Raw genomic sequence first — 115,343 nt, 5'->3', positions numbered from 1 at the left:
CTTGGAACAGCCCCACGATCATCCCGTGGGCCAGCTGGTCCGCGAGAAACTCCGCGGCGTCCGTGCCGAGGGGCTTCTGCGTCAGTCCGGGCCACGAGGTGAGGTCCAGCTCCGGCTCCGGGAAGGACGGGCCGAGGTAGCAGGTACGGGCGATCCCGGACAGGGGCCGTTGGCTGCCGCTGTCGGTGTGCACGGCGACCGCGGCGCCGATCGCCGTGCCTGCGTCGCCGGGGGCTGGCGGGACGAAGACCTCGTCGAAGATGCCGGCGTCGATGATCCGTCCGATGCTGACGCAGTTGGTGGCCACGCCACCGCCCACGCACAGCCTGCGCGAGCCACTCACCAAGCGGGCTCGGCGCGCGAGGTGGATCATGATCTGCTCGGTGCGCTCCTGGAGGGCGGCGCCCAAGTCCTGGTGGATCTCCTGGACCGGCTCGTCCGGGTGGCGGGCCAGGCAGGTCTCGGCGAGGAATCGAGGGGAGATGCGTGGGTAGCCGGAGGTGAGCACGCGGGGTGGGAAGTACGCCGGGTCCACCGCGAAGCCGGTGGCTGTGGTGCGGACCGCACGGGTGAAGATGTGCCGGAATCGGGCGGGGTCGCCGAGGGCTGCGAGGGCCATGACGGTGCCTTCTTCGTCGCCGCGGCGCCAGCCGAGGTGCTCGGTGACCGCCCCGTACACATAGCCCAGCGAAGCCGGGTCCGTGAGCCCCTCCAGCATGCGCACCCGGGGACGGGCGCTCTGGTGAGCGTGGGCGATGGTGGTGGTCTGCCGCTCGCCGAGGCTGTCGACGACGAGAACAGCCGCCTCCTCCCAGCCCGACGCGGTGAACGCGGCCAGTTGATGCGCGCGGTGGTGCAGTACGGGGGTAACACGGGCGTCGGGGAAGTCCTGAGCGAGGAGCCGCAGGCGACGCCGGGTACGCACGGCGACCTTGGCGAACCCTGCCGCACGCGGTATGGCCCGTGAGCGGGTCGTGCCCGACAGAGCCATCCGCAGGGCAGCAGGACTCTCGGCGAGGTAGCGGATGGGTTGGAAGTTGTACGCGACTGCATCGACGTCACCCGGCGTGATGCCGGCCTCCCCCAGCAGCCACCCGATGGCCTGACGCGGGTACTCGCGGGTGTGTTTCTGCTGGGACAAGCGCTCCTCTTCGACAAAGCCCACCAGCTCGCCGTCGATGAGGAGAGCTGCGGCGGAGTCGTGGGTGAAGGAGCACACACCCAGGACGACGGACGGAACGTGGTCCACGGCGGTCGTCACCTCGTCCCCACCGGTGCGGAAGCCGGCGTGCCGCCAACGCGACGATTCAGCTCGCCGTACCAGCCGGTCAGGGCCTCGCCGAGCGGCCCCTCGATGGCGTCAGCGATACGACACGCCTGCTCGCGCTCTCCGCCCTTCCACAGCCGGTAGCTGCGCATCGTCTCAGCCATGGCATCCCAGCCCGGGTGCCCCGTCTCGCCACCGGCTTCAACCCGGTCGAGGAGCTTCTCGAACCCCTCCCACGGCGTGGAGAGTTCAGGCATCACCGGGCTCGCTGCCACATCGGTCAACGCGTCGGCCTTCTCGATGTCGCGTTCGTAGATGTGGAGGGAGTCGACGTGGTGGTGGTACTCCCCCAGGTCGACGTCCAGCCAGCCGGCGACGAGCTCGTGGAGCGTGGTGAAGAAGAACAGGTCGTACGGCATGCCGATCCACACGTCCTGGCCGCGCATCGTGGTCGACATGTGCAGTCGTCCGCCACGCAGGTGGAAGCGGAAGCCGAGTGTGCAGGGGACGTCTTTGTGGCCGGCGGTGTCGCGAGCCGGGTCGTAGAGCTGAATGGTCGCCCGCCGGGAGTCGGGATCGTCCTTGAGGATCTCGACGACGCGGTGGAGCTGGTCGACCCTCCCGGCCCAGTTCCGCATCCTGGGCCCATACGCACCGCGGAGGATGCCGTCGTCGGCGTACTGCCGCAGCCGCGCGTTGTAGTCGAAGATCCACGGGGCGTCGGAGCCGGAAAGGTGCCAGACGGTCTCGGCCACCGCGAAGGCGGGGTTCACAATGCGGGCGGGCGGCGCGTACAAGAGTCGTGCCCGGGGCTGGGTCAGGCGCATGGTGAGGTCGAGGACCTCACGAGTGGCCATCCCGCGCGGGCTGATCTTCTCCCCGCTCTTGGCCAACGTAACGGCCCCGGTGAAGAGTTCGGCGACGGTGTCGGCGGTCAGGTTCGTCATCGGATGGTGGCTCCCTCGCCCCGGGGCAGGCCGGACTCGGCGCCCGCGGGGTGGTGTTCGATTGGGTCGGTGTGCGAGATGCCGGCTTCGGCCTGGCGAATGATGAGCTGGGCGATGTCGGCAGCGCTGTGGCCTCGCCAGCGGCACACCGCATCGCGCACTTCTCGCGGTACTCGGGCGCTCCCCCGGCTCACGAGGTCGAGCGCGTCCGTGACATCGGCAGCCGTTCGGCACCGGTGCGCGACGGCGTGCCCTGCGAGACCAAGCGTGCGGTCACCGGGGCGGTCCAGTTCGAGGACGGGCACGTCGAGGAGTACGGCTTCGATGCCGCATGTGGAGGACACGCTCACCACGGCGTCCGCACCCGCCAGGCAGCCGCGCGCTCCGACGCGCGGGTCGGCCACGGCCACAGGTGGTTTTCCGTCCCCTCGCAGCAGGCGGTCGAAGACGTGGCCCCCTTGGGCTGGGTGCGGGGCAATGACGAGCCCCCAGTGCCCCTGGGCCGCCTTCAGACCGTCGAGGATGATGTCCGCCTGAGCTTGGAGGCGCTCAGGGCCGAACGGCTGGCAGGCCCACACCGCGATCCGCACCGGACCGCGCTCGCTGTCGGCGCCGAGCAGCTTCTGGAGATAGCGACGCTGTGCTTCGCGCCCGAGGCCGGCGAGCGCATCGAAGCGCGGCTGCCCCAGGACATGGATCTCCGCCTTGGGGTGCCGAACCCATGACCTCGCCGGGGCAACGTCGCGGTCACCCATCACCACGATGTGACGGCTGTGGAGGGCGGGCCAGGCGACCGACTCCGGTATCCACGCCCCGTGCTGGACGTTCACGGTGGTGGCACCATGCCGCTCCGCGGCATGGGCGGCGAGCGCTCCGAGCGGGCTGGTGTCGTTGCTCAGCAGCACAGTGTGCGGGCGTACCGCGTCGAGCAGCTCCTGGAGCCACTCCTCCACTCGCACTACGGCTCGCCAGGACGGCTGGGTACACCCGCCGCTCCCTTCCAGAAGTGCAGCGGCGAGGCGCTCCAGCCGGTCCAACCGAACGGTGTGTACGCCGACTTGGGCCGTGCCATCGGCGCCGTCGGGTTCTTCGGTATCCAGACGCAGCCCGGGGACTGTTCCAGAGGCGGTGACAGCCTCGGAGGGAGCTGGGCACAGAGTGATGGACCCGCCCGCGGGGGCTGGGCAGCGCTCCACCGGGTCCGTGGCGAGGTCGACCAGCACGCTGGATCGGCCTGCGCCGGCGAGCTCCTCCAGCACTGGCAGCAGGGTCTGCGCGTGCCGGGATGACCAAGACAGTGCCACCACCTCGGCCGCCGATACGACCGAAGGCGTAGGGATACCTGCAAGTCGGCTATCAGGGTGGAGAGTTGTTAGCTTTCGCAGCCGGGCGGAGCGCGCCGGATTATGCGGCGCCAGCGCACCAAGGACGTACGCGACACCCGACCAGGTAACGGTGTAGGCGCGGTACTCGCGTGAGCTGCTGTCCCGCAGGCCAAGCAGTCCTTCGTACGGGGCAAGGGTCACGGGCCCGGGGGCCGCGGCGAACTCGGGCCACGCGGTCAGCGCCAGGAGCTTCCGCACCAGCTGCGTGATCAGACGCCGTACGGGAACGTGCTGCACGTACAACCACGAGGCGCCACCCGGCGTCTCGGCGCGCCGCGAGCTGTACGTCTCCAAGGCGGACATGACGTCGGCGACGTGCCGATCCACCTCTGTTCGATCGACCGGCAAAGCCTCAAGATCCAGTGTGGTGATGCAGGCAGCCGTCATGTGCCGAAGGGACGCTTCCCCGACGAGCGCCCAGACGGTCTGCTCCCCCACTGAAGTCCGGACGAGGCCGAGAGCGCTCCTCTTCGCAATGCTCACAGCAGGCTCCCTGTGACAAAGGGGCCCGACTCGCAGCTCGTGTCGAGTACCCGGAGGAGGTCCTGCGGGTCACGCGCGATCTCAGGTGTCGGGCTGCCGGGCTCGCCGTAGCCCCAGGCGGCATGCACGTACGGCACACCGGCCCGCCGGGCGCACTCGCGGTCAACGGCCATATCGCCCACGAACATCGCGGACGCGGGATCAGTGACGAGATCAACGAGCGCGAGCATCAGGGGGTCCGGTGCCGGCTTACCCCGCCCGGGGCCGCTGGGGGTGCGGACCGCGGCAAAGGGGCACCCGAGCCGAGCCAGCAGTGGAGCGGCGCGGTCCAACGGTTTGGACGTGACGACCCCGAGCAGCCAGTCGGCGGCAGCGAATGCGTGGAGCACTTCCTCCACACCGTCGAACGGCCGGGCCAACTCGCAGCCTCGCTGAGATGCCTCCGCATACGTCTCGTGGAGACGATCAGCCTCGGTGAGGCCCAGGATTTCCATGATGTCGTCGAAGGGGCGGCCGAGGTGCTGCTCGTACACCTCGAACGGCACGTCGATGCCGTGGCGTTCGCGTACCTCTCGCCACGCTTGCCGCATAACCGGCCGCGTATCGAGCAGAACGCCGTCGAGGTCGAGGACGAGCGCACGCCTGAGTCTGGACGCCGTCATCAGGATCGCGCTCCTTCGTCGGCGTTGAGGATGTGCCAGCTCCAGGCGAGGCTGACTCCGTGCACGGCGTCGGAGGCACCCATCTTGTCCAGCAACCGCCGGATGCACTTCTTGGCGGTGTGGTGCGACATGAGCTGCGCTTTCGCGACTTCTCTTGCACCCGCCCCCTGGGCGAGCAGCCTGAGCGTGGTCGTCTCAGCATCGGAGATCTCCGGCCGCACGGCCGCCGCACCCTTGGGCCTGGCTGCATGGCCTGCTCGGCACGCCATGTCGGCGAGCACCGGGCGGCGGCTCGTGCCCAGCTTGGTCCGGATACTGCGCAGGTAGCCCTTGACGGTGTCCTCGGCCAAGCCGATGCGCGCCGCGATCTCGCGGTTCCCCAGGCCATCGGCGACAAGGCCCAGGATCTCGGTTTCCCTCGGTGTAAGGAGGTGCAGCAGGACAGGCGGGGAGTGTGCGGGCATGACGAACAGCTCCAAGATCTGATTGGACGCGTGGAGTGGTGAGGGTGAGGGCTGGCTGCGGTCAGACGGCCGGCGGCGTCGACGGCCAGCGCAGGAAGGCAAGGACCCGCTTGCCGGTGCCGTCCGGATTGAGGCGCGAGGTCCAGGCGTCCGCCTCGGCGGCTACGAGGCACAGGCCCCGGCCATCGAGCGCACTGATAGGCCCCTTACGCGGAACGGGGAGCTGGCGGGAGTTGTCCTCCAGCTCGATCCCCACGACGGCATTCTGGTAGGAGAGCGTCAGGGTGATCTCCTCCACCAAGCCCTCGGGCTTGGTTCTGCCGTGGCGGCATGCGTTCGTGACGAGTTCGCTGACGATGAGCAGTACGCGATCGGCGAGAGCGTCCAGGCCCCACTCGGTGAGCTGCGTCCGGGTGAATGCCCGGGCCCGACGGGGAGCCAAGTCGTCCGAGGCCAATGTGACGCTCGAATGCAGCTCGGCGTGCTCGATAACAGCTTCCATGGCCATGGCGCTGTTCATGCCGCCCCCCGCGGGCCATCCACCGGAGTTCATCGAGAGGGCGGCGGCCGCCATGCCGGCCGGGCATCTCCGGCCGATCATTGGGTCGTCTCCTTCAACACCGGCAACAGAGCGGCAGCCCGATCTGCGAAGTGGCGGGCCTGGGCGAAGGGGTGCTGCTGACGCATGGTCGCGTTCAGCGAATCCACGCCTACGCAATGCCGGGCATCAACAACCGACGGTTCCCGGCGGACAATGTGGAACACGATCTGGTGGTTCGCCGTCATGGACATACCTCCCAAGGTCCCTGCCACGCCGAGGACAATTCGTCTCGGCAACGGCTTACGGATCACGCTGCCACTGGGCATGGGAGATCGCATATCGCCAGAGTGATAAGAGAGTTGGGCTGCAATATGGCAACCGCAATGCCAGCATGAGCATCAGTCGGCCGAGGTCGGGAGGGGCAGTGAGCGGGGAGCGTCGTTGCCTGAAGTGCGGGTGCCGCCTCAGCCGCTACAACCCGGACGACCGGGAACTGTGCGGGGCCTGCGCGCGAGGCGCCCCGACCTCAACAGAGCCCGAACCGCCCTCCATCCCTGATCGTGTCTGGTCGGATCCCGGGATCCAAGAAGCCCTCCGGGTAATGGACTTCGGGAAGATGAGCCGTCTGCTGCGGCAGCACGCCGGGTTACGGCAAGACGACCTGGCTCGCCTCGCCGGCCTCAGCCAGGGCTACCTCTCCCAGCTCGAATCCGGAGCCCGGCGTCTCACGCGTCTCGACAAGACCCAGGCGTTCCTGGACGCTTTGGATGTGCCGGCCGAACTCCGCCCGCTCGCTCCCAGTAGCGCGCCTGCACGCGAGGCACCGGAGCCCGAGCGTGAGGAAGCCGATCACTTGCGCTCGCTCGCCACAGAAGCGGCGCAGTCCTCCAGCGCGTTCGCCGCATTCATGTCGTCCAGCAACGTCAGCACAGACGAGCTTGAGCAGTTCGGATTCACTCTCGCCCGCATCGCCACCGATTACGTCCACGCACCGCTGCTCCCGTTGTTCACCGAGCTCGTCGCGGTACGGGATGAGCTCTTCGACCGCCTGCAGGGCCGCCAGCGCCCCCAGCAGAGCCGCGATCTGTTCATGCTCGCCGGGACGGCGTGCCTGCTGCTCGCGCACGCCTCACAGAACCTCGGCGAGCAAGCGTCCGCGATGGCACAGATCCGTGCCGCGCGCCTGTGCGCCGAGCAGGCGGATCACACCGGGCTGCGGGCATGGGCTGCGGGCACGGCCGCGCTCATCACCGAATGGTCACCACAGAACCGGATGGCACTGAAGCTGACGGAACACGCGGCCCAGCTCGCCCCGGCCGGCGAGGCCCGTATCCGCATCGCCGCGATCGAGGCTCGCGTGGCGGCCCGAATCGGCGATCACGAGCTGTCCCTGGCCGCGCTCGACCGGATGCGGCAGGCCAGGGAGGAAACTCCGCTCCACGACGAGGTCGAGCAGTTCGGTGGCCTGCTGACCTTCCCCCTCGCGAAGCAGGATTACTACCTCGGCGGCACCTACACGCTGCTCGGGAAACACGAGGAGGCCCACCGGCATGCCACCGCCGCCATCACCGCGTACCGCAGCGGTCCAAGGGAAGAGCGCTCGTACGGGGATGAGGCCCTGGCCCATATCGACCTGATCACCGCCGCCATCCTCCAGGGAGACCCGGCCGGCGCGACAACCGCCCTCCAACATGTCCTGGACCTGCCCCCGCAGATGCGCATCCGCCAGCTCGGCAGCGCCATGGATCGCCTCGGCAGCCTCATGCGCCGAACCGACCTCAAGGGCAACCAGACCATCGGGCAACTGATGGACCTCATTCAGGGCTACCGAGTCATCGACGGCACGGCCGCGCTACGGTCGGAGCGATGACCACGACATCTCTTACGCCCAAGGGCGCCGCTCAACGGGCCTGCGCGGTCTGGGGGCTTCCGGCACGCGGCATCTCGCCCCTGCGCTCCCATGCCACCTCCGTCTATCTCCTGCCCCAGGCCGACGCCGTTGTCCGAGTCAGCCGGGACGAACAGCGCGCCTCGATTCAACGAGCCATCGCCCTCACACGCTGGCTAGCTGGCCAGGGACTTGAGGTCACCGAGCCCCTCGACGTATCACAGCCCTTGGACGTTCCCGGATACGTGATCACCCTGTGGCGGCACTACCCGCAGCCTGATGGTCCGCCCCCCGGCCCGGAGCACCTCGGCCATCTGCTCAGCCTGCTGCACAGGCTCCCCGAGCCCCCCATCGAGCTGCCCGCCTATCGCCCCCACCTGGCTCTGCGCCCCGTCGTCGAGTCCAGCACCACCCTCACGCCCAGCGACCGCGAGTGGATACTCGGCCGCTCCGACGAACTCCTGGACTCCTACGCGCACCTCGACTTCCCCCTCGGCCCGGGCTTGATCCACGGTGACGCCTACCCGGGCAACACCCTCTGGGACAGCTCCGCCGCCAGGCTCGGCGACTGGGACGAAGCAGCAATCGGCCCCCGTGAGAACGACCTCGCCAACACCTTCCAGGGCGTCCGCTTCGGTCGCACCACCGCTCAGCTGCGCGCCTTCTCCGACGCATACGGCCACGACCTCATCGACTGGCCAGGGCTCCCGGTGCTCACGGAGCTACGGGACCTCCACACGCTCGGCTCCTTCATCCGCCGGGCCGACCTGGGTGACCTGGAGGCGGCTGCCCAGCTCGCCTTCCGGCTGGACACTCTGAAACGCGGCGACCGTACGAAGAGCTGGGTCATCCACTGACCTCTGCTCCGACAAAGACCAGCACAGCGACGCGACCTACTTCGTAACCACGCGGTACGCGTTACCACGCTTCAGGACTGTGGCGGGACATTCCTTCTGCTTCGCCAGGCAGCCAGAACGGTCCCTGGCCAAGCTCGCCAGACACAGCATCGACGAGCTGACCGCGCTCGTGAAGACCCGACTCAAACGGATGCAGTACCGACCCGGCCTCATCTACGGCTTCATCACCAAGACCCGGCTGGACTTCAACTGCGGGTCTGATGCACGATCAGGTGACATCTGAACTGGCTTGCCTTGTAGGGCGGGTGGAAAGGATGTCGCTGTGCCCAAGCCTTATCCGGAAGAGTTCCGCCAGGACGTCGTGCGGGTCGCGAGGAACCGCGGCCCGGGTGTGACGGTGGAGCAGGTGGCCACCGACTTCGGAGTCCACCCGATGACGTTGTGGAAGTGGATGCGCCGGGCGGATATCGACGACGGGACCAAGCCCGGGGTGACCAGCCAGGAGAGCGCGGAACTGCGGGAAGCACGTCGGCGGATCAAGCTGCTGGAGCAGGAGAATGAGGTCCTGCGCCGGGCCGCGGCCTACCTGTCACAGGCGCATCTGCCGGGAAAAGGATCTACCCGCTCGTGAAAGAGCTGGCCGTGGACGGGGTGCCCGTCACGGTGACGTGCCGGGTGCTCAAGCTCGCCAGACAGCCCTACTACCGCTGGCTGGGCAAGCCGATTGCCGACGCCGCGCTGGAGGAGGCATATCGCGCGAACGCCCTGTTCGACGCCCACCGCGACGACCCGGAGTTCGGCTACCGGTTCCTGGCCGATGAAGCCCGTGGTGCCGGAGCCGGCATGGCCGAGCGCACCGCGTGGCGGATCTGCCGGGACAATCGCTGGTGGAGTGTCTTCGGGAAGAAGCGCGGCCGGGGCAAGAAGGCCGGCCCTCCGGTGCACGACGATCTCGTGAGCCGCAACTTCACCGCGACCGGCCCGAACCGGCTGTGGCTCGCCGACATCACCGAACACGCCACCGGCCAAGGCAAGCTGTACCTCTGCGCGATCAAAGACGTCTTCAGCAACAGGATCGTGGGCTACTCCATCGATGCGCGGATGAAGTCCCGCCTCGCCGTAGCCGCCCTGGAAAACGCCGTGGCCCGACGCGACCACGTCGCCGGGTGCATCCTGCACAGCGATCGCGGATCACAGTTCCGGTCCCGGAAGTTCGTCCGAGCCCTCGACCACCACCGGATGGCCGGATCGATAGGGAGAGTCGGGGCGGCCGGCGACAACGCGGCCATGGAGTCCTTCTTCAGCCTGCTGCAGAAGAACGTCCTCGACCGCCGGACGTGGGCCACCCGTGAAGAACTGCGGATCGCGATCGTGTCCTGGATCGAGAGGACCTACCACCGGCGCCGCAGACAAGCCGCACTCGGCCGGCTGACACCCGTCGAATTCGAGACCGTCATGACCACACCGGCCCTCCAGGCCGCGTGAACGAACCTGTCACCCGAACCTGCATCAGACCCTGCCGTAACCCCAGCTATCGAAGACCTCTAGCGCCGGCGCGAATCCTCCGGGCCCCGGATTCACCGCGAAACCGGGCTTCTGGTACTGGGTGGCGGTAGCCACAACTTGACTCGAATCTAGCGCCTGATGCGCGCCAAAGGCCCAGCCAGCGAGGGTGCTGCCCGTCGCTTCAGTGGGCTGCTTCGGAGTGAGGTGTGCATCAATCGCGGGCCATGAGCTGGGCAAGTAGGGCCACCACCGCGGTGGCTCCCACTACGGCGGCGCCGACTTTGGGTGCATGCAAGGTCAGGGCGACGACGAGGACGCCGACCAACAGGAGGACTACGAGGCGCACGCTGATCTGTTCCATAGGGATCTGCTTTCCGTGTGGTGCCAACTGACTTGTGTAGCCAGCATGGACGCCTCACGGACGGCCCTGACGGTCCCAGACGATCACTGACGGCATCAACCAAGAACAGCTGCTGTCTGACAATGCGTGACGGATTTTGACGATCGTGTATACAGGCGCCAGCGCGTCGGGTTAATAGGACCTGACACAGGATCACTGAGGGGGAAGAGATGGCGGTCGCACAGCCGTGGAAGAGGCCTGAGCTGCCTGACGAGCCGGCCCTGAAGAAGATGAACGATGAACTGCATGATCTGAGACTGCAGGCAGCGCTCCCGTCAGCGCGAATTATTCGCGATCGCATCGGGAAGGACGCGCAGGGCTACTGGATCGTGAACCACCAGGCAGTGCTAGACACCTTCCAGAAACCGGACCGCCCTCATCGGGGCCGCCTCGAACTCATCGTGGCTGTCCTGGCCGAAGATGCTGGACGCAACGACGTAGACGAAGAAGTCGACCGCTTCAAGGGCCTGTGGAATCAGGCCGTCAGGGAAACGGTTACGCATGCATCAGTACAGCCTCCGGAAGAGACCACAGCTGCCACCATCGATGATGACGTGAATGGCGCAGCTGGCCCTTTCGAGGACCTGCGGAAGTGGGCCCAGGACGCAAACGAACACGCAGCAGAAGAGCCACCAGCTAGCACCGAGAAGCCTGACACCGCCGACCAATCCACTGCGCAGTTCAACTACGCGGAAGAGGCTTTGAAGGCACTGATCATCAATACAGCCCAGGCCCTGTGGGACGACAAAGACGCTTTGAAGGTGTTCCTTGGTGTGGTGCGCCGCAGTGAAGGCTTCGCCAAGATGGCTGATGCGCTGGAGGGAAGTCGGCCAGCGAACGCGACGTTCTACGACGTAAAGAGTAGAGAGTTCGAGGTGGATCGCTCTGCGGCGAGACTGGAGCTGGTCACTCTCCATCGCTTTCTTGACCAACACAGGCTGAAGCGAAAGTGGTCCTTCACCGACTTGGAGGAGCAAACGGGTATTTCGTCGGATGCATGGATCCGCTGGTACACCCATGACGAACTGCCTGAGCGTGAGGCACTTGTCGCGTTCTCTCACATGGCGAGGTTGGGGCTAGAGGACCACGTCCTGTTACTCGGCCTTTGGGACGCGGCCCATGATGCATTGGAAGTGCAGAAACGCATTGAAGCGTTGCCGTCCCGCATCGGCTTCGATGAGGCGTGGACGATGCGCGCCCCGGGAACGCCAAGGTTGTGGGCACTCGCGGGTGTCGGAGGCGATGACCTGGCCGCGTATGGTCCTGATCTGGCTTCCGGTACAGCTCCGGCGTTCGTTGTAGCCGGGCCCGCCAAGTCGGGACGATCCACGGCATTAGCGAACATCGCACGCTCTCTGCTCGCGGCTGGCACTCGGCTCGTGTTGGCCGCGCCCAAGCCGTCTCCCCTACGGGAATTGGCTGATCGTGACGGTGTGGTGGCTTGCTTCTTCCAGGACGGCATCGGGCACGACGAGCTCGAGGAGGCTTTGCCAGTGACGTCTACTGAAGAACCGGTCGTTATCGTGATGGATGACGCGGAGCTCCTGGGCGAGTGTGATGCCGGACGTCGACTGCAGAGTCGATTGGAGCACGGCTTCGACGAGGGTACGGCGCTGGTTCTGGGCGGCGATGAAGACAAGCTTCGGCTGAGTTTCGGCTGGCTGGGAAGAGTGAAGAAGGCCCACCGCGGCCTCCTGCTATCCCCCCAGAAGCGGAACGCCGGCGATTTGATCGGCATCAAGACCGGAGACTCTATTAGCGGCAGCCCTATCACTCCTGGCCGAGGATGGCTCCACCTTGGGGACGGCAGACTATTGGCAGTGACCGTGCCGCAGTAAGGGTTGAACCCTAATTTAAAGCGGCCAAGATGGTCGCTGATGTCCACCCTGCATAGAACTACGAACTAGAAGTTCGCCGTGCACCTCCGCGAAAGCTCAGGTGCTCGCTCGCAGAAACAGCGGCTGCTTCCGGAGGGCCGGGAGGAATGGTGGGGAGCGCCAGATTGAGTTTGGGGCTCCCCTGCCGTTCGATTTGCCGCTACTAGAGATCTTTAATGGCTAAGGGCTGTCCCGTAACTGATCTTGGAGTCAATGCAGGAGAAGTCAGCGGATAGGAGCCCCTGTTCCCCTATCCGACGAGGACGAGGTTGTGCAGGCGCGGGACACCGCGCATGGCGCGGTATATGCCGCGCCGTTTGTTCTGGCCGATCCTGTCCACTTCGCGAGCGAGGAGGACGACGTGGGCTTGAACCTGTTCCCGGGAGACGGAGACATCAGCAGTCCGGACGTCGCCTGGTCCTACACCGGATTCAGTGCCTTCCGGGAACGGCTCGCACGGGCCGAGGCAGAACGGACGGGAAGCAACACCTTGATTTCCAGCAAGCCCTTAGCGGTCTTGCATCTGCACGGCGCCGGGGGCGACGGGTGTGAAGAAGTTGATCAGATTCCCGTCGGAGTCCCGGCAGAGGAGGGAGTGGTTGCCCCACGGCAAAGCCGTCGGCATCTGGACGAACTCGCCGCACCGAAAGCACCTGTGACACCAGCAACACCCGCGGCTAATGCCGCAGCATCCCCCTATCCATGACGCCGGATCTTGCCGCGTTGCGGGCGCAGCTGCCATAGCACAATTCCCGGATCCGCCTGTGACCTGACAGCAGCGCCACCTGAGGCAGGACAACTGAACGGCAATGGCAAGCCCGGACATCAGGTTCGGTAGTCGAAGAAGTAGAGCCCTCGTACGCCAGCGGCTGTGAGGCTGCTGCCGTCTGGAGTCCATGCACAATCGAGGAGCTGACCCTCGACGCGCATCAGCGTGGTGCAGAGCCCGGAAGTGATGTCCCAGACCTGCAGTGTCCCGTCGGCGTGGGCTGTCGCCAGTCGCGTGCCGTCGGGGGCTATGGCTACGGCGTTCGCCCCGCTTGCCCGGTCGGCCAGGGTGGCGGTGCACGATCGAGTGGAGGTATCCCAGATTCGGATCTCCCCATCGTCGCTTGCCGAAGTGAGCCAGCTGCCGTCCGGGGCGATTGCCACCGCGCGGATGTTGGCGGAGTGTTCGCTCAGGATGCCAGTGCATGTCCCTGAAGCGACGCCCCAGATGCGGACAGTTCCATCCGCGCTGCCGGTGGCGAGCCAGGTGCTGTCCGGCGCGATCGCCACGGAGTGAACGGAATTGGTATGGCCGGTCAAGGCGGACGTGCAGGTGCGAGTGGAAGCACTCCAGATCCGCACAGCTCCGTCACTGCCGGCAAAAGCCATCCATCTGCCGTTCGGCGCGATCGCCACAGACAGGACATGGTTGGCGAGTCCGGCCATGGTGGTAGTGCAGGACTGGGTTGAAGTATCCCAGATCCGCACGCTCCCATCGGCGCCACCAGACGCGATCCAAGTGCCATCGGGGGAGACTGCTACAGCCACGATCCAATCGGAATATCTAGTTCCAGTTAAGGTGGCTGTGCAAGCCGCTGAGGCGATGTCCCAGAGCTGCACAGCCCCGTTGCCGCTGCCGGCAGCCAGCCACCTGCCGTCGGGAGCAATTGCTAAACAAGGCGTATACGTGCTGGCTCGTCGCGGCGCGCCTGCCATGTGGCCTCGGACTGCGCTGTCCCGGATGTGGACCGACATGTCCTCGCCGCTGGTGGCGAGCCACCCACCCCCAGTGGCGATAGCCACGGACAGCACGCCGCCAGCGTGCCCGGTCAGTGTTCCGGCGTGGGAGGACGTGCCTATCTCCCAAACCCCGGGTGGTCGGTCCTCATCGGTGGCAAACCGCTGCCCCTCCGGAATGTTCCATACCTGAACCACCCCGTATCTGTCAGCTATGGCAAGCCACCGTCCGTGTGGGGCGATCGCGATCGAGGTGGTGTTGCGTCCAGTCAGAAATGCTTTGCAGGTTCGCCTGGCGGCGCCGCCCCAGATCGCTACCCCGCTATCGCCACCAGTTACGAACCACGTGGAGTCCGGGGCGATTGCTACCGCACGGACGTGAAGTATGTGGTCGGGCAGGGTTCCAGTGCATGTCCCTGTCGAGGTGTTCCAGATGCGCACCCCTTCGTCCGGGCTCGCGCTGACGATCCAGGTGCCGTCCGGCGAGATGGCCACAGAGTGGACCGCGGCTGTGTGCCCGGAAAGAGTGGCGGTGCACTGTCCCGAGGTGATGTCTATGAGCCGAACCACCCCGTCATCTCCGGCGGAGGCGACCCAGGTGCCGTCCGGTGCGATGCCAACGGCGCGCATTGGACAGGGGTGCACCAGCATGGCAGTGCAGTTTCCCGAGGCGACGTCCCAGGTGCGTATCGTCTTGTCCGGGCTGGCGGTGGCGATCCAGGTGCCGTCCGGGGCGATGGCCACCGCGTGAACGCTGTCGGTGTGCCCGGAAAGAGTGGCAGTGCAGTTTCCCGAGGCAACGTCCCAGATCCGTACTGTCCCATCGTCGCTGGCGGTAGCGATCCAAGTGTCGTCCGGCGCGATCGCCACCGCGCGAACGGCGTTTGTGTGGCCGGTGAGGGTACGTCGATGGTGCTGGTCGGGGAGGTCAGGCATTGGCCAGCGATTAACCAGAGCCGGCATCCGACGGTCTTCGTGCTGAAGGACAGTAATCTGGTGCCGCCAGGCTGGGAGATGTTGAAGTCTGCTTCGCAGAACGTTCACCAGCGCATGGGAAGGGATAGTGGGGCCGAGGAGATGCGCTGCCTGTGCGATTTCGCGTGCTCGTTCGGCTGCCTCGGATGTGGGGATGCGACTGAGGTCGCTCCACGGAGCAGTAGGACCACGCTGGCTCAGGCGAGCCTCGACCCATCGCAGGTCGCTGGCGACTGCCTCCGCCTGAGCGGTACGACCGGCGGCCAACAGGTGTTCGATTAGGTGGTCGAGCAGGTAGCCGTCGGACACCTGCCACCACGCAGCCCCGGGCTCGGGCGCGGAGTGAGCTATCGGCACTGCTGTGGGCAGGTCGGCGGCCACAGCGTCAACCAGGACGGCACTGAGGGTTGTCAGTGCCGCGGGTCCGAGTTCGGCGCGAAGGTAGTCGCGGATCACGTCGTGCAAGGTGATCTGGCCGCCAGCATCAGCCGTCAGCGACAGAAGCGACAGGCGGCCAAGGACTGCGCAGAGGTCGCGTGACTCCGCTTCCGTGAGGCCACCGGTTGCCTGCCATAGGCGAGCCGTCACGGTCACGGATATGGCCTCGTCCTCAAGGAAGACACCAAGCTCAGCAAACCGCTCGGTTCCGCCGGGCGGCAGCAGTGCGGTGGCGGCCTCCACCGTTGCACGTACTGCCAACCGACGCCGCCGCGGGTCGTTCAGGTCCAAGAACACTGCTGGATCGTCCACAGCAGCGGGGCCGTTTGTCCGTAGAGCAGCCAGAGCGCCCGTGGCGGCGACGTCGGGCGCCACACCTGTGGCGACCTGCTCGGTGATGAGCCGGTTGGTCAGGCGCAAGAGCAGAGCCCACCGCCCCGTAGCGCGCAGCAGGTCTTGGGTGAGTCGCTCGGGCAGCGGAGGGTGCAGTTGCCAGGTCAGCACAGCACGCGCCTGGTCGGGGGTCATCTCGTCGACGCTGATACGGGTGGTACCGGGCGGGAGGACAGCGGGGGTGCGGGTGGTGACCAAGCGCACACACTGAGAGCCGCCATAGAGGAAGGGGGCGAGTTGCTCGGCTTCCCACACATCGTCCAGGACGAGCAGGGTGCGCGGGCGTTGGTCGAGGAGACGACCCAAGTGCGCGCCGGCTAGATCGGGGTCGTCGAACGTGGCGGTGTCACCTGTGATGAACCGGGTTGCCTCAGCGACCTTCGCCGCCACTGCTGTCTGCCCGCGTACGTCACGGCCCATTGTGATGGTGAATACGCGACCACGGAATCGCCTGCGCACCCTCGGATGGGCACACACGACCGTGGCCAAAGTGGTCTTGCCGAAGCCCCCTGCACCCTCCAGTGAGGTGGTGATGCCTACCGCAGTGGAGGTACGCCGGGCGCAGACCACCGATACCGCTTCGTCGCTCTCTCCGCGCCCCACGACCCATCCAGGAATCGGAATTCGCGGCGGCGCCGGTGGATCTGCCGCAGTGGCGAGCGGATGTTCTTGCCACCAGGCCGAAGCCACTGCGGCGAGGAGTGCAAGGGCGGACAGGACGCCGGTCGCGACCCACGGGTGCTGGCGCAGCACATCCAGAGCTCCAGGCCAACGCTTATCCTCGGTCGCGGCATTCACCGCCAGTGACGACAGTACGCCAGCTGCAACGACCACAGCAGCGACTGTTGCGGCGCCTACGAACCGTACTCGCAACACTCCCAGCCCCCCACTCACATGTGCTCTACGTGAGGCTATCGGGGCTAGTTGAGCTTGTAATGCAGATGTGGCCCAGCGCCAGGCCATTCAGGACTCATCGCCCGCCAGGACGTTACAGCTGAGTATGTGATGTCCACTGCCTCTGTCGTTCTCACCGTCCCCGCCATTGCCATGGCGGGGTTTCGCGCAGTAGTAGCGGCTCGCCACCCATATCCCGCAGTCGACCCTCAGACGCCGGAAGGTATTGCGGCATCCGGGCTCCCGAACGTACTTGGCCTCCACGACATAGCCGTCCGTGGACCGCAGTCCGTCGACGCTCAGTCCTCGTTTGGACGATCCAGGCGCTCCGGCGGGGAGCGGTGCTTCCCGTTTGGGTAACCGCCACCCTCCTCTGGCGTCAGTGTGTGGGGCCGGGTCAAACCGTCCGGGCTTCCGGTTTTCCGGCACCCTTTGGGTGCGTCGGGAAGGGATTTTCGTGTTCTGCCACGCTTTGCGGAGGGGCAGTGCGTGGAGACCGCGGCCCTCCGGGCGGATCATTGGCAATCCGTAACTCGCGGGAGCCTGACGGCCATACCCTGGTCTATACGCGCGATGAGATCTTCGCTTTCGGTAGCGCTCGGCCTCGCTTCGGGCAGTCTTACCACGATCCGATTCGCAGGAACGCCCGAGAGCCTTTCGCTCACCCGACGCTTCCTCCGGGGCACCCTCACTCGATGGCGCCTGATCAGCTACCCAGACGATGCCGCACTCATCGCCTCAGAGCTGGTCTCCAATGCCGTCCAGCATGCTTGATTCGCCTGCGGCCAACCGTTCAGAACGCGATACGGAAGCGCGTCCGCTGTGTGCCCAGCGTCAACGAGCTCATCTGGGCCGGAAGCGACCGCGTCACCCGGCAGTACGGGGTCGAGCACATGCACGGCTTCCAGCGCATCGTGTGGAGCCGGATCGGCACCCTCGCCATCCTTGCCGGCCTGTGGCCGCGGCACGTCGCAGGTAGGGCCAGCTTCCCAGCTTGGGAAACCGGCCCTCGGGGCTACGCCAGGCTTCCTCCGAGTGCGCGTCTGCGGCTAGTCACGGTCTCCATCGAGGTGCGACATGCCGAAGGCTTTCTCGTCGGGGTGGCGTGCCAGTCGTGCGAGTGCCCAGGCGGTTCGGGAATCCATGCCAGGTCCGTATTCGATTCCTAATCGCCGAGCGTGCCAGGTGGTCAGCGGGGCGAGCAGCCAGCGCCGGGCTGGGAAGCGGAGACGATTCCTGGCGGTTCGGTTCACAGTCCGGCTTCTGTGTCCGGCGACGGTGCGCTGGCGTCCTGGTTGAGTGGGCAGGCGGGCCGGCTGCATTCTGTGTGGTGGCAGCTCCGGAGGTTCGCCAGGGCGAATCGGGCGTTGATCAACGCAGGGTCCTCCTCTTCGGGGCTGCCGTAGAGGAAGCGGGACATTGCGTCGACGGGCTGATGGCCGTTGCGTACATCGGTGAGGATCCCGAAGGTGAAGTCGCGCTCAAGACGGTTCTCGTAAGTCGCGCGGGCCCAGCTCAGCAGGACGTCGTGTGCTTGGTCGCGCACAGCAGGTTGTTGCAGGGTGTTCCCCCAGCCGGTGATGAAGAAGTCGCGGATCCTGGGGGCAGCCTGCGCCAGGGGCATCAGGTCTTCCAGCACATTGGGCTGCGCTGAGGGATCGGCCAAGGCGAGGAAGGCTCGGGGGCCGGCTGCACTGTTGGAGTATTCGAACCAGGATTCAATGGTGTCGACTACGCGGATGAGACTGTCCCCGTTGCGGCTGGCGTACGTAACAAGCGCCTTTGCTGCGGTTTCGGCGGCAGCATCGTCATGTTCAAGGACGTGACGCAGCCTGACGAGTGCCCGGTGGGGCCAACGCTGCCCGTAGCCGCCGCTGCAGACCTGAGCGGCCACATCCCGCTGGTGGGGGTTGCTCTTCCGCTTGGCCCACTCCAGAAGCTTTTTGTGGATGTCCGGCAGGAGTTCGTCGGTCTTAGCGGCTTGGGTAAGGAGGTGAGCCACCAGCTTCACGCGGTCCGGGTCCGTGGTGTAAGTGGGCTCAGTCCACTTCTCCATGACGTCGAAGAAGGGGCGGTTCACCGCCGTGCGGGATAGTTCGAGGAGGCGTTCACCGATCTGCTTCGCCCACTTGGCAGCGATGCCATCGGGAGCAGTGATGCGCTCCAGCCATCTCCTGGTCTCCTGGCGCTCGTTGGTCCAGTGGTGCCAGTCCATTCGGATGGCTGCGAGGGCAAGCCCGGGTCGGCTATCGAAGGCTGCAGTGTCGTCTGCGGTGACGTCGACGCCGACGGCACGCATCCGGTTGCGGGGGCTGCGCCCCTCACGGTAGCGCCCTGCGCTTGGTTCGTCGGCGGAGCCGAATGCGCCGGCGGCTTTGATGCACAGCTCCAAGGGCGCGCCTTCGAGGTACGCGGCGGCCAGGAGCATCACGCGGTCTTGGCCGCGGGTCCCGGTTTCGGCAAGGGTGTCTTCCAGGAACCTGGTCCAAAGCAGGACCTCGTCCCGGATAGCCTGGATTTCCCTACGGCCGATCTCTGCCGCTTCGGTCGACTGCTTATCGTTGCGCTTGGTGACAGCCGAGGTCAGGCGGACGGGGTCGACCTTCCGTAGCCGCTCAGCGATGGCGACCGCGTTTGAAGGGCTGACGTTGCGTGGGATGAGGTCTGCGAATTCGTTCGCCGCGGGATCGATGGTGCCGGGGCCGCGCAGGATGCCTCGGGGAACACTGCGCGTCGGGTCCAACTGCAGCCAGTCGGCTTGCCTTGGGCTGCTTTTAGCGAGCCACTTTCGGGCGACCTGCAGGGCGTCGGGACCCACCGCGGTGAGCTCGTAACGACTGTCGGCCGGCCAACTGTTTAAGTTGGCGGTGATGACCAGGTAGCTCCTGGCGGCGTGCAGCTTCTCCGCCCATGTGATCAGTGCCAGAGCAGCGTTCGTGTCCATAGGGCGGGACGTAGCATCCAGGATGTACCCACGCCCCTCAGAGGGTTCTGGAAGGACTTCGGCATCCGGCGTCTCATCGTCATCCCAGTCTCCTCCCATTAGGAAGAGCTGGTAGGTATCAGAGGCGGGTTTCAGAGCGGACTCAAGCGCCCTCACAGCCGAGGTGAGCCGACCACTGCCGGGCTCTCCTGCGATGACCGCGAGACCATATCGAGCCAGAACCTCGGCAGCACTCTGCGGCGTTGGGGTGTGGGCCCACAGCGGCTCCGAAGCTGCTGCCCGGTCCGCGGTAGGTACCGGTGTGGTGGGTACCTTGGGGCGTCGCGCGATGTGGATGTTGCCCGTAAGGTCTCGGGCTACCTGAATGACCGTGCCGTGGTTTCCCGGGGCCGACTGTGACGGAGAAGGGCTCTGCTGTTCGTCGGGGGACATGTCAGCGCCTCCTGGTGTTGAGGCTGCCGAAGTTGTCCCTCCCGACTTGAATCACGGTGCCGGAATTGCCTGTTGTCGTCTGGTTCACAGTGCCGTTCTGCTCTTCAGCATGGCGGCTTGCCAGCGAGCTGAGGTCGTCAACTGCGTCGGGGTAGTCCTCGACCAAGGTGAGTAAGCGGCGCTGCCAGCGGTCGCGGATCTCGTGCGGGTCCAAGGTGTGTGCCTGCACCTGGTCGGCATCGAGACGGTTCAGCTGACGCTCTTCCTCTGCCTCTCCCGCATGGTGAAAGACCCGAGCTGCAAGCGTCCGCATCGACGACCAGCTCTCTTTGACCATCTCCGACACCAGCGCGGCGGCGGCCGCTGCGGTGACCGCGACCAATTCCGTTTGCTCGCTCACTTTTACAGTCCTCCCGTTTGTTGTACGCCTCGCCTCCCCCGTGGAAGGGACGCAGGCGACGCAGAATCGCAGGTCGCGAGAGGCGAAGGGCCGGAACGGTAGAAACTGGCTGGAACCCGGCGAGCTGGCGGCTCGATCCTGTAGAGATGGGTGCGGGGGGCCGCAAGAATCCACCATGACTACGCACACAGCACTGCGGCTATACCGACGAAGGCGAGGAAGTGCTCGGCCTTGCGTTCGTAGCGGCGGTGCAGGTGCCAGCATCCAGCCAGCCAGGAGTCCGTCCTCTCGACGACCCAACGGTGGCGGCCCAGTCGTGTGGAGGGCTCGATGCCCTTACGGGCAATGCGGTGGCGGATGCCCCTCTTACGGAGCCATCTGCGTAGGCGGAAATAATCGTAGCCCTTGTCCGCATGGAGCTAGGCCGGGCGCCGAGGACGCGGGCCGCGTCGGGAGCGGACGGGCAGGATCCCCCGCACCAGTGGCTTCAGGCCGAGGCTGTCGTGCATGTTGGCACCGGAGATGCCCAGCGACAGGGGCAATCTGTTTCGGTCCGTGATCAGGTGGATTTTCGATCCGCTCTTGCCGCGGTCGGTCGGACTCGGTCCGCTCAGTGGCCCCCTTTTGCCGCCCGGACACTGACGGATTCGATCGTGCCCCGCGACCAGTCCAGCTCTTCTCTGGCGCCGAGTTCGTACCAGGGTCTCGCGGTCACCAGTCCGTCGCCGACCCCCGCCCTGCGGACGCTTCACTTCCGTCGGCGACACCATCCGCCGCAACAACACCCACAACTCATCCGGCACCAATCGCGCAACCAGATCCGCCATGAACGGCTCAACGAACGATCACGCCATAAGAAACGGAGTCTAAGTAGGCAGGGCCACGAAATACCGGAAAGGGGTCTCCGACGCAGTCAGAGGCCCTTTCCGAGGAAAAGTCCCAGGCAGCAGCCGGACGGGTCGGCCTATACCCCGGGGCCTGACTCACGGCAGTTCGCCTACGGCAGACGTCCACGGCTGGAGACCTGCGCGGACACCATGCCAACGTACGAGTGTCGGCAAAACCGCAGGTCAACAAGAGGATGATCCAGCGTCATGGACTGCTACGCCCGAGATCAACAGTCGCACCTCAGCGCCCCCCTGAAGGGGCCTGTACACGCGCTACCAGAATTTTCCGGTCTCACCAAGCCCGGACTTCTCCGGATCCTGATGTGCATCGACTCTTCTCAGCCTGGAGACCAGAGATGCACGACCAGATCACGCCCACCCATGATTCCGCGTTCTTGAAGCTGACCAAGGCAGCGGAATACCTCGGCATTTCACCGAACACTCTGTACGTCTGGCGTCACCGACGGCAGGGGCCGCCGAGCTTCCGCATGGGAGGCCGCGTCATGTACCGGATCTCGGCGCTCGATGAGTGGATCATAGCGCAGGAGCAAGCGGATTCACGTTCCAATGCTGCGCTCAATCCCCTCAGCCAGAAGCCGATGAAGCGCGCAGTACGCACTCTTTGAAGGTGTCCGCAAGCCCGAATGCGGTGCCGCGATCTTTTGGAGTCCCAGCGCGGCTCCCCACCATGCAATTCAAACATTCGCAGTTGAGTTCCTAGGAGCACTTTCCCTTGGCGGGGTACATAGAAGACCGCTGGCTCAAGAAGAAGCCGAGCAAGGACACCGGTAAGCGGGAGCGAGCAGCCCTGTGGGGCAAGGGCAAGCGCTACCGGGTGAAGGGTATCCCGGGCGTCCGGGACCGTTCGTTCGACACGAGCGAGGATGCGAAGCAGTGGCTCGCGAACGCACAGACCGACACCACACGTGGCGAGTTCGTCGACCCCCGCGATGGGACGATCCCTCTCGCCCAGTACATCGAGAAGCACTGGTGGCCGAGCCGGTCAGACGAACCGTCGACCGCCGCCCCCATGCGCAGCAAGATCTGGAACCACATCATGCCGTTCCTGGGTGCAACGGCGCTCCGGGACATCGACGCTGCCGCGCTGCGCGCCTGGACGGCCCAGTTGCTGACGCGGGTCGAGGCGTCCACGGCCCAGGTGATCTGGATCCACCTTTCCACGATCCTCGAATCCGCCGTCGACGACGGCCGTCTGGTCAAGAACCCTTGCAAGGCCCACCGGACGGTCAAGGCACCAAAACCCGTGAAGAAAAGGGCCAAGGCATGGTCCAGGTCAACCGTGGATGCCGTCCGCGCGGGCCTCCAGGATCGGTACCACTTCGCGGTGGACCTTGGCGTCGGCCTCGGCCTGCGCCAAGGCGAGGCGTTCGGCCTCGGCGAGGAGGACTTCGACTTCGATGCCGGCGTCGTACACATCCGCCGACAGCTGCGGTGGGACTCCAAGGGAAGGCCGTACTTCTGCCTTCCCAAGGGCGGCAAAACGCGAGACGCTCCCCTCTCGCCCAACCTCACCAAGCGTGCCCAGGACCACCTGCGCCGCTTCCCCCCGGCCGCCTGCACACTCCCCTGGCGCAACCCCGAGCCACCCACGACCGAACTGGAAGCGCGACAGCGCAAACCGATCACCGTCCGGCTGGTCCTGAGCACCTCGCAGGGCAATCGAATCAACCCCTCGCTGTGGAACAAGAGGAGCTGGCGGCCCGCGCTCGCGGAGGCCGGGGTACTGAAGACAATCGGCGAGAAGGTCGCGACGCATGGAGGCCGCATCCGGCGGTACCCCGTCTACGAACTTTCGCGCGCGGACATGTACCACGTGCTCCGGCACACATACGCGAGTACCCAGCTTGAGGCGGGCGAGTCGATCGTGAGCGTGTCGGAGTGGCTCGGGCACTCGTCGCCGCAGACCACGCTGAAGCACTACGCTCACTTCATGCCCGAGGCAGGCAAGCGGGGCCTCGCCGCCATGGACGAGTGGTTCGATCAAGATCCACAACCGAATGTCCCTGAGAAGTCCCTGGGCGCCCGGAAGACCCCGGACGGGCCATGAAACCGCAGGTCAGAGCGGTAGCCGCGCGGATTGACGGCATGTACCACGAGTACAAGGAGCCCCTGTACGCCGCTCCCCCGCTGCTCGCGCGGATGGTCGACGCGGGACGGCTGGGGCGGAAGTCGGGGTCGGGGTTCTACCCGTACTAGGAAGTTGCTGACGCCGCCAACTGAACCTGTTCAAGGCCGAGTTCACCGGGCGCAGCGCTGACAGCAGCGCCGCGCCCGGGCGGCTTTCGCAGCCCTTGCCGGGCTCCCCGGGATCTGCTGCAGGCCGTGCTCTACCCGCCCATCAACCTCTTCCACCGCTTCGTCACCAAAGATGAGCAGGGCTTCAACCAGGCCTTGCTGGAGGCGTTGGAGCTGCACAAGGCGTACTGGACTGCAGACGAGGACCGCACTGCGGACCCCGATGGCCGTATCGCTCTGGGCCCGCTCGCCATTGCCTGCCTTGCCTACGACGGGGGGATCCCGGTCGAGGTCGAGTCGGAGTACCTGCCCAAGCACCTCCTGCAGCGCGGTTGGCTCGGCGAGTTCCCCACGTGAGGCACCTGGCATGGTGGTCGAGTCCGACTACCTGGCCAGCGAGCTACTCAACAGCGCCTGGGGGGCGTTTTCCCGACCTGAGGTACTTCTCCTCGGGAAATGTTGCGGGTGCCGGAAACCGTCATGGAACGTGATCCCGTTGTGTTTGGGGGCTGGCTAGAAGGGTTCGGCCGCTTGGAGCAACCGCTGCGGCAGGTAGGGGGACTCGACCTGGATCGTCCAGCCCCTGCGGCGGGCGTGGCAGGTCAGTGCCAGGATGTCGATGTTGATCGCTGCGTCGCAGTCGTCCGCGCGGTCGGCGACCTGGTAGTGATCACGGTGGGCTTCGAGGGCGTCGGCCAGGGCCAGGTTGAAGCTCACCTCATCGCCCTCGACGAGCTGGGAGAAGAGAACGACGGGCGGCGGGAAGAAGCCCCCAGTCCTTGGCCCGTTCGACCTCGTGCAGGGCACGCTCCGTCGCCGGTAGGGGATCCTCACCCCTGAGGTAGTCGTGGAGGGCCTCGCGGTACGAGGCGAACGCCGAGCCATCCTTGCGGGCATAGACCGGACCGGTGAGCACCAGTGGGGCGAGGTCCTCGGGTACGCCGGTGACTAGCGCGAGGTTCGTAGCAATCTGCCAGTGGCCGGGGCTCATGTGCTCGCTTCGGGAAGCCGGGTAGACGACCGTGCGACCGTGCGACCGTCAATGGTCACCTCGGCCTCGGTACTGGGCTCGGCGAGGGCTATGCGGAACAGAGCCGCCCCCACCCAGCTGGGAGGCCAGGCCCAGGTTCGCCAGCTGAACGTCCGTGACATCGGCGGAGTGCGAGGCGCGCACCTTGAAGAGGATCTCCTGGTTTTGCAGGGCGCTGGCGAGCTGCCATACGGCGGGGCGCTTACCGTCCACCTCAGTGAAGGCCTCCCGGGTGTACTTCTCGAACAGGGCCTCGCTCTCCGGATTCAGGGGCAGGGATGAAGTCGGCCGCTCGATGACCACGGGGCCTTCGGCCAGGGCAGCGACCGCGTCCGCACAACGGTTGCGGCCCAGGCTGCCGACGCGCGGTCCGGAGGTCTCGAACCCGGTGACCAGGGCGCGCGGGAGGTAGTCGGTGTCGACTGCCGGAGCCCAGCCCGGGCCCCGGTACGCGAGCGCGGCCAGGGCAATCGGCAGGAGCGGGAGGAGGCTGCGCGGCCCGGCACCCGGGCCGCGCTGTTCGCTGAGGGAGACAAGCAGGTCGGTGAGGCCGGTGTCGAACGCCTCCCGATCGCCTGCGGCCAGAGCACGCAGGGTCTGCAGCGCCACGGTGTGCGACTGGCCGAGCAGGCTCTCGCCGGTCTCCTCCGCTCGGACCCGGATCCGGGCCAGCGCGGCGTCGATCGCGCCGAGCTTGGCCTCCGCGCTCGCCGGGTACTCCATAGGGGGTCACCGAGGGCAGCGGCCTGGTGCCCGGCGGAAGATGGGCAAGGCGCCACTCGTTCAGGGACGACACCGTCGCAAGCAGCTTGCCGGAAGCCAGATGGCCGGATCCGGGGCCGGGTTCGGTCTCGGCCTGGGCGGCCTTGCGGGCCTCCAGCGCGACAGCGTCAGCGGTCAGGGCCGCGGCGAGGCCGGCGACGACATGCTCATGAGGCAGGTGCCGGCCCAGTAGCAGCACCTCGATCAGAGCCCGGGTGCCGTCCCGCTCACCGTGCATCTTCTTGGCCTGGTCCCACCAGGCATCATGGACCGGGGTGAACTTGCCGGCCGACCGGGCCTGTTCGAGCGCGGTGGAGCCGGGAAAGGCGCCGGGCTTGCGGACCAGAACCTCCAGATAGTGGTCCAGATCCAGGCGGACGGCGCCCTTGGCGATCAACCGCTCGTGCCGGGCCACTTCCACGTTCTTGTCGTAAACCACCAGGTGAGAAGCGTGCAGCACGACCCGAACCCGTCTCCCGATCAGCCTGATCGGGACGGAGTAGCGGTTGGTGCGGACCGGGATCTGGCCGTAGCGGTCGACCCGCGGCGTGAACAGCCGGCCCGTCTCGAACGGTTCGTCGGGCAGCGGCCGCAGCAGCGGCTGTTCGAGCGCGAAGCACTCCGCGATCGTCTTGGACCTGGACCCGATGCGGCGGGCGTCGTCCTGCCGGTCCCACTGCTCGACCATCTCGTTCAGCTCAGCGAGCGAGGAGACTTCCGGGACCGGAACGAAGTAATTGCGGCGGAAATAGCCGATCTGGCCTTCGACTCCGCCCTTCTCGTGGGCCCCTTCGATGCCTGGCCGGCAGTAGAAACTCTCGATGCCGAAGTGCGACTTGAACGCGATCCACCGTTCCGCTTCCACCCGGGCCCGGCTCAGCCCCAGCACCTGGGCGACGGCAGCGGTGGGTCTGCGGGATGAACGCCTCCAGCGGCGCCTTGCCGGACTCGACCAGGATCTCGGGCTTCCGGCCGGCGACGTAGTAGCGGACCATCCCGTAGGAAACATCCGCCCCATGTTCCTCGACCAGCCGGTGAAAGATCCGGGTGACCATATGCCGCTGCTTGCGCGGCGCATCCAGATCCGATCGCAGGATCTCATCGATCACCGGCTTGAACGGGTCCAGGCCGGTCGCCCGCGGCGGGAGCTTCTTGCGCGGCTCCGGCCAGGACGAGTCCAACGCCTTGCGCACCGTCCGCCACGTCACGCCGTGCTTGCGTTCAAGCTCCCGCATCGACATGCCGTCACGATTGTCACGCCGGATCGCCGCGTACAGCTCGACCTTCGACATCTGCGGCATGACCAGCACCTTTCACCAAGAGCATCCCGATGCTGCCCTGGCAAGAGACCCGGTGCCTCCCAAACTCATCAACATCACCCGACCGTGGTTTGGAGTGCCTCCCAAACTCATCGACAGGTGACGTCACTACTGCTCGATAAAGCCAGTCGTTGACCTCACCGCCGTCCAGGCCCTGATCGACAGCCTCGGAGTGAGCGATGAAGAGCTTTTCGACTGGGCCGCCGAGGCCACATAACGCGACCCGAGCATCGAGATCCCGGCGCTCACCGCCCGCCGCGAGCTGGAGCTGCCCGAGCCCACCGACGAACTGGCCACGAAGCTCCTCGTACACGACACCGCATGGCTCCGCGAAGTACGCGATCTGCTCTGGGACGAGCGGCAGTTGGTGCTGTACGGACCGCCGGGGACGGGGAAGACCTACCTTGCGCTGGAGCTGGCTGAATTCCTCGGCGGCGGACCCGAGCAGGTCAAGCTTGTCCAGTTCCACCCGGCCTACGCCTACGAGGACTTCTTCGAAGGTTTCCGACCACAGAAGGATCCGGAGACCAGGGATGTCGCCTTCCGGCTCACCGCCGGCCCGCTGCGCGAGCTGGCCGACCTCGCCTCCCGTGAGGGCAACCGCCATATCCCGCACTTCCTCGTCATCGACGAGATCAATCGCGCCAACCTGGCCAAGGTCTTCGGTGAGCTGTACTTCCTGCTGGAGTACCGCAACAAATCGGTGCGTCTGACCTACTCTCGCGACGACTTCGCGCTGCCGCCGAACCTCTTTGTGATCGGGACCATGAACACCGCGGACCGGTCCATCGCCCTCGTGGACACGGCAATGCGGCGCCGATTCGCCTTCGTCGAGCTGTCGCCGCGCACCGAGCCGACAAGCGGGCTGCTCCGGCGCTGGCTGGCCGACCAGGGCAAGGGTGCGGAGCCAGCCGATCTGCTCGATGCGCTCAACTCCCGTATTGACGATCCGGATTTCCGGATCGGGCCCTCGTATCTCATGAAGAAGGGCGTCTACCGGGACGGCGGGCTGGAGCGCACCTGGCGTACGAAGATCCTGCCCCTGCTGGAGGAGCACCACTACGGAGAGGGCATCGACATCGAGCAGCGATACGGGCTCAGCGCGTTGCGGGCTTCACTGGAGTCGCTGGAATCGTCGTCGTGACCGCACCATCGACCTCGTCGAGTACGCCCCCGCCGTCAGCCACCCCCTCCCGGACCCGGTCGGCCGGGCCCTCGCCGCCGCGCGGATCGTGGAAGAGGCGGCCCCCGACCCGTACGCCCCGGGACTCTGGCGGCTGCGGGCGGGCAGCAAGGTCGGCGCGGTGACCGTCGGAGCGCCCGGCTGCACCCCGTTCACCCTCCGCATCCGGCCCAAAGTCCCCATCGCCCGACTCTTCTTCCTCCTCGGCTACAGCCTGGATCCGGGACGGAGTTGGCGGGACGAGCAGGTGCTGGTGGCCGAGCACCACGACCTGCTGCCCACCCTCGCCCACGCCATGGAGCGGCAGGTGGACCGGGCGCTGCGGCAGGGACTACTACAGGGCTACCGGGCGACGGAAGAGGCCGCCCTCTTCGTCCGGGGGCGGATCCGGGAGGCCGAGCAGATACGCCGCCGCTTCGGGGCCATGTTGCCCGTGGAGGTGGCGTATGACGAATTCACCACCGACATCGCGGAGAACCGGATCCTGCGGGCGGCGGTGGAGCGCTTGCTACGCCTGCCCGGCGTGCCGCGCGAGGTACGCCGGCGGCTACTGCACCAACGGGCCCGACTCGCCGACGTCACCCCGATCGTGCGCGGGCATCCCCTCCCCGGTTGGCACCCCACCCGCCTGAACTCCCGCTACCACCACGCCCTCCACCTCGCCCGCGTCGTCCTGGACGGCGCGTCCGCCGAGCACACGATGGGCGGGCTGTGCATCGACGGCTTCCTGTTCGACATGAACACTCTCTTCGAGGACTTCGTGACGGTCGCGCTGCGCGAGGTCTTCCGCGGCTCGGACCGCACCGGCCGCCTCCAGGACCCGCACCACCTCGACGAAGGCGGCGCAATCCGCATGAAGCCGGACTTCGTGCTGTACGGGCCGCAGGACGCTCCGCTGGCAGTGGCGGACGCCAAGTACAAGGCCGAGAAGCGGGGCGGCTATCCGGATGCGGACCTGTACCAAATGCTGGCCTACTGCACCGCGTTGGGACTGCCGGAAGGACACCTCATCTATGCGAAGGGGAATGTGCCCCATGCGTCCCACCGGGTGCGGCACGCCGGTACGTCCTCCATCAGCACGCGCTGGACCTCGACCAGCAGCCGGCAGGGCTCCTGTCAGATATCGCGGCCGTGGCGCAGCAGATAAACCGCCCTGCTCCTCGTCTCACTCCGTGAGTTGCCCCTCCTGGCTATCCACCTACGAAGCGGTACTCGACACACCATCAACTACGCCCGCCTCAGCCGCATAAGACGTCGTTTCCTTTGGGGTGGTGAGTCGTTGTGCTGGGCATGACGAGTCTTACTGAGCGCATGGTGCCTGAGGAGTTATGGGAGCTGTTTCGGCGGGTGGTACCGGAGAAGGTGGTCATACGCCCGCAGGGCGGTGGGCGACGGCGGGCTGGGGACCGCGAGTGCCTGGCGGCGATCATCTTCGTCGCCACCTCCGGCTGCTCCTGGCGGCAGCTGCCACCGACGTTCGGGCCGGCGTGGCCCACCGTCTACCGTCGTTTCGCCCAGTGGTCCAAGGCCCGCGTCTGGGCCCGCCTGCACCGCGTCATCCTCGACGAGCTGGGGGCGGCCGGCGAGCTGGACTGGTCGCGTTGTGCCATCGACTCCGTCAGCGTGCGGGCTCTCAAAGGGGGCTCCTGACGGGACCGAATCCGACCGATCGCGGCAAGAACGGATCGAAAATCCACCTCATCGTCGACCGCAACGGCCTTCCCCTCGCAGTCGGCATCTCCGGCGCCAACACCCACGACAGCCTGGCCCTGCAACCGCTGGTCCGCTCCATCCCACCCGTCCGCAGTCGCCGCGGACCGCGTCGAAGGCGCCCGGGCAGGCTGCACGCAGACAAGGGCTATGACTACGACCATCAGCGTCGATGGCTACGAGCGCGCGGCATCACACCCCGCATCGCCCGCCGCGGGAAGGAGTCCTCCCAGCGGCTGGGTCGGCACCGCTGGGTCGTCGAGCGCACCATGTCCTGGCTCTCCGGCTGCCGTCGACTGCATCGACGCTACGAGCGCAACCCCGAGCACTTCCTCGCCTTCACCGCCATAGCCACCAGCCTCATCAACCACCGACGACTCACCAAGTGAAACGACGTCTAAGCCCATGTCCACGATCCGGGGTCAGGGCCCGTTGCTGCGATGCGGTGACCGCCGGCAGTCCTCCCGGGAAGTCGATGTTGGGTGGCCCGTCGCTGATTGCTGGACCGCCCACTAGCTCAGCCGGGCAACGCCCCTGTTGAGCCTTACCGACATACCGTCGAGGACAACACCGAGCCCGAACTCAAGTGCCTCGGTGCGCGCCGCGCGCGGCAACTGCGCCTGTTCCGCCGCCCGTGCCTTCAGTCGAGGGAACTGGGCCACGATCTGGTCGGCGTTGGCCATGGCTTCCTGCATTCGCCGCTGCACTTCCTCGCTGTCCTTCTGGCTCCTCAATACCATGGCCTGTGCGGAGTCCTGGTAGGCAGCGCCGACCACGAACGTAAACAGCGTGTTGACCGCCCAGTCGAGGTCGACCCCGGTGAAACCCGCGGCCTCGAAGATGGCATAGCTGTGGTCCTGGTAGCGAGCCATTCCGATGCCGTAGGTCAGGCAGCTGGGGATCGCGGGGATCAGCCAGTGATGTGTAACACCGAGCCCATACATGCTGCGCGCCAGCTCGACAGCGGCCTCCCGCCATCCCACCTCATCGGGGTCGAGCACGGAAATCTCGCCCCAGATCTGGTCACTGGCCAGCGCGATCAGGTTCTCCTTGCTCTGTACGTGCCAGTACACCGATGTCGCGGCCGAACCGAGACGTTGCCCGAGGCGCCGCATACTCAGGCCGTCGAGGCCCTCCTCGTCGAGCAGCTCGATGGCAGCACTGACGATTTGCGCCCGGCTCAAGGTTCGACGAGTCATGCACCCATCCTAACTTGAACACTGTCCGAGACTCACTTGCGCACCGTTCAAGAGCTATCGTACGCTGTTCAAGTCTTACTTGAACAGCGTACGAGAGGGGCCGATCACGGATGCCTGAAGCCGACAGCGCCACCGCGGTGTGGGTGCGGGGGCTGCGTAAGTCCTATGGCACGAAGGAGGTGCTGGCGGGCATAGATCTCGAAGTGCCCACCGGCAGCGTGTTCGCCCTGCTGGGGCCGAACGGTGCTGGGAAGACCACCACGGTGCACATCTGCAGCACCCTCGTCCAGGCCGACGACGGCCAAGTCCGCATCGCCGGCCATGACTTGAAGCAAGAACCCAACGCCGTCCGCTCGGCCATCGGGCTCACCGGTCAGTTCGCAGCGGTGGACAAGCTGCTCACCGGCGAGGAGAACCTGCGTCTGATCGCCAACCTTCGGCACCTTGACCGCACGGCCGCCCGCCGCCGGATCGCGGACCTTCTGGAGCTGTTCGAGCTCGGTGACGCGGCGAAGAAGCCGCTGCACACGTACTCCGGCGGCATGCGCCGCAAACTCGATCTAGCCCTGACCCTGCTGGACGAGCCCCAGGTCATCTTCCTGGACGAGCCCACAACCGGCCTCGATCCCCGCAGCCGACAGGCGATGTGGGACATCGTCCGCGATGTTGTGGCCCACGGGACCACGGTCTTCCTCACCACCCAGTACCTAGAGGAGGCCGATCGGCTCGCCGACCGGATCGCCGTGCTCGACGGCGGCAAGCTCGTCGCCGAAGGCACCTCCGAGCAGCTGAAGGCTCGGATCGGTGGTGGTCGTATCGAGCTGCGCTTCGCCGACGCCGTCACCCTCGATGCCGCGGCCCGCGCGGTGCCGGGATCGACGCGTGAGGAAGAGACGTTAACCCTTAGCGCCGCGATGGACGCCGCCGGTACGCGCTCGATCCGGGCCGTGCTCGACCAGCTCGACCACGCGCGGATCGAACCGCTCGCACTGTCGGTACAGACCCCTCACCTCGACGATGTCTTCCTCGCGCTGACCGGCGCGACCAACGAGAAAGAAGGGAGCGTGACACGATGAGCAGCGCCACCATCGCTCCGGCCCCGCGCAAGGCAACCCCACACCCGTTCAGCGACGCGCTCACCATGCTCGGACGCAACCTCAAGCGTATGCAGCGCGATCCGTCCCAGGTGATCGTCGTCATCGCCCTGCCGGTGGTCTTCCTGCTGCTGTTCGTCTACGTCTTCGGCAACACCCTCAGCACCGGCATCGGCGTCCACGGGACCGCCGGCTACCTCAGCTATGTCGTCCCCGGCATCCTCGTCATCGGCGTCGCCGCCGGCGCCCAAGGCACGTCCATCTCGGTGAACACCGACATGACGGAGGGGATCATCGCGCGCTTCCGAACCATGGCCATCGCCCGTGGCGCGGTGCTGACCGGCCACGTCGTGGGCGCCATCATCCAGACCTTCCTCGGCATGCTCGGTGTGATGGCCATCTCCCTCCTGCTCGGCTACCGGCCTGCCGCGGACATCGCGGACTGGTTCGGGGTAGTCGGTGTTCTTGCCCTGATCGCGTTCGCCCTCAGCTGGCTGTCCGTCGCCATGGGCACCTTCGCGAACTCCGCAACGGTCGCCAGCAACCTGCCCATGCCCCTGGTTCTACTGCCGTGCCTGGGCAGCGGCTTCGTGCCAGCCGGCTCCATGCCCGACGGACTGCGTTGGTTCTCGGAGCACCAGCCCTTCACCCCGTTTATCGAGTGCATCAGGAGCCTCCTCAAGGGCGCGCCCGCCGGCGACGACTTCCTGGCCACTGCCATCTGGTGCGTGGCGATCGCCCTTCTCGGCTACACCTGGGCACTGGCTCAGTACAACCGGAAGTCCATTCGCTGAAATCCAGTGGCCGGCCAGCCTCACACTCGAAAGACGCCAGTGACACCCGGCACGGCCTGGGTGGCGCCACCTCCCCGCCTGTCACCTTGTCCGCCGTCTTCCCCCCTCACCACCACAGGTGAGGGGGAAGGAGAGGTGCACTGCAACCGGCAGCAGCAAGACCGGCGTGCTGTGTCTGGCCCCGGGAGGAACTCGGCGTGGAGGATGAGGAGTTGCGCGGACGACATCTCAGGCCATCGGCCGCTTCCGGGCTCCCCTGTCGCCCGAGGGCGGTGCCGGATAGCCATGGGGTGGGCGGCCTTCGGCCTCAGCGTCAGCGAAGGAAGAGCTGACACTGCGTCGCATACGAGAGGGCGGCGGACAGCGTCCGACCTGCGGCGATTCCGCGAGTGCGGTGGCAGTATTCAGCTGCCGTCGTGGCCGACCTCAACGGGGACCGCCTGGTCCACGCCCCGCTTCGCCCGGCTGGCAATGATCGAGTCGGCGATCTCGCCACTGCGTACGGCGATGTTCGACAGCAGCGAGGAGGTGAGACCGTGGGTGTGCTCGGTGCCGCCCTGGAGGTAGAGCCCACAGGGCAGTTCCGAGCTGGTGGTGATGCGGTAGTCCCGCTCCACTCGGTACCGTCCCGTCTCGTCGCGCAGGCAGAAGCGGTCAAGGTCCCCGAGCAGACCGGTGGGCTCCATCGCGTCGTAGCCCGTCGCACAGACCAGGGCGTCGAAGTCGAGGTCGTATACATCGCCGTTGAGTCCCGCCTGCAGGGAGACCCGCGTCTCGGCACCGGCGCGCTTGACACCGGAGACCCTCGTCAGGTTGAGGAAGTGCAGGCGTTCGGTGCCGCTTACCTCGTCGTCGTACGTGCGCCGGTACAGGTCCCTGATCACCTCATCGTCAACGACCGAGTAGTTCGTGTTGCGGTGGTACCGCCAGAAGGCTTCACGCGTCTGCTCGGTGCCGTAGTAGTAGTCGTCGACCGCGCTCGGATCGAAGATCTGGTTGGCGAAGGGAGTGTCGTCCGCGACGGAGTAGCCGTAGGACGGGATGATCGCCCACACCTCTGCGTGCGGGAGCTCGTCGTACAGGAACCGGGTGATCTCGGCCGCGCTCTGCCCCGCCCCGACCACCGCCACACGGCGTAGTTCACCCGGATTCATCCGCCGGTACTTCGCCAGGAACTCGGAGCTGTGCCAGACCCGTTCGTCGCGTTCTGCTCCGTCGGGCATGTTCGGGACGAGCCCCGTCGAGATGACGACGTTCCGTGCATTGATCACACGGGCGCCTCGGCCGGTGACGTCCTGGACCTCAATCTCCAGATGGCCTGCCGACTTCGGATTGGCGCCGTGCGGTAGCCGAATCGACATCACTTCCGAGCCATATGTAACGAAATGCGCCACGCGTGCCTGCGCCCACTCCAGGTACTGGTGGAACTCCTGACGCGTCGGGAAGAAATCCTGATTGTTGGCGAACTGGGGCAGCCGACCCGAGGAGTGCAGATACGCGATGAAGCTGAAACTCGACGTCGGATCACGGAACGTGACCAGATCCTTGAGAAAGGATATCTGCATGGTCGCCGACGGCAGCAGCATGTTGCGGTGCCAGCCGAACGCAGGCTGACGTTCGAAGAAGGTGGCGCTGATCCCATGCCCCCGAGCGTTCTCCCGATGCTCGTTCAGGGCGACGGCGAGCGACAGGTTGGACGGGCCGAAACCGACACCGACCACGTCGTAGGTCTCGTGTTCACGATAACCCATTGAGAATTCTCCACATCCCTTGAGAACCACGTCCGAGCGAGCTTCAATTGCCGTCGGCCGCCCGCCAAGGTAGACCTACGCGATGAACCAATCAAGGCATCCGTGTCCCGTCGGCAGGACATAAATTGCAGACGTAGAATTCCCCCGAAAGGATCGATACTCGATGTTCGTACCTTGCCAGTATCGCGAGCCAGAAGGTATGTGGATGGTCGATCTCATACGCCGTAACCCTTTGGCACTTCTGACGACCAATGGCACCACCGCCGACGGTCCGCTCGCGACGCATCTGCCTGTTATTCAGGACCCACGGATGACCGAGGAGTGGAGTAGCGATCTGTCCGGAGCACTCCTGCTCGGGCACCTGAACCGGAAGAACCCGCACTGGTCGGCACTCCGGTCGGGCGATGTGGTGCTGCTGGTTTTCACCGGCCCGCACGCATACGTCTCTCCGACGGTTTACCGGAAGACCCCCGCCGCGCCTACGTGGAATTTCACCGCGGTGCATGTGCACGGTGTCGTCGAGAAGATCGACTCCCTGGAAGAGACGCTCGGCGTGGTGCAGTCCACCGTGCGCGCCTTCGAAGCCGAACTCGGGACCGGCTGGGACATGTCCGAGTCGGTAGGCTACTTCCGCCAGATCGTGCCCCACGTGGGCGCTTTCCGGGTACGGGTGACCGGGGCCGAGGGCATGTTCAAGCTTAGCCAGGAACAACAGCCCGAAGTCCGCGCACTGGTCCGGGAGTCCTTCGCCCGACGGGATTGCGGCCGGCATCGTGAGACCGCCGAACTCATGGGCCGACTGCAGTGACGGTATGAGGCCCGCGTTCGACGCCTGGCGTGGCCCGGACCGGTGTGTAACAACTGCATGTTGCCCTTGCGGCTCGGGCACGGTTCGGTCCCGGCGCGCAGCGCTCGTAGCGCGCGGGCCTGAGCGCCCTGCGGGGCCTGACCAAGCAGGGGCTCGAGGAGGTCCTGGAGCGCGGCTATCCCGGTCGTCGTCATTCGGCGGGAGGCGGACCGAGAGGCCATCGAGGTCGCCGTCGCACAACTCCGGAATCCGGCCTGTCCCTGCGGTCCTGAGGTGCTGCGCAGCCTACAGCCGCACACGGCATCCCTTCACGCCATGAGGCAGAGGCTGCTCTGCGCTTTGGCTTGGCCGAGCCTGTTACCGGCAACCTGCTGCTATCGCAGGGGGCGTATCACGCACAGCGCGGTCATGACCCAGACGAGCCCGAGGCCCGGGCCCTGCCCGGGTCTACTTCTGCGACCTGGCCAGCCCCTGGCAACGCGGCTCCAACGAAAACACCAACGGCCTGCTGCGACAGCACTTTCCCAAGGGCACCGGCCTGTCCGCCCACACCACCGAGCGCCTGCACGAACTGCTCGCCGCCTCGTCAACTGACCACGTGTGGCAACGACCGTTAGAAACCGCCCCTTACTCGGGGCAACCTGGAAGAGAGAGTCGAGAGAGTCGGTTGGCCGTCCGATCTTTGCAGCCATGTATTGCAGCGTCTCAGGAAATGCGCATTCTTGGCGTCCCGTTCTCCCCCTTTGGCCCTGAAAACGCTCCAGGCAATGCACTGACACGGCCGCCGCCCCACTGCTCCCTTGGAATGATCTCGCCAGCCGTGCCGAGCCCCCGGCCAGTTAGCCGATAGGGCATCAGGAAGGTCGGCATCGGGTCGGCATCAGTCCGGCTGGGGGCCGATTCCGCCTGCCACGGACCGCCAACTGCAATGGCGAAGGAGTCGGGGTATCCGACACAGCCGGACACCTTGGATCGCCTCTCCGCGATCTACAACGAGAAGCGGAACACTCCCCGGGACCAGGCCGAGCTGAGGTGAGAGCTCGGAAAGCCGCGCTTCGGCACGTACGCATCGGCGTGGCCCACACGTCAGCACCATTATGCGGACGCAAGCACACGCACGGTCAAAATGCTGCTCCACAGCCAAATGCTCCCCGCCCTGGAATCTCGGCGGATAGACACCTCTACTTCAACCATGATTGAAGACTTCATCATGTCGATGGAAGAGAGGGGCGTCGGCCTTGCTACGCATTGGGCCACCGTACGGACTTCGCATACATGGGGTTCGCCGCGGACGGTGCCCGGTACGGCCGGTGGGAACCCGAGCAGGCGTGCGCCGGGGCGGGTGAACAGGCCGGCGGGGGTATCGGCCGGCCGCTCGGCGATTTCGGTCAAGGAGCGGGCGCCGGCCAGTACCGCGCAGGCGGCCAGGGCGAGCACATAGGCCAGCGGGGGGCGCGAGCCTCGGCGTCGCGCATCAGGCAGGTGGCCCAGGTGGTGCAGCAGGCACGGCCAATCGGGTCCCGCCACGGGGTCGGCGCCGAGTTGGAGCAGGGCGGTCGCAAGGAGCGAGGCGAGGAGGCAGGCACGGTCTTCCGTTGGTGATCAGGGGCTTCGACGCTTCATGGTCGCCGGAAGCCGTGACTGCTCTGCTTCGGGGCCGCTCCCCCGTCAACGGCTAATCGGGACACCCCGCCAAGCCCCCACACCGGCAGCAAACGCGAGAACGACGCAAGCCAGACTCAGACGTTGAGCTCCGACACCTTCTCCTCGTCCTCAAGGATCTGCCCGGCCGCGCGGTCGAGCGTCACCAGGACCCACCGGTCGAAGTCGATCCCTGACTGTTCCGCCGCCTTGCGCCACCACTGGACGCGGCTACCCGGCACCGCCAGGCGGCGAGTCAGAGCGGGGCTACCACCCTCACCGTAGCCATTTTTACCGGCATCACGGATGGCATTGCGCAGTTGCTTGGTGGTCCACTTCATCTCCTCGGCCCGATCGAGCCAGCGCTCCTGCTGGTCGAGCAGGAGTGAAGCGACCTCTGCATGGTGCTGGAAGGTCAACTTGGCCCGCCGGCGGTTCAGTTCGAACCGGCGCGAGACCCAGGCATAGTTGCGTAGCGTCTGGTACTTCAGTCCAGCCGCACTAATACCCCGTTGGTATCGGTCGGCATAGTGGTCCTTGCCGTATACCAGCCAGTCGCCCAGCCACCATGAGGACGAGTCCACCACACCCGCGAGCTGGCGACCCGCCCGCTCCCAGTCGGCGAAGTCCAGATCCAGCGGCATGCGCAAGCCCACCCGCGTGGTCACCACCTCGCCGCGCCGAGGATCCGCGAAGGCGGCTCTGCGCTGCCCCTGTCTAGACACCGCGGGGATGGAAATGCGTCCCGCCCCTGTGAGCTGTGCACCGCTGTTGACGTTCATCCGGCAGGCCTCCATCACATACGATCAAACTGACGAGGAAGCTCAGGTCCCTTTTGACGAGCACGAAGCAGCAGCACCGTCGGCCATCCTCGCCTCATAGACAAAGAGGGATGCACAGCGTCCCCATGGAAATGGATTTAATTCCAGATATTTGAGAAATCCAAGCACGATTACGTGCGAATTTCACCGCACCGTGCGGCAATAACCGCAGATGGCAAAATAATTACAGGCTCGCCGAACTACACACCAGGAGCGCCGCACCGATTGCTCCATCGATCGACTCCGCCATCAGTCCCCTGTCGCAGATCCTTATACGGTCGCCATCGGACCGCTTACCTGAAGTGGCCTCCTTCGCAACTTCATGAGTTAAACCCGGAGACCCTCTCATCGGCAAGCGGCCCCCAGGCCCTCGATACGACTTACAGAAGTCGTGCACCAGTCGTGACGAACTGTGAGCAAATAGTGATCACCCTTCACTCATCCGCACCACAAAACCGACATAGTAGAGAAAAAACACCCGCGTGAGTGTGGCGCGCATACAGAAAACATCAAGATCGCCTCGAGCAAGAGCGAAATCAGTCATTCGTCGACCCGGGCACACTTCCGCGGCATCGGAGTCCGCCTCGGCGATTCACGAATGCACAATCCTGCCGCCCTTCCCGGCACACGCCCCTATAGCCGGATCCAGGCTCAGCGCGAACCACGTGATTCGGCGCCCGCAGGAGCTCGATAGAGCCGACCGCTGGCGCGTTTTAGCTGCCGTCGACTCTTTCTCATTAGCTCGGAGTCGACTCGACGCATAAGCTCCTGCCGCTTAGAAAGGGCAACAGATGAGCCGTCCCTTTCTTCAGGTAGGTAGGAATCAGCACACTGCTCGGCGGCTATCACCGCTCAAGGGACACGGGGGAGCAGCATGGTGGCGAGCTACGAGACCGACCGGCCGAATCCAGTCAATGAAGGGCTTACTACGAGCGCGGAGGACGTATCTCTCCTCACCTTCACAACCAACATTTTCGGTCATCTTCCACGAGTCGATCAGCGCAGATGGGCCCACGCATATGTGACGGCCTTACTCCGTACCAAGGGCAAGAAGTCCATCCGCCGCCTGGCCGACACCATCTCGCCCTCACCCGCGGCCACCGCCCAGTCGCTTCGCCAGTTCGTGAACCTCAGCCCCTGGGACTGGCGCCCGGTTCTGCACGCGCTGACGAGATGGGCCGAGGGACACGGGCCAGTCACGGCATGGTCGATCGGCCGGGCTCTGCTGCCCAAGCGCGGCGAGCAGTCGGTAGGCGTCCACCGGCACTTCGACCCGTCGTCCGGCCAAACCCTCAACTCGCAACTGGGCTTCGGCGCTTTCCTGCACATCGGTACAGCGCAGGTGCCGGTCGGCTGGCATCTCTACATGCCGCACAGCTGGATCGACGACCCCCGGCTGCGCCAACGCACCCGCGTGCCGGACACCGAACACTACCGGTCCCCGTGGTCGCACGCCCTTGGGCTGGTGGACGCACTGGCCGCGACGTCCGCTTCGTCGCCCGTCGTAGCCGACATGAGCGACGACCCAGACGTACGGCTGTTCATCCAGGCCCTCAACGAGCGGCGGCACACCTTGGTCGTCGCTGTTCCGCCGCACTTCAAGGTCATTCCCGGCGAACGCTCCGCCACCACATCATCCCTGCTCAGCGCGAAGACCTGCCTGTCCTCCGGCACCGTCCGGGACGTCATCGTCGCCGAACCGGACGGAGCGCAGCGGCGTACCCGCATCCTGGCCGCACCGGTCCGCCTTCCGCACTTCAGGCCCAGCAGCACTCCCGAAAGACCGCACCAGCTCTTCGCCGAGTGCGGACCAGGAAGCCGGCTCGGTCCCGTGTGGATCAGCACGCTGCCCGAGCGGCGGCTTTCGGATGCCGTCTCGCTCACCGCACTGGCGACCTCCACCACCTCCACCATCACGGCCATGGCACGTTGCTTCGGCCTCCTCGACTTCGAAGGCCGCTCCTTCCCAGGGTGGCATCACCACATGGCCCTGGTCTCCACCGCGTACGCCTTCCAACGGCTCGGCCGGTCCCGGTCCCCGATGCCGCCGAGGCTCGGCGCGTCCGCACCGGACCAGCGGGCTTCCGCCTGAGGCGGCCGGGCCGCAAAGCCATGGAGCCAACCGGCCGCGGGGCACGGAGCGGAACCGACCGTGGCTGCGCCGGGCAGGGCGGGCGGCTCTTCAGCAGTGGTATCGGCGGCGATGGCGCCGGCGGCCGTCGGGTCGTACGACATGGGGTCCTCCTGCGATCGTCGGGCGGCGTGTGGATGCCGCGAGTCGGTGAAGTGACCTGAGAGGCACGGTGGTTACCGCTTGGCGCCGGTCTTGAAGGTGCGACGCGCCCACACGTAACCGACCAGGGAGAGCGCCGCGCCCTACGAGAGGCCGATGACCGCGCTGGAGCCGATCTCGGTGCCGAGCCACAGACCGCGCAGGGTCTCGATGATCGGAGTGAAGGGCTAGTACTCGGCGAACCAGCGCAGGCCAGTGGGCATGGACTCTGTCGGCACGATGGCGCTGCCGACGAACGGCAGGAACGTCAGCGGCATCGGGATGTTGCTGGCGGTCTCCACGTTCTTGGCGACCAGCCCGATGCCCGCGGAGAGCCAGGTGAGCGCGAGCGTGAGCAGGGTAAGCAGGCCGATGGCGGCGACCCATTCGATGGGCGTTGCGCTGGGGCGGAAGCCCATCAGGAGGGCGACGCCCGTGACGAGCGTGACGCTGATCATCGTCTGGATCACACTGCCGACGACATGGCCGGTCAGGAGCGAGGCCCGGGAGATCGGCATCGTACGGAAACGGTTGACGATGCCCTCGGACTGGGGTGGGTGATCCCGCTGGTGAAGCGGGTGACGAGTGACGTCGGCGGGATCGGCGATCCGCCGGTGAAAGTGGGGGTGCGGTGGGCCAGCGGGCCCTAGCGGACCCAGCCAGTGAAGCCCCGGATGCCCGAGTCCTTGCCGCGGCCCGGCGGGCCTACGCGCTCCCCGCCGTCGAGGGCGGTGGACACGACCCGCAGCAGCCAGGCGTTGGCCGACAGTCCCTCGGCCCCGGCGCCGCCCGCCGCCACCTTCTCGATGCCCGGTAGGGAGCCGCAGAAGGCCCTCGACCTGCTGGAGAAGAAGTTCCCGACGCCCGGCCGGAGGCACTGCCGCAGTGCGGGCACAGTCCATCGGCCGCACGCACACGGGCATGCGTCGATGGGAGACATCGACATCCACCGGTCCTGACCGCACGCCACCGTGCCCTGTTACGTCGACGCCAGGAGGTCGAGCAGCTCAGGCGTGAGGAACTCATCTGCCGGACAGGCACCAGACATCACCGAGAAGTAGCGATCGGTGAGTTCAGTGCTGCCCGCGATCCCCCGGAGCAACTCGAGCTGGTGCTCGCTGGCCGCCAGCGCGGCAGTGGTGAGTGTGTTGCGGTAGTCGGCTATGAGCATGTCATTGCGCTGCAAGGCAAACCTGTTGAGCGCACGACTGAGCCGCTGCGGGTCGTGTAGCCCGTCACCAATGCAGTCGACGAGCAGCTGAACCTGGCGGAAGGCATCCGTGATGCCCCGTGCAGTGATGGAGTCCTTGTGGTGGCCGGCATCCCCCACCAGCACCCACCCGGGGCCGACGGCCTTGCGGAAGAAGTTGCGCTGGTCGCCCGTGCCGTGCAGACGCTCGAGCATACGGCCGCCGTCCATCTGCTCACGCAGCTCCGGCGCGGTGTGTTGGACCGCGGCGAGCAACGCCTCGAGTCCGTCTCCGCGCAGCTTCCCGAACCGGCGTTGCGGGAAGTACGCACCGACCAACGTCGCACCGTCGTTGGTCGGGATGGTCCCCACCCAACTCCCGGGCGCCTCGTGCAGTCGGAACCGCTGCGGCAGGTCCGACCAGTACGTGTAGTAGGCACATGTCAGTCTGGGGTCTTCGAACTCGACGGGCGCGCCGACCTTGGCGGCCACTCGGGAACGCATCCCGTCCGCGCCGACGACCAAGGTGGCACGCACGGTGTATTCGGTTCCGCCGGACCGCACCCGGGCCCCAGTCACCCGGTCACCGTCGAAGGTCAGGTCGAGCACAGTGGACTCGTCGCGGAACTCGGCGCCCGAGTCGACTGCGACCTGCGCCAGGATCGAGTCGAGGAGGTACCGACGGGGTGCGAACGCGGTGCGCACCCCGTCGACGGCCCAGGAACAGCCTTCCAGCCGGACATCCGCCACGGTGTAGCTGACCCGGTCGATCGGCGGGCACCCGGTGGCGACCAAACGGGGCAGCACACCCCACCGCTTGAGCAGCGCGACTCCGGGCTGGTGGATGAGCAGAGTGGACAGTGTGTCCCGGGGGAAGCGCCCGCGTTCCAGGAGCAGGACCCGGTATCCAGCACGTGCGAGGAGCACGGCGGTCGGGGACCCGGCAACGCGAGCGCCCACCACAACGACGTCGTATGTGTCGTTCATCCCGGACGTCTAGCGGCGCGTACGCAACGGCAGGGTCCACACCCCGGTGAAGTCGGGTGAGGTGAGGAACTCCGGTGCGCGGTCGTGGTCGACACGCAACTCGGCGAACCGGTCGAGCAGGATGCTCAGCGCGACCCGTCCCTCCAGCCGGGCCAGCGGGCCACCGAGACAGAAATGGATGCCTTGGCTGAACCCGAGGTGCGGGTTGGGGGTGCGGGAGATGTCGTAGGTGTCGGGGTCGGTGAACCGGCGCGGATCCCGGTTCGCGGCCGCGAGCCACACCTCCAGCATCTGGTCCTTGGGAATGCGCGTGCCACCGAGTTCCACGTCGACGTTGGTTGCGCGGTAGGCGGAGGCGAGCGGGCTCAGGTAACGCAGCGACTCTTCGATCGCGGGGGCTACCAGGGCTCGGTCCGCACGGACCCGCGCCATCTGCTCCGGGTACGCGTCCAAGCACAGCAGCGTGTTGCCCAACAGCATGGTGGTCGTGACGTGCCCGGCGAAGAACAGCAGGCTGGCGAAGTTGACCACCTGGTTGTCGGTGAGCCGGTCGCCGTCGACCTCGGCCTGGACCAGGCTGGTCAGCAGGTCGTCCTTGGGGTGCTTGCGCCGGTTGGCGACGTGTTCGAGCAGGTAGTCGTTCATCTTCCGCTGGTCGTCGCGCTGACTGGCGATCGAGCGGGTCTGCTCGCCGTCCTCGTCCTTGGCCTTGATCTGGCCGCGTTCGGCGAGGCTGTCGTCCGCCCACTGCTTGATCAGGTCGCGGTCTTCCCTGGGCGTACCGAACAGGTCAGCGATGACGATCATGGGCAGCGGGTAGGCAACGGCGTCAACCAGCTCGAACTCGTCGGTGTCCAGCTCGTCGATCAACGCGTTGGTCACCTTCGCGATGCTCGGCTCCAGATCAGCCACCATCTTCGGGGTGAACGCCCGGCTGATCAAGGTGCGCAGCTTCCGGTGCTCCGGCGGGTCGAGCTGGGTCAGGTTGCCGTCGAAGTCCCACTGGTCAGCCCCGGGCACGAATCTGCGGGCGACGTCGTTTGAGTAGGTCGCCGGGTCACTCAGCACCGTGACCGCCTCGGGATACCCATAGATGTGCCACATGCCCGTCTCGTCATCGAACTCGACCGGCTGGCTCGGTCGCTCACCGCGCAGCCACCGGTGGCGCGGGTGGACATTCCACAAGTCAGTGGTGGCGTTCATCGGACTCTCTTTCGCTCGGGAGTTGGTGGACGGTGCGGCATCATCCGGTGCGTAGCGGGAGCGTGGCGACCCCGATCGCATCGGGCAGTGACATGAAGGTGGGCGGCTCCGCCGGGTCGATGGACAGTGCGGGGTACCGGTCAAGCAACATGTTCAGCGCGATGGTGCTCTCCAGCCGGGCCAGTGGGGCGCCGAGGCAGAAGTGGATGCCGTGGCTGAACCCGATGTGCGGGTTGGGGTCACGGGCCGGGTCGAAGGTGTCGGGATCGGTGAACTGGCGAGGATCCCGGTTAGCCGCGCCGACCCAGACCCGCACCAGTCGGTCTGCGTCCACGTGGTGTCCGTCGAGTTCGAACTCCTTGGCGGTGGCTCGATAGATCGCGGCGACCGGGCTGAGGAAGCGCAGCGACTCCTCGACGGCACCGGACACAAGAGACCGGTCCGCACGCACCCGCGCGGCGGCCTCGGGGTACGCATCCAGGCACAGGACCAGGTTGCCGAGCAAAGCGCTGGTGGTTGCGTGGCCCACGACGAGCAACTCATTGGCGAAATTGAGCACTTGCGCGTCGGTCAGCCGGTCACCGTCGACCTCCGCCTGGACCAGGCTGGTCAGCAGATCGTCCTTGGGGTGCCTGCGCCGCTCGGCGACCTGTGCGGCCAGGTACTCGTGCATCTCGGGGACGTACCGATTGGCGGCTGCAACATCGACGTCCTCGCCGTCGGCCTCGTCGTCGAGCAGGGCGCTCGCGCTCTGCGCCATCCGGTCGACCCACTTCTTGAACAGGTCACGATCGCTCGCCGGCACGCCCAGGAGCTCGCAGATCACTATCACTGGGAGGGGGTAGGTCAGGGCAGCGACCAGCTCCAACTTGCCTTGGCTGCCCGCCTGGTCGAGCAGCTCGCGAGTGAGAGCGGCGATCCGGGGCTCCAGGTCGGCAACCGTCTTCGGAGTGAACGCCCGGCTCACGAGCTTGCGCAGCTTGCCATGCGCGGGCGGATCGGACTGCAGCAGGCTGCCTTCCTGGACCTTCTCGTCAAGCTCGGCACCTTCGTCAAGGAAGAGCCGGCCCACGTCGTTGGAGAAGATCTGCGGGCTGGTCAGCGCCTTCGCCGCTTCGAGGTAGCCATAGATGTCGATACTGCCGTCCTCGTCGAATCGGACGTTGTGCTCCGGCCGCTGTCCACGCAACCACGTGTGGTCGGGTCGGATGTTCCAACGATCAGCGAGCGTGGTCATGTTGCTCCTTGGAAGTTCTGAGTCGGGTCTCGTCTGACCTGGCCCGGCGTGAGATCGAGGAGACGCCGCCACCCCTACGACCCCACGCCTTCGTGGCGTCACACGTAACAGGGCGCCAACGTGGCTCGGGTGGCATCACCCAACGGTGATGTGCAGGTCCTTCACGCTGATCAGGTCCTGTGAGGGGACGAACGTCGGTGGCGTCTGCGGGTCGAGGCCGAGCACGGCATAGCGGTCGAAGATGATGTCGAGTGCAACGCGGCCCTCCAGCCGGGCCAGCGGGGCACCGAGGCAGAAGTGGATGCCGCGGCCGAAACCGATGTGCGGGTTGGGGTCGCGCGTGACGTCGAAGGTGTTCGGGTCGGTGAATTGGCGGTCATCCCGGTTGGCGGCGGCGGTCCAGACGATCACCATCCGCTCGGGCGGGATCCGCTTGCCGGCGAGCTCGGTTTCCATGCTGGTTACCCGGTACACGGCCGAGACCGGCGTCATAAACCGGTGCACCTCCTCGAACGCGGTGGGCACCAGCGAGCGGTCGGCCCTGACCTTGGCCTGCTGGTCGGGGAAGGCGTCCAGACACAGCACCGAGTTGGTCAGCAGCATCGCCGTGGTGGCGTGCCCCGCGACCAGCAGCAGGTTGCAGACCTTGGCGATCTGGTAGTCGGACAGCCGCTGCCCGTCGACCTCGGCCTCCACGAACCGGGTGATCAGGTCGTCGCGACCGCGCTTGCGGCGCTCACCGGCGTGCTCGAGCAGGTACTCCGTGATCCGCTCCGAGGCCTCGATCTGGTCGCGGGCGTCCTGAGCCTGCTTCTCCGGGTCGTCGGACAGGTCGTACCGCCCGTTCGCGGCCATCATGTCGTCGACCCATTGCTTGAACAACGGGTAGTCGCTGGCGGGTACGCCGAGCATTTCGGAGATCACGATGATCGGCAGCGGGTACGCCAGGTTGGCCACCAGGTCGAACCGGTCCCGGCCCTGGAGCTGGTCGATCAGCTCGTGGGTGATCTCCGCGACGCGGGGCTCCAGGTCCGCCACCATCCGCGGGGTGAACGCGTGTGCCGCCAGATTGCGCAGCTCGCGGTGGTCCGGCGGGTCGAGCTGGGTCAGATTGCCCTCGGCGAACTGCTCGCCGTTCTCCGGCGCGAACCGACGGGCCGTCTGGGACGAGTAGACCTCCGTGTTGTTGAGGACTTCCAGCGCCTCCGGATATCCGTAGACGTGCCAGATGTCGGTGGCCTCGTCCCGCCACACCGGATGCTCCGGCCGCTCGCCGCGCATCCAGAAGTGCTTGGGGTTCCCGGCCCACTGGTCTGCGAGCAAGGTCATCGGTTCTCCTCCGTGGTTGGGATGGACTCAGCAGGCGCCAACACCGCAGTGATAGCCCGGCAGATCTCGGCGACTGGACCCGGCAGGTGCATGTCGACGTGTTTGCAGTGGATGTCCTGTTCGCTCACCGTTCCGGTGACGTGCGCCGACCACAGACCGGCGTAGGACCCGTCCTTGTCCTCGGTGGCGTTGCAGAACAACACATCGCCCTGGAATACCGGTGACTGGAAGTCCTTCAGCATCCGCATGTGCTCGACGTTGATCGCCGACGTACTGTCCACGAGGGACCGTTTGTCGCCGTTGGTCAGCCCCGCCAGCGCCGGCAGATGACGGCTGAAGAAGGACCGTGCCTCGTCCAGATCGGGGGTCTCGTTGTCGGCGAACCACGAGGCGGGAACGCAGTCGAGCAGGACGAGGCCGGCCACCTGATGCCCCCTGCACTGCAGTTCGGCAGCGATCGCATGGGCCAGGGTGCCCCCGAGCGAGAGTCCGATCAGCGTGAACGGCCCGTCCGGCTGCACGCGCAGGATCTGGTTCACGTAGTCGTCGACCATCTCCTCAATCGAGGCGGGGATCGGAACGTCGGTGAATCCCCTGGCCTGGATCGCGTAGATCGGCCGGTCGTCAGGCAGGTGGTTGAGGTAGCCGAGGTACGCCCACGACAGGCCGATGCCGGGGTGTATGAACCACAGCGGCTCGCGGTCGCCGGTGGTGCGCATAGGCAACACGACGTCGAAGGGATCGCTGTGTCCGTTGGTGTCCGCGCCGGAGGTGAGCTGCTCGGCCAACCCGGCGACGGTCGGTGACTGGAAGACCGCATGGATCGCAAGCTCAACGCCGAGTGCGGCACGGATCCGGCTGATCAGTCGGGTTGCGAGCAACGAGTGGCCGCCGAGGGCGAAGAAGTCGTCATCTATCCCCACCCTCGGCAGGCCGAGCACCTCGGCGAACAGTCCGGTGAGGGCCTCCTGCCACGGCGTGGACGGGGCGCGCCCGCTGCTGACAGCGGCGTAGTCGGGCGCAGGGAGCATCCGGCGGTCGAGTTTCCCGTTGGGTGTCAACGGCAGTTCGCCGATGGCCAGCACAGCGGCGGGCACCATGTGCTCGGGCAGGTGCTTGCGCACGTGGTCACGCAACTCGCCGACGAGGGCGGCGATCTGACGGGCCCGCACGGGGGCGTTGTACAACGGCCTGCCTGGATCGCCGCCGACGACGGTGCCGGACAGCGCCGGCTCCCCCGCCGCTCCGTCGGGGAACAGGAGCAGGTCGAATCGTTCCGGCATCGTGCTGGGGATCGCCAGCGCGCCCCAGCCGTGCGCGGCCGCCCACTCGTTCGCGTCCGTCGGATCGACGTCACCGCCGAAGCGGGCGTTCGGCAGCCCGGAGATCCGCACCGGGCCGTTGGGCTGCTCCCGGCCGAACCGCTCGGCGTCGGCGAACCCGTGCCAGGGCCGGCTGAGTGCGTCGGCCACGTCCTGGGTTCGCGCTGTGTGCAGTACGACTTCGTAGCGGTGCCGAGTCAGCTCGTTGTGGTGGCGGCCGGGCTTGAGCTGGATGTCGGCCCCCATGTCGTGTGCACGTGCCCAGTCGTCGAACCAGTCGGGGGCGACGACGAGTTCCCGCTCGGTGAGCACTGCCCGGTCGACCGTGGTACGCACGGCCGACTCGGCCGCCCCGGGCGTGCGGACTCGTGCAACCTCGGCGTGCAACGTGCGCAAGGAGTCCGCGTTACGTACGTCACCGACCACGATCCGGCCGTTGGGGCGCAATAGCGCGGTGATCTTGTCGAGCACGGTCCGCAGGTACTCGATGTCGGGGAAGTACTGCACCACCGAGTTCAGCACCACGACATCGAAGTGGCCCGTGGGCAGGCCGTCGGTCTCGTCGGCGGCCCGGGCGAACAGCCGCACACGGTCGGCAAGGCCGGCATCAGCACACTGCGCGCCGAGGCGGTCGATCACCTCGACCGAGATGTCTGTGCCCCAGAACTCGTCGACGTGGGGCGCGATGCGCGACAGCAACAACGCCGAGCCGACACCGATCTCCAGCACCCGACGCGGCGACGACCGCAGCACCTGCTCGACCGCGGCGTCCCGCCAGGCCGACATCTCGGCGAGCGGGATCGGCTCTCCGGTGTAGGCGGACTTCCAGAGGGCGAAGTCCTCGCCCCACTCGGCCTGCGTCGACTCCTCGACCGTGTAGGCCTGGTCGTAGACCTGCCGCCACTCCGCCACCTGCTGGGCCACATCGGCAGCCGCACCAACGGTTTCGGCCGGGACGATGTAACCGACCAGGCGACGGTCGCCTGGCCGGTCCTCCCGAGCGATCACGGCGGCCTGCGCAACACCCTCATGCGCGGTGAGTACCGCCTCGATCTCGCCCGGTTCGATCCGGAAACCACGGACCTTCAGCTGGAAGTCGGCGCGGCCGACGTAGTCCAATTCACCGTTCGCCCGCCAGCGGACCAGGTCACCAGTGCGGTACATGCGGTTGCCGGCGGCGAAGGGGTCGGCGACGAACCGTCCGGCGGTCAGTCCTGGCCGGCCGAGGTAGCCGCGGGCCAGACCGAGACCCGCGATGTACAGTTCGCCGACCACGCCCGGTGGCACCAGCCGCAGGTTCTGGTCGAGGACATAGACCTGGGTGTTGGCAATGGGTGCGCCGATCGACGGTGCCGAGTCGGTGACCGCCGCGCTGGTCGACCAGATGGTGGTCTCCGTTGGACCGTACAGATTGGTGACGCTGGTACCGACGGCCCGCAGCACGTCGGCGAGCGCGGGCGGCAGCGCCTCGCCACCGACGAGCAGCCGCAGGCCGCGCAGCGCCTCCGGGTCGTGCTCGATGAGCGTCTGCCACAGTGCCGGAGTCGCCTGCATGATCGTGACCCCGTGTCGGCGGATGAGCTCCCGCAGGGCGCTCGGCTGGGCCACCGACTCGGTGGGCGCCACGACGACGGCGGATCCGGCCAGCAGCGGCAGATACATCTCCAGTCCAGCGATGTCGAAGGCGGCGGTGGTGACCGAGAGCAGCCGGTCGTGCGGTCGCAGCGGGAACGCCTGTGCCATCGCCCCGAGGAAGTTCACCAGCGCGACGTGCGGTACGACCACGCCTTTCGGTGTCCCCGTGGAGCCGGAGGTATAGATGACGTACGCCGCGCTGTCCGGCGCCAGGTCGACGTCTGGTGCGGTGGTGGGGAACCCGGTGAGATCCCATGCAACGGTGTCGGCATCGATCACCAGCGCCGGGTCACAGTCGCCGATGACGTAGTCGATGCGGGCGGCCGGGTGCGCCGGGTCGACCGGTACATAGCCGGCGCCGGACTTGAGCACGGCGAGCAGCGCCACCGGCAGGTCGAGCGACCGCGGAAGCATCACGACGACGCGGCGTTCGGCGCCGGCACCCTTGCGGATCAGGTAGTGCGCCAACTGGTTCGCGCGGGCGTCGAGCTCCCGGTAGGTCAGCGTGGACTCACCGGAGATGACCGCGACGGCATCCGGCGTCGCCTCCACCTGCTGGGCGAACATCCCAGGCAGGGTGAGCTCGGGCACGGGTCGTTCGGTGGCGTTGTAGTGCCGCAGTAGTTCCAGCTCACCGGGTGCCAGCAGGTCCAGCGACCGCAGGGGTACCTCCGGTGCGTCGGCCAACTGGGCGAGCACCCGGCCGAGCCGGGCCGCGATGCCCGTGACCGCCTCGCCGTTGAACGCGGCGTCCTGGTACTGCAGGCCGACTCGCAGCAGGGGATCAACGGACGCCACGACGACCAACGGGTAGTGGGTACCGCTGAGCGGGCGGATACCGGTGACGGCGATGCCCGCGGCGTCGGTGGCCTCGCTGATGCCCGCGCGGTCGATCGGGTACGACTCGAACAACACGAGGGTGTCGAAGAGCGTGCCGACCCCAGTGGCGCGGTGGATGTCGGCCAGCCCGTGATGGTGGTGATCCATCAACGCCGTCTGCCGCTGTTGCAGCGTGGTCAGCACGCTGGCGAGAGTGTCCGCGCTGGTGGTGCGCACCCGGACCGGGATGGTGTTGACGAAGAGGCCGACCATCGAGTCCACGCCCTCCACCACCGGCGGCCGCCCGGACACGGTGGCGCCGAAGACGACGTCGTCGCGGCCGGTCAACGCCGACAGCAGCACCGCCCACGCCCCCTGCACCAGCGTGTTCATCGTGATGCCGAGCTCGGCAGCGCGTCGGGTGAGCTTCCGCGCCTGCTCCGTCCCGAGCGGCACCTCGACCTGCCCCAGCCCGGACTGTGTGTGGTGGTCACCCGCGGCCAGCAGGGTTGGCTCCGTGACGCCCGCCATCTCCTCGGCCCACTGGCGAGCCGCCGCCGCACGATCCCGAGCGGCGTACCAGGCGAGGAAGTCGCGGAAGGGCCGGACTCGGCCCAACGCGCCGGGGTCGCCCGAGGACTCGTAGAGCCGCAGCAGGTCGCGCATCAGCAGCGGCAGCGACCAGCCGTCGTAGAGCACGTGGTTGGCGGTGAACACCAACTCCGAACGCTCGGGTTCCATCCGTACCAGCGACATGCGCAACAGCGGTGGCCGGGCCGGGTCGAAACGGGTGGCGTGGTCCTCGGCCAGGAACTTCTCGAACGCCTCAGCCCGCTCGTCGGCGCTGAGCGAGCGCAGGTCGACTTCGGTCCAGGGCAGGTCGACGTCGTCGACCACGAGCTGCAGCCAGCCACTGTCCGCATGGGACACGAAGGCGGCGCGCAGGTTCGGGTACCGGTCCAGCAGCGCCTGCCCGGCCCGGCGCAGTCGTTCGGCGTCGACGGATCCGCTGAGGTGGAACACCAACTGCATGTGGTACGCGTCGAACGTCGACTGCGCGAGCATGCTGTGGAACAGCAGCCCCGACTGCATCGGTGTCAACGGCCACACGTCGCGCAGCCTCGGGTAGCGCCGCGCAAGCAGATCGACCGCGTGTGGGTCAAGCGAAACCAGCGGCAGGTCCGACGGCGTGAGTCCACCTGCCGCAGGGTCAGCGACGTGGCTCGCGAGCCCGGCAAGCGCCTCGGTCCACAGGTCGGCCAGCGCCCCCACTTCGGCCCGGGAGAGCAGTCCGGTCGGGAACGCGAACCGGGCGGCGAGCGTCGGGCCGGCTGCGGTCTCCATCACGTACGCGCTGATGTCCACCGTTGCCATCGCCGGCTGGTCGGCGTCGAGATCGGCGAGCAGGCCGAGCGCGTCGCCCGCCACTGCCCAACCGGTGTCGGACACCTCGCTGTCGGCGGCAACCCTGCCTAGGTAGTTGAACCCGATCTGCCCCACCGGCAGTCGGCTCAGCTCCCGCTCGGTGTCCGGGTTCAGGTGGCGCAGCAGGCCGTAGCCGACTCCCTTGTCCGGCAAGGAGATCAGCTGTTCCTTGACCGACTTCACCAGCGCGCCGGCCGCGGGCCCGCCGGTGAAGGCGTCGGTGACATCGATATCGGTGAGATCGAGCCGGACCGGGAACATGCTGGTGAACCAGCCGACCGTGCGGGACAGGTCGGCGCCGGGCACCACCTGCTCCTCCCGCCCGTGCCCCTCGACACGGATGAGTGCCGACGGCTCCACGACCCCGCGGTCGGCCCGCCACCTGGTCAGCGCCAGCGCCAGCGTGGCGAGCAGACCGTCGTTGACGCCACCGTGGAACGCCGCGGGCACACGGTTCAACACCGCCTCGGTGACCTGTGGCGAGACCTCGACCACCACACTGTCCACAGTGGCCATGGTGTCGACCGCTGGGTCCAGCGCGCGAGTGCCGAGCAGCGGGTCCGGGCCGTCGAGGATCGCCCACCACAGCGGCAGCTCCCCGGCCCGCTCGGCCGCCGCGTCGACCAACGCATGCGCCCAGCGCCGCACCGAGGTACCGACTTTGGCCAGAACTGGGGTACGGCCCGCATGTGCGGCCTGCCACGCGGTGGCGAGGTCCGGCACGAGGATGCGCCAGGACACGCCGTCAACCACGAGGTGGTGCAGGACAATCAGCAGCCGGCCCTTGCCGTCCGCCCGGTCGAACCATACGAGCCGGGCCATTTCCCCGGCAACCGGGTCGAGTTCCCCGGTGGTGGCATCCAGCTCGGCCGTGGCGAGCCGCCGCCAGGCGTCGGTGTCCCATGGGGACTCGCACGGCACCCGGCGCAGCAGCGGCACCGGGTCAACCGAACCCGGCTCGCCGATCACCATGCTGTCGTCGACCATCCGGCTCCGCAGTACGTCGTGCCGGTCCAGCACGGCGCGCAGCGCGGTGACCAGCTCGTCCGCCACCACACCGGCAGGCAGGTCCAGGATGACTGACATCGCGAACCTCTTGCGTATGCCGCCCAGGTCTTCGAGGTACCTGGCCACCGGTGGCAGCGGGAGCGGGCCGCTGGCGCCGCCCTCCAACTCGGCGAGTACGGGCCGCTGTCCTGAGCTGCGACGAGCCGCAGCGGCGACCGCGAGCTCGGCGACGGTACGGCACTCGAAGACATCCCTCGGGGTGATCTCCACCCCGAGCGCGCTCGCCTGCGCGACCACCTGAATCGACCGGATGCTGTCGCCGCCGACGGCGAAGAAGTCGTCGTCCGTGCCGACCTGGCCGAGGCCGAGAACCTCGGCATACACCCCTACGAGGATCTCCTCGTCCGACGAGTGCGGGGCGCGATACTCAGCGGCGACGAACTCGGGTTCGGGCAGCGCGCTCCGGTCGAGCTTCCCGTTGGAGCGCAACGGAAACCGGTCCATGACCGTGATCACGGCAGGCACCATGAACTCCGGTAGCCGGGCGGCAACGAACCGGCGCACCTCATCTCGGGAGACACCGGAGACCAAATCGACATCAGCGTCGAGTTCGCCCTGGTGCACTCCTTCCGGGATGACGTAACCGACCAGCATGGGCCGGCTCCGGCCGGCGCTGTGCACGGTGACCGCGGCCTGGGCCACTCCGGGATGAGCGACCAGTGCCGCTTCCACCTCGGCCGGTTCGATACGGATACCGCGTATCTTCATCTGGGCGTCGCCCCGGCCGACGTACTCCAGGGCACCGAGTTCGTCCCATCGCGCCAGGTCACCGGTGCGATACATCCGGGACCCCGGCGGCCCGAACGGGTCGGCCACGAAGTGGTCGGCGGTCAGCGATGTCCGTCCGTGATAGCCACGGGCAATGTCCCCGGCCACGTACAGCTCGCCGACAACCCCGACCGGCACCGGTCGCAGGCCATCGCCGAGCACGTACGCGCGCATGTTGCCGAGCGGGGAACCGATGCGCACCCCGTCGCCCAACATCGGGGACGCGGTGGCGTAGAAGCTCTCGGTCTGCCCGTACGTGTTCACCACGCCTACGCCCGGGATCGCCTCGCGCACCTTGTGCACCAGAGCGTCCGACAGCGACTCGCCCGCGAAGACGACGGCGCTTGCACTGATCTCCTTCGGCACCTGGTCAAGGAGCTCGGCGAACACCGAGGGCACGGAGCTGATCACCCCGCCCGTCCAGCCGCCGCGCTCGCCGACCACCAGGACATCGCGGGCGACTTCGACGGTGCCACCGGCGAGGAGGGTGGCGAAGATCTCGAACACCGAGACGTCGAAGTTCACCGAGGTCGCCGCGAGCATCCGGGTGGTCGAGTCGATGCCGACGGTGTCGATGAGCTGGGTCAGCCCGTTGACCACGCCCCGCTGGGTGATGACGACCCCCTTGGGGGTGCCGGTGGAGCCGGAGGTGTACATGACGTAGGCGGTATTGGCCGGCCGCGCTGCCACGATCACGCCCGCGCTGTCCGGACGCGGCTGGTCCAGGTGGATACGGGGGCAGTCGATCGCCGGGAGCACGTGCTCGGTCACGGTGTCGGTGATCATCAGTGCCGGTCGGGCATCACCGAGGATCAACTCCAGCCGCACACTCGGGTGCTGGGGGTCTATCGGGAGGTAGGCGCCGCCTGCCTTCCACACCGCCAACAGTGCGACGACAAGATCCGCCGACCGCGGTAGTGCGACGCCGACGACGGTCTCCGGACCGACACCGTGGCCGGCCAGCTCCGCCGCGAGCCGGCTTGCCTGGCTGTCCAACTCCCGGTAGGTCAACACGTCTTCACCGCAGTCGACGGCGACCGCGTTGGGGCAGAGCGCCACGTGGCGCTCCACCAGCTCCGCAACTGTCACGTCCGGGACCGGCACGGACGTGTTGTTGAAGGCCACCAACACGCGGTCCAGGTCGGCGGGGCCCATCAGGTCGACGGCGTCGACCAGCTGCTCGGGGTCGGCGACGAGGCCGGAAAGGAGCCGGACGAAGCAGTCGGTGATGCGCTGGGCAGTGCTCTGCTCGAACAGGTCGGTCGCGTACTCGAGCGCGCCGACGACACCCCGGCCGGGCAGGTCGGCCATGCTGACGAACAGGTCGAACTTGGCTGTTCCGGTCCGTACGTGCTCGAAGCCAACGGTGAGCCCGGGGAAGGTGAAGTCCTCATGTGTGAAGTTCTGCCAGGCGAACATGACCTGGAACAGCGGCTGGTACGCGGTGGACCGCTCCGGCTTGAGCAGCTCCACCAGCCGCTCGAACGGGATGTCCTGGTTCTCGTAAGCCGCGAGTGCCCGGTCCCGCACCTGGCGCAGGAGATCGACGAACGTTGGGTTTTCGGACAGGTCGGCGCGTAGCACCCAGGTGTTGACGAAGAAGCCGACCAGATCGGTGAGCTGCTCGTCGGTGCGGTTGGCGATCGGCGAACCGATCGTGAGGTCATCGCCGGCGCCGAGCCGGGACAGCAGCACCGCCAGTACGCCCTGCAGCGTCATCGCCACGGTGGCGTCGTTGCTTCGGGCCAGTGCCTCGACCCTGCGCATCGTGTCCGCGTCCACCGCGAACTCGACGACATCGCCGCGGTGGCTCGCCCTGGGCGGGCGCAGGCGGTCCGTCGGCAGGGACAACGGCTGTGGGATCCCGGCGAGTTCGGTGTGCCAGTAGGAGCTCTGCGCCGCCATCACACTATCCGGATCGGACTCGTCGCCGAGCAGCTCGCGCTGCCACAGCGTGTAGTCGATGTACTGGACCGGCAAGTCGGCCCAGTCCGGTGTCACGCCGTCGAGCCGAGCCGCGTAGGCCGTGGCCAGGTCGCGGGCCAGCGGCGCCATGGACGAACCGTCGGTGGCGATGTGGTGGATCACGAGCACGAGCACGTGTTCGTCCGGCGCGGACCGCAGCAGGCACGCCACCACCGGGATCCGGCCGGCCAGGTCGAACTGATGGTTGGCGGCCGCCGCAATGGCATCGTCGACGTCCTCGGGCTGGACATCGACGACGGGCACGTCGACACGCACCTCGGACGCGGGCAGCACCCGCTGGTGAGGAACGCCGTTGGCGTCCTCAACGAAGATCGTGCGCAGGCTCTCGTGGCGTACGACCACATCCCGCACCGCTGACTGCAAGGCGGCCGGCACCAGTTCGCCGGTCAACCGCAGCGGGAACGGCGCGTTGTAGGTGGACGACGGCCCTTCGAACCGGGCGATGAACCACAGCCGCTGCTGGGCGAACGACAGCGGTACCTGCTCGGGCCGGCTCGTGGTCGGGCGCAGGGCGGGCCGGACCTGGGTGTCCGCCGAGAGGTGGCCGACCAGTTCGGCGACCGTGGTGGCGTGGAAGACCGTGGAGATCGGTATCTCCACGTCGAACGCCGTACGGATCCGGCTGACCAGCCGGGTGGCCAGCAGCGAGTGGCCGCCGAGTGTGAAGAAGTCGTCGTCGATGCCCACTCGGTCGAGACCGAGCACGTCCGCGAACAGTCCGCAAAGGACCTGCTCGCGCGGGTTGCGGGGACTGCGGCCGGAGCCCTCACCCGCATGGTCGGGTACGGGGAGGGCCCTGCGGTCGACCTTGCCGTTGGCGGTCAGCGGGATCTCCCCGACCGCTATCAGGGTGTCCGGCAGCATGTACTCGGGCAGTTGGACCCGCAGATGGTCGTGCACCTCAGCGACGAGTGCGCCGATCCGGCGTGCCCTCGCCGGGTTGTTGGCCAGGGTCAGACGGCCGGCGACGACGCACCCGCCGGCGAGGACCCGCCCACGGGCGACATCCCCGGGCACCACGACCGCGTCGAAACACTCCGGTGCCGCGGCCGGGGCCAGCACCACGCCCAGGTTGTGTTCGGTCGCCCACTGTACGAGGTGCTCGGGATCCACCACTGGTCCCACGGGCAGGCCCGACGCTTCGACGTCCTCGGCGAGCCGGGCGTTCGGGATGCCGCTGACCCGCAACGGACCCCCGTCGTACTGGCGGGCGAGCTCGTCGATCCGGTCTACCTGGTGGCCCCACCGCAGCACCGGCGCGGCGCCGAGGTCGATCACGTCGGCAGCGGCCTTGTGCAGGGTGACCTCGTAACGGTGCCGGGTCAGCTCGTTGTGCGCAAGCCCGCGCTTGAGCCGGATGTCGGCGATCACGCCGTGCCGGGTGGCCCACGCGTGGAACCACTCCGGGTCCAGCACCAGCTCCTTGTCCAGCAATACCGCGCGCGCGACGGCCGCTCGGCGGGCGGTGAGCGGCTCTTCGGGATGGCGGGCGTACCGCACCCCGGCGTGGAACAGCGACAGCGACGCTGCTGACCGGACATCGCCCACGACGATCCGCCCGCCGGGGGCGAGCAGGTCCACCGCGTAGCTGAGGACGGCATCGAGGTAGTCGGCGTCCGGGAAGTACTGGACCACCGAGTTCACCACGATCGTGTCGAAGTGGTGGGCCGGCATCTCGCCGAGCTGATCCGCGGCTGCCGTGCGCAGCCGCACCCGGTCGGCGTAGCCCAGGCGCCCGACCTGCTCGGTCAGCCGGTCGATGACCGGCGCCGAGAGGTCAGTGCCCCAGAACTCGTCGACCTCCGCCAGCAGTTGGGACATGAGCAGGCCGGAACCGACACCGATCTCCAGCACCCGCCGCGGGGACCAGGCCAGGATCTGGTCCACCGCGGCCGCCCGCCATGCCGTCATCTGCGGCAATGGGATGGGGGCGCCGTCGTAGCTGGAGTTCCACCCCTTGAAGTCCTCGCCCCAGACGGCGTCCGCGTCCGCGTAGAGGACGTCGTAGAGCTGTTGCCACTCATCGACCTGTTCGACGGCACCGGCCGCGTCGGCGTCGCCGTCCCCGGGAACCAGGTAGCCGACCAAGCGCCGGTCACCGCGCGTGTCCCCGCTCCACACTACGACGGCCCGGGCGACCTCGCCGTGGGCGAGCATCGCCGCTTCGACCTCGCCGGGCTCGATCCGGAACCCACGAATCTTGACCTGCTCGTCCACCCGGCCCCGGAACACCAGCTCCCCATCGGAGCCCCGGGCCACGATGTCGCCGGTCCGGTACATCCGTTCGCCGACGGGACCGAACGGACAGGCCACGAACCGTTCGGCGGTCAGGCCGGGACGGTGTGCGTATCCGCGGGCCAGCCCGGTGCCGCCGATGTACAGCTCGCCCGGCACCCCCGGCATCACCGGGCGCAGCGCGTCATCCAGCACGTAGATGCGCGCCCCGTCCATCGGGGCGCCGATGGGCACCGGGTCACGGACGTCACCCAGTGAACGCATCGGGTAGCAGGTGGCGAAAACGGTCGTCTCGGTGGGGCCGTAACCGTCCACAACGATCAACCCGGGGCAGGCCCGCATGACCTGCTCAACCGCGGCGGGCTGCACCACGTCACCACCCGTCCAGACCTCGCGGACGCCCGCGAGGCAGGTCGGGTGCTCCTCCGCGATGACGCTGAACAGTCCGGCGGTCAACCACAGCGCGGTCACCCCGTGCTCGGCCACGAGCACTGCCAGCGCTGAGGGATCCAATCGGCCAGGGGGTGCCAGCACGATCCGCCCGCCAGTCAGCAGCGGGATCCACTGCTCGTAGGTCAAGGCGTCGAACGCCTGCGGCGAGTACATCAGCACCCGTTCATGGGCACCACCGCGCAAGCGGTGGTCGTCGGCCAGCCCGACGACCGCCCCGTGCGGTACGACGACGCCCTTGGGGACACCGAGCGACCCGGATGTATACATCACGGACGCCTGCTGGTCCGCGTGGATCTCCTTCGTGGGCAACGGTGCGGCCAGCGCGATCCGCTGCGCCACCGCGGGTTCGTCCAGCAGCAGCGTGGGACAGTCCCCCGCGGTGAACAGCTCGGCGAACTCGGCCACCGTGACCACGAGCGCGGGCCGGGCGTCGCGCAGCATGAAGGCCAGGCGGTCGGCCGGGTAGTCGGGATCCAACGGCAGGTACGCCGCACCCGCCTTGAGGACGGCCAGCAGGGCGACGACGAGGTCAGGCGACCTGGGCAGGGTGAGCCCGACCACCGCCTCGCGGTCCACTCCCTGCGCAGCGAGAACCGCCGCAAGCCGATCGGCCCGAGCGTTCAGTTCTCCGTAGCTCAGCACGTCGTCACCGAAAGCGACGGCGACGGCATCCGGGGTCGCCGTGGCCTGCGCGGTGAACCGCTGCGGGACCGACTGTCCCGCGTCGGCGTCGGCGTCGGCGGTGTCGGTGGCCCCGCCGGTCAGGTAGCCGTTCTCCGTGGCCGTGGCCAGGTCGACCTGGCCCACCCGGGTGTCGGGGGCGGCGATGAGCTGCCTGAGTACCCGCGACATAAGAGCCGCGAAGGTCACCACGGTACGGCGGTCGAACACGTTGTGCTGATACTGCAGGCCGATGCGCAGCCTCGGGTCACCGAACGCCATCACCACGAGCGGGTAGTGGGCGCCGCTGAGCGGGCTGACCCCGGTCACGCGGATGCCTGCGGCGTCGTTGGCCTCAGCAAGGGCGACCGAGTCGATCGGGTACGACTCGTAGCCGACCAGGGTGTCGAACAGCACGTTCAGCCCGGTCGCCTGGTGGATGTCGAGCAGCCCGTGGTGCTGGTGCGCCAGCAGCGCGCCCTGGCGGCTCTGCAGCTCGGTAAGGAGCCCGCGCAGGGTCTGCGCCGGGTGGCAGTCGACCCGCACCGGCAGCGTGTTGATGAACAGGCCGATCATCGAGTCCATGCCGGCCACCTCGGGTGTTCTGCCGGACGCCGCGGCGCCGAAGACCACGTCGGAGCGCCCGGTCAGGTAGGCGAGCACCAGGGCCCAGGCGCCCTGCACCACGGTGTTCATCGTCAGGCCGAGCTCGCTCGCCAGCCGTTCGAGAGCCTCCGCCTGGTCCGCGCTGAGCGGGACGTCGACCTGGCCGATGCCCGAGGCGGCGGGCCGGTCGGCCGGCTGGGGAACGAGCAGGGTCGGCTCCTCGACGCCGGCCAGTTCTTGTGTCCAGGCAGCCGCCCCGGCCTCGTGGTCCTGCGCGACTAGCCATTGCAAGAAGTCGCGGTAGCCACGCACCCTCGGCAGCCCCGAATCGTCCCCATGGGACGCGTAGAGGTGGAGCAGATCCTGCATCAGCAGCGGTACGGACCAGCCGTCGAAGAGCACGTGGTGCGCGGTGAGCACCAGCTCGCACCGGTCCGGGCCGAGGGTGACCAGGGTGAGCCGCAGCAGCGGAGCCGTCGCGAGGTCGAAGTGAGTGGTGTGTTCCTCGTCGAGCAGCGCATCGAGGGCGGTCCGACGCTCGGGCTCGGCGAGTGCGCTGAGGTCGACGTGCCGCCACGGCAGCTCGACCCGGTCCCGCACGACCTGCACCCGGTCTCCGTCCGCGTTGCGGGCGAACGCAACCCGAAGGTTGGGGTACCGGTCGAGCAGCGCTTGCCCAGCACGACACATCCGTGTCGGGTCGACAGGGCCGTCAAGATGGAATACCAGGCGCATTTGGTACGCGTCGAAGCCGGCGCCCGCGAGCTGCGCGTGGAACAGCAGACCGGACTGCATCGGCGTCAACGGCCAGATGTCGCGCAGCCCCGGATAGGTCCGTTCCCAGGCGGTGATCTCGTGCTGGCTCGCCGAAACCAGCGACAGGTCCGATGGCGTCAGCCCACCGGCATCGGGCTCGGTCGCGTGCCGCGCGAGGCCGTGCAGGGCCTGCTCCCACAACCTGGCCAGCTCATCGGCATCGTCGCTAGTGAGGATCTTCGATGCGTAGTCGAAGCGCGCAAGGAGCACCGGGCCTTCCTCAGCGTCGGTGACCAGCGCGTGCACGTCGAGCACCGAGAGCGCGGACATGGCGGGATCGGGCTCCGCGACCAGGTCCGTGGTGCCGTCGGCCTGCAGCCAGCCGAGGTCACGCAGGCCCTTGGGCATGTCGGTGGCCGAGTAGCGGCCTAGGTAGTTGAACCCGACCTGGGGCGACGGGTAGCTCCGCAGGACCGACTCGGTGTCTGGGTTCAGGTACCGCAGCAGTCCGTACCCGATCCCCCGGTCCGGCAGGGCACGGAGCTGCTCCTTCACCGCCCGGACCGCTTCCCCGGCCTGCCGGGCACCGGCGAACGCTCCGCGGAGGTCGATGCGGTCGAGGTCGAGCCGGACCGGGTGCATCACGGTGAACCAGCCGACCGTGCGGGACAGGTCGGCGCCGGGAACGATCTGCTCCTCGCGGCCGTGGCCCTCGACATTCACCAGCAACGAGGAGTCCGCCGAGCCGTCGCGGCCGCGACGCCACTGGGCCACCGCAATCGCCAGGGCGGTGAGCAAACCGTCCTGGACATCGCCGTGGTAGGCGGTGGGCAGCGTGGTCAACAGGTGTCCGGTGACCGAGGCGGGCACCCGCTGCCACACATGGCCGACGGTCGACATCACGTCGACCTTCGGATCCAGCGGGCGGGCGCCGAGGGGGGCGTCTCCCGCCCCCAGGACCGCGCGCCACTTCGGCAGCTCAGCGACTCGCTGCGGGGAGTGGGCCTCCGTCACCAACGCGTGGGCCCACCTGCGCATCGAGGTGGCGACGGGCGGCAACGAGACCGTGTCGCCGTCGCAAAACTGCTGCCACGCGACGGCGAGGTCGGGCAGCAGGACCCGCCAGGACACGCCATCGACGACGAGGTGGTGCAACACGATCAGCAGCCGCCCCGTCCCCGCCGGCGGGGCGAACCAGACGAACTGGGCCATGCACCCGTCCGTCGCGTCGAGCCTGTGGGTGGCGGCGTCCAGTTCGGCGGCCGCGCGGTCGTGCCAGTCCTGGTCCCAGGGGCCGTCCCAGTCGACCTTGCTGACCAGGGGCGCCACGTCGGCCTCGCCCTGGGCGATGACCACGAGGCCGTCCGGCACCAACCGCGACCGCAGCGCGTCGTGGTGGTCGACGACCGCGGTGAGCGTGGCCAGCAGCCCGTCCCGGTCGATGCCGGCCGGCAGCTCGAGGACCATCGACATGGCGAACCGGTTCACGTCGCCGCCGAGGTGCAGCACCCGCCTCGCCACCGGCGGCAGCGGCAGCCAGCCGGTGCCGGCGCCCTCGAGCTCGGCCAGCACGGACCTGTTTTCGGTCACCGCGCCCGCCGCCCTCGCCCCGAGCTCCGCCGCAGTCCGGCACTCGAAGACGTCCCTCGGCGTGATCTCCAGGCCGAGTCCCTTGGCGCGGGACACGATCTGGATCGAGCGGATGCTGTCCCCGCCGAGGGCGAAGAAGTCATCGTCGACGCCGACCCGTTCGAGCCCGAGCACCTCGGCGTAGAGGCCGGTGAGGATCTCCTCGCCGGGCGTGCGCGCGGCACGATACTCGCCCGTGCCGAACTCGGGCTCCGGCAGTGCCGCCCGGTCGAGCTTGCCGTTCGGGGCCAAGGGAAGACGGTTCAGCAGGACGAAGACCGACGGGACCATGAACTCGGGTAACCGCTCGGCGGCGAACCGGCGCAGGTCCCGCGCGGAGAGCATGGTCGTCAGGTCCACGTTCAGGTCGCCGAGGCTGTCCACATCGCCGAACGCCTGGTCGCCGGCAGCGACCGGGACGATGTAGCCGACGAGGTGCTTGCCCGACTCACCCTCGTAGGTCGTGACCACAGCCTGCGCCACCCCGGGGTGCGTGGTGAGCGCGGCCTCGACCTCGCCGGTCTCGATGCGCACGCCGCGGATCTTGACCTGGGCGTCGTCGCGGCCGACGTACTCGTGGACACCGTCGTGGCCGGCCCGGACCAGGTCGCCGGTCCGGTACATCCGCGCACCAGGCGGGCCGAACGGGTCGGCGACGAACCGGGAGGCGGTCAGGGCACCGCGGCCGTGGTAGCCGCGGCCGATGAGACCCGCAACGTAGAGCTCACCGACGGCGTCGGCGGGCACCGGCCGGAGCCCCGGGCCGAGGACGTAGCACCGCATGTTGTCTAGCGGTGACCCGATCGGAACGGCGGGTCGCTCCCCCGGCTCACCGGTCGCGGTGTACGTCGTGGCGTAGAAGCTTTCGGTCTGCCCGTACGCATTGATCAACCGCGCCTCGGGCGCCGCGGCGCGGACCCAGCGCACCAGGGAGGTCGGCAGCGCCTCGCCGGCCAGCACGATGGTCGGCGCGTCGAGGCCATCGGCCACCTGGTCGAGGACCTCCGCGAGGACCGACGGCACGGTGCTGATGATGTCGCCGGACCAGCCGCCGCGCTCCCCGATGACGAGTCCGTCGCGCACGATCTCGACGCAGCCGCCGACGGAGAGCGGGGTGATGATCTCGAACACCGACACATCGAAGTTCACCGATGTTGCGGCGAGTACCCGCGACCCCGGGCGCACACCGGTGACGTCCGCGAGCCCTCGGACACCGTTGATCACCCCGGTGTGCGTGATCACAACGCCCTTGGGCGTACCGGTCGATCCCGACGTGAACATGACGTACGCGGCGTTGTCCGGGCTGGCCACCTCGATCGGACTGTCGTCCGCAGTGTCGACGTCCCGGTCGAGCAGCATCACCGGCACGTCCGCGGCGGGCAGCACCGACGCGGTCGCGCTGTCGGTGAGAACAAGACGCGGCCGGGCATCAGCGAGTATCGCGCCGAGTCGCCTGCCCGGATACTGCGGGTCGATGGGCACGTAGGCGGCACCGGCCTTGAGGATGCCGAGCATGCCGACCACGAGCTCAGCCGTTCGCGGCAGTGCCATGCCCACCAGGTCCTCCGGCCCGATACCTCGGCCGGCCAACGCGTTCGCCACCTGGTTCGCACGGGTGCGCAGTTCGCCGTAGGTGAGCGAGACGCCCTCACTGATCACGGCCACCGCGTGGGGATCAGCGTCGGCCTGCGCGTCGATGAGGCCGGGGACGGTGAGTGCGGGGACGGCGGACGTGGTGCCCGCGAACCGCTCGAGCAGCCGGTCACGCTCGGCAGCAGTCAGGGTGTCCGCGAGTGCCACTGGCAGGTCCGGTTCCTGGACCAGCCGCTGCACCACGCGCAGGTACCGCGCCACGACGTCGGCCGCGGTCGCGCGGTCGAACAGGTCGGTGGCGTACTCGAGATAGCAGCGCAGACCCCCGGTTTCCTGGTCGGGGAAGAGGTTGAACTCCAGGTCGAACTTGGCCGTCCGGGTATCGAGCACTTCCAGCCGCACGGTCAGGTCCGGCAGCTCGATGTCGATCTTGAAGTCGTCCTCCCAGGTGAACATCGCTTGGAACAGTGGGTGATACGCAGTGGACCGCTCCGGGTTGACCAGCTCGACCAGGCGCTCGAACGGGGCGTCCTGGTTGTCGTACGCGCTGAGGGCCTTGTCCTTGACCAGCTCCAGCAACTGTCCGAACGACGGGCCGCCGGACAGGTCGGCCCGCAGCACCCAGGTGTTGACGAAGAACCCGACCAGGTCGGCGAGTTGGTCGTCGGTGCGCCCGGCGATCGTCGACCCAATGGCGATGTCGGTGCCCGCGCCGAGGTGCTGGAGGAGGGCCAGCAGGCCGGCCTGCATCACCATGGGCACCGTCACCCCGTGCGCCCGGGCCAGTGCTTCGACTGCCGCCAGTTCCGTGCGGCTCAGCGAGCCGTCCACCACGTCGCCGCGGTGGCTGGGTACCGGCGGCCGCCGCCGGTCGAGCGGGAGCTTGGTCGGCTGGGGAATACCGGCCAGTTCCTGGCGCCAGTAATCGGCCTGCTTCGACAGCAGGCTGTCCGGGTCCGTCTCGTCGCCCAGCATCTCCCGTTGCCACAGGGTGTAGTCGACGTACTGGACGGGAAGTTCCGGCCAGTCCGGCGCTTCGGCCCGGACCCGCGCGGTGTAGGCGGCGGCCAGGTCGCGGGCCAACGGCGCCATCGACTCGCCGTCGCTGGCGATGTGGTGGATCAACAGGACCAGCACGTGCAGGTCCGAGCGGACGCGGAGCAAGGTGGCCCCCAGCGGGAGGTCCACCGCGATGTCCAGTTCCTGCCCGGCGGCTGACGAGACCGCCGCCTCCAGGTCCGGTTCGGCCACGTCGACCACGGGCAGGTCCACCACCGCCCGGTCAACGGGAAGCACGTCCTGGCACGGCACACCGTCGTCGTCCGTCACGATCAGGGTGCGCAGGCTCTCGTGCCTGGCGACGACGTCGTTCAGGGCGGCACGCAGCGCAGGAGCGTCGAGACGTCCCGCCAGGTTCAGCCGGAACGGCACGTTGTAGGTCGCGGACGGGCCCTCGAACTTGTCGACAAACCACAACCGGCGCTGAGCGAACGACAATGGGATCACGACTGGCCACTCCTGTTCATCCGGCGCAGACCTGGCCTGGTGGTTTCACTGGCTTCCTTGACCGCGCGTGCCAGGTCGACGATGGCGGAGGTCTGGAAGATGGTCCGAATCGAGATGGTGACGCCTAATTCCTTGCGGATACGGCTGCTGAGCCGCGTCGCCTCAAGCGACGTCCCGCCCAGTTCGAAGAAGTCGTCGTCAACACCGACGTCGTCGACCTCGAGTACCTCCGCGAACAGCACGCACAGCGCTGCCTCGTGCCGGTCGCGCGGCTCGCGATGGACGCGCTCCGCCCGTTCCGCTGAGGACAGCGCGGACACGTCGACCCTGCCGTTCGGCAGGCGAGGGATGTACGTCAGCAGGACGACGGCATCCGGGATCATGCAGCGCGGCAACCGGTCGACGGCGAACTCAGCCAGTTCGCCGGTGTCCACCCCGGCACCCACCACATATGCGGTGACGTGCGGAAGGTGGGGTTCGCTCCCCGCCACCACGGCGACCTCAACCACCTCGGGGTGCTCAGCCAGCGCCGATTCGACCACGGGCAAGCTGATCCGTACGCCGTGCACCGTCACCTGTCCGTCGGTACGGCCAACGCGCTCCAGACCGCCGTTTCGCCCGCGTCGCACCAGCTCGCCGGTGCGGAACATGCGAGACGCACCCGGACGGAACGGATCCGGGACGAACCACGCCGCGGTTGTCGCGGGCCGGCCGTGATAGCCGAGGCCGAGCGTCGGGCCGGCGACGTACAGTTCGCCGACAGCCCCCGGTGGCGCAGGCTGGAGGGTGCTGTCAAGGACGTAGAGCGTCATGCCCGGCAACGGTTGGCCCAGCGAGACGTCATCGGACATCTGCCCATCGGTTTCAAGCGAAGATGTGGTCGTGTAGCTGGTCTCGCTCGCGGCGTACGCGACCGCGCCGTGCGTCAAGTCGCCCTGCACGCCAGGGTCGGCGGCGATCTCGGCGCCGCCGCCGACGCACACCGCGCCGAGCACGCCGACCAGCCACAAGCCGAAGTCGCCGGTGAAACCGGTGAGCAAGCCCGCTTCGGCTGTGGCGTGCTCGATGCGCGCGGCGAGAGCCGCATGGCTGACCGCAACGGTCCGGCGGCCGTCCGGGTATCCCCAAGCCGGAAGGAGCGCGGCGATCTGGCCCGGGTTTACCGGCTCCAGTGCACTTGCTCCAGCCGACGGCGCGGGCAGCTCGGTGAGCACCATGTCCGCGTCGTCGTCCGCGGCCACCAGGCAGCCGCCCGCCCGCACCACCGCGACCAGCGCGATCACGACTTCCAGCGAGGACGGCAGCCGAACCGACACTGTGGTTTCCGGTACGACGCCACCGTCGACCAATGCCCGCGCCACCGCCGTGGTCCTGCGGTCGAGCTCCCGATAGGTGAGCGAGCCCTCGGCGCACCACACCGCGACGGCGTCCGGTGTCCGCGCCATCCGCGCGGCGAGCAGCGCGGAGACCGTCGTCCCGACGGGTGCGGGATCCTCAGCGACCGGGATCATCCGCTCGGCCGTGAAGAGGGCGTCCACCGCGCTGGCGCGCATCCCCGGGTCTTCCGCGATCTGGCGCAGGATCTGCGCGAACCTGGCTGCGATGTCGGCAGCCTCCCGGCCGAACACGTCCCGCCGGTACTGCACGCAGGGCCGCAGCGGACTGTCAGGCTCGGCGAACACCATGAGAGCCAACGGGTAGTGGCTCACCGTGAAGGAGCGGATCCCCAGCACCTGCAGCCCGGCCGCGTGGCCCGCGGCGGCGATGCCGGTCCGGTCGAGCGGGAACGACTGGAATCCAACCACCGTGTCGAACAACGCTGTCACGCCGGACGCCTGGTGCAGCGCACTGAGTCCGTGGTGGTGATGGTCGAGCAAGGTGGCTTGTCTGCCTTGTAGGTCGATGACCAGTTCGGCGAGCGTGCGGGCGGGATCCACGTCCAGGCGGACCGGCACCGTGTTGAGCAGCATGCCCACGATCGCGTCCACGCCGGGCACCGCGGGTGGGCGTCCGGAGGCGACAGCTCCGAACAGGACGTCCCGCCGACCGGTCAATTTGGACAGCAACAGCGCCCACGCCGTCTGGACAAGGGTGTTCATCGTTACCCCGAGCCGCGCAGCACACGCGGTGACCGCTTCGGACTCCGCCGCGGAGAGCGCCACGTCCACCTGTCCGATCCCCTCGCCGCCGTCGGTCCGGCGTCCGCTGCCGACCAGCGTTGGCTCGTCCACTCCGTCGAGTTCACCCGCCCATGCGGCCGCCGACTCGTTCGGGTCCTGCTCAGCGCGCCACTCGAGGAAGTCCCGTTGGCTGCGTGCCCTTGGCAGTCGCACGGATTCGGAGCCGTAGTGCAGCAGCAACTCCCGCACGATCAGCGGAATCGACCAGCCGTCGACGATCGCGTGGTGCGCGGTCAGTACGAGGTCCGCCACATCGGGTCCACTGTGGACCAGTGTCATCCGCAGCATCGGCGGCACCGCAGGGTCGAAGTGTTCCCGGAGGTCGTCGGCGAGTAGCCCCTCGAACGCGGTCATGCGCGCGGTCTCGTCCATGTCACTGAGGTCGACCACGCGCCACGGCAGCTCGGCGTCGGCGAGGATGAGCTGGACCATCGCTCCGCGACCGTCGTGGGCGAACACCGACCGCAGGCTCGCGTGCCGTGCCAGCAGTCGCTGCCCAGCCGCGCGCATCCGCGCTGGCTCGGTCGGCCCCAACAGCCTTAGAACGTACTGCACTTGGTACGCATCGAAGCCCGAGTCGACCGCCATGCTGTGGAACAGCAGGCCCGACTGCAACGGCGTCAACGGCCAGACCTCAACCAGGTTCGGGTGCCGCTCGGCCCACCCGTCCAGGTCGGCCTGCGTGACCGACACCAACGGTACGTCCGAGGGCACCAGCCCACAGACGCCCGGGCTGGCCGCGCGGCGAGCCAGTCCCGCCAGCGCGGTACACCACAAGTCCGCGATTTCCGCTACCTCATGGCGGGCCAGCACGCCCGAGGGCGCGGTGAACACCGCGCGCACCTGCGGGCCGTGCTCCGTGTCGACGAGGCTCGCGTTGATGTCCAGCTCGGCCGCCGCGGGCATCCTCGGGTCCTGGCCGGCGTCCAGCTGCGCGAGCTGGGGCACGTCGACTCGGCTCCAGGCGCCGGTGTCCGACGGAGCGAAGCGGCCGAGGTAGTTAAAGCCCACCTGAGGCATCGGATGCTCGTCGAGCACCGCCGCGGTGTCGTCGTTGAGGTGGCGCAGCAGCCCGTGCCCGATGCCCTTGTCAGGGACTGCCCGCAGGCGCTGCTTGGCCAGCATGACAGCCCGGCCCGCGGCCGGACCGCCGGCAAGCGCATCGGTGATGTCGATGTCGGCGAGATCAAGGCGAATCGGGTACACGGTGGTGAACCACCCCACCGTCCGCGACAGGTCGGCTCCCGGTGCCACGCTCTCCTCCCGGCCGTGTCCCTCCAGCCGGATCAGCACGGACGATTCGGCCTCCCCCTTGGCTCGCCGCCGCGCGGTCAGCGCCAGTGCCAACGCGGCGAGCAGGCCGTCCATCACTTCACCGCGGAACACCGACGGCAGAGTGGTCAGCAGCGCCTCGGTGACCGGGACCGGCACTGTCACCGGGACTTCGACCACGGTGCCGACCACATCGACTGACGGGTCAAGGCGACGCGTGCCGAGCAGCGGGTCCGGCCCGGCCAGGATCGAGTGCCACAGCGGCAGTTCGGCCAGTCGTCGCGGATTACGCGCCTCGTCGGCCAACGCGTACGCCCATCTGCGCATCGAGGTATGCACCTCGGGCAACCGCGGCTTCTCTCCACTGCGGACGGCAGCCCACGCGCCGGCGAGGTCCGACTGAAGGATGCGCCAGGACACACCGTCGACCGCGAGGTGATGCAGGACCACCAGCAGCTTCCCCGGCTGGCCGTCGAACCAGACGAAGCGGGCGACGGCCCCCGAGGACGGGTCCAGGCTCGCGGCTGCCCTGTCCATCTCCCGCGCGAGAGCCTGGTGCCAGGCTGGGCCGGACTCGCCGACGCCCTCGACCCGGTCGATGGCGGCCGAAACCGTACCGGCAGGCGCCACTACGATCTCGTCTCCCACCAGGCGCGCCCGCAGCAGGTCGTGATGGTTCAGCACGGCCAGCAGGGTCGAGGTCAGGCCCGCCTCGTCGATCCCCTCGGGCAGGGTCAACACCATTGCCTGCAGGAAGCGGCCGAATCCCGGGCCCCAGCCCCGGATCCACCGCGAGACCGGCAGCAACGGCATCGGCCCAGTGCCGCCGCCGTCGAGCTCGGCCAGCGCGGTGGTCGGCGCCGCCGCCGACCGCGTTGCCGCCAGCTCGGCCAGAGCGGCCACCGTCCGCCGCTCGAAGATCTCCTGGGCGCTGATCTGCACGCCATACTCCCGTACGCGCGAGACCACTTGGATCGACTGGATGCTGTCGCCGCCGATCGCGAAGAAGTCGTCGTCGACGCCAACCTCCTCAAGCCCGAGCACCTCGGCGAACTGCTGCGCGAGTGCCGCTTCGGTCTCGTCGCGTGGCGCCTGGTACGCCACCTGCCGCAGCCGGGGTGCCGGCAGCGCTGCGAGATCGGGCTTTCCGTTGGGGGTGAGGGGAATCCGGTCCAGCGGCACGAACGCCGCCGGGATCATCGAGGCGGGCAGCAGCCGTGCCACGAACGCGCGCAGGTCGCTAGCTGAGAAGGTCGGCTCCAGTGCGAGGGTGCCGTAGGAGCCGCTCAGCACGCCGATCGAGCGCTCCGCTCGCTCCTTCGGCACGACGTAGGCGACGAGCTGCTTGCTCGACCGCGTCTCACGGGCAACGACCACCGCGTCGGCGACGCCGGGGTGCGCGGTGAGCACGGCCGCCACCTCGTGGGTCTCGATCCGTACGCCGTGGATCTTGACCTGGGTGTCGGCCCGGCCGTGGAATATCAGCGTGCCATCCGCCGACCGGGCCGCCAGGTCCCCGGTGCGGTACATCCGGGCGCCGGCCGACCCCGACACGTCCGGGACGAACCGGGCTGCGGTCTCCCTCGGGTCACCCAGGTAGCCGCGGGCCAGCAGGGGTCCGGACACGTACAGCTCGCCGACGGTGTCCGGCGGGACCGGGCGCAGCGCGGCGTCCAGAACATGTACCTGCGCACTGCTGATGGGGCGGCCGATGGTTGGCATCCGGCCGTCGGCGACCAGCGGGTCGCTCATGGTGGCGCACACGGTGGTCTCGGTCGGTCCGTAAGCGTTGATCATCTTCCGGCCGCTGGCCCAGGCGTCGACGAGGTTCGGCGTGGTCGCGTCCCCGGCGACCACCAGGCACTCGACGGCGGGCATCGCCCCAGCCGCAAGCGTGGCCAGCACGGGCGGCGGCAGCGTCACGTGGGTGACCCGGCGGGTCGCCAGGGTCTCGGCGAGCGGGCGGCCGGGGGCGAGATCCGCATCGTCCGCCAACACCAGCGTCGCGCCGGAGAGCAGAGCCATGCACAGCTCCCACACCGAGGCGTCGAACCCCGGGGAGGCGAACTGGAGCACCCGGCTGCCCTGGGCGAGGCCGAGTTGGCCGGCGTGCGCGGCGGCCAACCCGGCGAGTCCACTGTGGGTGACCACCACACCTTTCGGACGGCCGGTCGATCCCGAGGTGTAGATGACGTAGGCACTTTGCGTCGGCGGTGGGAACCCCGGCCCCGGGACGTCCCCGTCGAGTTCGTCGAGGCTGAGGCTCGGCACCGCCACCATGGGCAGCTCCGTGTTGGCGGGCTTGTCCGCCAATACGATTGTGCAGCCGGACCCGTTGACCATGTATGCGAGGCGCTCGGCTGGGTGTTCGGCGTCCAGCGGGAGGTATGCCGCGCCCGCGCGGAACACCCCGAGCAGCGCGGTCACCCAGTCCACCGACCTGCGCAGGGCAACCGCGACAACGGATTCGGCCCGCACTCCGGCCGCGAGCAGCCCACGCGCCACCTGGTCGGCTCGTTCGTCCAGTTCCCGGTAGGTCAACGACGCGGTGCCGGACTCCACGGCCACCGCGTCAGGCGCCTTCGTCACCCAGTGGTTGAACAATTCCGGAAAGGATCGTGCGCCACCGTCAGCACTGGTACCCAGCCGTCCCACGGTTCCTCCCCCCACGGTGCCTCCCTCAACGATGCAGTGCGGCAATCTCCGCAGATTCCCGGTTGACGCCCTGACGGAGCGCGAACTCAAAGCAGTGCAAGTTGACCGCCGAACCCGGTCTACCTAGCGTATGGAATTGACCGCTCAGGCTGTCAAGGAATGCATGCCAACGGCTCCCGAATAGCCAGCGGTTGGTCGCGAGGGGCTTGCCGGGTGTCCTGTTGCCAGGACACCCGACGGTACGCTCTCCTCGTAAATCCGCGGGAGACACACGCGACCAGAATTACCCGACGACATCGGGTCACGCTTTCACCCATCCATTCTTGCCATATCGCGTCTCGCCAACTACAGGAGTATTAGAATGGCAGTGAAGAAGCATCGTTCGGGCACATCGGTGATTGCCGACATGTTCCCGAAGGGACGGGTCGAGTTCATCCACGGCAACACGATGACGGTCACCCTGTGGCAGTTCGACCAGGGCGGCGACGTGCCGCCCCACCAGCACCCGCACGAACAGATCGTGCATTGCATCGAGGGCACGTTCGAGGTGACGGTCGACGGCGAGGTCGTCGTGCTCGAGGCGGGCGACTCCGTGGTCATCCCCGGCGGTGTCGAGCATGCGGCACATGCGCGGACCGCCGCCCGAGGAATCGATATCTTCCACCCTGTACGCGAGGATTACCGACGCTGAAGTGAAGGGACTATTCGTGTCCAACAATGAACGCCGCCTACAGGTCCACACACTGGGACCGACCGGCACTAACTGCGAAGCCGCGGCACACTACTACCTGAAACAGCACAACCACAAGCAGAGCAGCGTCGTATTGCACGACACACTTGAAAACGCGGTCGACGGCGTTATGACCAACCCGGCCGACAGCTTACTGCTCGGCTGTGTCGTCTACCCGAAGCTGAACGAGATCGTCTTTCGGAACCTCAAGTCGATGTCGTTGCACGAATGTTTCGTGATGCCGACCCATCGAATGGTGCTCGCCGCGCGCGACCGGAGTCCGGTAGGGACAGTGCTGAGCCACCCTGCGCCGGTCAACCTCATCGAGGACCGCGACTACGACATCCGGCTCGTGACGAGCAACGCCGCGGCCGCGCTGGAGTGTTCCACTGGTGGAGCGGACGCATGCATCACGACCAGTGTCGCCGCCGAGGCGAACAACCTCGAGATCCTCGAGGACTTCGGCCCGGTACAGATGGGCTTCAGCATCCACCTGCCACACGGAACCACGCTGTGACCGCAGACACCGGGGCACCGCTCGACGAGACGTACCGCCTGGTCGCCAAAACGGTGCAGGAGCACGGTATCTCCACCCCCGCGATCGCAGACGTGCTCGATGCGTTGGGAATCACCAACCGCGTGCTGGACTCGCGGCTACACCGCCTGTCAGGTGATGACCGGATCTTCTTCGGCGCCGCGTACACCGTCAGCTGGGTGGCGGTACGCAAGGGCCCGAGCATCGTCGCCGCCTCGCCGAGCACATGGCAGGAGGTCCGTGACTTCCTGGTACCACAGGTCGTCGACGGGCGAGGAATGGTCTACGTCGCGGGCTCCGGGCCGCTGGTCACCGACGCCGCGCTCGCGGGCGGGCTGTCCACAACCTATCTGCTCGAACGGCTCCGGTTCGAGGGGATCGTGCTGGGCGGCGCCATCCGCGACCGGGACGTCGTCGCACAGAGCACCCGTCCGGTCATCGCGAGCAACTACGTCCCGACCGACACCCAGGGCGCGTACCGCGTCGAGTCGGCCGGCGGCACATGCTTGATCAACCACGTGCTGGTGCACACGGGCGACTGGGTCTTCTCCGACGGAAACGGCACGGTGGTGGTGCCGGCGGCCCGGCTGCACGAGGTGCTGGCCGCGGCCACGGCCACCGGACGCACCGAGCAGGACGTCCTGCGGCGTATCCGGGCCGGCGAGCGACTGCCAGACGTCATCGACGAGGTCGGCACCATCTAGCCCCCTAGCCCCAACACCCGAGAAGGAGGCCGCAATGCGTGCGGTCGCCGTATACCGGCATGGCGGTCCCGAGGTGCTGACACTGACCGAGTGGGCCACACCGGTCGTCGGTCCCGGCGACGTGCTCATCAACGTCGCCGCGATCGGCGTCAACTACCACGAAATCTACGAACGAAGCGGCCTCTATCCACGCGAGCTGCCCTACGTCCCTGGCCGTGAACTGGCAGGCACTGTGGCTGCTGTCGGGGCCGACGTCACCGACCTCGCGGTCGGTGACTTGGTGGCCACGGCTGACGTGCCGGTGCCCGGCGCCTACGCCGAACAGGTGGTACTGCCCGCCGACCGCGTCATCCGGGTGCCCGAGTGGGCGAGCGCCGAACAGGCCGCAGCGGTGCTGTTGCAGGGTCTCACGGTCCACGCTCTCACCCAGGACAGCCATCCCGTACGTCCGGGTGAGACGGCTCTGGTGCACGCCGCGGCGGGCGGTGTCGGGCTGCTGCTCATCCAGGTGCTGCGGTCGCTCGGCGTCCACGTCATCGGGACCGTGTCCACCGCGGCGAAGGAGGAGGTGGCCCGGCAGGCGGGGGCGCACGAGGTCATCCGCTACACGGAGGTCGATTTCGCCACCGAGGTCAGCAGGCTCACCGGCAGCGATGGCGTGGATGTCGTCTACGACGCGGTCGGCAGGACAACCTTCGAGGGAAGCATCGCCTCGCTGCGTCCACGAGGCACTTTCGTCCTCTATGGACAGTCCAGCGGCAAGATACCGCCCATCGACCTGAGCGTCGGCACGCGCGACTCGATCAAGCTGACCCGCCCCTACCTCCCGGACTTCATCGCGACCCCCGACGAGTTGCAGGCTCGAGGCGCCGCGGTGTTCTCCTGGATGCTCCGGGACAACCTCAATGTCCACATTGGAGGACGCTACCCACTGGCCGACGCGGGCACCGCACAAGCGGACCTCCAGCAGCGCCACACCATCGGCAAGCTGCTGCTGACACCCTGACGGGTCAGGGCCCGGTTTCGGTCCGGCAGCGGTGCTACGCCCCCAGCAGGGTCTGGCTGACAAACCCCGGGACGTCGTTGCCTTCTTCGGTCAGGTAGAAGTGACCGCCGGGGAAGACCTTGGTCGTGAACGGCGCCGAGGTGTACTCGCTCCATCCCTCAACGGTTTCCAGCGGAGCCCGCCAGTCGGATTGCCCGACCAGCCCGGTGATCGGGCAGTCCAACGAGGGTACGGTGGCGACGCGGTGACGCTCCCAGAGCTGGAAGTCGGCGAGGACAACCGGTACCAGCTCGTCCATGACCTCCTGGTCCGCGCTCACCTCCTCGTCGAATCCCCCGAGGCTGAGCACAGCGGCGTGGAACTCCCGCTCCGGGAGGTCGTGCAGCTTCGGCCCGGCCCAGATCACTTCGGGCGTGGACTGGGCGGACACGAACAGCCAGGTCGGGCAGGGGCCGCCCTGTAGCTGCAGCGCCCTCGCCACCTCGAAGGCCAGCAACGACCCGCAGGAGTGCCCGAAGAAGGAGAACGGCCCGGTGAGCGCGGGGCGCAGGTCCGCGACGATCTCCTTCACCAGTTGGCCGACGTCCGAGGCCGAATCCTCTGCGATCCGGTTCTGCCGACCCGGCAGCTGCACGGCCGCAAGTTCGATGTCCCCCGGCAACCTGCGCGCCCAGCTCGCATACGCGTTGGCGCCGCCGCCCGCATGGGGGAAGCAGACAATCCGGTGCCGTGCCTCGGGCCGCCGCGCACGCCACAGGTATCGGTTCTCGGGGACCAGACGTCCCTTGAGGCCAGGTCGTTGGATGCGCACAATGCCCTCCGCGAATGTGGAACGAGCAGGATCAGTCATGAGGCGCGGTGTCCACTGCCGCCTCGTCGCTCAGCGCCGCGATGGTCTGTAGGCGGAACAGGGCCTTGGCTGAGATCGACACACCCGCAGCCCGAGCCTTGGCAACGACCTTGATCCCGAGGATGGAGTCACCGCCAAGCTCGTAGAAGTTGTCGGTCAGCCCGACGCGGTCGATGTCGAGGACATCGGCCCAGATCCCGGCGAGCAGGCGCTCGTCGTCCGTTCGAGGCGCGACGTAGTCCTCAGTGTCGGTGGTACGTTCCGGGGCCGGCAGCGCAGCCCGGTCGACCTTGCCACTCGGGGTGAGCGGGAACTCGGCGAGCAGTACGACGACCGCGGGCACCATGTACTCAGGGAGTCGGTCCCCGACGAAGTCCCGCAGCGCGACCGGCTCAGGCTGGCGTCCCGGCTCGGGGCGAACGTAGCCGACGAGGCGCTTGTGCTCACCGTCGTCGTGCGCGATCACCACTGCCGCTTCGACGTCCGGGTGTTGCTGGAGCACGAGCTCGATCTCGTTCGGCTCGATCCGGAAGCCGCGGACCTTGACCTGGCGATCGATCCGGCCGACGTACGCCAGCGCGCCCTCCGGCGACCATCGCACCAGGTCACCGGTGCGGTACAGCCGGTCCCCCGGTGCGTTGCCGAAGATGTTGGGCAGGAAGCGTTCCGCAGTGAGGTCCGGACGAGCCAGATAACCTCGCGCAACCCCTGGCCCGCCGATGAAGAGCTCACCGACCACACCCATCGGTACCGGGTTCAGCCGTTCGTCGAGGACGTGAACGCTGGTATTCACGACCGGACGGCCGATGGGCACCGTGCGATGCTCGTCAATCCGCTCCACCAGGTGCCAGGTGGCGAAGGTGGTTGTCTCGGTAGGCCCGTAGCTGTGGATCAGGCGCTGCGGTGGACCCGCCGCCAACGCCTGCGCCACCCGGTCCGGATTGACTGCTTCACCACCGAAGAGCAGGTGGCGCAGAGTCCTGAACGCATCGGGCTGCGCGGCAACAACCTGGTTGAACACCGCCGTTGTGAGCACGAGTGTGCTGATGCGATGCCGAGTCAGCGCCTCTGTCAGCGCCATCGGGTCGAGCATCGTGTCCTTGTCGATGACCACCATCCGGGCGCCCGCGGCCAGCGGCGCCCAGATCTCGAAGGTCGCCGCGTCGAACGTCGCATCGGCACCTTGGGCGACGACGTCATCGGGCCGCAGCGGAATGTAGTCAGCGTCGCAAAGCAGTCTGGTGATCGAAAGATGCTCGACCACTGTCCCCTTCGGCCTGCCGGTCGAGCCCGAGGTATAGATCACGTACGCCCCGTCACGCTCGGAGACCGGGATGGCGGGCGGCGCAGTGGGCTGGGCGGCCAGGTTCTGTTCCTGTTCGTCAACCAAGATGAAGTCGGCGTCGGTTGCCTCACGCACCTTCCCGGCCAGCGCGCTTTCCGTCACGCACACCGACACATCGGCGTCGCCAAGCATGAAGCTCAGCCGCTCAGTCGGGTACCCGGGGTCCAGCGGCAGGTAGGCGCAGCCGGCGCGAAGGACGGCAAGCAGTGTGGTGACCAGCCCCGGGCCGCGCGGCAGGCACACGGCGATGACATCGCCCCGCCGAACCCCGGCAGACACCAGCAGATGGGCCAGTTGGTTGGCCCTGGTGTCCAACTGCCCATACGTCATCGTGTCAGTGCCGGCGACGACCGCGACCGCGTCGGGCTGCAACCAGGCTCGCTCGCTGACCAACTCGTGTACGCACGGCCATGCCTGCAGTTCCACCTGGTTGACGCCCCACTCGTCGAGCAGTGTGTGCCGCTCCTCCCCGTCCAGCAAGGGAAGGTCGCCCACCGGCCTCGCCGGATCCCGCACGGCGGCAGTCAGCAGCACGACCAAGTGTCGGGCCAACCGCTGGATGGTGGCTGTCTCGAACAACCCCGGGTCGTAGGCGAGGGTGCCGACTAGCTCGCCGGTACCGGTCAGATGGCAGTGGATCGTGAGGTCGAATGGCTGAGGCACCTCGATCACATCGTCGTCTCCTACTACCACCAGCACCTGTGTCAGGGGAGAGCCGCTATCGGTGCCGTGGGGTGTCAACGCGTCCACAAGCCTGGAGAAAGGCAGGTCTGCGTTGGCCACCGCGTCCGTGACAAGCTGGACGTTCTGCTCGATCAACCGCGTGAACGGGTCGTCCAGCTGGACTGTCGACCGTAGGACGATGACATTGGCGAAACGACCGTCTGGGTAGTCGAGTGTGCGGCCGGTCGCCACGGTGGCCAGAGGGGTGTCCTGCTGCCTGCCGTAACGGGAGAAGAGCACCTGAGATGCGGAGAGGAGGACGGTGAACAGCGTCCCGCCAGCTCTGCTCGCCAGTTCGTTCGCCCTGTCGACGACCTCCGCTGGCACCCGGAACTCGGCGGCGGTGCGCGCCGTGCTTGGCACAGCCGGCCGTGGCCGGTCGGCTGGCAGCCGCAACACCGGGAGGTTGTCGAGCTGGTTGAGCCAGTAGTCCTGCTGTTCGGCGAGGTGAGCCTCGGTGAGCCGGTCGCGTAACCCGGTCCTCTCGCCGGCATCAGCACTGTGCTGGCTGCCATCGGGCAGACCAGCACCGACGTCGTTGCGGTGAGTCTTCGCATCGGATTTGAGCAGGCCCTCGGACATATCACTGCTTTCCCTTCACGTTCATTGCCTGCGATAAGCCCGACAGCGCAGCGCTAGGACAGTGGCCTCATGGGTTCCGCGGTTTCCTGATCCATACTGTGCGTTGCGCAACGTCCCCATGGAGTTGACGGCTTTCTGCCGGAGGCCGACCCGGTTGTGCGGCACCTCGCGAAGGCCAACTCGTCCGGGATCTACAGACCATTCCCGGTCACCATGCACTCAGCTGGCGGAATTCGCGCCCTTTCTGTCGTCCGCGGCCATAGCCTCGCGCAGGCTCCGCGGACGGAGGTCAGTCCAGTTCTTCTCGATGTAGTCGAGGCACTGCTGCCTGCCATCCTCGCCGAAGACAACCCGCCACCCCGCTGGCACCGGAGCGAACGTCGGCCAGAGCGAGTGCTGCTCCTCATCATTCAACAGCACGAAGAACCTGCCGTTGGCGTCATCAAAAGGGTTGTCGCCACTCACTGATCATTCCTCTCTCGATGGGGACGCGTTCGACTCAGTCCAGCCGGATCGCATCGACCGCTATCGCACGTTCCAGCTTATTGCGGTCAAGCCTCCGGCAATTCGAGTCGACGATGTCACCGATTCGTACCGCGATGTTGAACAACAGCGACGACGCCAAGCCGTGCGGGTGCTCGGTGCCGCCTTACAGATAAATGCCGACCGAGAAATCCGACATGGTCACCAGTCGGTAGCGCCACGGAAAGCGACAGGTTAACTGGACGAAATCCAACACCCACGACGTCGTACGCGTCGCCTGCGTCATCATTCATGAGAATGAAACGCCCCCAAGCAACGCCGCACGCACGTCGCTGGAACTTCCGTACACGACGTTGTCCAATGTCGGTTATCCACGCTAGCGATCCGATCGCGATCACTCAACCGAAAGGAAACCATCCGAGGGTCTCCGGGGCGGCCAGATCATGCCGAGCGCCTTTGTATCGTCGGAGCAGTCGATCTCCCATCTGTCCCGTCGACAGGACAGGACAGGACACAAGCTCTGACACGATCCTGATGCCACAAGCCACCAGATGCGAAATCCCCCAAGAATTGACCACCGTAATGCTCGCGTTAGCCGACCTAAGGGCTTACAGATCATTAACACGTCGTCTTGATCTTGTTGCTGAACTCACCTCGGATCGACGATGAGTTGAAGGCTTCGCCGATGCTGGCTCCGTGCCGGCCCGCCGTCGGGATCGCACCCACGCTCGGTGACGCCGAACTGGTCACCCTCGCCCTCACTCCGACAGCTTCGGCCACGGACGATCCGGGGCGTTCGCCATGGCCGTGAGCTAAACGGCGGGCATGGAGAAGTATGTGTCTCGGTGCGTGAACAGCCCGCCTTCCCCCACGGTGAAGAAGTCCGCGAAGCCGACGGAGATACTGCGTCCATCCTTGAGCTGCCCACGGAACTCGCCTCGCGTGGATACCTGCGCGTCCTCCGATATGACGGTGAACAGCTTGTGGTGGCCGTGCTCGATGATGCGCTGCCCCGTGTAGAAGGCGCGCATGGCCTCACGCCCATGGATGGCGGGGTAGCCCGGCCGCTGGTAGACGGCATCGTCGGAAAAGAGGGCGAGCAGCCCGTCTATGTTCTTCGCATCCACGAGGTCGTAATAGCGGCGCACAAGCGCGCCGTGCTGATTTGTAGTGGACTCGGCGTAATCACTCACGGAGTCTTCAGGTTCCCTTCTCAAACGATGTGCACGTCCGTGACAGCCAAAGAAGGCCACCCCTGAGGCTTTCCGCAAACGCAGCAAAAAAATCGGGTACATCACGGCCCTGTAGTTGCGAGGCGCGAGGGGTGGATGGCCGCAACCGTATCGCTTTGCCGCGGGAGTGGCAGTGGCGACAACTGTCGATGAGCCTGCGCCAGACCGCCGTCATCCGCCGTGCCCACCGCACCTCAAGCCCAGAGAGCCAACGGCCCATGGTCCACTTTGCTTTCGCCGGACGCTGCTCCACCGAGGACCTCCATCGACCGCGACAACGAGGCCCACGACCTGCTCATATCCATCTTCGGCAGCAGCCCTTCCGCCCACGACCGCGCCCGCAACCCCCACATCGTGGCGTCGAGAAGTTGCTGAATGATCGCCACGCCGCGGAGGACATCGTCCAAGAAACCCTCATTCGCGCCTGGCATCACCTGGAGCGGCTCTACAGCACCGAGGGCTCCGTGCGGGGCTGGTTGCTCACTGTGGCACGCAACCTGTCGACCGGCTGCGCAGTGCCACCCACCGCCACGAAACCATCGGCTGCGGCAACTCCCTTATGAGCACCGTGAGGTGTTTCTGCACACCTACCTGGGCGGCAACTCATCTGAGGGAATTCCTGATCACGTCGTCACTTCCACGTGCGGCTCAGGTCGCACAGCCGCTACTCGACGCTAGCCCAGATTGCGTGACCCAGGTCATAGCATCTGTCGTCAACGCTGCCGAAACTGGCGGAGGAGGTCGTGCAGGAGGTATTCCTGCGGGCCTGGCGCGCCTCGGACTCCTTCGACAGCAGGCGGGGGAGCTTACGGACCTGGTTGTAAACCCTCACCCGCAACGTGATTGTGGACGCACACCGACGCCGGGAGATCCGGCCGGCCGTGCCCCGTGCGGAGGAGGCGGGCCGGAACAAGGCGGCTGCGGGTATTGATCCGTATGACCAGTTGCTTGGTGCGGGGCAAGCCGCTGCCCGCTCCTCTCGCCCGCCATGTGGCGTCGTGCGAGGGATGCTCAGGGGAAGCGGAAGGCGTGCGCCGGGTGGTGCGGACCTTCGAACGTGCGGACTTCCTCCGTGTCCCGTCCGCCCTCCCCGACGTCAACCGGACATCCGCCGTTGCCTCGTCGCAGCCGCGGGAACGCATCCGCCGCCGGGTGGCGGCCGGAATCGCGTCCTTGGTACTTGCGGCATGCGCAGCCTTCGTGACCGTCATGGCGACCTCCGGCAACGACACCCACAGATCCGTCGCCTCGGTCCATGTCGCACAGGAGGGTGAGATGATCTCGCACCCCTGGGGCACTGAGATCCCCGTGTCGTTGTCCGGGCTGCTGGACAGCGGCACCCTACCGGCTCATGACAGGCAACGCCCGTGGCGACCGGGTGCAGGCCGGCAGCGTGCAGGCCAGCGGGCAGGGCGATGCCCTGATGCGCGTCCGCCTGACTACCGCCATGAGTAAGGACACCATCACCACGCTGTACGTCCAGGACGCGGACGGGCACTTCGTCGACCGAGCCCCAGTGGGCCCGCATCGCGATTCCTGAAACGGGACGTCATCCTGCCCCGTCCTTGACCGCCCCGAATGAGGGCCGGTTGCATGCCTGCCGCTTTCCTCAACGCACCTCACAGGTGCCCCTTATATGGAGGTTTGTTATTGATTTCGATCAGAAGGATTGCGGCAGCCGCCGCGGTGCTGACTGGCATCGGTGACACGGCCCTCGGAGTGGTGAGCTTCGCCCAGGCCGAACCGTCGCACCCGGCCACCGGTCGGCACAGCGGAGTGACGCGTCACCGCAGACCACACTGAAGCACTTCGCTCACTTCATGCCCGGGGCGGGCAAACGGGGCCTCGCCGCCATGGACGAGCGGTTCGATCAAGGTCCACAATCGAATGTCCCTGAGAAGTCCCTGGGCGCCCGGAAGCCCCCGGACGGGCCATGAAACCGCAGGTCAGAGCGGTAGCCGCGCGGATTGACGGCATGTACCACGAGTACAAGGAACCCCTGTACGCCGCTCCCCCGCTGCTCGCCCGGATGGTCGACGCGGGACGGCTGGGGCGGAAGTCGGGGTCGGGGTTCTACTCGTACTGAGGGGGCGCGACGGCACCGCCAAGGGATGCCGAACCCCCAATACGAGCCTCATATCCCCAAAAGGCGCGTCGCTCCCGCCCCCTGAAGCACCGCCCTCCAGTCAACTGCCCGATGGATGGACCCTATGAGTGGCTCCCTGGTCCCCGACTGTTTCGAAGTCCTCGCCTTCAACGGCGACCAGCAGGCCGACGGCGTCCTGCGCTGGGAGGGCGAAAACTACGATTTCACCGTGACCGCCGACGGCCCTTGGGGGCATGTCACCGGCAGAGCGGATGACTGCTTCGAGGCGCTCACCCGCATCCGCGAGCAGATCGAACCCCAGGGGTGGCTCCTGGGTGTCAACGGCTCGCGTCGCGACACCTGGCCCTCCGGGATGTGCCGTGATACGGGGGGTTTCCTCGTCTGCCTACTTAGGCCCGGCCTTCGCCCCACCGGCGCCGATCGCATCCAGACCTTCCACCCCGCACCCCGCGAGACGCTGGCCACTGTCGCCGAGCAGATCGCCTTCGAAGAGCAGTGGAGCCAGTCGCTGTGACCACCCCGTCCAGCTCTGCCCCCGCAGTTCCCCCGGTCACCGAGGCTCTGCGCACCCAGGCCGCACAGCAGCGCGGCGGCTACGTGTACGCGATCGACCCGTACTTCGCCCCTAACGGTGCCGTCCCCCCGTACGGCATCGTCGGCGGCTGGTCCGTCGACAGCTCCGGCCAGCTCGTTTCCTTCACGCACAACCCGAACTACCGCCCGTCGCCGAGGGCGTTGGAGTTCCCGACCCCGGTCACCGCCCTGGACGAAGCCCTGCAGCGCGCCGTCACCGGTTACGGCAGCGAGCAGGAACTCCTCGCGGCCTTCCGCGACGCCACGCTCCTCCTGTTCACCCAGGAGGGGCAGACCGGCCTCAGTCGGCCCGGGGCCGCCAGGTCAGTGCGCGTCGTGCGGCTGTGGAACCGCCCGCAACTGTTGCGGCTGCGGCCAGGAAGCCCGTTGCTGTCAGGACTGCCGTGATGAGGTTCCACGACAGGGTTGCTCCGCTCTCTCCTCCGGTGAGCGGCTGGACCAGGACGACGTGAACAAAGGCGCCGACGGCCCCAGCGCCCAGAAGCGGGCCCCCGAGGCACCAGAACGCCGTCGTATGGAACACCTGACTGCGTCCGGTGAGCACGGTGAGTGGGGCCAGCGTTTGCGAGAACCGCAGAAATTCCGAGAGGGCGGCGAGCGCCATGGCAGTGAGCAGAACGAGCGTGCCGATGGTGCCGAGGAAGGGAATCCAGCGTGACTGATAGCCGACGGTGAAGGATTTGGCTCCGTCTTCCGCCACCGGCTCGGTGAGTGCCTTCACACTCAGGTACAGGTGGGCGGCGCGTTTGACGGCCGGGATATCCATGGGCTTGTCGATGTCGGTGAAGACCACGGCCTGCAAACCTTCGGCACGGTTGATGACACTGACCGGACCGGTGCGCACCGCAGCGGGGGTCTGGCCGAAAGTCTGGTAGCCGGAGACTCGGAGGCGCTTGTCGAGTTCCCCGTACGGCACTTCGGCCTCTTGCCCAGCGGGAGGGCACGGGAGCCGTAGGGCGCGGAGGCTGCTGCACGGCGCTTGGAGGACACGGCTGGCGCTGGAACCGTCGGGCTGGATGTTCCCCGTACCGATGGCGACCGTGTGCGCCCCTTCGGGAAGTGCGGCGGTGAAAGCGTCGGTGAGCCGCGTTGCCGAAGTCTGCACGAGCGCCATGCTCCGGCCCTGCGCGGAGTTCAGCTGCTCCTCGTCTCCGGAGCGGGCGAACAGAAGACTGGTGATGATCTGGGTCTGGCCGATGACGCCGATGGCGATGATCATTGCGGCCACCAGACGGACCACCATGCCAGGTCGGGCCGCCGTAGTGCGGGCGGCGATCAGGCGCGCCGGGGCACCACTGTGATGAGGCGACTTCGAGGCCCGGCCGCTGATACGTGACGCGGCCCAGCCGATCACCCAGGGAAGCGTCACCCACACGCCGACGACCGCGAACAGATAAGCCGCCGCGGAGCGTTGTGCACCGAAGGACCTCGACGTCAGAGCCAGGACGAGAAAGGCGGGACAGGATCCCAGGGCCAGCAGCCGCAGCAGCCCGCTGCCTGCCGCACGAGGCCTTGTCGATGCCCCTTTGCGCGCGGCAGCAGGACGCAACAAGAGGATCAGTGCGAGCATCCCCACCGCGGAGACGGCCACGGCAGCCGCCAGAGTCACGCCCACGCGACGCAGGTCCCTTGCGTACAGGGTGTAGTCGATCCACGGCAGTTGGATATCTGCCAGCAGGAAAGGAACGGTGCACAGGGCTGCGAGAGCGGCCCCTATGCAGACGGGCCGGACCGCGGCCCCGATGTCCATCCAGGCGCGTGCCGCCCGGCCGGCACCGAGAGTGTGCAGCAGAGCATCGCGACGGTCCCTTCCCGCAGCGCCCATCCTGGCCGCCGCTGCCGCCAGCCCCAGAGCCGGAAGTCCCAGCAGCACGCCGATGATGGCCATCATCGACGAACGGGGGCCGACGATCCGCAGGTCGCCGAAGACCGGGCCGGGGCCTCCGTACCCGGTGATCCCTGCCATCCGTGCGGTGCCCAGCATCGCCGTGGTGGGACGCACATAAGCCAGCCGTTCGCCCGGTGATGCCAGGCCCTCGGCGGAGACGGTTCCGACGCTGGTGCCATACCGGTGGGTGAAATCCTCACTGGCGGGCCCCTCGGCCAGCGCCGGCGACAACAACACCTCACCGGGGGCCGGCCAGCGCGCGACCCCCGGCGGCAACGGCGCATCCTTGGTCAGCGGAGCGATGACGACCACGGTGAACTGGCGCCCTTGATAGCTGTCCCAGTACCGGCTCCACAGAGCCGAGGCCCGGTGCCCGTGATCCGCAAGGGTGGGTACGCGCGCCGCCCCGCGCTGCTCGCGCCCCTCCCACGTCGCAGCGGTCGCGACCAGCGAGCAGAGCATGCCGGCGACGACCGCGGTGGCGGCCAACAGCGCCCAGAAACGGGCCCGGCCGCCCTCGGCGGTCCGCCCGGCTGCCCGGCCGATGCGGAGCATGTGGTGGATCCGACCACGCTTCATCGTGCACCTGCCAGGGCGCCTTGTTCCAGCTGCAGGACCCGGTCGGCCCGGTGTGCCACAGCGGGGTCGTGGGTGACGACGAGCAGCCCGCACCCGCGTGCGGCGGGTACGGCGAACAGCGTTTCGGCCACCCGGTCGCGCGATGCCTCGTCAAGTGCACCGGTGGGCTCGTCCGCCAAGAGCAGTGCGGGGCTGCCGATCAGCGCCCGCGCCACGGCCACCCGTTGGCGCTCACCGCCGGACAGCTCACTGGTGGCGGTGTCAGTGACGGGCACACCGAGTTCCTCCAGAAGTTGACGGCTGTCGCCATAGGCACGGTCGCGGTCCACGCCGTCCAGCAGGGCGGCCAACGCCACATTCTCCACCGGAGAGAGTTCGGGCAGCAATTCCCCGAATTGGAAGACCATCCCCATGTGCTTCCTGCGGTGCTCAGCCAGGCGGCGTCCTCGCAAAGTGACGACATCGCATCCAGCGACCATGACTGATCCGGAATCAGGTCGCACGAGCCCCAGAAGGACGGAAAGGAGTGTGCTTTTCCCGGACCCTGAAGGGCCCATGACAGCGACGGACTCACCTGCGCTCACGGCAAGTTCGAGCCCGTCGAGCAGGCGTCGGCCCCCGACCTCGTACCCCAGCTCGCGGACTTCAAGGGGCAACGCATCCGACACGCCATCTGCCTTTCAGAGGAAGAGAATCAGCAATGCGCTGCCCGGGCAAAGAGCGTCCCGGGCAGCGCGATATCACAGCGGGCCGCTACGACCTAGTGGTCGTCGCTCCACCAGTTGGAACAGTCGTCCGGCCACTTGTCGATTTCGGTGCAGACTCGCATGTCCCACACCCTTCCACCCTGATTGCTGTACACCTTGGTGCCCTGCCCACTGTGATTCCACAGTGTGTACAACTCAGTGCTCGGGCTGTTGCGGTTGTACTCAGCCTTTACGGAGTTGCCGTCTCCCTTGGTGTCCTGCAGGCCGACCTGAGACCCACCCGCCGTACGCCACGCATGCGCACCAGACGTGTACCGGTCCATGTCCGCGAAGGCGGTGGTGGACCCTGCCGCTATGGCGACCCCCGCGACCACCACAGCTGCCCGTGACATCAATCTGCCGGATCTCTTCATGGAACTTCTCCCGTTGTCGTGCAGACACCCGCCGGCAGAAGCCGACGGGCGATGAACGCTGGTGATCTTTACAGTCCACAAAGGCAGTACACAGTCACATTCTGGCCATTGTGTTTACACAGTGGCCGCTCCCTCTGAATTCGAACATGTCCCTGCGTAGACCACTAAGCGGAATTACGCACTCCCGCACCGACATCCACACCGGGTGTCATGAGCCTTCCCGCGCAAGGGGCGAGCCGCCCATCCCGCGATCTCCGAAGGGCTACGTTGGCCCATGCACCGCAAGGGGACTCCGCTCCTTCGCGGGACTCACGCCCTCACCTGAAGCAATCATTCCGTTCAACTGCCACTCCCGGCAGTTCTCGAAACAATCGGCCTGAATGAGAGGTCGTTGGATTTTGGGAGGTGACGGTGGGTTATGGGGGTCCGGCTGCGCCGTCGAAGGCAAGGCTGGGTCCTGGATTGCGGGGTCCGCATCGAGGAGTTGCTTGCGGAAGCCGGGAATCGACTACCGCCGCCTGTACGACTGAACGCAAAATCCCGGATCGGACAGGCCGCCCGGGCTCACGGCATTGCCGTTGACCGGCCAGGCCCGCTGACCGACCCCCGGTGTGTTCCCGGGGTGCATCCGAAGGTGCGGTGGAAGACGTCGATGAACGCGCTGGCGGACGACCAGCCGCACCGGTGCGCCACGGCGGTCACCGGGGTGTCCTCCGCCAGCAGGACCAGCGCGTGGTGGAGACGCAGTTGGGTACGCCACTGCGGGAAGGTCATGCCGAGGTCGGCCTTGAAGAGGCGGGACAGGGTCCGGTCGCTTGCACCGACCTGCTTGCCCAGGGTGGCCAGGGTGCGGTTGTCGGCCGGATTGCTGCACAGGATCGCGCACAGTTCCCTGAGTTGGGGAGTGGTGGGGGCGGGCAGGTACAGCGGCTGCTGGGGCGAGGCGCGCAACTGATCGACCAGTACGGCCCGTAGTCGCCCGTATTCGGGGCTCTCGTCGTGCGGGGTGCGGGTGCAGGCGAGGATCAGCTCACGCAGCAGGGGGCCGACGCTCAGCACGGTCGGCTCGCCCAGGCCGAGCGGGTTGCTGTTCGCGGGCAGGCCGACCAGGTGCAGTTCGAGTTCTCCGTGGGCCCGGTGGGCGTGCACCGTGCCGGCCGGTACCCAGATGGCACGGGTGGCCGGCGCGATCCATGAGCCCGCGCTGGTGGTGATGGCCAGCACTCCACGGCTGGCGTAGACGATCTGGTGGTCGTCATGGCGGTGGGCGTCGATACCGGCTCCGGGGGCCAGCCACTGGCTGCGGGTCGGCGCGACCGGCTCATGGCGGATCTTCGTCATGGGTTGGCAGATTATCGGAAGCGCGACAAGCGCCGCAGCGATGACCATGGCGCAATGCCAAGGAACAGATCCCTCCTCTTGCTGTCAGCCGGACATGCCTGCGTAGATGTCTATCAGGGCGCCGTGGCATCGCTCGTCCCCTTCTTCGTCGCCGAGGGCGGCTACACCTACGCCGCGGCCTCGGGCATCGTGCTCGCCGCGTCCCTGCTGTCCTCGGTGGCACAGCCGGTGTTCGGTGCGCTCACCGACCGGCGGGCCATGCCCTGGCTGCTGCCCGTGAGCACCCTCGCCGCCGGGCTGGGCATCGCGCTGAGCGGCATGAGCGGTTCGTACGCGCTGACACTGGCGTTCGTGGCGGTGTCCGGGATCGGGGTCGCCGCCTACCATCCCGAGTCCGCCCGCGTGGCGCGGCTCGCCGGCCAGGGCAGTCACCGCGCGATGGGCTCGTTCATCCTCGGCGGCAACATCGGCTTCGCGCTCGCGCCCCTCATGGTCACGGCCGTCATCGCCACCGGCGGTCTGCGGCTCTCCCCGCTGCTCGTGGTACCGGCCCTGGCCGGCAGCGTGCTGTGTCTGCCCGCCCTGCGCGCACTGGAGAGGGCGACACCCACCGGTGCCGGCTCCGCAGCCCCGGCCGGGACCGACGACAAGGTCTCGTTCATGAAGCTGTCGCTGGCCGCGGTGTGCCGGTCGATCACCTTCGTCGGCCTGAGCACGTTTATTTCGCTCTACGCACGGGAGCGCACCGGAGGCGGTACGGCAGCGGCCACTGCCGCGCTCTTCGTCCTCTACGCCGGCGGCGGGGTGGGCACCCTGGTGGGCGGCCGCCTGGCCGGCCGCTGGGACCGGGTCGCGATCGTGCGTGTGGCGTATCTGACCACGGTGGCCGCCGTCGCGGGTGCCGTGTTCGTCCCCGGTCCGGCGCTCTACTTGTTCGTGGCGCTGGCCGCCATCGGCCTGTACGTCCCGTTCTCCCTACAGGTCACCCTCGCCCAGGACTACCTGCCCTCACGCGTCGGCACCGCCAGCGGGATCACCCTCGGCCTCACCGTCAGCGTCGGCGGCCTCGCCGGCCCCCTCATCGGCAGCCTGGCCGACGCCACGTCCCTGAAGACAGCCCTGATCCCCCTGATCCTGATGCCCGCCCTGAGCTGGCTGCTGTACCGCGGCATGCCCGAACCGGCCGTACCGGAGCCCCTGGCAGCGACGCCGCAGACCGGCGACGACCGGGAGGCCGAGCCCGCTCCCCCGCGCGACATGACGACGAAGTGACCACGTGCTGAGGCACGAGCCGTCCGCCCGCCGCTCGGGGGAAGGAACCGGCGGGCGGACCCCGGGCCGGCGGGCGCCCGTCCGCCGGCGTCGGCCCCCGTGGCATCTTCGAGTCAACCCCCGCGCGGGCGCGTACGGGAGCGTGTGAACCGCGCCTGTCGGGGTGCGCGGTTCACACCCCGTGCGAAGGGCCGCCGGGCCGTCACCCCGCGTCACCTCACACGGGGTGTGAACCGCAGACCCGGATCTCCCCGGCGCACACGCTCCCGCCCTTCGCCGCAGCACAGTTGACTGAGGCCCGTACGGACACCGAAGCAGCTGACCGAAGGAATGAGGAGCGGACCGTGACCGCCCACCCCGAACCCGACCTGGTAACCGCCGACTTAGCCGAGCTGAGGCGTCTGCTCGACGTCCGCACCGCACGGGTCGACGGCCAACTCGCCCTGTTCGCTCAGCGCTCCGAGCAGTACGAGCGTGACGCGGACGAACTGCAGGCCCGCGTCACACGGCTGGAGAGCACCCGCTGGCCACTGCCGTCCCTCGCCGCTCTCACGGGGCTCGCGGCGCTGGTGGTGGCACTGTGGCAGGTCCTGGGCCGGTGACCGCCGACCGCGGTCACCGGCCGGTTGTGGTCACCGGCCGGTTGTCGTCACCGGCCGGTTGTGGTCACCGGCCGGTTGTGGTCACCGGCCGGTTGTGGTCACCGACCGGTTGTGGTCAGCCCAGCCGGATGTGATGCAGCATCAGCAACGCGGCGGCCATGTTGGCGGCCGGCACCTCCCCCCGCGCCACCATGTCGGGCACCAGCTTCAACGACACCCACTCCCGCCGCTCGGACTCGAAACCGTCCTGGGGCGGGCCGACATACTCGGCCTCCTCGGACCAGTAGATGTGATGCCGCGCGTCGGTGAGGCCGTTGGACGGCTCCACCGACAGCAGGGGCTGGAGGGGCCCGGGCCGCCACCCGGTCTCCTCCTCCATCTCCCGGGCGGCCGCCGCCGCGAGGTCCTCGCCGTCCTCGACGACTCCGGCGGCCAGCTCCCAGCCCCAGGTGTCGGTGATGAACCGGTGCCGCCACAGCAGCAGCACCTCGTTGGCCTCATTGACCACGGTGGCCACGGCGACGGGCCGCATCCGGATCAGATAGTGATCCAGATGGCGGCCGTCAGGCAGTTCCACATCGGCCAGATTGACCCGGAACCAGGGATTCGCATAGACGGGCTTTTCACCGAGATTGTTCCAACGCACGTAACTGCCACCTTCCGCTGTAGGGCCGGCAAGGTGACACGAGCCCGGTCAGGGGCATGTCCTACGCCCTACAACGGAACGCGCAGCACCTCGTCGATGAGATCGGCAGCCTCGTCCGTCGCGGAGCTCCCGGTCTCCGCCAGATGTTCGCGCACCGCCCGCAGCCGGTCCCGCAGCCGTTGCGACTCCATACCGCGAGCCTGCTCCGTCATCTGCGCGGCATTGGCCACGGCCCGGTCCGCATCGCCTTGACGCAGCTCGATATGGGTGAGCATGGCCAGCCGGTGGACCCGGCCGCGGTCGTGTGCGGGGGTGTCGACGGCGGCGTCCGCCTGCTCCCGGGCGGCCCGTAAGTCACCCAGGCTGAGCAGCGCCTCCGCCACCTGTACGTTCACCAGGCCGGGCTGGACATAGCCCGTCTCGGCCGGTTCGAGACCGGGCCGGATACGCTCCGCGGCCGCCTCCGCCCGCCGGATGCACGACAGCGCGCCGGCGCCGTCGCCGAGCCGGGCGTAGGACTTGGCCTGCATCGCGTAGAGGTCCGCGGAGAGCGCCGGGGTGATCTGCGGCCCCGCGGCCCGCAGCGCCGCCTCCGCGAAGGCGACCGCCTGACGGTATTCCCGTACGAAGAGGGACTGATTGACCAGCAGCGCGATGACATACGCGCCGAGGCCGCGGTCCCCGCTGGCCTTGGCCAGCCGGAGCGCCTGATGGAAGTAGCGCTGGGCCAGCCCGAGAGCGTCCGAGTCGTACGCACAGATGCCGGCGACCGCGACCAGTCCGCCGGTCGCCCGGTGGAGCTGACGCCCCGTCGCATCGCTGTAGCTGCCCCGCAGCAGCGGCGCCGCCTCGGCGTTGAGGAATCCCACGATGCGTGCTCTGGTAGCGATACCACCCGCCTTCCGGTACATCGTCTCGTAGTGCGTCCGCGCGGTGCGCAGCATCTCGATGTCGGCCATGCCGACCCGGGTCAGCCCGTCGCGCGAGACATCGGAGTCCTCAGGCGGGTTCTCCCACTCCCATACGGGGATGACCGCAGAGGTACCGGTGAGCGCCGGTGCGTCGAGGAGGTGCGGCCGCTGCTGCTCGTCGGACCGCCACAGCGCGGTGGCCCGCTCGACAAAGCCGGAGAGCGGGGTGTCGGCCCGCTGTGCCCCCGGACCGCTGAAGCCGATGTCATCGAGCCCGACCGGCCGGTGCAGCCGTTCCCCGAGGATCTCGCAGATCAGATCGGGCACCTGCCCCCGCGGCCGCTGGCCCTTCAACCACCGGGCCACCGCAGTGTGTTCGTAGCGCAGCGCCAGCCCGCGGCGCCGGCCGAGCTGGTTGATCCGCGCGGCGAGTCCCGCATGCGAGATTCCGGCCTCGTCGAGCATCGCGTCCAGCAGGGTGTTGGGCTCCATACCGGCCTCCCGGTGAGCCGGGCCCGTCCACGGACCGCCGGCTCATGGCCTTGTCGACGTGCGCACTCCGTCAGTTGAGCGTAGTGAAGCGCCCTTCGCACGGGGTGTGAAGGGCTGCGGCGCCGCTCACGGGGCGCAGCCCCGCAGCATGTACGCGATCACCGCATCGAGGCCGGACGCGACCTCCTCCGCGGAGAGCACGCTGCTCATGGCGAAGCTGGCGAAGCCGTGCAGGGTGGTGAACACCGGCAGGGCGATGCGGTCGACGGGCCCTTCCCGCACCTCCCCGTCGCGCTGCCCCTCCGCGACCACCTCCTGCGCCATCGCTCCCAGCCGGTGCGCGGCCGTGATCAGCGCCTCGGACGCCGCCGGGTCGTGCTTGACCGTGTACATGAGGTCGAGCAGCTCGGCGTGGGCGATGGCGAAGTCCACGTAGGCGCGGACGAGCCCGCCGAGCCGGTCGGCAAATGTCTCACCCGCCTCCCGGGACGCGGCCAGAGTCTCGTGCAGACGGCCGAAACCGGCCAGCGCCAGCGCGTCGAGCAGCGCCTGCTTGTCCTTGAAGTGCCGGCTCGGGGCGGCATGGCTGACGCCGAGGTCGCGGGCCAGTTCCCGCAGGGACAAGGCGCCCGGCCCCTTCTCGCGGAGGGTCTGCTCGGCGCGGGTGAGCAGCGCGGCGCGCAGGTCTCCGTGGTGGTAACGACGAGTCTGCATGGCCGCCATCCTAGCCCCCATGTATTCACTGGCTACATTGTTGACATTGACATCATTGTTGGCGTTGCCTACATTGAAGCCATGACGCACACCCCGAAGTGGAACACCACCGATATTCCCGACCAGACCGGCCGCACCGCCATCGTGACCGGCGCCAACAGCGGACTCGGCATCGCCACCGTCGACGCCCTCGCACGAGCGGGCGCCCATGTCGTCCTCGCCGTACGGGACCTCAAGCGCGGCGAGTCCGCCGCCGCCACCGTGCGGGGCGCCCGCGGCACCGTGGAGGTCCGCCGCCTCGACCTGGCCGACCTCGCCTCCGTCCGCGCATTCGCCGCCGCCTGGCAGGACCCGGTCGATCTCCTGATCAACAACGCCGGAGTCATGAACATCCCGGAGTCCCGGACGAAGGACGGCTTCGAGAGGCAGTTCGGCACCAACCACCTCGGCCACTTCGCGCTGACCAACCTGCTGCTGCCGCGCCTCACCGACCGCGTGGTGACCGTGTCGTCCGGCGCCCACCGGCTGCCCGGCAACCGCATCCACTTCGACGACCTGAACCTGACCGGCGCCTACCGCCCCATCACCGCCTACAGCCAGTCCAAGCTGGCCAACCTGCTGTTCACCCTGGAGCTGCAACGCCGTCTCGCCGCCGCGGGCTCGCCGGTGCGCGCCCTCGCCGCACACCCGGGCTGGGCCGCCACCAACCTCCAGAGCGCCGACACCAGCGCGCTGCGGCGCGCGGTGATGCGGGTGGGCAACCGCTTGGTCGCACAGGACAACAAGGCCGGCGCGCTCCCCACGCTCTACGCCGCCACCCAGGACCTGCCGGGCGCCTCCTACCTCGGCCCGGACGGGTTCGGCGAGATGCGCGGCGCACCGACGCTGGTCGGCAGGACGCCCGCGGCCAGCGACCCGGAGAGCGCCCGGCGCCTGTGGCAGGCCTCCGAGGAGCTGACCGGTGCCACCTTCCCGTCGCTCAACGGCCGGGAAATCACGGAAGGCGCACGGTAGGCGGGGCGGTGCCGGCCGCCCGCACCGGCACCCGCACCCGGTCGTTGCTCAGCATCAGCAGCGCCACATCGTCCGTCAGCCGGCCGCCCGCATGCCGCAGCAACGCCTTCCGCACACCGCCGACCACCCCCGCCGGTGAGGGTCCGCACGGGGCCGCGGCCGCCTCGACACTGCTGCGCAGCTCCTGGGTCAGCGGAAAGAACTCCCCCGCCGTGTCCCGCGCATCGGCCGCCCCGTCGGTGTGCAGAAACAGCCCCTCACCGGGCCGCAGCCGCCCGCAGCGCACCGCGGACAGCTCCTCCGGCAACGGGAACAGCCCCAGCGGCGGCATCGGATCGGCCGGGGCGACCGGCACGACCGCCCGGCAGGCGATCCGATAGGGCCACGGATGCCCGCAGTTGAGCGCCGTGACGGACCCGTCCCGGGCCACCTCCACCAGCAGCAGCGTCACGAACTCCTCGGCGAACGGGCTCCTCGCCTCCCCGCCGGCCCCCGGCTGCTCGGTGTGCGCCCGCTCCCGCAGATACCGCTGGTGCGACCGCTCCAACCGGCGCAGCACCTCGCCCAGTTCGGGCTCGTCGTGCACGGCTTCGCGAAAGCTGCCGAGCATCGCCGCGACCGTACCCAGGGCGTCCAGCCCATGCCCGCGTACATCCCCGATCACCGCCCGGACCCCGTGCCGGGTCCCCACGACCTCGTACAGATCCCCGCCGACCACGGCGCCCTCGCTCGCGGAGAGATGGTCGGCCGCCAGCAGCACCCCGTCGATCCGCCGTGGCAACGGCCGCAGCAGCACCCGCTGCGTGGCCGCGGCGACCTCCCGGGTGCACTCCAGCTCCCGCAGCAGCCGCAGCCGCCGCCCGGCCGTCAGATAGCTGGCACCGATCACCGCGAGGATCGCACCACAGGTCATCAGGCGTGGGCCCGGCCCGGCCGCGGGCTCCGCCTCGCCGAACGGCACCAGCGCGAGCAGCGCGCACAGCCCGCCGAGCAGCACGCACTGGCGGCGGCCGGTGCCCGCGCAGGCGATGGCGGGCGCCGCGGCGAGGAGTTGCAGCAGCCGGCCGCTGGTCGGGTGGCTCAGCTCCCAGGCCACCACGCCGAGCACCCACAGACCGGGCAGGACGAAGACGAAGGCCCGCCGGGCGCCGACTACCCCGGAGCGTGCTCCGCCCCTCGCCCGGTGTCGGATCATGCCGATGGCCCCCTAGCCGGTGGTCCCCCAGGTCCTGAGCGAGTCGGCCGGCCCACTGCCGCGGTCACACGGGCCCTGCCGACCCGGTCGATTCTCGCGACGTTCCGTGTCCATCCGACGACGATACGTACATCATCACCCGATGGAGTGATGGTGTGCGGATCTGATCGTCTCCCCGGAACCCGCAGCCGCCCCACGGACGCCCCACCCACCCCACCGGCCCCACAGAACACGCCCGCCGCACACCGAAAGGGGTGAGGGCGCGGACGGTCCACACCGTCCACGCCCTCACCCCGTCACGCACGCCGTCGCGCGGTCGCAGGCAACGCCCACGCTCAGCCGCGCAGCACCGCCCCCGTCCGCTCCACGGCCGCCGCGACCGCCGTGTCACGGGCCGCCGAGGCCTCCTCGGCGGTCAGCGTCCGGTCGGCGGCGCGGAAGCGCAGCGCATACGCCAGCGACTTCTTGCCCGCGCCGATCTGCTCGCCGGTGAAGACGTCGAACAGCCGCAGCGACTCCAGCAGTTCACCCGCACCGTCGCGCAGCGCGCCCTCGACCTCGGCCGCCGGGACACCGGCGTCGACCACGAGCGCGACATCCTGGGTCGCGACCGGGAAGGCCGAGATCTTCGGGGCGCGCAGCGGTCCGGTGCCGGCCCGCTCCAGGCGGTCCAGATCGATCTCCATCGCGCAGGTGCGCTCCGGCAGTGCCAGCGTCTTGATGACCCGCGGGTGCAGCTCACCGGCGTTGCCGACGAGGATCTCCTCGCCGTCGACGAGGGCGAGCAGCGCCGCACAGCGGCCCGGGTGGAACGGGGCGTGCTGGTCCTGGCGGACGATCAGCTCGACTCCCGCCTCACGGGCGACCGTACGGCCCGCCTCGATGGCGTCCGCCCAGGTCGCCGGGTAACCCTCGCCCCACCAGCCGGCCTGCTCACGGCCGCCGGCGAGCACCACGGCGGCGCGCCGCGGCTGCTGCGGGAGTGAGGCATCCAGCGAGGCGATCTCGTCGTCGGTCGGCCGGCGGTCGACGACCAGCCGGCTGGCCGGCTTCTCGTCGCCGGTCGCCCGGAAGACCGGACCGGTCTCGAAGAGCGCCAGGTCGTGGGTGCCCCGCCCGTAGTTGCGGCGCAGCGTGTTCAGCAGACCCGGGATCAGCGTCGTACGGAGGTCGGGCTCCTCGTCGGAGAGCGGGTTGACGAGGGTGACGGCGGCGCGGCGCGGGTCGTCCGGCTCGATACCGAGCTGGTCGAGGACCACCGAGCCGGTGAACGGGTAGTTCAGCGCCTCGACATAGCCCGCACCGGCCAGCGCACGGCCGACCCGGCGGTACAGCCGCTGACGCTCGGTCAGCCCCCGGCCGGCCGGCGGCTTCGGGAGGGTGGAGGGCAGGTTCTCGTAGCCCTCCAGCCGGATGACCTCTTCGGCCAGGTCGTTCGGCTCGCTGAGGTCCGGCCGCCAGGACGGCACGGTCACGACCAGCTCGTCCTGCCCGTAGACATCGCAGCCGACCTGCTGGAGGCGGCGGACGACGGTCTCCCGGCCGTAGTCGACCCCCGCGACCTTGTCCGGGTGGCCGGCGGAGAGGGTGATCGTGCGCGGCCCGCGCGGCGTGACGACCTCGGTCACGCCTTCCCCGGCGGTGCCGCCCGCGAGCAGCACCAGCAGATCGACGGTGCGCTGCGCCGCGGCGGACGCGGCCTCCGGGTCCACCCCGCGCTCGAAGCGCTTGGCGGCCTCCGAGGACAGCTTGTGCCGGCGGGCCGTACGGGCGATGGACAGCGCGTCGAAGTGCGCGGCCTCGATCACGACATCGGTGGTGCCGCGCTGCTCGCCGGTCTCGGGGTCGGTGACCCCGCCCGCGATCTCGGTGTTGGCGCCGCCCATGACGCCCGCGAGGCCGATGGGGCCGCGGTTGTCGGTGATGACCAGGTCCGCGGCGTCCAGCACCCGCTTGGTACCGTCCAGGGTGGTCAGCTTCTCGCCGGGGGCCGCCCGGCGGACGCCGATCGGGCCGTCCACGCTGGTGCGGTCGTAGGCGTGCAGCGGCTGGCCGAGCTCCAGCATCACGTAGTTGGTGATGTCGACGGCCAGCGAGACCGGACGCATCCCGGCCTTCTGGAGGCGGCGCTGCATCCACAGCGGGGTGCGCGCGCCGGGCTCCAGGCCGGTGACCGTACGGGCGGTGAAGCGGTCGCAGCCCAGCGGGTCGGAGACCTGGACGGGGTAGCCGGCGGAGTTCGGCGGCGGCACGTCCAGCAGCGCCGGGTCGCGCAGCGGCAGGCCGTACGCGGTGGCGGCCTCACGGGCGACACCGCGCATCGACAGGCAGTAGCCGCGGTCCGGGGTGACGGCGATGTCCAGCACCTCGTCGACGAGCTCCAGCAGCTCGATCGCGTCGGTGCCGACCTCGTACTCGGGCGGCAGCACGATGATGCCGTGCGTACCGTCGTCGCCCATGCCCAGCTCGTCGCCGGAGCAGATCATGCCGTGCGAGGTCTTGCCGTACGTCTTGCGCGCGGCGATCTTGAAGTCGCCGGGCAGCACGGCGCCGGGGAGGACGACCACGACCTTGTCGCCGACGGCGAAGTTCCGCGCACCGCAGACAATTTCCTGCGGCTCGCCCGTGCCGTTGGCCTGGCCGACGTCGACCGTGCAGAAGCGGATCGGCTTCTTGAAGCCCTCCAGCTCCTCGATGGTCAGCACCTGGCCGACGACGAGCGGGCCCTTGAGGCCCTCGCCGAGGCGCTCGACGGTCTCGACCTCCAGGCCGACGGCGATGAGCTTGGCCTGTACGTCACGGCCGGTCTCCGTCGCCGGCAGGTCGACGTACTCCCGCAGCCAAGAAAGCGGGACCCGCATCAGATCTCCATCCCGAACGGCCGGGTGAACCGGACGTCGCCTTCGAACATGTCACGCATGTCTTCCACGTTGTGCCGGAACATCAGCATCCGGTCGATGCCGAACCCGAAGGCGAAGCCGCTGTACTTCTCGGGGTCGACGCCGCAGGCGATGAGCACCTTGGGGTTGACCATGCCGCAGCCGCCGAGCTCGATCCAGCCCTCGCTGGAGCAGGTGCGGCAGGGGCGGTCGGGGTTGCCCACGGACTCGCCACGGCAGACGTAGCAGACCATGTCCATCTCGGCGGACGGCTCGGTGAACGGGAAGTAGTTCGGCCGCAGCCGGGTCTTCATGTCCGGACCGAACAGCGCCCGGACCATGTGGTCAAGGGTGCCCTTGAGGTCGGCCATGGTCAGGCCCTCGTCGACGGCGAGCAGCTCGATCTGGTGGAAGACCGGGGAGTGCGTGGCGTCCAGCTCGTCGGTGCGGTAGACCCGCCCCGGGCAGACGACATAGACCGGCGGCTCGCGGTCGACCAGCGTACGGGCCTGGACCGGCGAGGTGTGGGTGCGCAGCACGACACCGGACTCATCGCCCTCGGTGCCTCCCCCGGACTCCGTCCCGGAGGTGCCCCCACCCTGGACGAAGAAGGTGTCCTGCATCTGGCGCGCCGGGTGGTCCGGCACGAAGTTGAGGGCGTCGAAGTTGAACCACTCCGCCTCGACCTCGGGGCCCTCGGCGACCTCGTAGCCCATGGCCACGAAGACGTCCGCGACCCGCTCCATGAAGGTGGTGAGCGGGTGCCGGGCGCCGGCCGGGGTGCGGTCGTAGGGCAGCGTGACATCCACTGCCTCCTCGACCAGCACACGGGCGTCGCGCTCCGCCTCCAGCTCCTCCTGGCGGGCCTTGAGCGCCTGGTTCACCCGGCCACGGGCCTGGCCGACGCGCTTGCCGGCCTCCGCCTTGGCCTGCGGGGGCAGGGCGCCGATCTCGCGGTTGGCGAGAGAGAGCGGCGAGGTGCCACCGGTGTGCGCGATCTTCGCCTGGGCGAGCGCATCGAGGTCGCCCGCGGCGGCGATGGCGGCCAGCGCCTCGTCCAGCCGTGCGGCGATCTCTTCCGGTTTCAGGGCTTCGACCTCGACAGGGTCGTACGACTTATTGGGTGCGGACATCTCTTCCCGTGCTTCCGGTGGACTGGCTTGGCTTGGCTCGCGTCGCCTCGGCTGTTCGATCACAAACGTCGATGACGAACGTCGATCACGAACGTGGGATGCCGAGCCCGCGTGTGCCCGCGATGCCTGTGCGCCAAAGGTGCCAAAGGTCAAGTCTAAGGGGGACGGGCCGCGCGGCCGGTCCGCGCCCCCGCGGGGCGCCCTCCCACCCGTCGCCCACCACCGCCCTTCGCAGGACGCTTCGCGGCTCCTCCTGGTCATCAGGCCATGAAGGCCGGGGCCGCGACGGGCAGGCTAAATCGGAACTGCGCGCCGCCGGCCGGCGCCCGGCCGACCGTGATCGTCCCGCCGTGGGCCTCGACGATGCCCTTGACGATGTAGAGGCCCAGGCCCGTGCCACCGCGCTTGCTGCCCCGCCAGAAGCGGGTGAACACGCGGCTCATCGATTCCTCCGGGATGCCGGGGCCCTCGTCGCTCACGGTGACGCTCGTCCCCTCCGTGCTGGTCTCGTCCGATACCGGTCCGACCTCGATGGTGACGGTTCCCTCGCCGTGGCGCACCGCATTTTCCAGCAGGTTGCCCAGGACCTGGTCGACCTTGTCCGGGTCTGCCCACAGATCGGGCAGCGGTTCCAGCATCCGGATCAGGAAGCGGTCCGGGCGCTGGCCGGCGGTGGTCTGCGCCTGGACGTGCCGGCGGACCGCGGCGCTCATGTCGACCCGCTGCCGGCGCACCTCCAGCCGGCCCGAGTCGATCCGGGAGATGTCCAGCAGCTCGGCGATCAGCCGGGTGACGCGGTTGGCGTCGGCGTCCACCGTCTCCAGCATCAGCCGCTTCTGGTCGTCGGTGAAGCGCTCCCACTTCTGGAGGAGGGTGGCGGTGAAGCCCTTGACCGAGGTCAGCGGCGAGCGCAGTTCATGGGCGACGGTGGCGATCAGCTCGGCGTGGCTGAGCTCCGTACGGCGCCGGGCCTCGGTGCCGCGCAGCGCGATCACCAGCCGCTGGACGGGCCCGGTCGGGCGGCTGCGGACGTAGCGGGCGGATACCAGCACCTCCCGGCCGCCGAGCAGCAGATTGCGCTCGGGCTGGCCGCGTCGGATGGCGAGCCCGCCGTAGGGGTCGGTGAGCCGCCACCAGCGGCGGCCCTCGATGTCCTGCAGCGGCAGGGCGTGTTCGAGGGGGCGGCCCAGCGCGTCCTCCGGAGCGATGTCGGTGATCTTGGCCGCGGCGGCGTTGAAGCAGATCACCCGGCCGGTCTCATCGGCGACGACCAGGCCGTCGGGCAGATCGTCGGGGTCCAGGCCGAGACCGGTCCCCAGGGCGTCCGGTCCCCCGGCCGGAGCGGGCGACGGCCCGCGCACCGGCCCGTCGGACCGGCGGCTGTCAGCGGTGACTGTGGTGCCGGAAGTCCGCACACTCATCCCCGTTCCCCCCTTCCGGGCCCCGAGCACGCAAGCCTACTAGCTCACACCGGAAGTGCCCCGAAGATCCGGGGGACACCCCTCAGGCGGGTGACACCGCACGGCATCCGCCGGGGCTGCGCTGGGCGCGGGCGGAGGCGTAGAGGCAGACCGCGGCGGCGGTGGCGAGGTTGAGGCTCTCGGCCCTGCCGTGGATGGGGACGCGTACCACCGCGTCCGCCAGCGCCCGGGTCTCCTCCGGCAGTCCCCAGGCCTCGTTGCCGAAGACCCAGGCGGTGGGCCCGCCCATGGAGCCGGTGTCCAGTTCGGCGTCCAGGTCGCGGTCGCCCGCGCCGTCGGCGGCGAGGATCCGTACGCCGGCGGCCTGCAGTCCGCTCACCACCCGCTCGACCGGAACGCCCACCGCGACCGGAAGGTGGAAGAGCGAACCGACCGAGGCGCGTACGGACTTGGGGTTGTACAGGTCCACGGAGGCGTCGGTCAGCACGACGGCGTCCGCGCCCGCGGCGTCCGCGCAGCGCAGCACCGTGCCGGCGTTGCCGGGGTCACGGACGTTGGCGAGCACCGCGATCAGCTGCGGGCGGGCGGCGAGGATCTCCTCGAACGGCGAGTCGAGGAACCCGCAGACGCCGAGCAGCCCCTGCGGAGTGACGGTCTGGGAGATGTCGGCGACGGTCTTGTCGTCGGCGTAGTGGACCCGCACCCCGGCCGCGCGGGCCGCCTCGACGATCTCGGTGTGCCGCTCGGCCGCCTCGACGGTGGCGAACAGCTCGATCAGCGTGGGCACTTCGCCCGTACGGTGCGCAATGGCCTCCCGTACGGCCTGCGGGCCCTCGGCGATGAACCGGCGCTCCTTGCCGCGGAAGGCGCGGCGCGCCAGCCGCCGGGCGGCGACGACACGCGGGGAACGCGGGGAGATCAGCTCGGGGGTGCCCATGGGCGGCGGCTCGCTTCTGTTGTTCGGTGCGTAGGGGGCCCGGTCCGTCCGCACAGACCTGGCCGGGTCCGGAAAAGCGGCGGACCCGCAGGCCGGGGCCTGCGGGTCCGTCACCACGTCGTCAGGCTGAAGTTCAGGCAGCCTTCGGGGCGTTGACGTCGCTCGGAAGCGCCTTCTGCGAGGCCTCGACGAGCGCGGCGAACGCGTTGGCGTCGTTGACCGCGAGGTCGGCCAGGATCTTGCGGTCCACCTCGATGTTGGCGGCCTTCAGCCCCTGGATGAAGCGGTTGTAGGTCATGCCGTTGGCGCGGGCAGCGGCGTTGATGCGCTGGATCCACAGCTGACGGAAGTCGCCCTTGCGCTTCTTGCGGTCGTTGTAGTTGTAGACGAGGGAGTGGGTGACCTGCTCCTTCGCCTTGCGGTACAGGCGGGAGCGCTGGCCACGGTAGCCGCTGGCCTGCTCGAGGATCGCCCGGCGCTTCTTGTGGGCGTTGACTGCCCGCTTGACGCGTGCCACTTGTTAACTCCTTGTAGCGGGGCCGTGGTTGTCGTCACACGGCCCGAATCGATGTGTGTCCCGGTCCGAGTCGCGCGCCCCCTCCAGTCAGTGGGGCGCGGCGGCTCACTTGCCGAGAAGCTTCTTGATCTTCGCGGCGTCGCCCGGGGCCATCTCGGCGTTGCCGGTGAGGCGACGCGTCACGCGGGACGACTTGTGCTCGAGCAGGTGGCGCTTGCCGGCGCGCTCGCGGAGCACCTTGCCGGAGCCGGTGATCTTGAAGCGCTTGCTGGCACCGCTGTGCGTCTTGTTCTTCGGCATGCGCCGTACTCTCCTCGTCAGTGGCGCTCCCGCAGGCAGGGATCCGGCAAGCGGGAGCGTCATGTGTATCGATTGATGTCCGGGGCGGGGTGCCCCGGCGCGAACCGGGGCTCACGCCTCGGGGATCACGCCTGGGCGTGCTCCTCGGTGGGCTCCTCGGCGGGCTCCTCCACGGACTCGTCCGCGGGAACTCCACCCTGGCGCTCCGCCTTGCGGGCGGCCTGCGCCTCGCGGGCCTCGGCCATCGCCTCGGTCTTCTTCTTGTGCGGACCGAGGACCATGATCATGTTTCGGCCGTCCTGCTTCGGATTCGACTCGATGAAGCCGAGGTCCTCCACGTCGGACGCGAGCCGCTGCAGCAGCCGGAAGCCCAGCTCGGGGCGGGACTGCTCGCGACCACGGAACATGATCGTGATCTTGACCTTGTCACCCTGCTTGAGGAACCGGACGACGTGACCCTTTTTGGTGTCGTAGTCGTGCGGGTCGATCTTCGGCCGGAGCTTCATCTCCTTGATGACCGTGTGCGCCTGGTTCTTGCGCGCCTCACGGGCCTTCATGGCCGACTCGTACTTGAACTTCCCGTAGTCCATGAGCTTGCAGACGGGCGGGCGAGCGTTCGCCGCCACCTCGACCAGGTCGAGGTCGTACTCCTGAGCAAGCTCAAGGGCCTTGGCAAGCGGAACAATCCCGACCTGCTCGCCGCTGGGACCGACAAGTCGCACTTCGGGAACGCGAATCCGGTCGTTGATGCGGGGCTCGGCGCTGATGGATCCTCCTCGGTAGCACCACGCGACGGCCTGGCGGACTGCCGCGTAACGTCTTATTCGGTGTGACCAACCGCGCCGGTACATGAAAAATGCCCCGGACGGGACACAGGCGGGGCTCCACGTGGATCTGGAGCACCGCCGCGAAGTCTCCGCGGGGCGCAGCCGGACCATTGACCCGCCAACCGTGAGGTCGGTCGGGTGGGAGATCGGAGCCTCCACTTGTGGGCCGGTCACATGCGTGTCCGGCCGGTCGGAACACCAGAATACACGAGTCAAGGGGTGACACCCACTTCTGTGCAGCCAGGGACGTGCCCCGGGACCGGGATGACACTCCCGGACGCGGGGTCCGGACGCGCTGCCCATAGGCTGGAGCCGACCCCTCAGCAGGAAGAAGTCCGAAGACATGAGTGACCAGACCCCGCAGCAGCCCGACGCAGCGCACGCGGCGAATCCCGACTTCGACGCCATGACCCGTGATATCGCGGAGGTGCCGGCGGTCGAGGTGATCACCACGGTCGCGGTGCATCTGATGAGTTCGGCGGCGGTCAACCTCGGGCTCGCCGAGGAGGGCGCGGCGCACAAGGACCTCGACGAGGCGCGCAAGCTCATCCAGGCGCTGGCCGGGCTGGTCACCGCCAGCGCCACCGAGATCGGCTCGTACCACGCGGCGCCGCTGCGGGACGGCCTGAAGTCGCTGCAGCTGGCGTTCCGCGAGGCCTCCGTCGTGCCGGACGAGCCGGGCCAGGGCCCCGGAGAGAAGTACACCGGCCCGGTCTACGGCTGAGCCGGGCGGCGGACCGCCGCACGGACGACGAGCCCCGGCCGGGGATACGGCCGGGGCTCGTCTCGTCTGCAGAGCGTGGGTGAGCGCTGTCCTCAGGGCCCGTCGTCGGGCCCCGCCGCGGGCTCGTGGGGCATCGCCTCGTCGGCGACGAGGACCGGCTCGTGCGGCGGGTGGGTGATCTGGTGCACCACCGCCGCGATGGCCGCGCCGATCAGTGGCGCGACGATGAACAGCCACAGCTGGGTGATGGCCGAGCCGCCCGCGAACAGCGCCGGGCCGATGGAGCGCGCCGGGTTCACGGAGGTGCCGTCCAGCGGGACACCGATGAGGTGGACGGCGGCCAGGGCCAGACCGATCGCCATCCCGTTGAAGCCGATCACGGCCACCTTGTGGGTGACCGACAGCCATACGTAGACCAGCAGGAAGGTCATCAGTATCTCGGCGACGAAGGCACCGCCGAGGTTGAGGTGGACCGCCGAGCGGTCGCCCCAGCCGTTCGTGCCGAAGGACGCATCGGTCTGCAGGCCCGGGATCTGCTTGGCGACCAGGAAGAGCAGGGCCGCGCCGGCGATGGCGCCGACCACCTGGGCGATCCAGTACTCGGTGGCCGTCCGCAGCGTGATCCGGCGGGCCAGCAGCATGCCCAGGGTCACCGCGGGGTTGAAGTGGCAGCCCGAGATCGGGCCGAGGGCGTAGGCCAGCGCCACCATGGTGAAGCCGAAGGCCAGGGCGATGCCGAAGGTGCCGATGTATTCGCCCGCCAGCACTGCCGAGCCGACGGCGAAGAACACCAGGAGCAGGGTGCCGAGGAACTCGGATACGACCGTGCGGGTCAGTACCGTCGAGATCTCCGTTTTCTCCATGGGGGGCTCTCCTCGCGTGGATCTTGGGCTCTCCTCGCATTGTGCGGCCCTGGAGACGAACCCGCCCGTTGACGGCCGGGCGCCCGGCCGGGGGTTCCGGGCCCCGGCCGTGGGGTGTCAGCGCCGGTAGAACGGCTCGTCGGCCGCCGGGGCACCGGGCGGCAGAAGGGCCAGGTCCAGGCCCCGGACGAGCCGGGCGCGCAGGACCTCGTCGGTGGCCAGGGCCCGGGCCAGCCGCTGGGCCACCTCGGCGGTCGGGGCGTCGGGGGCGAGGCCGAGGGAGAGGGTGGCGTCGGTTTCGCCGGACGGCTCCAGACGCGCGACGAGCACGCCGGGCTCGGCGTCGAGCAGGGTGCGCAGGGCGTCGGTGACGGCCGGGTCGGCGAGCGGGTCGGTGCTGGTGCGGCCCTCGGCGAGCGCCCGCAGGGCGGGGCCGGTGAGCTGGTAGGTGACCGGGCCCACCAGGTCGACGACCACGGTGTCGGCCTGCTCGTGGGAAGCGGCGAGCAGCGCCTGCGGCAGCGGGACCGCGACGGGGCGGGCGTCGGCCCGCCAGCGCCGGAGGGTCTCCGTGGAGGTGAAGGCGGGCAGCGCGCGGCGGCCGTCCGGGGCCTGGAGGGTGGGGACGGCCATATCGCTGGACTTCTCCCGGCGCAGGCCGTCGGGGCCGGTTTCCACCTCACCGAGGACGGCCACCACGGGCACCAGGACGCGTGCGGCGGCCAGCGCCGTCAGCAGCTGGGGCTCGGCGCTGCGGTCCCGGTCGTAGGCCGCCAGGGCCGCGGCCAGTGCCGGGTCGGCGGAGCCGTCGTCGTCGGCGAAACCGGGGTCGGGAATGTTCTTCTGCACGCGCCCGAGGGTATCGGGTGGGTTTCCGGCGTCAGCGGGTGCGGGGCCGTGGGGGTGCGGGCGGGCGCGCGGGGGCGCCGGAGCGCGGCCGCCGCGGACCTCCCGGGCCGGTGGCCAGCGTGCGGGGGTCAGCGGTCGAGGGACCGGCTGCGCCAGAGGACGGCGGCGGCCGCGAGGAGAACCAGGCCCGCGGCGCCGGCGGTCCAGGGGAGCCAGGGGGTGTCGGTGTCCGCGGTGTCGTCCGCGGTGGGGCCGGGGCCGAAGTAGCGGTCGGCGTAGGCGGCGGGCGACGGCTTCTGAGGAGTGGGCCGGAGATCTCCCGCCACCTCAAGAGCGGCGGCGGGATCGATCAGGCCGGCGCCGTAGTCGTCGTCGCGGCCGCCCTCGGGGCTGTCCTGCGCGGTGGAGGTGAGCAGCCGGCGGATCTGGGCCGGGCTCAGGTCGGGGTGCGCGGAGCGGATCAGGGCGATGGCGCCGGAGACGAAGGCGGCGGCGGGGCTGGTGCCCCAGCCGGAGAGATAGTCGTCCTCGGGGTCGGCCATGATGATGTCGTAGCCGGGCGCGCTGACCGTGGCGTACCAGTGGCGGGTGGAGAACCGGGCGCGGCCCCCCAGGTGGGTGACGGCGGTGGCCGTGATGACGCCCGGGTAGGCGGCGGGGTACGAGACGCGGTTGCCCTTCTCGCCCCCGTTGCCCGCGGAGGCGACGACGGGGATGCCCTTGCCGAGGGCGTACTGGATGGCGGCGTCCTCGCGGGGCTCGGGGTGCGCGGATGCGCTGTCGTCGCCCAGCGACATATTGATCACGTCGGCGCCGTGGTCGGCGGCCCAGCGGATGCCGTCGGCGAGCGCGCCCGCCTTCTCCGTACGGGCCCGCTCGCGCTGCTCGTCGTTGTCCTCGAGGATCACCCGGACGGGCAGGATCTTTGCCGCCGGGGCCAGTCCCAGCACTCCGTCCTCGCGGTCCGCGCCATGGCCGCGACCCGCGATGATGCTGGCCATTCCGGTGCCGTGTTGGGCCCAGGCGGCGTCCCCGGGGCCCGCCCCAAAGCCCACCAGGTCCCGCTCGGGCTCCACCTGTCCTTCCAGGTCGGGGTGGTTGGCGTCCACGCCGGTGTCCAGGACCGCGACGGTGACGCCCTCCCCCTTGGTGGTACGCCAGGCCTGCTGGGCGTGGACGGCCTGCAGGGCCCACTGCTGGGCGCGGAGGGCATCGGCCTGTGCGGGGACGGCGGGCAGTACGGCGAGCGCCGCGGAGGCCAGCGCGAGGACGGTGCCGCGCAGCACGGTGTGCGTCATGACGGTGCCTCCGTCGTCTGCGTGGGGCTGCCGGCCGCCCTGCGGAAGTCCGTCCCGATGCGGTCCGCCAGGCCCTTCGCGTCATGGCCCAGCCCGGATTCGGCCGGGGCGGTGGTGGTGCCGGGCCGGACCGCGGCCTCGGCGGGCTGCGGCTCGGTGACGACGCGGCCGTCGGCGAAGCCGGAGACGGCGTAGACCACGACCGGGATGTCGGTGAGGATCCGGACGGTCCAGCTGGCCCGCTGGGGGCGCCCGAAGTCCTCGGCCGGGGTGCCCTTGGCCGCGTACGGCAGCGGCAGCAGGTCGGTGCGGTTGCCCAGACTCTTGGTACTGAAGCGGGTGTTGAGGGCCATCATCGCGGGCTGGTCGGCCTTGGTGATCTGCGCCCCGACGGTGATGACGCCGGAGCGGGTGGCATCGGCGTAGGTGGCGCGCAGCAGCCGGGTGCAGCCGGCGCGGGCGAGCGCCGCGGCGAGCTTCGGATCGTAGGCGCCGGTGCAGCCGCTGTCCGGGGCGACGGCGATCCGGGTCCAGGTCCGGTCGGCGCCGCCGGGTCCGGCGCCCAGGCCGTTGACGGTGCGCGGGAAGAGCCTGTCGACAGGGGTGTTGTGCCAGACGTCGCGGCCCTTGGCGAAGGTGGCCGCGGCGGTGGGCGGGGCGGCGTCGGCCTCGTCGGTGAGCCAGCTCCCGGCCGCGGCACCGCCGATGAGGCCGATGCCGAGGACGAGGCAGGCCGCGGCACCGAGCAGCCGGGGGCCGGGACGGCGTCCGGACGGGTGCCGGGGCATCGCCGGTGCGCCGGGGGCGGGCGCAACTCCCCCGTGAGGAGGGGCGGTTGGGGGCCAGGGCACCTGGGGCGGAAGCTCGGCCGCGGTCCTGGACGGCTCGCTGCCGGGCGCCCCCGAGGGGCCGGTGGCGGCAGGGTGGCGGGGGGCCGGCGGGGCGCCCGGCCCGCTGCCGGCGCCGCGTTCGCGGGCGTCGCTCCACGCCTGCCGGCTGTTGGCCAGGTGGAAGGCGGCGGTGTCGCGGAAGGCGGCGGGGCGGCCGGTGGGCGGCGGAGTGGGGGCGGCCGGTTCGGCGGGGGCCGGGGGGCCGGGCGCACGGTCCGGGCGGGACGGCGGCTGCGCACCGGCGGCGGGCGGCGGCACAGGGGGCGCGGCGGGCGGCGGGACGGTGGGACGCGGCGGGACGGGGCGCGCGGGGTTCGGGGTGGCGGGCATCCCGGGTGCCGGTACCGGCGGCTCGGCCGGTACCCGGCGCAGCACGGTCGTCAGCGGATCCCCGTCCGGCTCCGGTGTCCCGGTCGGGACGGGCCGCCGGGGTGGCTGCGGGGGTATCGGTGGAATGTGCCGGGCATCGGCGAATTCGGCGTCGGTGCTCACCCGCGCTCCCCCTTGCACCGCTGTCCCCCGGGCCCGATCCGCAATCGGGGCACGGAGGTTCGTATCCGGACAACACGCCGCTGACCTGCTGGTTGCGGTGTCGAGCCACTCTAAGGGCTGGTGCAGCCGGTGCTCCAACCCTTGTCCGCTCTGTCGCAATCTCTCCCCTACCCAGTGGTAGTGGGGTCTGGCAGGCTGCGGCCATGTCCCAGTACACATCCGACGCGGATGGCGACAAAGCCCCTCTCCGGGCGCTCCCCCGTGTGCGCGCAGGGGAGACGCCGTACGACCGGGCCACCGCATCCCTCGACGCGCCGCTGGCCGTCGTCGACCTGCCGGCCTTCGACGCCAACGCCGCCGATCTGGTGCGCCGCGCGAAGGGGAAGCCGGTCCGGGTGGCGAGCAAGTCGGTGCGCTGCCGGGCGCTGCTGGAGCGGGTGCTGGCGCGGGACGGCTTCGCCGGGATCATGAGTTTCACGCTCGCCGAGTCGCTGTGGCTGGCGCGCTCGGGCTTCCCGGACATCCTGCTGGCGTATCCGTCGACGGACCGGGCGGGCTTCGCCGGGCTGACCGCCGATCCGAAGCTCGCGGCCGCGGTGACGGTGATGGTCGACGACCCGGTGCAGCTGGATCTGATCGATGCGGCCCGGCCGGCCGGCGGGGCGGGCGAGGAGGTGCGGGTGTGCCTGGAACTGGACACCTCCTACCGGCTGTTGGGCGGGAAGGTACGGGTCGGCGCCCGCCGCTCCCCGCTGCGGTCGCCCGCCCAACTGGCCGCGCTGGCCCGGTCGGTGGTGCGCCGCCCCGGGTTCCGGCTGGTGGGGCTGATGGCGTACGAGGGACATGTGGCGGGTGTCGGCGACGAGGTCGACGGCAAGCCGGTGTTCTCGCGGGCGATCCGGGTGATGCAGGCGGCGGCGCGCAAGGAGCTGGCGCAGCGGCGCTGGGAGGCCGTACGGGCGGTGCGGGCGGTGGCGCCGCGGCTGGAGTTCGTCAACGGCGGCGGGACCGGCAGTGTGCAGCACACCGCGGCGGAGGCGGCGGTCACCGAGATCGCGGCCGGGTCGGGGCTGTATGTGCCGCGGCTGTTCGACAACTTCCGTTCGTTCAGCGGGCGTCCGGCGGCGCTGTTCGCCCAGCCGGTGGTGCGCCGGCCGGGCCCTGGCGTGGTGACGGTGCTGGGCGGGGGCTATCCGGCGTCGGGGGTGGCGGGTCCGGACCGGCTGCCGGTGCCGTATCTGCCGGCCGGGCTGCGCTACGACCCGCAGGAGGGCCCCGGCGAGGTGCAGACACCGCTGCTGGGGCCGGCCGCGGACCGGCTGCGGATCGGCGACAAGGTGTGGTTCCGGCATGCGAAGGCCGGTGAGCTGTGTGAGCGGTTCACCGAGCTGCACCTGATCGACGGGGACCGGGTGGTGGCGACGGTGCCGACGTACCGCGGGGAGGGCCACGCCTTTCTGTGACCGGCGCGGCCCTCCCCGTACGAGCGGTGCGCTCAGTACACCGTGTCCTTCTGGTCCGGGATCACCGAGCCGTCGGGGCGGTGGACCGGGCCGAGGGTGCCGTCCGGCCGGGTGTAGCCGGTGGTGGCGCACGGGTAGGGATCGGCCTGACGCTTCTTCGGCTCGATGAACATCGGGTTGACCAGCCAGCGGTGGTCACTGTTGTCGTACGCCCGGCACATCAGCTCGGGCTTGTTGCGGTTGATGGTCAGGTGCCCCGCGGTGGCGTCGGCGACGAAGGTCACGTCGGTCTCCGCATCGCCCGCCGCGAAGGCGGGGCGGTGTGCCCGGTCCTGCTTCTGCCAGGCCTTGGCGCCCTTGACGTGGAAGATCTCCTGGTTGATCCAGCAGCGCTTGCCGTCCATGTACGACAGGACCTCGCCGTGGGTGGCCTTGACGTCGCCGCAGCCCTGGACGCCCGTGGTGAGCCGGCCGTCGCGGACGAGGTTGCGGATGCCGATGGTGTGCGCGCGGTCGACTCCCACGCCGGGCGCCCAGGCGCGGACGAGCGGCTCCGCCGAGGCGGAGACGATGTAGACGTCGAAGCCGGCCTTCTTGAGGGTGCGGATGAGGTCGCGCTGCTGGTCGTAGTAGCGGACGTACCCCTCCATCGTGTGCGTGCCGACCTTCTGCTCCGAGCCGATCGGCGCGGCGAGGTTCTCGGCGCGGGCGGCACGGGCGAACCCGGTCAGCTGCGCGGGGCTGTGGCCGGCGAACAGCTGGGTGATCCAGACGTATTCGGGGACGGTGCGGCGGTGGTTCCACTCCCCCTCGAACGCCTTCTTGCCGGTGGAGGTCTTGGCGTCCTGGTAGACGTCGAGGATCTCGTCGGTGCAGCCGGTGTCGGTCGACGTCGGCAGGGGGCGGCCGGCGGGCACGGAGGTGCCGCAGGCCTTGGTGAGGGCGCGGGCGGCGTCCGCGGTCAGCCACTTGTTGGTGGCCTGCCAGTTCGCGGGGCGCAGCACCTTGTCGTGACGGAGCATCCAGGCCAGTGTGGCGTCGGAGATGTCGTTCTTCACGACGGTGTTGTCCCAGTCGAACGTCGCGACCGGCCGGGCGCCGTCGGAGCCGGAGCAGCTGCCCCGCTCATCGATCATCTTCTGCAGCTTGGCCCGGTTGTCGCCGTACCAGCCCTTGGACACATGGAGGCTGGGGCAGTGGCGCGGGGCCGGCCCCGCGGTGGCCGTCTGAGCGGCGGCCACGCCACCTCCCACTATCGCGAGGGCGGCACCCGCTGCCAGCCAACGATGCTTGTTGAGCATGGAACGCACTCCTGTCGAACGAAGAACCGAAGGCGGACGCTAGCGCATGGCGGCCGGGCGTCGTGCGACGTCCGGCCGCCATGGTGCTGACGCGGAGGTGAACGGGGAACGGTTACACCGGGGTGACGTAGGCGCCCGCGATACCGCCGTCGACCAGGAATTCGGCGGCGTTGACGAACGAGGAGTCGTCGCTGGCGAGGAAGGCGACCGCGGAGGCGATCTCCTCGGGCTCGGCGAACCGGCCGACGGGGACGTGCACCAGGCGGCGCGCGGCGCGCTCGGGGTCCTTGGCGAACAGCTCCTTCAGCAGCGGGGTGTTCACCGGCCCCGGGCACAGGGCGTTGACCCGGATGCCCTCGCGGGCGAACTGCACGCCCAGTTCGCGGGACATGGACAGCACGCCGCCCTTGGAGGCGGTGTAGCTGATCTGGGAGGTGGCGGCGCCCATGACGGCCACGAAGGACGCGGTGTTGATGATGGAGCCGCGGCCCTGGCGCTGCATGTAGGGCAGCGCGTGCTTGCAGCAGAGGTAGACCGAGGTCAGGTTGACCTCCTGCACGCGCTTCCAGGCGTCCAGGCCGGTGGTGAGGATCGAGTCGTCGTCGGGCGGGGAGATGCCGGCGTTGTTGAAGGCGATGTCGACGGAGCCGTAGGTGTCGAAGGCGGTCTTGTAGAGCGCCTCGACCTGGTCGGAATCGGTCACGTCCACCTGGACGTAGGTGCCGCCCACCTCTTCGGCGGCGGCCTTGCCCGCCACCTCGTCGATGTCGGCGCAGACGACGTTGGCGCCTTCGGAGGACAGTCGGCGGGCGGTGGCCAGGCCGATGCCGCTGCCGGCTCCGGTGATCACGGCGGTACGGCCGACGAGGCGGCGGCACACTGCGGTCTGGTCGGTCACTTCGGGGGCCTTTCTCTGGGGGTGGCTGGGCACGCCGTCCGGGCTCGGGCCCGGACGGCCGGGGTCCGGGGGGTGTCCCCGGGACGTCAGCCCTCGGTGCTGAGGAAGATGTTCTTGGTCTCGGTGAAGGCGGTCAGTGCGTCCGGGCCCAGCTCGCGGCCGAGTCCGGACTGCTTGAACCCGCCGAAGGGGGTCCAATAGCGCACCGCGCTGTGGGAGTTGACGGAAAGGTTGCCGGCCACGACGGCGCGCGAGACGCGCAGCGCCCGGCCGACGTCACGGGTCCACAGCGAGCCGGCCAGTCCGTATTCGGTGTCATTGGCGATCCGGACCGCGTCGGCCTCGTCGTCGAAGGGGACGACGACGGCGACCGGGCCGAAGATCTCCTCGACGGCCGTACGGTCGTCGGGGCGCCCCTCCAGGACGGTGGCCGGGTACCAGAAGCCCTTTCCGGCGGGCGCCTCACCGCGGATGGCGGCCGGGGCGTCCTCGGGGACATAGGACCGCACCCGCTCGCGCTGGGCGGCGGAGATCAGCGGCCCCATCTGCGTGGCGGGATCGGCCGGGTCGCCGACCGTGAATGCCTTGACGGCGGGCTCCAGCAGCTCCATGAAGCGGTCGTAGACGGAGCGCTGGACGAGGATGCGGCTGCGGGCGCAGCAGTCCTGGCCGGTGTTGTCGAGGAAGGAGCCGGGGGCGGCGGCCGCGGCGGCCTCGACATCCGCGTCGGCGAAGACGATGTTGGGGCTCTTGCCGCCGAGTTCGAGGGTCAGCCGCTTGGTCTGTGCCGCGCAGCGGGCGGCGATCTGCCGGCCGGTGGTGGTGGAGCCGGTGAAGACGACCTTGGCGACGCCGGGGTGGTCGACCAGCGCGGTGCCGGTGACCGGCCCCTCGCCGGGCAGCACCTGGAAGAGGCCCTCGGGGAGCCCGGCCTCCAGGGCCAGCTCGGCGAGCCGGAGCGCGGTGAGCGGAGTTGTCTCGGCGGGCTTGAGGAGCACCGCGTTGCCGGCCGCGAGCGCGGGGGCGGTGCCCCAGGCGGCGATCGGCATCGGGAAGTTCCAGGGGGCGATGACGGCGACGACGCCGAGCGGCTCCTGGACGGTGATGTTCAGTCCGCCCGCCACCGGGATCTGGGTGCCGGTCAGGCGCTCCACTCCCCCGGCGGCGTAGTGCAGCAGATCGCGGACGTTGCCCGCTTCCCACCGGGCGTTGCCCAGCGGATGGCCGGCTTCCTTGAGTTCGAGCTCGGCGAGCGGATCGATGTGCGCGTCGACGACCTCGGCGAACCGGCGCAGGATCCGGGCCCGGTCGCCGGGTGCCACGGCGGCCCAGGCCTCCTGGGCTCCGGCTGCCCGCCGGACCGCGGCATCGACCTCTTCGGGGGAGGTGGTGGGAACGGTGGCCACCACTTCCTCGGTGGCCGGATTGAGGATCTTCAGCTCGTGCAACACGGGTGGTTCCTTACATGCGCTCGAAGGAGCGGAAGCGCTCCCAGTCCGTGACGGCGGCGTCGTAGGCGTCCTGCTCGACGCGCGCCATGTGGCGGTAGTGGTCGACGACCTCGTCACCGAACGCCGCGCGGGCGATCGGGCTCTTCTCCCACAGCTCGGCGGCCTCGCGCAGCGTCGTGGGGACATGGGCGGCGTCGCCGGTGTAGGCGTTGCCGGTGGTCGCCTCGGGGAGTTCCAGCTCGTGCTCTATGCCGTACAGACCGGCCGCGACCATGCCGGCGACCGCGAGGTAGGGGTTCACATCGCCGCCGGGCAGGCGGTTCTCCAGGCGGTGGGCGCGGCCGTGGCCGACCACCCGCAGGGCGCAGGTGCGGTTGTCGGGTCCCCAGGCGACGGCGGTGGGCGCGAAGGAGCCGGGGCGGAAGCGCTTGTAGGAGTTGATGTTGGGCGCGTAGAGGAGCGTGAAGTCACGCATCGCGGCGACCTGGCCCGCCAGGAAGTGCTGCATGGTCTTCGACATGCCGTACGGGCCGTCGTCGTCGGCCAGCACCGGCCGTCCGTCCGCGTCCTGGAGCGAGAGGTGGATATGACAGGAGTTGCCCTCGCGCTCGTCGTACTTCGCCATGAAGGTGAGCGACATGCCCTCCTGGGCGGCGATCTCCTTGGCACCCGTCTTGTAGATGGAGTGCTGGTCGCAGGTGGTGAGCGCCTCGTCGTAGACGAACACGATCTCGTGCTGGCCGAGGTTGCACTCGCCCTTGGCGGACTCGACGGTCATGCCGGCCGCGCCCATCTCGTTGCGGATCCGGCGCAGCACGGGTTCGACCCGGCCGGTGCCGAGGACCGAGTAGTCGGCGTTGTACTGGTTGGCGGGGTTCATCTCGCGGTAGCCGCGCGACCAGGCGTCTTCGTAGGTGTCCTTGAAGAGCATGAACTCCAGCTCGGTGCCGGCGTGGGCGCTCCAGCCGCGCTCGGCGAGCCGGTCGAGCTGGCGGCGCAGGATCTGCCGCGGGGAGGCGACGACCGGCGAGCCGTCGTGCCAGGCGAGGTCGGCGGTGATCAGCGCGGTGCCGGGGTTCCAGGGGGTGCGGCGCAGGGTGCCGGGGTCGCCGTGCATGGCGAAGTCGCCGTAGCCGCGCTCCCAGGAGGACATGGCGTAGCCCTCGACGGTGTTGAGGTCGACGTCGACGGCGAGGAGGTAGTTGCAGCCCTCCGTACCGTGTTCGAGGACGGTGTCGAGGAAATATCGGGCCGCGAACCGCTTGCCCTGGAGCCTGCCTTGCATATCGGTGAAGGCGAGGACGACAGTGTCGATCTCCCCGGCGTCGACGAGGACTCTGAGCTCCTCGACGGAGAGTGGGGGCGTGCGGTCTGCCACGGTGTTGCCTCCTGTCACTGCATCCGGAGGTCATAAGGTAGGCACACGAACCATTGATTGGGAAGGGGTATCGATGGAGAGTGCGGCTGATCGGCTGGCACCGGTGCTGCGGCCGGTACGGGCGGGCAACGGCTTCGAGGAGGCCCTGGAGCAGATACTCCAGATCGTCCGGCTCGGTCTGGTACCCCAGGGTGAACGGCTGCCCGCGGAGCGGGAGTTGGCGGAGCGGCTGCAGATCAGCCGGGTCACCCTGCGCGAGGTGCTGAAGGTCCTGCAGGACGAGGGCCTGGTGGAGAGCCGGCGCGGGCGCTACGGCGGCACGTTCGTACGGGTGCGCACGGAGAACCCGGGCGGGGCCGAGCTGCGGCGCCGGATCGAGAAGGTCGACGTCGAGGACACGCTGCGCTTCCGGGAGGTCCTGGAGGTGGGCGCGGCCGGGCTGTGCGCCGCGCACGGGCTGTCCGACGCGCAGAGCGACCGGCTGCGGGCGGCGCTCGCGGCGACCCAGGACGCCCCGCTCGCCGACTACCGCAGGCGCGACACCCTGCTGCATCTGACGCTCGCGGAGCTGTCCGGCTCACCGTCGCTGGCGGCGCAGTACGCCGCGGTACGGGCGAGCGTGAACGATCTCCTGGACTGCATTCCGCTGCTCGTCCGGAATCTGGAGCATTCGCAGACCCAGCACACCGCGCTGGTCGAGGCGGTGCTGGAGGGCGATGCGGACGGGGCGCGCGAGGTGATGCGGGAGCACTGCTGCGGGACCGCGGCGCTGCTGCGGGGCTTTTTGACCGCGCCGCCGCCGTGAGGCTCCGGGAGGAGGCCGGCGCGTGGGGTCGCGTTAACCATTCTTTTACGCACAGGTCTTGCGCTGGAGCGGCACCGAGAGCAAAGGTATGCCGCTGAACCTTTGCTCGATTTCCCCCCTCGGCGAGGCAGGAGCGGCTCATGGCCGACAACACGGAATCGCAGACCGCACCGCCCCTCGGGTTCGCGGGCGGTATATCGCCCGACGAGACCTATCTGGAGCGGCGGACCCTCCGCCGGGGCAGCGCGGGACCGCTGCTGCTGACCGGCCTGGGCGTCGCCTATGTCGTCTCCGGCGACTTCTCGGGATGGAACAACGGTCTGGCGCAGGGCGGCTTCGGCGGCCTGGCGATCGCCGCCGTCCTGATGGGCCTGATGTACACCTGTCTGGTCTTCGCGCTGGCGGAGCTGGCCTCGATCCTGCCGACCGCGGGCGGCGGCTACGGCTTCGCCCGGCGTGCCCTGGGCACCTGGGGCGGCTTTCTGACCGGCACCGCGATCCTGATCGAATATGTCCTGGCGCCCGCCGCGATCTCCATTTTCATCGGTGACTACGTCGAATCGCTCGGCCTGTTCGGTCTGCACTCCAGCTGGACGGTCTATCTCGCCTGCTTCGCGGTCTTCATCGGTATCCATCTGTGGGGCGTGGGCGAGGCACTGCGCTTCAGCCTGATCGTCACCGCCATAGCCGTCGCCGCGGTCGTCGTCTTCGCGATCGCCGCACTGACCGACTTCCATGTCGACTCGCTCAACGACATCCCCGTCAAGGCCGGCGCCTTCGGGGCCAGCTCCTGGCTGCCGTTCGGCATCCTGGGGATCTGGGCGGCCTTCCCGTTCGGCATGTGGTTCTTCCTGGGCGTCGAGGGCGTACCGCTGGCGGCCGAGGAGACCAAGGACCCGGCCCGTTCGCTGCCCAAGGCGATGGCCGCCGCGATGGGCATCCTGCTGGTGCTCGCACTGATCACCTTTGTCGCCGCGACCGGCGCACGCGGCTCGGCGGCGATCCAGTCGGTGGGCGATCCGCTGGTCCAGGCGCTGCAGCCGGACGGCAAGCCGACCACCGTCAGCCGGATCGTCAACTACGCGGGGCTCGCGGGCCTGGTGGCCTCCTTCTTCTCCCTCATCTTCGCCGGTTCCCGCCAGCTCTTCGCGCTCTCCCGGGCCGGCTATCTGCCCCGCTTCCTCTCCCTGACCAGCCGCCGCAAGGCCCCCTACCTGGGGCTGCTGGTGCCCGGCGCACTGGGCTTCGCGCTGGCCGCGGCCACCGGCGACGGCGCCCGGATGCTCAATGTCGCGGTCTTCGGCGCCACCATCTCCTACGCGCTGATGGCGCTGTCCCACATCGTGCTGCGCCGCCGCGAGCCCGGCCTGCCCCGCCCCTACCGCACCCCCGGCGGCATGCTGACCTCGTCCGTCGCGTTCGTCCTGGCCTGCTCGGCGCTGGTGGCGACGTTCCTGGTCGACAAGGAAGCCGCCTTCATCGCCCTCGGCGTCTACGTCGTGGCGCTCGCCTACTTCGCCTTCTACTCCCGGCACCGGCTGGTGGCCACGGCGCCCGAGGAGGAGTTCGCGGCGCTGGCGGAGGCGGAAGCGGAGCTCGCCCGCGACTGACCTGCACACTCGGGCCGTGGGGGGGCCCGGCCCCCCCCCCCGCCGCCCCCCCCCCCCCCCCCCCCCCCCCCCCCCCCCCCCCCGGGGCCCCCCCCCCCGCCCCCCCCCCCCCCCGGCGCCCCGC

General features: G+C 68.6%; 82 protein-coding genes and 9 pseudogenes (1 of these 91 running past the window's edge). 36 read left to right on the top strand and 55 right to left on the bottom strand.

Annotation, left to right across the window (positions count from 1 at the left end; translation table 11 throughout):
- The 7 genes in view from AB0C46_RS13705 to AB0C46_RS13675 are tightly spaced (at most 46 nt apart) and all read right to left on the bottom strand, a layout consistent with a single transcriptional unit that may run on beyond the window.
- Positions 1–1,249 carry the 5' portion of a carbamoyltransferase C-terminal domain-containing protein gene (locus AB0C46_RS13705; RefSeq protein WP_362827998.1) on the bottom strand. Its footprint begins 470 nt before the window's first position, so 1,249 of the gene's 1,719 nt are visible here — the first part of the coding sequence; its start codon is at positions 1,247–1,249; its stop codon lies beyond the left edge, outside the window.
- Between the two features lie 8 nt (positions 1,250–1,257).
- On the bottom strand, positions 1,258–2,214 hold the full coding sequence (locus tag AB0C46_RS13700) for a thymidylate synthase (protein WP_362827997.1): 957 nt from the start codon (positions 2,212–2,214) through the stop codon (positions 1,258–1,260).
- On the bottom strand, positions 2,211–4,082 hold the full coding sequence (locus AB0C46_RS13695; RefSeq protein ID WP_362827996.1) for a hypothetical protein: 1,872 nt from the start codon (positions 4,080–4,082) through the stop codon (positions 2,211–2,213). The genes AB0C46_RS13700 and AB0C46_RS13695 overlap by 4 nt, the downstream gene beginning before the upstream one ends.
- Positions 4,079–4,744: an HAD family hydrolase gene (locus AB0C46_RS13690; RefSeq protein ID WP_362827995.1), complete on the bottom strand. Its 666-nt coding sequence runs from the start codon at positions 4,742–4,744 to the stop codon at positions 4,079–4,081. The genes AB0C46_RS13695 and AB0C46_RS13690 overlap by 4 nt, the downstream gene beginning before the upstream one ends.
- Positions 4,744–5,223 (bottom strand): LuxR C-terminal-related transcriptional regulator, encoded by a 480-nt coding sequence (locus AB0C46_RS13685; protein WP_362827994.1) that lies wholly within the window; start codon positions 5,221–5,223, stop codon positions 4,744–4,746. The genes AB0C46_RS13690 and AB0C46_RS13685 overlap by 1 nt, the downstream gene beginning before the upstream one ends.
- A 46-nt stretch (positions 5,224–5,269) precedes the next feature.
- A complete protein-coding gene (locus AB0C46_RS13680) occupies positions 5,270–5,809 on the bottom strand; it encodes an ATP-binding protein (RefSeq protein WP_093645159.1) in 540 nt (179 codons plus the stop codon).
- Positions 5,806–5,994, bottom strand: a complete 189-nt coding sequence (locus AB0C46_RS13675) for a hypothetical protein (RefSeq protein ID WP_141725637.1) — start codon at positions 5,992–5,994, stop codon at positions 5,806–5,808. Before AB0C46_RS13675 ends, AB0C46_RS13680 begins: the two co-directional genes overlap by 4 nt.
- Before the next feature lie 356 nt (positions 5,995–6,350).
- Here AB0C46_RS13675 and AB0C46_RS13670 point away from each other — a divergent pair, with 356 nt between their 5' ends.
- The 4 genes from AB0C46_RS13670 (at position 6,351) to AB0C46_RS13655 (ending at position 9,979) form a co-directional block, all read left to right on the top strand.
- The gene (locus AB0C46_RS13670; RefSeq protein ID WP_362827993.1) at positions 6,351–7,619 is read left to right on the top strand and encodes a helix-turn-helix transcriptional regulator; all 1,269 of its coding nucleotides are present in this window, start codon (positions 6,351–6,353) and stop codon (positions 7,617–7,619) included.
- Positions 7,616–8,494 carry a phosphotransferase gene (locus AB0C46_RS13665; RefSeq protein ID WP_362827992.1) on the top strand — a complete coding sequence of 293 codons (879 nt, stop codon included), beginning with the start codon at positions 7,616–7,618 and terminating at the stop codon, positions 8,492–8,494. Before AB0C46_RS13670 ends, AB0C46_RS13665 begins: the two co-directional genes overlap by 4 nt.
- Positions 8,495–8,573: 79 nt before the next feature.
- Entirely contained in the window at positions 8,574–8,777 is a 204-nt protein-coding gene (locus AB0C46_RS13660) for a hypothetical protein (RefSeq protein ID WP_362827991.1), read from the top strand.
- Between the two features lie 39 nt (positions 8,778–8,816).
- A protein-coding gene (locus AB0C46_RS13655; RefSeq protein WP_362827990.1) for an IS3 family transposase occupies positions 8,817–9,979 on the top strand; the annotation gives its coding sequence in 2 pieces (ribosomal slippage) (positions 8,817–9,101 and positions 9,104–9,979; 1,161 coding nt in all).
- Positions 9,980–10,211: 232 nt separating this feature from the next.
- Here AB0C46_RS13655 and AB0C46_RS13650 read toward each other — a convergent pair.
- Positions 10,212–10,361, bottom strand: coding sequence for a hypothetical protein (locus AB0C46_RS13650; RefSeq protein WP_362827989.1), 150 nt, complete (start codon positions 10,359–10,361; stop codon positions 10,212–10,214).
- Positions 10,362–10,570: 209 nt separating this feature from the next.
- Here AB0C46_RS13650 and AB0C46_RS13645 point away from each other — a divergent pair, with 209 nt between their 5' ends.
- Entirely contained in the window at positions 10,571–12,238 is a 1,668-nt protein-coding gene (locus tag AB0C46_RS13645) for a hypothetical protein (protein ID WP_362827988.1), read from the top strand.
- Positions 12,239–12,638: 400 nt separating this feature from the next.
- The gene (locus tag AB0C46_RS13640) at positions 12,639–12,983 is read left to right on the top strand and encodes a hypothetical protein (RefSeq protein ID WP_362828136.1); all 345 of its coding nucleotides are present in this window, start codon (positions 12,639–12,641) and stop codon (positions 12,981–12,983) included.
- A 119-nt stretch (positions 12,984–13,102) separates the two neighbouring features.
- Here the strand turns inward: AB0C46_RS13640 and AB0C46_RS13635 are convergent, their stop codons facing one another.
- The 5 genes and pseudogenes from AB0C46_RS13635 to AB0C46_RS13615 form a co-directional block, all read right to left on the bottom strand.
- Positions 13,103–16,642, bottom strand: coding sequence for an NB-ARC domain-containing protein (locus AB0C46_RS13635; RefSeq protein WP_362827987.1), 3,540 nt, complete (start codon positions 16,640–16,642; stop codon positions 13,103–13,105).
- 129 nt (positions 16,643–16,771) lie between these two features.
- The gene (locus AB0C46_RS13630; RefSeq protein ID WP_362827986.1) at positions 16,772–17,221 is read right to left on the bottom strand and encodes a restriction endonuclease fold toxin-2 domain-containing protein; all 450 of its coding nucleotides are present in this window, start codon (positions 17,219–17,221) and stop codon (positions 16,772–16,774) included.
- A gap of 730 nt (positions 17,222–17,951) precedes the next feature.
- On the bottom strand, positions 17,952–19,646 hold the full coding sequence (locus tag AB0C46_RS13625) for a hypothetical protein (protein WP_362827985.1): 1,695 nt from the start codon (positions 19,644–19,646) through the stop codon (positions 17,952–17,954).
- Positions 19,647–20,079: 433 nt separating this feature from the next.
- The gene (locus tag AB0C46_RS13620; protein ID WP_362827984.1) at positions 20,080–20,478 is read right to left on the bottom strand and encodes a hypothetical protein; all 399 of its coding nucleotides are present in this window, start codon (positions 20,476–20,478) and stop codon (positions 20,080–20,082) included.
- A 179-nt stretch (positions 20,479–20,657) separates the two neighbouring features.
- Positions 20,658–21,305 (bottom strand): annotated as a pseudogene (locus AB0C46_RS13615) (IS5 family transposase).
- 416 nt (positions 21,306–21,721) lie between these two features.
- Here AB0C46_RS13615 and AB0C46_RS13610 point away from each other — a divergent pair.
- The 4 genes and pseudogenes from AB0C46_RS13610 to AB0C46_RS13595 form a co-directional block, all read left to right on the top strand.
- Positions 21,722–21,991 carry a helix-turn-helix domain-containing protein gene (locus tag AB0C46_RS13610; protein ID WP_362827983.1) on the top strand — a complete coding sequence of 90 codons (270 nt, stop codon included), beginning with the start codon at positions 21,722–21,724 and terminating at the stop codon, positions 21,989–21,991.
- A gap of 107 nt (positions 21,992–22,098) precedes the next feature.
- Positions 22,099–23,433: a site-specific integrase gene (locus tag AB0C46_RS13605; protein WP_362827982.1), complete on the top strand. Its 1,335-nt coding sequence runs from the start codon at positions 22,099–22,101 to the stop codon at positions 23,431–23,433.
- A 17-nt stretch (positions 23,434–23,450) separates the two neighbouring features.
- Positions 23,451–23,582: pseudogene (locus tag AB0C46_RS13600) on the top strand (3-hydroxyacyl-CoA dehydrogenase family protein); the annotation flags it as partial.
- A 102-nt stretch (positions 23,583–23,684) separates the two neighbouring features.
- A pseudogene (locus AB0C46_RS13595) lies at positions 23,685–23,978 on the top strand (immunity 49 family protein); the annotation flags it as partial.
- A gap of 156 nt (positions 23,979–24,134) precedes the next feature.
- On the opposite strand, the gene AB0C46_RS13590 reads toward AB0C46_RS13595, so the two are convergent.
- The 3 genes from AB0C46_RS13590 to AB0C46_RS13580 are packed head-to-tail and all read right to left on the bottom strand — an operon-like array spanning position 24,135 to position 25,374.
- A complete protein-coding gene (locus AB0C46_RS13590; protein WP_362827981.1) occupies positions 24,135–24,338 on the bottom strand; it encodes an Imm49 family immunity protein in 204 nt (67 codons plus the stop codon).
- Between the two features lies 1 nt (position 24,339).
- The gene (locus AB0C46_RS13585; protein WP_362827980.1) at positions 24,340–24,612 is read right to left on the bottom strand and encodes a hypothetical protein; all 273 of its coding nucleotides are present in this window, start codon (positions 24,610–24,612) and stop codon (positions 24,340–24,342) included.
- 48 nt (positions 24,613–24,660) lie between these two features.
- A complete protein-coding gene (locus tag AB0C46_RS13580) occupies positions 24,661–25,374 on the bottom strand; it encodes an Imm49 family immunity protein (RefSeq protein ID WP_362827979.1) in 714 nt (237 codons plus the stop codon).
- 100 nt (positions 25,375–25,474) lie between these two features.
- Here AB0C46_RS13580 and AB0C46_RS13575 point away from each other — a divergent pair, with 100 nt between their 5' ends.
- Positions 25,475–25,606: a hypothetical protein gene (locus AB0C46_RS13575; RefSeq protein WP_362827978.1), complete on the top strand. Its 132-nt coding sequence runs from the start codon at positions 25,475–25,477 to the stop codon at positions 25,604–25,606.
- A gap of 505 nt (positions 25,607–26,111) precedes the next feature.
- Here the strand turns inward: AB0C46_RS13575 and AB0C46_RS13570 are convergent.
- Positions 26,112–26,714, bottom strand: a complete 603-nt coding sequence (locus tag AB0C46_RS13570) for a hypothetical protein (RefSeq protein ID WP_362827977.1) — start codon at positions 26,712–26,714, stop codon at positions 26,112–26,114.
- Positions 26,715–26,859: 145 nt separating this feature from the next.
- Here AB0C46_RS13570 and AB0C46_RS13565 point away from each other — a divergent pair.
- The 3 genes and pseudogenes from AB0C46_RS13565 to AB0C46_RS13555 form a co-directional block, all read left to right on the top strand.
- A pseudogene (locus tag AB0C46_RS13565) lies at positions 26,860–27,876 on the top strand (AAA family ATPase); the annotation flags it as partial.
- A gap of 7 nt (positions 27,877–27,883) precedes the next feature.
- Positions 27,884–29,091: pseudogene (locus AB0C46_RS13560) on the top strand (restriction endonuclease).
- Between the two features lie 114 nt (positions 29,092–29,205).
- Positions 29,206–30,014 (top strand): IS5 family transposase gene (locus AB0C46_RS13555; protein WP_362827976.1). Its coding sequence is split into 2 segments (ribosomal slippage): positions 29,206–29,553 and positions 29,556–30,014, totalling 807 coding nucleotides; the frame shifts between segments, so codons are not numbered across the junction.
- Between the two features lie 123 nt (positions 30,015–30,137).
- Here AB0C46_RS13555 and AB0C46_RS13550 read toward each other — a convergent pair.
- Positions 30,138–30,824, bottom strand: a complete 687-nt coding sequence (locus AB0C46_RS13550) for a TetR/AcrR family transcriptional regulator C-terminal domain-containing protein (protein WP_362827975.1) — start codon at positions 30,822–30,824, stop codon at positions 30,138–30,140.
- A 110-nt stretch (positions 30,825–30,934) separates the two neighbouring features.
- On the opposite strand from AB0C46_RS13550, the gene AB0C46_RS13545 reads away from it, so the two are divergent.
- Positions 30,935–31,900 carry an ATP-binding cassette domain-containing protein gene (locus AB0C46_RS13545; RefSeq protein ID WP_362827974.1) on the top strand — a complete coding sequence of 322 codons (966 nt, stop codon included), beginning with the start codon at positions 30,935–30,937 and terminating at the stop codon, positions 31,898–31,900.
- Positions 31,897–32,712: an ABC transporter permease gene (locus AB0C46_RS13540; RefSeq protein ID WP_362827973.1), complete on the top strand. Its 816-nt coding sequence runs from the start codon at positions 31,897–31,899 to the stop codon at positions 32,710–32,712. Before AB0C46_RS13545 ends, AB0C46_RS13540 begins: the two co-directional genes overlap by 4 nt.
- Positions 32,713–33,116: 404 nt before the next feature.
- On the opposite strand, the gene AB0C46_RS13535 is transcribed toward AB0C46_RS13540, so the two are convergent.
- A complete protein-coding gene (locus AB0C46_RS13535) occupies positions 33,117–34,463 on the bottom strand; it encodes a lysine N(6)-hydroxylase/L-ornithine N(5)-oxygenase family protein (RefSeq protein ID WP_362827972.1) in 1,347 nt (448 codons plus the stop codon).
- Between the two features lie 163 nt (positions 34,464–34,626).
- On the opposite strand from AB0C46_RS13535, the gene AB0C46_RS13530 reads away from it, so the two are divergent.
- Both AB0C46_RS13530 and AB0C46_RS13525 read left to right on the top strand, forming a co-directional pair.
- On the top strand, positions 34,627–35,271 hold the full coding sequence (locus tag AB0C46_RS13530; RefSeq protein WP_362827971.1) for an FMN-binding negative transcriptional regulator: 645 nt from the start codon (positions 34,627–34,629) through the stop codon (positions 35,269–35,271).
- A 445-nt stretch (positions 35,272–35,716) separates the two neighbouring features.
- A pseudogene (locus AB0C46_RS13525) lies at positions 35,717–35,824 on the top strand (IS30 family transposase); the annotation flags it as partial.
- Positions 35,825–37,010: 1,186 nt separating this feature from the next.
- On the opposite strand, the gene AB0C46_RS13520 reads toward AB0C46_RS13525, so the two are convergent.
- Positions 37,011–37,694 (bottom strand): LmbU family transcriptional regulator, encoded by a 684-nt coding sequence (locus AB0C46_RS13520; RefSeq protein ID WP_362827970.1) that lies wholly within the window; start codon positions 37,692–37,694, stop codon positions 37,011–37,013.
- A gap of 913 nt (positions 37,695–38,607) precedes the next feature.
- Between AB0C46_RS13520 and AB0C46_RS13515 the strand changes: the two genes are divergently transcribed.
- Complete coding sequence (locus tag AB0C46_RS13515; protein WP_362827969.1) at positions 38,608–39,825, top strand: transposase; 1,218 nt, start codon at positions 38,608–38,610, stop codon at positions 39,823–39,825.
- A 215-nt stretch (positions 39,826–40,040) separates the two neighbouring features.
- Here the strand turns inward: AB0C46_RS13515 and AB0C46_RS13510 are convergent.
- The 8 genes and pseudogenes from AB0C46_RS13510 to AB0C46_RS13475 all read right to left on the bottom strand — a co-directional run.
- Positions 40,041–40,550, bottom strand: a pseudogene (locus AB0C46_RS13510) (ABC transporter permease); the annotation flags it as partial.
- A gap of 101 nt (positions 40,551–40,651) precedes the next feature.
- Positions 40,652–40,900: a hypothetical protein gene (locus AB0C46_RS13505; protein ID WP_362828142.1), complete on the bottom strand. Its 249-nt coding sequence runs from the start codon at positions 40,898–40,900 to the stop codon at positions 40,652–40,654.
- 84 nt (positions 40,901–40,984) lie between these two features.
- Entirely contained in the window at positions 40,985–42,181 is a 1,197-nt protein-coding gene (locus tag AB0C46_RS13500; RefSeq protein WP_362827968.1) for an NAD(P)/FAD-dependent oxidoreductase, read from the bottom strand.
- Positions 42,182–42,190: 9 nt separating this feature from the next.
- Positions 42,191–43,384, bottom strand: coding sequence for a cytochrome P450 (locus tag AB0C46_RS13495; RefSeq protein ID WP_362827967.1), 1,194 nt, complete (start codon positions 43,382–43,384; stop codon positions 42,191–42,193).
- Between the two features lie 40 nt (positions 43,385–43,424).
- Positions 43,425–44,621, bottom strand: a complete 1,197-nt coding sequence (locus tag AB0C46_RS13490; protein ID WP_362827966.1) for a cytochrome P450 — start codon at positions 44,619–44,621, stop codon at positions 43,425–43,427.
- Positions 44,622–44,756: 135 nt separating this feature from the next.
- Positions 44,757–45,950, bottom strand: coding sequence for a cytochrome P450 (locus AB0C46_RS13485; RefSeq protein WP_362827965.1), 1,194 nt, complete (start codon positions 45,948–45,950; stop codon positions 44,757–44,759).
- On the bottom strand, positions 45,947–64,411 hold the full coding sequence (locus AB0C46_RS13480) for an amino acid adenylation domain-containing protein (protein WP_362827964.1): 18,465 nt from the start codon (positions 64,409–64,411) through the stop codon (positions 45,947–45,949). Before AB0C46_RS13480 ends, AB0C46_RS13485 begins: the two co-directional genes overlap by 4 nt.
- A complete protein-coding gene (locus tag AB0C46_RS13475; RefSeq protein ID WP_362827963.1) occupies positions 64,408–70,452 on the bottom strand; it encodes an amino acid adenylation domain-containing protein in 6,045 nt (2,014 codons plus the stop codon). Before AB0C46_RS13475 ends, AB0C46_RS13480 begins: the two co-directional genes overlap by 4 nt.
- A gap of 427 nt (positions 70,453–70,879) precedes the next feature.
- On the opposite strand from AB0C46_RS13475, the gene AB0C46_RS13470 reads away from it, so the two are divergent.
- From AB0C46_RS13470 to AB0C46_RS13455, 4 genes are read left to right on the top strand one after another with little or no spacing between them, the layout of a single operon-like run.
- A complete protein-coding gene (locus AB0C46_RS13470) occupies positions 70,880–71,209 on the top strand; it encodes a cupin domain-containing protein (protein ID WP_310726184.1) in 330 nt (109 codons plus the stop codon).
- Between the two features lie 16 nt (positions 71,210–71,225).
- Positions 71,226–71,765 (top strand): prephenate dehydratase domain-containing protein, encoded by a 540-nt coding sequence (locus tag AB0C46_RS13465; protein WP_362827962.1) that lies wholly within the window; start codon positions 71,226–71,228, stop codon positions 71,763–71,765.
- Entirely contained in the window at positions 71,762–72,487 is a 726-nt protein-coding gene (locus tag AB0C46_RS13460) for a hypothetical protein (RefSeq protein WP_310726186.1), read from the top strand. The genes AB0C46_RS13465 and AB0C46_RS13460 overlap by 4 nt, the downstream gene beginning before the upstream one ends.
- A 34-nt stretch (positions 72,488–72,521) precedes the next feature.
- Complete coding sequence (locus tag AB0C46_RS13455) at positions 72,522–73,493, top strand: quinone oxidoreductase (RefSeq protein ID WP_362827961.1); 972 nt, start codon at positions 72,522–72,524, stop codon at positions 73,491–73,493.
- A gap of 34 nt (positions 73,494–73,527) precedes the next feature.
- Here AB0C46_RS13455 and AB0C46_RS13450 read toward each other — a convergent pair whose 3' ends face one another.
- The 4 genes from AB0C46_RS13450 to AB0C46_RS13435 form a co-directional block, all read right to left on the bottom strand.
- Positions 73,528–74,343, bottom strand: coding sequence for a thioesterase domain-containing protein (locus AB0C46_RS13450; RefSeq protein WP_362827960.1), 816 nt, complete (start codon positions 74,341–74,343; stop codon positions 73,528–73,530).
- Positions 74,336–76,993, bottom strand: coding sequence for an amino acid adenylation domain-containing protein (locus tag AB0C46_RS13445; RefSeq protein WP_362827959.1), 2,658 nt, complete (start codon positions 76,991–76,993; stop codon positions 74,336–74,338). The genes AB0C46_RS13450 and AB0C46_RS13445 overlap by 8 nt, the downstream gene beginning before the upstream one ends.
- A 219-nt stretch (positions 76,994–77,212) precedes the next feature.
- Positions 77,213–77,458: an MbtH family protein gene (locus AB0C46_RS13440; RefSeq protein WP_310726190.1), complete on the bottom strand. Its 246-nt coding sequence runs from the start codon at positions 77,456–77,458 to the stop codon at positions 77,213–77,215.
- A gap of 830 nt (positions 77,459–78,288) precedes the next feature.
- Positions 78,289–78,669 (bottom strand): nuclear transport factor 2 family protein, encoded by a 381-nt coding sequence (locus tag AB0C46_RS13435; RefSeq protein ID WP_362827958.1) that lies wholly within the window; start codon positions 78,667–78,669, stop codon positions 78,289–78,291.
- Between the two features lie 407 nt (positions 78,670–79,076).
- Here AB0C46_RS13435 and AB0C46_RS13430 point away from each other — a divergent pair.
- The 6 genes and pseudogenes from AB0C46_RS13430 to AB0C46_RS13405 form a co-directional block, all read left to right on the top strand.
- Positions 79,077–79,208: pseudogene (locus AB0C46_RS13430) on the top strand (sigma factor); the annotation flags it as partial.
- A 207-nt stretch (positions 79,209–79,415) separates the two neighbouring features.
- Entirely contained in the window at positions 79,416–79,532 is a 117-nt protein-coding gene (locus tag AB0C46_RS13425) for a sigma factor (protein WP_362828135.1), read from the top strand.
- 527 nt (positions 79,533–80,059) lie between these two features.
- Positions 80,060–80,248, top strand: coding sequence for a hypothetical protein (locus AB0C46_RS13420; RefSeq protein WP_362827957.1), 189 nt, complete (start codon positions 80,060–80,062; stop codon positions 80,246–80,248).
- 414 nt (positions 80,249–80,662) lie between these two features.
- A pseudogene (locus tag AB0C46_RS13415) lies at positions 80,663–80,794 on the top strand (3-hydroxyacyl-CoA dehydrogenase family protein); the annotation flags it as partial.
- A 124-nt stretch (positions 80,795–80,918) separates the two neighbouring features.
- Positions 80,919–81,329, top strand: coding sequence for a hypothetical protein (locus AB0C46_RS13410; RefSeq protein ID WP_362827956.1), 411 nt, complete (start codon positions 80,919–80,921; stop codon positions 81,327–81,329).
- Positions 81,326–81,796, top strand: a complete 471-nt coding sequence (locus AB0C46_RS13405) for a type VII secretion system-associated protein (protein ID WP_362827955.1) — start codon at positions 81,326–81,328, stop codon at positions 81,794–81,796. Before AB0C46_RS13410 ends, AB0C46_RS13405 begins: the two co-directional genes overlap by 4 nt.
- Here the strand turns inward: AB0C46_RS13405 and AB0C46_RS13400 are convergent.
- The 4 genes from AB0C46_RS13400 to AB0C46_RS13385 all read right to left on the bottom strand — a co-directional run bounded on the left by AB0C46_RS13400 (position 81,690) and on the right by AB0C46_RS13385 (position 86,337).
- Positions 81,690–83,786 (bottom strand): hypothetical protein, encoded by a 2,097-nt coding sequence (locus tag AB0C46_RS13400; protein ID WP_362827954.1) that lies wholly within the window; start codon positions 83,784–83,786, stop codon positions 81,690–81,692. The genes AB0C46_RS13405 and AB0C46_RS13400 overlap by 107 nt on opposite strands.
- A gap of 86 nt (positions 83,787–83,872) precedes the next feature.
- Positions 83,873–84,544: an ABC transporter ATP-binding protein gene (locus tag AB0C46_RS13395; RefSeq protein WP_362827953.1), complete on the bottom strand. Its 672-nt coding sequence runs from the start codon at positions 84,542–84,544 to the stop codon at positions 83,873–83,875.
- Between the two features lie 92 nt (positions 84,545–84,636).
- Positions 84,637–84,975, bottom strand: coding sequence for a hypothetical protein (locus AB0C46_RS13390; protein WP_362827952.1), 339 nt, complete (start codon positions 84,973–84,975; stop codon positions 84,637–84,639).
- 585 nt (positions 84,976–85,560) lie between these two features.
- Positions 85,561–86,337: a helix-turn-helix transcriptional regulator gene (locus AB0C46_RS13385; protein WP_362827951.1), complete on the bottom strand. Its 777-nt coding sequence runs from the start codon at positions 86,335–86,337 to the stop codon at positions 85,561–85,563.
- A 54-nt stretch (positions 86,338–86,391) separates the two neighbouring features.
- Here AB0C46_RS13385 and AB0C46_RS13380 point away from each other — a divergent pair, with 54 nt between their 5' ends.
- On the top strand, positions 86,392–87,609 hold the full coding sequence (locus AB0C46_RS13380; protein ID WP_362827950.1) for an MFS transporter: 1,218 nt from the start codon (positions 86,392–86,394) through the stop codon (positions 87,607–87,609).
- 344 nt (positions 87,610–87,953) lie between these two features.
- Positions 87,954–88,211 carry a hypothetical protein gene (locus AB0C46_RS13375; RefSeq protein ID WP_362827949.1) on the top strand — a complete coding sequence of 86 codons (258 nt, stop codon included), beginning with the start codon at positions 87,954–87,956 and terminating at the stop codon, positions 88,209–88,211.
- A 115-nt stretch (positions 88,212–88,326) separates the two neighbouring features.
- Here the strand turns inward: AB0C46_RS13375 and AB0C46_RS13370 are convergent, their stop codons facing one another.
- The 3 genes from AB0C46_RS13370 to AB0C46_RS13360 all read right to left on the bottom strand — a co-directional run bounded on the left by AB0C46_RS13370 (position 88,327) and on the right by AB0C46_RS13360 (position 90,974).
- The gene (locus tag AB0C46_RS13370; protein ID WP_362827948.1) at positions 88,327–88,857 is read right to left on the bottom strand and encodes an NUDIX domain-containing protein; all 531 of its coding nucleotides are present in this window, start codon (positions 88,855–88,857) and stop codon (positions 88,327–88,329) included.
- A gap of 68 nt (positions 88,858–88,925) precedes the next feature.
- On the bottom strand, positions 88,926–90,260 hold the full coding sequence (locus AB0C46_RS13365; protein WP_362827947.1) for a transcriptional regulator: 1,335 nt from the start codon (positions 90,258–90,260) through the stop codon (positions 88,926–88,928).
- A 126-nt stretch (positions 90,261–90,386) separates the two neighbouring features.
- Positions 90,387–90,974: a TetR/AcrR family transcriptional regulator gene (locus tag AB0C46_RS13360; RefSeq protein WP_362827946.1), complete on the bottom strand. Its 588-nt coding sequence runs from the start codon at positions 90,972–90,974 to the stop codon at positions 90,387–90,389.
- 81 nt (positions 90,975–91,055) lie between these two features.
- Here AB0C46_RS13360 and AB0C46_RS13355 point away from each other — a divergent pair, with 81 nt between their 5' ends.
- Entirely contained in the window at positions 91,056–91,988 is a 933-nt protein-coding gene (locus AB0C46_RS13355; RefSeq protein WP_362827945.1) for an oxidoreductase, read from the top strand.
- Here the strand turns inward: AB0C46_RS13355 and AB0C46_RS13350 are convergent.
- The 8 genes from AB0C46_RS13350 to infC all read right to left on the bottom strand — a co-directional run bounded on the left by AB0C46_RS13350 (position 91,969) and on the right by infC (position 101,221).
- Positions 91,969–93,183 carry a PP2C family protein-serine/threonine phosphatase gene (locus AB0C46_RS13350; RefSeq protein ID WP_362827944.1) on the bottom strand — a complete coding sequence of 405 codons (1,215 nt, stop codon included), beginning with the start codon at positions 93,181–93,183 and terminating at the stop codon, positions 91,969–91,971. The genes AB0C46_RS13355 and AB0C46_RS13350 overlap by 20 nt on opposite strands.
- 335 nt (positions 93,184–93,518) lie before the next feature.
- Complete coding sequence (pheT, locus tag AB0C46_RS13345; RefSeq protein WP_362827943.1) at positions 93,519–96,044, bottom strand: phenylalanine--tRNA ligase subunit beta; 2,526 nt, start codon at positions 96,042–96,044, stop codon at positions 93,519–93,521.
- Positions 96,044–97,195 carry a phenylalanine--tRNA ligase subunit alpha gene (gene pheS / locus AB0C46_RS13340; protein ID WP_362827942.1) on the bottom strand — a complete coding sequence of 384 codons (1,152 nt, stop codon included), beginning with the start codon at positions 97,193–97,195 and terminating at the stop codon, positions 96,044–96,046. The genes pheT and pheS overlap by 1 nt, the downstream gene beginning before the upstream one ends.
- A 260-nt stretch (positions 97,196–97,455) precedes the next feature.
- Positions 97,456–98,616 (bottom strand): PAS domain-containing sensor histidine kinase, encoded by a 1,161-nt coding sequence (locus AB0C46_RS13335; protein ID WP_362827941.1) that lies wholly within the window; start codon positions 98,614–98,616, stop codon positions 97,456–97,458.
- A gap of 82 nt (positions 98,617–98,698) precedes the next feature.
- Positions 98,699–99,553, bottom strand: a complete 855-nt coding sequence (locus AB0C46_RS13330; RefSeq protein ID WP_362827940.1) for an RNA methyltransferase — start codon at positions 99,551–99,553, stop codon at positions 98,699–98,701.
- Between the two features lie 133 nt (positions 99,554–99,686).
- On the bottom strand, positions 99,687–100,070 hold the full coding sequence (gene rplT / locus AB0C46_RS13325) for a 50S ribosomal protein L20 (protein WP_018087732.1): 384 nt from the start codon (positions 100,068–100,070) through the stop codon (positions 99,687–99,689).
- 105 nt (positions 100,071–100,175) lie between these two features.
- A complete protein-coding gene (gene rpmI, locus AB0C46_RS13320; RefSeq protein WP_006607578.1) occupies positions 100,176–100,370 on the bottom strand; it encodes a 50S ribosomal protein L35 in 195 nt (64 codons plus the stop codon).
- A 125-nt stretch (positions 100,371–100,495) separates the two neighbouring features.
- Entirely contained in the window at positions 100,496–101,221 is a 726-nt protein-coding gene (infC, locus tag AB0C46_RS13315; protein WP_362827939.1) for a translation initiation factor IF-3, read from the bottom strand.
- Positions 101,222–101,540: 319 nt separating this feature from the next.
- Here infC and AB0C46_RS13310 point away from each other — a divergent pair, with 319 nt between their 5' ends.
- Positions 101,541–101,921, top strand: coding sequence for a DUF1844 domain-containing protein (locus AB0C46_RS13310; RefSeq protein ID WP_085925912.1), 381 nt, complete (start codon positions 101,541–101,543; stop codon positions 101,919–101,921).
- Positions 101,922–102,013: 92 nt separating this feature from the next.
- Here the strand turns inward: AB0C46_RS13310 and AB0C46_RS13305 are convergent, their stop codons facing one another.
- The 4 genes from AB0C46_RS13305 to AB0C46_RS13290 form a co-directional block, all read right to left on the bottom strand.
- Positions 102,014–102,784 carry an MIP family channel protein gene (locus tag AB0C46_RS13305; protein ID WP_362827938.1) on the bottom strand — a complete coding sequence of 257 codons (771 nt, stop codon included), beginning with the start codon at positions 102,782–102,784 and terminating at the stop codon, positions 102,014–102,016.
- Between the two features lie 117 nt (positions 102,785–102,901).
- Positions 102,902–103,633: an SseB family protein gene (locus AB0C46_RS13300; protein WP_362827937.1), complete on the bottom strand. Its 732-nt coding sequence runs from the start codon at positions 103,631–103,633 to the stop codon at positions 102,902–102,904.
- A 128-nt stretch (positions 103,634–103,761) separates the two neighbouring features.
- Positions 103,762–104,931, bottom strand: coding sequence for a type VII secretion-associated serine protease mycosin (gene mycP, locus AB0C46_RS13295; RefSeq protein WP_362827936.1), 1,170 nt, complete (start codon positions 104,929–104,931; stop codon positions 103,762–103,764).
- Positions 104,928–106,313: a hypothetical protein gene (locus tag AB0C46_RS13290; RefSeq protein ID WP_362827935.1), complete on the bottom strand. Its 1,386-nt coding sequence runs from the start codon at positions 106,311–106,313 to the stop codon at positions 104,928–104,930. Before AB0C46_RS13290 ends, mycP begins: the two co-directional genes overlap by 4 nt.
- A 203-nt stretch (positions 106,314–106,516) precedes the next feature.
- Between AB0C46_RS13290 and AB0C46_RS13285 the strand changes: the two genes are divergently transcribed.
- Positions 106,517–107,776: an amino acid deaminase/aldolase gene (locus AB0C46_RS13285; RefSeq protein ID WP_362827934.1), complete on the top strand. Its 1,260-nt coding sequence runs from the start codon at positions 106,517–106,519 to the stop codon at positions 107,774–107,776.
- A gap of 32 nt (positions 107,777–107,808) precedes the next feature.
- Here AB0C46_RS13285 and AB0C46_RS13280 read toward each other — a convergent pair whose 3' ends face one another.
- The 4 genes from AB0C46_RS13280 to AB0C46_RS13265 form a co-directional block, all read right to left on the bottom strand.
- Positions 107,809–109,077: a haloacid dehalogenase-like hydrolase gene (locus AB0C46_RS13280; protein ID WP_362827933.1), complete on the bottom strand. Its 1,269-nt coding sequence runs from the start codon at positions 109,075–109,077 to the stop codon at positions 107,809–107,811.
- A gap of 112 nt (positions 109,078–109,189) precedes the next feature.
- Positions 109,190–109,975, bottom strand: coding sequence for a 3-oxoacyl-ACP reductase (locus tag AB0C46_RS13275; RefSeq protein ID WP_362827932.1), 786 nt, complete (start codon positions 109,973–109,975; stop codon positions 109,190–109,192).
- An 86-nt stretch (positions 109,976–110,061) separates the two neighbouring features.
- Entirely contained in the window at positions 110,062–111,426 is a 1,365-nt protein-coding gene (locus AB0C46_RS13270; protein WP_362827931.1) for an aldehyde dehydrogenase family protein, read from the bottom strand.
- Positions 111,427–111,436: 10 nt separating this feature from the next.
- Positions 111,437–112,804 carry a glutamine synthetase family protein gene (locus tag AB0C46_RS13265; protein WP_362827930.1) on the bottom strand — a complete coding sequence of 456 codons (1,368 nt, stop codon included), beginning with the start codon at positions 112,802–112,804 and terminating at the stop codon, positions 111,437–111,439.
- 73 nt (positions 112,805–112,877) lie between these two features.
- Here AB0C46_RS13265 and AB0C46_RS13260 point away from each other — a divergent pair, with 73 nt between their 5' ends.
- Positions 112,878–113,609, top strand: coding sequence for an FCD domain-containing protein (locus tag AB0C46_RS13260; RefSeq protein ID WP_362827929.1), 732 nt, complete (start codon positions 112,878–112,880; stop codon positions 113,607–113,609).
- Between the two features lie 140 nt (positions 113,610–113,749).
- Positions 113,750–115,219, top strand: a complete 1,470-nt coding sequence (eat, locus tag AB0C46_RS13255) for an ethanolamine permease (RefSeq protein WP_362827928.1) — start codon at positions 113,750–113,752, stop codon at positions 115,217–115,219.
- Positions 115,220–115,343: the final 124 nt, after the last annotated feature.

This window comes from Streptomyces sp. NPDC048637, assembly GCF_040650675.1.
GTDB lineage: Bacteria > Actinomycetota > Actinomycetes > Streptomycetales > Streptomycetaceae > Streptomyces.
Note: the sequence above shows the minus strand (reverse complement) of the source record. Positions and strands in the feature narration are given on the sequence as shown.

Bases quoted from the DNA above. Each gene is read 5' to 3' on its own strand.
- AB0C46_RS13445 (WP_362827959.1), bottom strand. From the start codon at position 76,993: ATGTCCGAGGGCCTGCTCAAATCCGATGCGAAGACTCACCGCAACGAC.
- pheS (WP_362827942.1), bottom strand. From the start codon at position 97,195: ATGTCCGCACCCAATAAGTCGTACGACCCTGTCGAGGTCGAAGCCCTG.
- AB0C46_RS13545 (WP_362827974.1), top strand. From the start codon at position 30,935: ATGCCTGAAGCCGACAGCGCCACCGCGGTGTGGGTGCGGGGGCTGCGT.
- AB0C46_RS13380 (WP_362827950.1), top strand. From the start codon at position 86,392: ATGCCAAGGAACAGATCCCTCCTCTTGCTGTCAGCCGGACATGCCTGC.
- AB0C46_RS13385 (WP_362827951.1), bottom strand. From the start codon at position 86,337: ATGACGAAGATCCGCCATGAGCCGGTCGCGCCGACCCGCAGCCAGTGG.
- AB0C46_RS13665 (WP_362827992.1), top strand. From the start codon at position 7,616: ATGACCACGACATCTCTTACGCCCAAGGGCGCCGCTCAACGGGCCTGC.
- AB0C46_RS13520 (WP_362827970.1), bottom strand. From the start codon at position 37,694: ATGAACGTCAACAGCGGTGCACAGCTCACAGGGGCGGGACGCATTTCC.
- AB0C46_RS13390 (WP_362827952.1), bottom strand. From the start codon at position 84,975: ATGTCACGGGCAGCTGTGGTGGTCGCGGGGGTCGCCATAGCGGCAGGG.
- AB0C46_RS13535 (WP_362827972.1), bottom strand. From the start codon at position 34,463: ATGGGTTATCGTGAACACGAGACCTACGACGTGGTCGGTGTCGGTTTC.
- AB0C46_RS13260 (WP_362827929.1), top strand. From the start codon at position 112,878: ATGGAGAGTGCGGCTGATCGGCTGGCACCGGTGCTGCGGCCGGTACGG.
- AB0C46_RS13675 (WP_141725637.1), bottom strand. From the start codon at position 5,994: ATGACGGCGAACCACCAGATCGTGTTCCACATTGTCCGCCGGGAACCG.
- AB0C46_RS13350 (WP_362827944.1), bottom strand. From the start codon at position 93,183: ATGATCCGACACCGGGCGAGGGGCGGAGCACGCTCCGGGGTAGTCGGC.
- AB0C46_RS13650 (WP_362827989.1), bottom strand. From the start codon at position 10,361: ATGGAACAGATCAGCGTGCGCCTCGTAGTCCTCCTGTTGGTCGGCGTC.
- rpmI (WP_006607578.1), bottom strand. From the start codon at position 100,370: ATGCCGAAGAACAAGACGCACAGCGGTGCCAGCAAGCGCTTCAAGATC.
- AB0C46_RS13700 (WP_362827997.1), bottom strand. From the start codon at position 2,214: ATGACGAACCTGACCGCCGACACCGTCGCCGAACTCTTCACCGGGGCC.
- AB0C46_RS13495 (WP_362827967.1), bottom strand. From the start codon at position 43,384: ATGAACGCCACCACTGACTTGTGGAATGTCCACCCGCGCCACCGGTGG.
- eat (WP_362827928.1), top strand. From the start codon at position 113,750: ATGGCCGACAACACGGAATCGCAGACCGCACCGCCCCTCGGGTTCGCG.
- AB0C46_RS13410 (WP_362827956.1), top strand. From the start codon at position 80,919: ATGAGTGGCTCCCTGGTCCCCGACTGTTTCGAAGTCCTCGCCTTCAAC.
- AB0C46_RS13485 (WP_362827965.1), bottom strand. From the start codon at position 45,950: ATGACCTTGCTCGCAGACCAGTGGGCCGGGAACCCCAAGCACTTCTGG.
- AB0C46_RS13305 (WP_362827938.1), bottom strand. From the start codon at position 102,784: ATGGAGAAAACGGAGATCTCGACGGTACTGACCCGCACGGTCGTATCC.
- pheT (WP_362827943.1), bottom strand. From the start codon at position 96,044: ATGCGGGTCCCGCTTTCTTGGCTGCGGGAGTACGTCGACCTGCCGGCG.
- AB0C46_RS13285 (WP_362827934.1), top strand. From the start codon at position 106,517: ATGTCCCAGTACACATCCGACGCGGATGGCGACAAAGCCCCTCTCCGG.
- AB0C46_RS13490 (WP_362827966.1), bottom strand. From the start codon at position 44,621: ATGACCACGCTCGCTGATCGTTGGAACATCCGACCCGACCACACGTGG.
- AB0C46_RS13670 (WP_362827993.1), top strand. From the start codon at position 6,351: ATGGACTTCGGGAAGATGAGCCGTCTGCTGCGGCAGCACGCCGGGTTA.
- AB0C46_RS13585 (WP_362827980.1), bottom strand. From the start codon at position 24,612: ATGAGCCCCGGCCACTGGCAGATTGCTACGAACCTCGCGCTAGTCACC.
- AB0C46_RS13540 (WP_362827973.1), top strand. From the start codon at position 31,897: ATGAGCAGCGCCACCATCGCTCCGGCCCCGCGCAAGGCAACCCCACAC.
- AB0C46_RS13550 (WP_362827975.1), bottom strand. From the start codon at position 30,824: ATGACTCGTCGAACCTTGAGCCGGGCGCAAATCGTCAGTGCTGCCATC.
- AB0C46_RS13530 (WP_362827971.1), top strand. From the start codon at position 34,627: ATGTTCGTACCTTGCCAGTATCGCGAGCCAGAAGGTATGTGGATGGTC.
- AB0C46_RS13355 (WP_362827945.1), top strand. From the start codon at position 91,056: ATGACGCACACCCCGAAGTGGAACACCACCGATATTCCCGACCAGACC.
- AB0C46_RS13420 (WP_362827957.1), top strand. From the start codon at position 80,060: ATGACAGGCAACGCCCGTGGCGACCGGGTGCAGGCCGGCAGCGTGCAG.
- infC (WP_362827939.1), bottom strand. From the start codon at position 101,221: ATGTACCGGCGCGGTTGGTCACACCGAATAAGACGTTACGCGGCAGTC.
- AB0C46_RS13515 (WP_362827969.1), top strand. From the start codon at position 38,608: ATGGTGGCGAGCTACGAGACCGACCGGCCGAATCCAGTCAATGAAGGG.
- AB0C46_RS13645 (WP_362827988.1), top strand. From the start codon at position 10,571: ATGGCGGTCGCACAGCCGTGGAAGAGGCCTGAGCTGCCTGACGAGCCG.
- AB0C46_RS13610 (WP_362827983.1), top strand. From the start codon at position 21,722: ATGCACGACCAGATCACGCCCACCCATGATTCCGCGTTCTTGAAGCTG.
- AB0C46_RS13500 (WP_362827968.1), bottom strand. From the start codon at position 42,181: ATGAACGACACATACGACGTCGTTGTGGTGGGCGCTCGCGTTGCCGGG.
- AB0C46_RS13630 (WP_362827986.1), bottom strand. From the start codon at position 17,221: ATGATCCGCCCGGAGGGCCGCGGTCTCCACGCACTGCCCCTCCGCAAA.
- AB0C46_RS13330 (WP_362827940.1), bottom strand. From the start codon at position 99,553: ATGGGCACCCCCGAGCTGATCTCCCCGCGTTCCCCGCGTGTCGTCGCC.
- AB0C46_RS13690 (WP_362827995.1), bottom strand. From the start codon at position 4,744: ATGACGGCGTCCAGACTCAGGCGTGCGCTCGTCCTCGACCTCGACGGC.
- AB0C46_RS13450 (WP_362827960.1), bottom strand. From the start codon at position 74,343: ATGACTGATCCTGCTCGTTCCACATTCGCGGAGGGCATTGTGCGCATC.
- mycP (WP_362827936.1), bottom strand. From the start codon at position 104,931: ATGACGCACACCGTGCTGCGCGGCACCGTCCTCGCGCTGGCCTCCGCG.
- AB0C46_RS13470 (WP_310726184.1), top strand. From the start codon at position 70,880: ATGGCAGTGAAGAAGCATCGTTCGGGCACATCGGTGATTGCCGACATG.
- AB0C46_RS13365 (WP_362827947.1), bottom strand. From the start codon at position 90,260: ATGGAGCCCAACACCCTGCTGGACGCGATGCTCGACGAGGCCGGAATC.
- AB0C46_RS13280 (WP_362827933.1), bottom strand. From the start codon at position 109,077: ATGCTCAACAAGCATCGTTGGCTGGCAGCGGGTGCCGCCCTCGCGATA.
- AB0C46_RS13360 (WP_362827946.1), bottom strand. From the start codon at position 90,974: ATGCAGACTCGTCGTTACCACCACGGAGACCTGCGCGCCGCGCTGCTC.
- AB0C46_RS13570 (WP_362827977.1), bottom strand. From the start codon at position 26,714: ATGCCGCAGATGTCGAAGGTCGAGCTGTACGCGGCGATCCGGCGTGAC.
- AB0C46_RS13680 (WP_093645159.1), bottom strand. From the start codon at position 5,809: ATGATCGGCCGGAGATGCCCGGCCGGCATGGCGGCCGCCGCCCTCTCG.
- AB0C46_RS13580 (WP_362827979.1), bottom strand. From the start codon at position 25,374: ATGGAGTACCCGGCGAGCGCGGAGGCCAAGCTCGGCGCGATCGACGCC.
- AB0C46_RS13310 (WP_085925912.1), top strand. From the start codon at position 101,541: ATGAGTGACCAGACCCCGCAGCAGCCCGACGCAGCGCACGCGGCGAAT.
- AB0C46_RS13625 (WP_362827985.1), bottom strand. From the start codon at position 19,646: ATGGACACGAACGCTGCTCTGGCACTGATCACATGGGCGGAGAAGCTG.
- AB0C46_RS13335 (WP_362827941.1), bottom strand. From the start codon at position 98,616: ATGAGTGTGCGGACTTCCGGCACCACAGTCACCGCTGACAGCCGCCGG.
- AB0C46_RS13575 (WP_362827978.1), top strand. From the start codon at position 25,475: ATGGCCGGATCCGGGGCCGGGTTCGGTCTCGGCCTGGGCGGCCTTGCG.
- AB0C46_RS13455 (WP_362827961.1), top strand. From the start codon at position 72,522: ATGCGTGCGGTCGCCGTATACCGGCATGGCGGTCCCGAGGTGCTGACA.